Annotated in this window: 108 protein-coding genes (2 of these 108 only partly in view); 66 read left to right on the top strand and 42 right to left on the bottom strand. The window is 50.5% G+C overall.

All coding sequences use genetic code 11. The features are described from left to right. Window positions 1-567, bottom strand: the 5' portion of a protein-coding gene (mnmG, locus tag ACFQ2T_RS09480; RefSeq protein ID WP_379033956.1) for a tRNA uridine-5-carboxymethylaminomethyl(34) synthesis enzyme MnmG. 1,371 nt of this gene lie to the left of the window's left edge; the window shows 567 of its 1,938 coding nt (coding positions 1-567); the start codon lies at window positions 565-567; its stop codon lies beyond the left edge, outside the window. A 234-nt stretch (window positions 568-801) separates the two neighbouring features. Here mnmG and ACFQ2T_RS09475 point away from each other — a divergent pair, with 234 nt between their 5' ends. Then, window positions 802-1,236, top strand: coding sequence for a DUF1924 domain-containing protein (locus ACFQ2T_RS09475; protein ID WP_379033591.1), 435 nt, complete (start codon window positions 802-804; stop codon window positions 1,234-1,236). 22 nt (window positions 1,237-1,258) lie between these two features. Next, the gene (locus ACFQ2T_RS09470; protein ID WP_379033588.1) at window positions 1,259-1,846 is read left to right on the top strand and encodes a cytochrome b/b6 domain-containing protein; all 588 of its coding nucleotides are present in this window, start codon (window positions 1,259-1,261) and stop codon (window positions 1,844-1,846) included. Between the two features lie 10 nt (window positions 1,847-1,856). Here ACFQ2T_RS09470 and mnmE read toward each other — a convergent pair whose 3' ends face one another. From mnmE to rpmH, 5 genes are read right to left on the bottom strand one after another with little or no spacing between them, the layout of a single operon-like run. Next, complete coding sequence (gene mnmE / locus ACFQ2T_RS09465; RefSeq protein ID WP_379033585.1) at window positions 1,857-3,266, bottom strand: tRNA uridine-5-carboxymethylaminomethyl(34) synthesis GTPase MnmE; 1,410 nt, start codon at window positions 3,264-3,266, stop codon at window positions 1,857-1,859. Then, window positions 3,256-4,860 (bottom strand): membrane protein insertase YidC, encoded by a 1,605-nt coding sequence (gene yidC / locus ACFQ2T_RS09460; RefSeq protein WP_379033583.1) that lies wholly within the window; start codon window positions 4,858-4,860, stop codon window positions 3,256-3,258. The genes mnmE and yidC overlap by 11 nt, the downstream gene beginning before the upstream one ends. Before the next feature lie 19 nt (window positions 4,861-4,879). Next, window positions 4,880-5,089: a membrane protein insertion efficiency factor YidD gene (yidD, locus tag ACFQ2T_RS09455; protein ID WP_379033580.1), complete on the bottom strand. Its 210-nt coding sequence runs from the start codon at window positions 5,087-5,089 to the stop codon at window positions 4,880-4,882. A gap of 7 nt (window positions 5,090-5,096) precedes the next feature. Further along, on the bottom strand, window positions 5,097-5,462 hold the full coding sequence (gene rnpA, locus ACFQ2T_RS09450; RefSeq protein ID WP_379033577.1) for a ribonuclease P protein component: 366 nt from the start codon (window positions 5,460-5,462) through the stop codon (window positions 5,097-5,099). A gap of 25 nt (window positions 5,463-5,487) precedes the next feature. Continuing rightward, the gene (rpmH, locus tag ACFQ2T_RS09445; RefSeq protein WP_018987191.1) at window positions 5,488-5,622 is read right to left on the bottom strand and encodes a 50S ribosomal protein L34; all 135 of its coding nucleotides are present in this window, start codon (window positions 5,620-5,622) and stop codon (window positions 5,488-5,490) included. Between the two features lie 339 nt (window positions 5,623-5,961). Here rpmH and dnaA point away from each other — a divergent pair, with 339 nt between their 5' ends. The 5 genes from dnaA (at window position 5,962) to dapA (ending at window position 12,780) form a co-directional block, all read left to right on the top strand. After that, on the top strand, window positions 5,962-7,386 hold the full coding sequence (gene dnaA / locus ACFQ2T_RS09440) for a chromosomal replication initiator protein DnaA (protein WP_379033574.1): 1,425 nt from the start codon (window positions 5,962-5,964) through the stop codon (window positions 7,384-7,386). A gap of 257 nt (window positions 7,387-7,643) precedes the next feature. Further along, complete coding sequence (gene dnaN / locus ACFQ2T_RS09435) at window positions 7,644-8,747, top strand: DNA polymerase III subunit beta (protein ID WP_379033571.1); 1,104 nt, start codon at window positions 7,644-7,646, stop codon at window positions 8,745-8,747. Window positions 8,748-8,825: 78 nt separating this feature from the next. Continuing rightward, window positions 8,826-11,231 carry a DNA topoisomerase (ATP-hydrolyzing) subunit B gene (gene gyrB, locus ACFQ2T_RS09430; protein ID WP_379033568.1) on the top strand — a complete coding sequence of 802 codons (2,406 nt, stop codon included), beginning with the start codon at window positions 8,826-8,828 and terminating at the stop codon, window positions 11,229-11,231. 234 nt (window positions 11,232-11,465) lie between these two features. Beyond that, window positions 11,466-11,813: a hypothetical protein gene (locus tag ACFQ2T_RS09425; RefSeq protein ID WP_379033565.1), complete on the top strand. Its 348-nt coding sequence runs from the start codon at window positions 11,466-11,468 to the stop codon at window positions 11,811-11,813. Between the two features lies 1 nt (window position 11,814). Further along, window positions 11,815-12,780, top strand: coding sequence for a 4-hydroxy-tetrahydrodipicolinate synthase (dapA, locus tag ACFQ2T_RS09420; protein ID WP_379033562.1), 966 nt, complete (start codon window positions 11,815-11,817; stop codon window positions 12,778-12,780). A 16-nt stretch (window positions 12,781-12,796) separates the two neighbouring features. Here dapA and ACFQ2T_RS09415 read toward each other — a convergent pair whose 3' ends face one another. The 9 genes from ACFQ2T_RS09415 to ACFQ2T_RS09375 form a co-directional block, all read right to left on the bottom strand. Next, window positions 12,797-13,498 carry a response regulator gene (locus ACFQ2T_RS09415; protein WP_379033559.1) on the bottom strand — a complete coding sequence of 234 codons (702 nt, stop codon included), beginning with the start codon at window positions 13,496-13,498 and terminating at the stop codon, window positions 12,797-12,799. A 2-nt stretch (window positions 13,499-13,500) separates the two neighbouring features. Next, window positions 13,501-16,233 (bottom strand): DUF4118 domain-containing protein, encoded by a 2,733-nt coding sequence (locus ACFQ2T_RS09410; RefSeq protein WP_379033556.1) that lies wholly within the window; start codon window positions 16,231-16,233, stop codon window positions 13,501-13,503. 128 nt (window positions 16,234-16,361) lie between these two features. Further along, the gene (gene kdpC / locus ACFQ2T_RS09405) at window positions 16,362-16,943 is read right to left on the bottom strand and encodes a potassium-transporting ATPase subunit KdpC (protein ID WP_379033553.1); all 582 of its coding nucleotides are present in this window, start codon (window positions 16,941-16,943) and stop codon (window positions 16,362-16,364) included. Between the two features lie 21 nt (window positions 16,944-16,964). Continuing rightward, window positions 16,965-19,019, bottom strand: a complete 2,055-nt coding sequence (kdpB, locus tag ACFQ2T_RS09400) for a potassium-transporting ATPase subunit KdpB (RefSeq protein WP_379033954.1) — start codon at window positions 19,017-19,019, stop codon at window positions 16,965-16,967. A gap of 51 nt (window positions 19,020-19,070) precedes the next feature. After that, entirely contained in the window at window positions 19,071-20,879 is a 1,809-nt protein-coding gene (gene kdpA, locus ACFQ2T_RS09395; RefSeq protein ID WP_379033551.1) for a potassium-transporting ATPase subunit KdpA, read from the bottom strand. 1 nt (window position 20,880) lies between these two features. Further along, the gene (kdpF, locus tag ACFQ2T_RS09390) at window positions 20,881-20,964 is read right to left on the bottom strand and encodes a K(+)-transporting ATPase subunit F (RefSeq protein ID WP_379033952.1); all 84 of its coding nucleotides are present in this window, start codon (window positions 20,962-20,964) and stop codon (window positions 20,881-20,883) included. 177 nt (window positions 20,965-21,141) lie between these two features. Then, on the bottom strand, window positions 21,142-22,239 hold the full coding sequence (locus ACFQ2T_RS09385) for a porin (protein WP_379033548.1): 1,098 nt from the start codon (window positions 22,237-22,239) through the stop codon (window positions 21,142-21,144). Between the two features lie 275 nt (window positions 22,240-22,514). Continuing rightward, window positions 22,515-23,393, bottom strand: a complete 879-nt coding sequence (locus ACFQ2T_RS09380; RefSeq protein WP_379033546.1) for an alpha/beta fold hydrolase — start codon at window positions 23,391-23,393, stop codon at window positions 22,515-22,517. Between the two features lie 2 nt (window positions 23,394-23,395). Then, complete coding sequence (locus ACFQ2T_RS09375) at window positions 23,396-24,016, bottom strand: LexA family protein (RefSeq protein WP_379033543.1); 621 nt, start codon at window positions 24,014-24,016, stop codon at window positions 23,396-23,398. 192 nt (window positions 24,017-24,208) lie between these two features. Between ACFQ2T_RS09375 and ACFQ2T_RS09370 the strand changes: the two genes are divergently transcribed. After that, window positions 24,209-25,447, top strand: coding sequence for a putative DNA modification/repair radical SAM protein (locus ACFQ2T_RS09370; protein WP_379033540.1), 1,239 nt, complete (start codon window positions 24,209-24,211; stop codon window positions 25,445-25,447). Next, window positions 25,447-26,946, top strand: a complete 1,500-nt coding sequence (locus tag ACFQ2T_RS09365; protein ID WP_379033537.1) for a UdgX family uracil-DNA binding protein — start codon at window positions 25,447-25,449, stop codon at window positions 26,944-26,946. The genes ACFQ2T_RS09370 and ACFQ2T_RS09365 overlap by 1 nt, the downstream gene beginning before the upstream one ends. A gap of 44 nt (window positions 26,947-26,990) precedes the next feature. Here the strand turns inward: ACFQ2T_RS09365 and ACFQ2T_RS09360 are convergent, their stop codons facing one another. Both ACFQ2T_RS09360 and ACFQ2T_RS09355 read right to left on the bottom strand, forming a co-directional pair. Beyond that, on the bottom strand, window positions 26,991-27,221 hold the full coding sequence (locus tag ACFQ2T_RS09360; RefSeq protein WP_379033534.1) for a hypothetical protein: 231 nt from the start codon (window positions 27,219-27,221) through the stop codon (window positions 26,991-26,993). A 150-nt stretch (window positions 27,222-27,371) separates the two neighbouring features. Then, entirely contained in the window at window positions 27,372-29,138 is a 1,767-nt protein-coding gene (locus ACFQ2T_RS09355; RefSeq protein WP_379033531.1) for a monovalent cation:proton antiporter-2 (CPA2) family protein, read from the bottom strand. Between the two features lie 294 nt (window positions 29,139-29,432). On the opposite strand from ACFQ2T_RS09355, the gene ACFQ2T_RS09350 reads away from it, so the two are divergent. The 9 genes from ACFQ2T_RS09350 to ACFQ2T_RS09310 all read left to right on the top strand — a co-directional run bounded on the left by ACFQ2T_RS09350 (window position 29,433) and on the right by ACFQ2T_RS09310 (window position 38,038). Then, window positions 29,433-32,897 (top strand): response regulator, encoded by a 3,465-nt coding sequence (locus ACFQ2T_RS09350; RefSeq protein ID WP_379033529.1) that lies wholly within the window; start codon window positions 29,433-29,435, stop codon window positions 32,895-32,897. A gap of 2 nt (window positions 32,898-32,899) precedes the next feature. Next, complete coding sequence (locus tag ACFQ2T_RS09345) at window positions 32,900-33,718, top strand: CheR family methyltransferase (protein ID WP_379033526.1); 819 nt, start codon at window positions 32,900-32,902, stop codon at window positions 33,716-33,718. After that, window positions 33,719-34,330 carry a chemotaxis protein CheB gene (locus ACFQ2T_RS09340; protein ID WP_379033523.1) on the top strand — a complete coding sequence of 204 codons (612 nt, stop codon included), beginning with the start codon at window positions 33,719-33,721 and terminating at the stop codon, window positions 34,328-34,330. It begins immediately after the preceding gene. Further along, entirely contained in the window at window positions 34,317-35,516 is a 1,200-nt protein-coding gene (locus ACFQ2T_RS09335; RefSeq protein ID WP_379033520.1) for a hybrid sensor histidine kinase/response regulator, read from the top strand. Before ACFQ2T_RS09340 ends, ACFQ2T_RS09335 begins: the two co-directional genes overlap by 14 nt. After that, window positions 35,513-35,869 carry a response regulator gene (locus ACFQ2T_RS09330; RefSeq protein WP_379033517.1) on the top strand — a complete coding sequence of 119 codons (357 nt, stop codon included), beginning with the start codon at window positions 35,513-35,515 and terminating at the stop codon, window positions 35,867-35,869. The genes ACFQ2T_RS09335 and ACFQ2T_RS09330 overlap by 4 nt, the downstream gene beginning before the upstream one ends. After that, window positions 35,866-36,498 (top strand): hypothetical protein, encoded by a 633-nt coding sequence (locus ACFQ2T_RS09325; protein ID WP_379033514.1) that lies wholly within the window; start codon window positions 35,866-35,868, stop codon window positions 36,496-36,498. The genes ACFQ2T_RS09330 and ACFQ2T_RS09325 overlap by 4 nt, the downstream gene beginning before the upstream one ends. A gap of 18 nt (window positions 36,499-36,516) precedes the next feature. Continuing rightward, the gene (locus tag ACFQ2T_RS09320; protein ID WP_379033512.1) at window positions 36,517-36,840 is read left to right on the top strand and encodes a thioredoxin family protein; all 324 of its coding nucleotides are present in this window, start codon (window positions 36,517-36,519) and stop codon (window positions 36,838-36,840) included. A gap of 146 nt (window positions 36,841-36,986) precedes the next feature. Continuing rightward, entirely contained in the window at window positions 36,987-37,358 is a 372-nt protein-coding gene (locus ACFQ2T_RS09315) for a hypothetical protein (protein WP_379033509.1), read from the top strand. A 107-nt stretch (window positions 37,359-37,465) separates the two neighbouring features. Continuing rightward, window positions 37,466-38,038, top strand: coding sequence for a hypothetical protein (locus ACFQ2T_RS09310; RefSeq protein WP_379033507.1), 573 nt, complete (start codon window positions 37,466-37,468; stop codon window positions 38,036-38,038). 44 nt (window positions 38,039-38,082) lie between these two features. On the opposite strand, the gene ACFQ2T_RS09305 is transcribed toward ACFQ2T_RS09310, so the two are convergent. Further along, window positions 38,083-39,006: a DNA-3-methyladenine glycosylase family protein gene (locus ACFQ2T_RS09305; protein ID WP_379033504.1), complete on the bottom strand. Its 924-nt coding sequence runs from the start codon at window positions 39,004-39,006 to the stop codon at window positions 38,083-38,085. Between the two features lie 113 nt (window positions 39,007-39,119). On the opposite strand from ACFQ2T_RS09305, the gene ACFQ2T_RS09300 reads away from it, so the two are divergent. Further along, the gene (locus tag ACFQ2T_RS09300) at window positions 39,120-39,320 is read left to right on the top strand and encodes a hypothetical protein (RefSeq protein WP_379033502.1); all 201 of its coding nucleotides are present in this window, start codon (window positions 39,120-39,122) and stop codon (window positions 39,318-39,320) included. Window positions 39,321-39,345: 25 nt separating this feature from the next. On the opposite strand, the gene ACFQ2T_RS09295 is transcribed toward ACFQ2T_RS09300, so the two are convergent. The 3 genes from ACFQ2T_RS09295 to ACFQ2T_RS09285 are packed head-to-tail and all read right to left on the bottom strand — an operon-like array spanning window position 39,346 to window position 41,654. Further along, window positions 39,346-40,179: an alpha/beta hydrolase gene (locus ACFQ2T_RS09295; protein WP_379033499.1), complete on the bottom strand. Its 834-nt coding sequence runs from the start codon at window positions 40,177-40,179 to the stop codon at window positions 39,346-39,348. Between the two features lie 51 nt (window positions 40,180-40,230). Next, the gene (locus tag ACFQ2T_RS09290; RefSeq protein ID WP_379033496.1) at window positions 40,231-40,866 is read right to left on the bottom strand and encodes a glutathione S-transferase family protein; all 636 of its coding nucleotides are present in this window, start codon (window positions 40,864-40,866) and stop codon (window positions 40,231-40,233) included. Window positions 40,867-40,904: 38 nt separating this feature from the next. After that, on the bottom strand, window positions 40,905-41,654 hold the full coding sequence (locus tag ACFQ2T_RS09285) for a glucose 1-dehydrogenase (protein ID WP_379033493.1): 750 nt from the start codon (window positions 41,652-41,654) through the stop codon (window positions 40,905-40,907). 151 nt (window positions 41,655-41,805) lie between these two features. Here ACFQ2T_RS09285 and ACFQ2T_RS09280 point away from each other — a divergent pair, with 151 nt between their 5' ends. The 8 genes from ACFQ2T_RS09280 to ACFQ2T_RS09245 all read left to right on the top strand — a co-directional run bounded on the left by ACFQ2T_RS09280 (window position 41,806) and on the right by ACFQ2T_RS09245 (window position 50,793). Then, window positions 41,806-42,738, top strand: a complete 933-nt coding sequence (locus ACFQ2T_RS09280; protein ID WP_379033490.1) for a LysR family transcriptional regulator — start codon at window positions 41,806-41,808, stop codon at window positions 42,736-42,738. A 13-nt stretch (window positions 42,739-42,751) separates the two neighbouring features. Next, window positions 42,752-43,198 (top strand): YiiD C-terminal domain-containing protein, encoded by a 447-nt coding sequence (locus ACFQ2T_RS09275; protein WP_379033487.1) that lies wholly within the window; start codon window positions 42,752-42,754, stop codon window positions 43,196-43,198. A 109-nt stretch (window positions 43,199-43,307) separates the two neighbouring features. Continuing rightward, the gene (locus ACFQ2T_RS09270) at window positions 43,308-44,789 is read left to right on the top strand and encodes a type I restriction-modification system subunit M (RefSeq protein ID WP_379033485.1); all 1,482 of its coding nucleotides are present in this window, start codon (window positions 43,308-43,310) and stop codon (window positions 44,787-44,789) included. Beyond that, entirely contained in the window at window positions 44,786-45,976 is a 1,191-nt protein-coding gene (locus tag ACFQ2T_RS09265; protein ID WP_379033482.1) for a restriction endonuclease subunit S, read from the top strand. Before ACFQ2T_RS09270 ends, ACFQ2T_RS09265 begins: the two co-directional genes overlap by 4 nt. After that, window positions 45,973-46,623 carry a DUF6602 domain-containing protein gene (locus ACFQ2T_RS09260; protein ID WP_379033479.1) on the top strand — a complete coding sequence of 217 codons (651 nt, stop codon included), beginning with the start codon at window positions 45,973-45,975 and terminating at the stop codon, window positions 46,621-46,623. Before ACFQ2T_RS09265 ends, ACFQ2T_RS09260 begins: the two co-directional genes overlap by 4 nt. An 8-nt stretch (window positions 46,624-46,631) precedes the next feature. Then, on the top strand, window positions 46,632-50,078 hold the full coding sequence (locus ACFQ2T_RS09255) for a DEAD/DEAH box helicase family protein (RefSeq protein ID WP_379033476.1): 3,447 nt from the start codon (window positions 46,632-46,634) through the stop codon (window positions 50,076-50,078). A gap of 62 nt (window positions 50,079-50,140) precedes the next feature. Further along, window positions 50,141-50,599 carry a DUF3800 domain-containing protein gene (locus tag ACFQ2T_RS09250; protein ID WP_379033473.1) on the top strand — a complete coding sequence of 153 codons (459 nt, stop codon included), beginning with the start codon at window positions 50,141-50,143 and terminating at the stop codon, window positions 50,597-50,599. A gap of 8 nt (window positions 50,600-50,607) precedes the next feature. Further along, window positions 50,608-50,793, top strand: a complete 186-nt coding sequence (locus ACFQ2T_RS09245) for a DUF3800 domain-containing protein (protein ID WP_379033470.1) — start codon at window positions 50,608-50,610, stop codon at window positions 50,791-50,793. A 512-nt stretch (window positions 50,794-51,305) separates the two neighbouring features. On the opposite strand, the gene ACFQ2T_RS09240 is transcribed toward ACFQ2T_RS09245, so the two are convergent. Further along, window positions 51,306-53,339: a sensor domain-containing protein gene (locus ACFQ2T_RS09240; protein ID WP_379033468.1), complete on the bottom strand. Its 2,034-nt coding sequence runs from the start codon at window positions 53,337-53,339 to the stop codon at window positions 51,306-51,308. Window positions 53,340-53,627: 288 nt separating this feature from the next. On the opposite strand from ACFQ2T_RS09240, the gene ACFQ2T_RS09235 reads away from it, so the two are divergent. The 3 genes from ACFQ2T_RS09235 to ACFQ2T_RS09225 all read left to right on the top strand — a co-directional run bounded on the left by ACFQ2T_RS09235 (window position 53,628) and on the right by ACFQ2T_RS09225 (window position 57,790). Next, window positions 53,628-55,952 (top strand): FdhF/YdeP family oxidoreductase, encoded by a 2,325-nt coding sequence (locus tag ACFQ2T_RS09235; RefSeq protein ID WP_379033465.1) that lies wholly within the window; start codon window positions 53,628-53,630, stop codon window positions 55,950-55,952. Then, window positions 55,942-56,262 (top strand): hypothetical protein, encoded by a 321-nt coding sequence (locus ACFQ2T_RS09230; RefSeq protein ID WP_379033462.1) that lies wholly within the window; start codon window positions 55,942-55,944, stop codon window positions 56,260-56,262. The genes ACFQ2T_RS09235 and ACFQ2T_RS09230 overlap by 11 nt, the downstream gene beginning before the upstream one ends. Before the next feature lie 91 nt (window positions 56,263-56,353). Continuing rightward, window positions 56,354-57,790, top strand: a complete 1,437-nt coding sequence (locus ACFQ2T_RS09225) for an aminotransferase-like domain-containing protein (protein WP_379033950.1) — start codon at window positions 56,354-56,356, stop codon at window positions 57,788-57,790. Between the two features lie 79 nt (window positions 57,791-57,869). Here ACFQ2T_RS09225 and pdxR read toward each other — a convergent pair whose 3' ends face one another. Next, the gene (gene pdxR / locus ACFQ2T_RS09220) at window positions 57,870-59,336 is read right to left on the bottom strand and encodes a MocR-like pyridoxine biosynthesis transcription factor PdxR (RefSeq protein WP_379033459.1); all 1,467 of its coding nucleotides are present in this window, start codon (window positions 59,334-59,336) and stop codon (window positions 57,870-57,872) included. A 193-nt stretch (window positions 59,337-59,529) separates the two neighbouring features. On the opposite strand from pdxR, the gene ACFQ2T_RS09215 reads away from it, so the two are divergent. The 6 genes from ACFQ2T_RS09215 (at window position 59,530) to ACFQ2T_RS09190 (ending at window position 65,007) form a co-directional block, all read left to right on the top strand. After that, window positions 59,530-60,579 carry an AAA family ATPase gene (locus ACFQ2T_RS09215; RefSeq protein ID WP_379033456.1) on the top strand — a complete coding sequence of 350 codons (1,050 nt, stop codon included), beginning with the start codon at window positions 59,530-59,532 and terminating at the stop codon, window positions 60,577-60,579. An 8-nt stretch (window positions 60,580-60,587) separates the two neighbouring features. Further along, complete coding sequence (locus tag ACFQ2T_RS09210) at window positions 60,588-61,496, top strand: DUF58 domain-containing protein (RefSeq protein WP_379033453.1); 909 nt, start codon at window positions 60,588-60,590, stop codon at window positions 61,494-61,496. Between the two features lie 76 nt (window positions 61,497-61,572). Then, the gene (locus ACFQ2T_RS09205; RefSeq protein ID WP_379033451.1) at window positions 61,573-62,520 is read left to right on the top strand and encodes a hypothetical protein; all 948 of its coding nucleotides are present in this window, start codon (window positions 61,573-61,575) and stop codon (window positions 62,518-62,520) included. Continuing rightward, entirely contained in the window at window positions 62,517-63,482 is a 966-nt protein-coding gene (locus tag ACFQ2T_RS09200) for a vWA domain-containing protein (protein WP_379033448.1), read from the top strand. The genes ACFQ2T_RS09205 and ACFQ2T_RS09200 overlap by 4 nt, the downstream gene beginning before the upstream one ends. Continuing rightward, on the top strand, window positions 63,479-64,042 hold the full coding sequence (locus ACFQ2T_RS09195) for a hypothetical protein (RefSeq protein WP_379033446.1): 564 nt from the start codon (window positions 63,479-63,481) through the stop codon (window positions 64,040-64,042). The genes ACFQ2T_RS09200 and ACFQ2T_RS09195 overlap by 4 nt, the downstream gene beginning before the upstream one ends. Then, entirely contained in the window at window positions 64,039-65,007 is a 969-nt protein-coding gene (locus tag ACFQ2T_RS09190; protein ID WP_379033443.1) for a vWA domain-containing protein, read from the top strand. The genes ACFQ2T_RS09195 and ACFQ2T_RS09190 overlap by 4 nt, the downstream gene beginning before the upstream one ends. Window positions 65,008-65,133: 126 nt before the next feature. Here the strand turns inward: ACFQ2T_RS09190 and ACFQ2T_RS09185 are convergent, their stop codons facing one another. The 4 genes from ACFQ2T_RS09185 to ACFQ2T_RS09170 all read right to left on the bottom strand — a co-directional run bounded on the left by ACFQ2T_RS09185 (window position 65,134) and on the right by ACFQ2T_RS09170 (window position 68,425). Next, window positions 65,134-66,270: a catalase family protein gene (locus tag ACFQ2T_RS09185; RefSeq protein ID WP_379033440.1), complete on the bottom strand. Its 1,137-nt coding sequence runs from the start codon at window positions 66,268-66,270 to the stop codon at window positions 65,134-65,136. A gap of 181 nt (window positions 66,271-66,451) precedes the next feature. Further along, window positions 66,452-66,607 (bottom strand): hypothetical protein, encoded by a 156-nt coding sequence (locus ACFQ2T_RS09180; RefSeq protein WP_379033437.1) that lies wholly within the window; start codon window positions 66,605-66,607, stop codon window positions 66,452-66,454. Window positions 66,608-66,870: 263 nt separating this feature from the next. Then, window positions 66,871-67,500, bottom strand: coding sequence for an isochorismate family cysteine hydrolase YcaC (gene ycaC, locus ACFQ2T_RS09175; RefSeq protein ID WP_379033434.1), 630 nt, complete (start codon window positions 67,498-67,500; stop codon window positions 66,871-66,873). A gap of 64 nt (window positions 67,501-67,564) precedes the next feature. Then, a complete protein-coding gene (locus tag ACFQ2T_RS09170) occupies window positions 67,565-68,425 on the bottom strand; it encodes a pirin family protein (protein ID WP_379033431.1) in 861 nt (286 codons plus the stop codon). A gap of 113 nt (window positions 68,426-68,538) precedes the next feature. On the opposite strand from ACFQ2T_RS09170, the gene ACFQ2T_RS09165 reads away from it, so the two are divergent. From ACFQ2T_RS09165 to ACFQ2T_RS09155, 3 genes are all read left to right on the top strand, one after another. After that, the gene (locus tag ACFQ2T_RS09165) at window positions 68,539-69,435 is read left to right on the top strand and encodes a LysR family transcriptional regulator (RefSeq protein ID WP_379033429.1); all 897 of its coding nucleotides are present in this window, start codon (window positions 68,539-68,541) and stop codon (window positions 69,433-69,435) included. 49 nt (window positions 69,436-69,484) lie between these two features. Beyond that, on the top strand, window positions 69,485-70,057 hold the full coding sequence (locus tag ACFQ2T_RS09160) for an antibiotic biosynthesis monooxygenase (RefSeq protein WP_379033426.1): 573 nt from the start codon (window positions 69,485-69,487) through the stop codon (window positions 70,055-70,057). Window positions 70,058-70,367: 310 nt separating this feature from the next. Continuing rightward, window positions 70,368-72,317 (top strand): putative bifunctional diguanylate cyclase/phosphodiesterase, encoded by a 1,950-nt coding sequence (locus tag ACFQ2T_RS09155; RefSeq protein WP_379033423.1) that lies wholly within the window; start codon window positions 70,368-70,370, stop codon window positions 72,315-72,317. A gap of 101 nt (window positions 72,318-72,418) precedes the next feature. On the opposite strand, the gene recG is transcribed toward ACFQ2T_RS09155, so the two are convergent. The 10 genes from recG to ACFQ2T_RS09105 all read right to left on the bottom strand — a co-directional run bounded on the left by recG (window position 72,419) and on the right by ACFQ2T_RS09105 (window position 83,456). Next, the gene (gene recG / locus ACFQ2T_RS09150) at window positions 72,419-74,470 is read right to left on the bottom strand and encodes an ATP-dependent DNA helicase RecG (RefSeq protein ID WP_379033421.1); all 2,052 of its coding nucleotides are present in this window, start codon (window positions 74,468-74,470) and stop codon (window positions 72,419-72,421) included. A gap of 20 nt (window positions 74,471-74,490) precedes the next feature. Next, window positions 74,491-76,707 (bottom strand): RelA/SpoT family protein, encoded by a 2,217-nt coding sequence (locus tag ACFQ2T_RS09145; protein WP_379033418.1) that lies wholly within the window; start codon window positions 76,705-76,707, stop codon window positions 74,491-74,493. Window positions 76,708-76,713: 6 nt separating this feature from the next. Further along, window positions 76,714-76,926, bottom strand: a complete 213-nt coding sequence (gene rpoZ / locus ACFQ2T_RS09140) for a DNA-directed RNA polymerase subunit omega (RefSeq protein ID WP_325240809.1) — start codon at window positions 76,924-76,926, stop codon at window positions 76,714-76,716. 53 nt (window positions 76,927-76,979) lie between these two features. Further along, on the bottom strand, window positions 76,980-77,591 hold the full coding sequence (gene gmk, locus ACFQ2T_RS09135) for a guanylate kinase (RefSeq protein ID WP_379033415.1): 612 nt from the start codon (window positions 77,589-77,591) through the stop codon (window positions 76,980-76,982). Continuing rightward, the gene (locus tag ACFQ2T_RS09130; protein WP_379033412.1) at window positions 77,588-78,328 is read right to left on the bottom strand and encodes a peptidase; all 741 of its coding nucleotides are present in this window, start codon (window positions 78,326-78,328) and stop codon (window positions 77,588-77,590) included. Before ACFQ2T_RS09130 ends, gmk begins: the two co-directional genes overlap by 4 nt. Window positions 78,329-78,414: 86 nt before the next feature. Further along, window positions 78,415-79,248 (bottom strand): transglutaminase family protein, encoded by an 834-nt coding sequence (locus tag ACFQ2T_RS09125; protein ID WP_379033948.1) that lies wholly within the window; start codon window positions 79,246-79,248, stop codon window positions 78,415-78,417. 79 nt (window positions 79,249-79,327) lie between these two features. Next, window positions 79,328-80,272 (bottom strand): alpha-E domain-containing protein, encoded by a 945-nt coding sequence (locus ACFQ2T_RS09120; RefSeq protein WP_379033409.1) that lies wholly within the window; start codon window positions 80,270-80,272, stop codon window positions 79,328-79,330. Beyond that, complete coding sequence (locus ACFQ2T_RS09115) at window positions 80,266-81,759, bottom strand: circularly permuted type 2 ATP-grasp protein (RefSeq protein WP_379033406.1); 1,494 nt, start codon at window positions 81,757-81,759, stop codon at window positions 80,266-80,268. Before ACFQ2T_RS09115 ends, ACFQ2T_RS09120 begins: the two co-directional genes overlap by 7 nt. Window positions 81,760-81,941: 182 nt before the next feature. Continuing rightward, the gene (locus ACFQ2T_RS09110) at window positions 81,942-82,460 is read right to left on the bottom strand and encodes a hypothetical protein (RefSeq protein WP_379033403.1); all 519 of its coding nucleotides are present in this window, start codon (window positions 82,458-82,460) and stop codon (window positions 81,942-81,944) included. Between the two features lie 108 nt (window positions 82,461-82,568). Beyond that, complete coding sequence (locus ACFQ2T_RS09105) at window positions 82,569-83,456, bottom strand: YicC/YloC family endoribonuclease (RefSeq protein WP_379033400.1); 888 nt, start codon at window positions 83,454-83,456, stop codon at window positions 82,569-82,571. 217 nt (window positions 83,457-83,673) lie between these two features. On the opposite strand from ACFQ2T_RS09105, the gene ACFQ2T_RS09100 reads away from it, so the two are divergent. From ACFQ2T_RS09100 to ACFQ2T_RS09060, 9 genes are all read left to right on the top strand, one after another. Next, window positions 83,674-84,609, top strand: coding sequence for a serine/threonine protein kinase (locus ACFQ2T_RS09100; RefSeq protein WP_379033397.1), 936 nt, complete (start codon window positions 83,674-83,676; stop codon window positions 84,607-84,609). 25 nt (window positions 84,610-84,634) lie between these two features. Then, window positions 84,635-85,564: a PP2C family protein-serine/threonine phosphatase gene (locus ACFQ2T_RS09095; RefSeq protein WP_379033395.1), complete on the top strand. Its 930-nt coding sequence runs from the start codon at window positions 84,635-84,637 to the stop codon at window positions 85,562-85,564. A 3-nt stretch (window positions 85,565-85,567) separates the two neighbouring features. Further along, entirely contained in the window at window positions 85,568-86,287 is a 720-nt protein-coding gene (gene rph, locus ACFQ2T_RS09090; RefSeq protein WP_379033393.1) for a ribonuclease PH, read from the top strand. A 1-nt stretch (window position 86,288) separates the two neighbouring features. Continuing rightward, window positions 86,289-86,909, top strand: coding sequence for an RdgB/HAM1 family non-canonical purine NTP pyrophosphatase (gene rdgB, locus ACFQ2T_RS09085; RefSeq protein ID WP_379033390.1), 621 nt, complete (start codon window positions 86,289-86,291; stop codon window positions 86,907-86,909). Between the two features lie 41 nt (window positions 86,910-86,950). After that, window positions 86,951-87,166 carry a hypothetical protein gene (locus ACFQ2T_RS09080; protein ID WP_055830578.1) on the top strand — a complete coding sequence of 72 codons (216 nt, stop codon included), beginning with the start codon at window positions 86,951-86,953 and terminating at the stop codon, window positions 87,164-87,166. A 10-nt stretch (window positions 87,167-87,176) separates the two neighbouring features. Next, window positions 87,177-89,003, top strand: a complete 1,827-nt coding sequence (gene recQ / locus ACFQ2T_RS09075; protein ID WP_379033387.1) for a DNA helicase RecQ — start codon at window positions 87,177-87,179, stop codon at window positions 89,001-89,003. An 89-nt stretch (window positions 89,004-89,092) separates the two neighbouring features. Beyond that, on the top strand, window positions 89,093-89,341 hold the full coding sequence (locus tag ACFQ2T_RS09070) for an AbrB/MazE/SpoVT family DNA-binding domain-containing protein (RefSeq protein ID WP_379033384.1): 249 nt from the start codon (window positions 89,093-89,095) through the stop codon (window positions 89,339-89,341). A gap of 2 nt (window positions 89,342-89,343) precedes the next feature. After that, a complete protein-coding gene (locus tag ACFQ2T_RS09065; protein ID WP_379033381.1) occupies window positions 89,344-89,763 on the top strand; it encodes a type II toxin-antitoxin system VapC family toxin in 420 nt (139 codons plus the stop codon). A 117-nt stretch (window positions 89,764-89,880) separates the two neighbouring features. Next, the gene (locus ACFQ2T_RS09060; RefSeq protein WP_379033378.1) at window positions 89,881-90,864 is read left to right on the top strand and encodes a YiiX/YebB-like N1pC/P60 family cysteine hydrolase; all 984 of its coding nucleotides are present in this window, start codon (window positions 89,881-89,883) and stop codon (window positions 90,862-90,864) included. On the opposite strand, the gene ACFQ2T_RS09055 is transcribed toward ACFQ2T_RS09060, so the two are convergent. Next, the gene (locus ACFQ2T_RS09055) at window positions 90,861-91,502 is read right to left on the bottom strand and encodes an arylesterase (protein ID WP_379033375.1); all 642 of its coding nucleotides are present in this window, start codon (window positions 91,500-91,502) and stop codon (window positions 90,861-90,863) included. The two genes, ACFQ2T_RS09060 and ACFQ2T_RS09055, sit on opposite strands and share 4 nt — an antisense overlap. Window positions 91,503-91,504: 2 nt before the next feature. Between ACFQ2T_RS09055 and ACFQ2T_RS09050 the strand changes: the two genes are divergently transcribed. After that, window positions 91,505-92,212 carry an ABC transporter ATP-binding protein gene (locus tag ACFQ2T_RS09050; RefSeq protein WP_379033372.1) on the top strand — a complete coding sequence of 236 codons (708 nt, stop codon included), beginning with the start codon at window positions 91,505-91,507 and terminating at the stop codon, window positions 92,210-92,212. Further along, entirely contained in the window at window positions 92,212-94,728 is a 2,517-nt protein-coding gene (locus ACFQ2T_RS09045; RefSeq protein ID WP_379033369.1) for an ABC transporter permease, read from the top strand. The genes ACFQ2T_RS09050 and ACFQ2T_RS09045 overlap by 1 nt, the downstream gene beginning before the upstream one ends. A gap of 99 nt (window positions 94,729-94,827) precedes the next feature. On the opposite strand, the gene ACFQ2T_RS09040 is transcribed toward ACFQ2T_RS09045, so the two are convergent. Then, the gene (locus ACFQ2T_RS09040; RefSeq protein ID WP_379033366.1) at window positions 94,828-95,424 is read right to left on the bottom strand and encodes a PEP-CTERM sorting domain-containing protein; all 597 of its coding nucleotides are present in this window, start codon (window positions 95,422-95,424) and stop codon (window positions 94,828-94,830) included. 181 nt (window positions 95,425-95,605) lie between these two features. Here ACFQ2T_RS09040 and hemW point away from each other — a divergent pair, with 181 nt between their 5' ends. Further along, complete coding sequence (hemW, locus tag ACFQ2T_RS09035; RefSeq protein WP_379033363.1) at window positions 95,606-96,817, top strand: radical SAM family heme chaperone HemW; 1,212 nt, start codon at window positions 95,606-95,608, stop codon at window positions 96,815-96,817. Window positions 96,818-97,610: 793 nt separating this feature from the next. Here the strand turns inward: hemW and ACFQ2T_RS09030 are convergent. Next, window positions 97,611-98,321 (bottom strand): hypothetical protein, encoded by a 711-nt coding sequence (locus ACFQ2T_RS09030; RefSeq protein ID WP_379033360.1) that lies wholly within the window; start codon window positions 98,319-98,321, stop codon window positions 97,611-97,613. Beyond that, window positions 98,321-99,739 (bottom strand): argininosuccinate lyase, encoded by a 1,419-nt coding sequence (gene argH, locus ACFQ2T_RS09025; protein WP_379033357.1) that lies wholly within the window; start codon window positions 99,737-99,739, stop codon window positions 98,321-98,323. The genes ACFQ2T_RS09030 and argH overlap by 1 nt, the downstream gene beginning before the upstream one ends. 279 nt (window positions 99,740-100,018) lie before the next feature. Between argH and ACFQ2T_RS09020 the strand changes: the two genes are divergently transcribed. Beyond that, window positions 100,019-101,038, top strand: a complete 1,020-nt coding sequence (locus tag ACFQ2T_RS09020) for a sensor histidine kinase (protein ID WP_379033946.1) — start codon at window positions 100,019-100,021, stop codon at window positions 101,036-101,038. Then, complete coding sequence (locus ACFQ2T_RS09015) at window positions 101,031-101,789, top strand: LytR/AlgR family response regulator transcription factor (protein ID WP_379033354.1); 759 nt, start codon at window positions 101,031-101,033, stop codon at window positions 101,787-101,789. The genes ACFQ2T_RS09020 and ACFQ2T_RS09015 overlap by 8 nt, the downstream gene beginning before the upstream one ends. Before the next feature lie 20 nt (window positions 101,790-101,809). Here the strand turns inward: ACFQ2T_RS09015 and ACFQ2T_RS09010 are convergent, their stop codons facing one another. Continuing rightward, complete coding sequence (locus tag ACFQ2T_RS09010) at window positions 101,810-102,484, bottom strand: mechanosensitive ion channel family protein (protein WP_379033352.1); 675 nt, start codon at window positions 102,482-102,484, stop codon at window positions 101,810-101,812. A gap of 314 nt (window positions 102,485-102,798) precedes the next feature. Here ACFQ2T_RS09010 and hemC point away from each other — a divergent pair, with 314 nt between their 5' ends. The 13 genes from hemC to ACFQ2T_RS08945 form a co-directional block, all read left to right on the top strand. Next, window positions 102,799-103,743, top strand: a complete 945-nt coding sequence (gene hemC, locus ACFQ2T_RS09005) for a hydroxymethylbilane synthase (protein WP_379033349.1) — start codon at window positions 102,799-102,801, stop codon at window positions 103,741-103,743. Continuing rightward, a complete protein-coding gene (locus ACFQ2T_RS09000) occupies window positions 103,740-104,504 on the top strand; it encodes a uroporphyrinogen-III synthase (protein WP_379033347.1) in 765 nt (254 codons plus the stop codon). The genes hemC and ACFQ2T_RS09000 overlap by 4 nt, the downstream gene beginning before the upstream one ends. 63 nt (window positions 104,505-104,567) lie before the next feature. Further along, window positions 104,568-104,873, top strand: a complete 306-nt coding sequence (locus tag ACFQ2T_RS08995) for an ArsR/SmtB family transcription factor (protein ID WP_379033344.1) — start codon at window positions 104,568-104,570, stop codon at window positions 104,871-104,873. 19 nt (window positions 104,874-104,892) lie between these two features. Next, the gene (gene aas / locus ACFQ2T_RS08990) at window positions 104,893-107,025 is read left to right on the top strand and encodes a bifunctional acyl-ACP--phospholipid O-acyltransferase/long-chain-fatty-acid--ACP ligase (RefSeq protein ID WP_379033342.1); all 2,133 of its coding nucleotides are present in this window, start codon (window positions 104,893-104,895) and stop codon (window positions 107,023-107,025) included. After that, window positions 107,022-108,239, top strand: coding sequence for an amidohydrolase family protein (locus tag ACFQ2T_RS08985; RefSeq protein ID WP_379033339.1), 1,218 nt, complete (start codon window positions 107,022-107,024; stop codon window positions 108,237-108,239). Before aas ends, ACFQ2T_RS08985 begins: the two co-directional genes overlap by 4 nt. A gap of 10 nt (window positions 108,240-108,249) precedes the next feature. Beyond that, entirely contained in the window at window positions 108,250-109,578 is a 1,329-nt protein-coding gene (locus tag ACFQ2T_RS08980; RefSeq protein WP_379033337.1) for an MFS transporter, read from the top strand. 11 nt (window positions 109,579-109,589) lie between these two features. Beyond that, window positions 109,590-111,209 (top strand): hypothetical protein, encoded by a 1,620-nt coding sequence (locus ACFQ2T_RS08975; protein ID WP_379033334.1) that lies wholly within the window; start codon window positions 109,590-109,592, stop codon window positions 111,207-111,209. Then, on the top strand, window positions 111,206-111,655 hold the full coding sequence (locus ACFQ2T_RS08970; RefSeq protein ID WP_379033332.1) for a hypothetical protein: 450 nt from the start codon (window positions 111,206-111,208) through the stop codon (window positions 111,653-111,655). The genes ACFQ2T_RS08975 and ACFQ2T_RS08970 overlap by 4 nt, the downstream gene beginning before the upstream one ends. Before the next feature lie 37 nt (window positions 111,656-111,692). After that, a complete protein-coding gene (locus ACFQ2T_RS08965) occupies window positions 111,693-112,202 on the top strand; it encodes a hypothetical protein (protein WP_379033329.1) in 510 nt (169 codons plus the stop codon). Window positions 112,203-112,270: 68 nt separating this feature from the next. Beyond that, the gene (locus ACFQ2T_RS08960) at window positions 112,271-112,678 is read left to right on the top strand and encodes a VOC family protein (protein ID WP_379033326.1); all 408 of its coding nucleotides are present in this window, start codon (window positions 112,271-112,273) and stop codon (window positions 112,676-112,678) included. A gap of 177 nt (window positions 112,679-112,855) precedes the next feature. Then, a complete protein-coding gene (locus ACFQ2T_RS08955; protein WP_379033323.1) occupies window positions 112,856-113,206 on the top strand; it encodes a hypothetical protein in 351 nt (116 codons plus the stop codon). 106 nt (window positions 113,207-113,312) lie between these two features. Beyond that, window positions 113,313-115,301, top strand: a complete 1,989-nt coding sequence (locus ACFQ2T_RS08950; protein ID WP_379033320.1) for an LTA synthase family protein — start codon at window positions 113,313-113,315, stop codon at window positions 115,299-115,301. A 3-nt stretch (window positions 115,302-115,304) separates the two neighbouring features. After that, window positions 115,305-115,343, top strand: the beginning of a protein-coding gene (locus ACFQ2T_RS08945; protein WP_379033317.1) for a lipopolysaccharide kinase InaA family protein. Its footprint extends 2,220 nt past the window's final position; the window shows 39 of its 2,259 coding nt (coding positions 1-39); its start codon is at window positions 115,305-115,307; its stop codon lies off the right edge, out of view.

The following is a 115,343-nucleotide window of genomic DNA, read 5'->3' as shown; positions in this document are numbered from 1 at the left end:
TTCGCGCAATCGAGCAGCCAGGGAAATAGATGGGGGGTCTCCGGCGCGCCCGGCGCTGTAATTCTGCAACCCGACATGCACCAGTCCACCGAGGAAAGTACCTGCCGTGAGGACAACCGACTTGGAATGAAAACGCAAACCGATCTGCGTCACCACGCCAACCGCTTTTTCGCCCTCTAAAATAATATCGTCCACCGCCTGCTGGAATAACCACAGATTAGCCTGATTTTCGAGTCGATGACGTATCGCAGCTTTATAGAGGATACGGTCAGCCTGTGCACGTGTTGCACGCACTGCCGGACCCTTACTGGAATTCAAGATACGGAATTGAATGCCACCGATATCGGTGGCTGCAGCCATAGCGCCGCCAAGTGCATCTACCTCTTTAACCAAGTGCCCTTTACCAATGCCGCCTATAGAAGGGTTACAGGACATTTGCCCCAACGTTTCGATGTTATGGGTCAGCAGCAAAGTTTTTTGTCCCATGCGTGCAGCAGCCAGCGCCGCTTCAGTACCTGCATGGCCACCACCGACAACGATGACATCGAATTTATCAGGAAAATCCATCATAAAGTGATTGAACTATTTGATTTAAAAAGAGTTGTGATTTTAGCGTAAACTAGACTGATGGTCATTTTAATTCACACCATAATCACAGCTTAGTTACATTTGCACGCTGCATTACTACAGATTTAATACAAATTAATAACGGTTTAATACAAATCAATTACACGCAAGCCATATTTACTTAACATAAAACTAATAAAATTCGTTCCAATAATAACCAAAGGAGCTCTTACCATGAAAATCAAAACAATTATCGCTGCATTCGGGGTACTTTTTTCTGTCAACGCGTTGGCTGATGTCACAAACGCTGAAAAACTGGTCTATAAATACACCAATATCGCGCAGTCAGTTAATCCATCGTTCAAAGCACCGTCAATTACTGATGGCAAAATCTTTTTTAACCGCAAGTTTCAAACTGCGAGCGGCAGGGAAGCTGCGTGCGCATCTTGCCACACTAACAATCCTGCTAATGTTGGTAAAAACATCGTCACCAATAAAGAGATTCCTCCATTGGCGCCTCGAGTCAACACCAAACGTTTCACTGATATTGATAAAGTCGAAGAAGAGTTTACTAAACACTGCAACGATATTTTGGGCGCGGATTGCGCACCTGCAGAAAAAGCCAATTTTATTGCTTACTTATTGACTGAAACCAAGCCCACTAAATAATCAAGCCGAGTTAATAACCTGAATGTTGCGCTACGTATGGGATCCATTTATCCGGATCTTCCACTGGTCGCTGGTGGCGGCTTTCGCATATGCGTTTTATACCCATAGTTCCATGTGGGACAGGTTGCACCATGCATATGCGGGTTATGTCGCCGGCACACTGATTGTCGCGCGCATTATATGGGGCGTAGTCGCTACCGGCTACGCCAACTTCCAAAGCTTTCCGTTAAACCCCGTCTGGGCAGTGAAGCATTTATTCAAACTGCTTAAAGGGACAGCCAGGCATTATGTTGGTCACAATCCTGTAGGCTCAATCGCGATCTATGCCATGCTGGGTTTAGGTATTCTGGCAGTGGGTTCAGGCTGTATTGTGTATAACAGCGGTTGGGGATTCATTGATGATGATTTAGCCAAGGTGATCCATCACTATGTCACCTGGACCTGGCTAGGGGTAGTTGTCATTCATGTCCTGGGCGTATTGTTTGAAAGTTTTATTCACAAGGATAATCTGATCTGGGCCATGATTACCGGCAGTAAACGCGTGTGTAGTATTGATGAGCGCTTCAGCCAGCGTAACACACCATTTCCCAGACGAAAAAAAACCCGCTGATGCGGGTTTTTTATTTTCCGATACAAAAGCGACTGAAAATCTCACCCAGCAAATCGTCTGGCGTAAACTCGCCAGTGATAGAAGCCAACGCTTCCTGAGCGCATCGTAGCTCCTCTGCAATCAATTCAGCTGCATGCATTTGTTTGGTTGCCTGCTCCAGATGTTGCTCCACCTGCTGTAATGCCTGGAGATGTCGGGCTCGTGCCATAAAAACCCCCTCATTTCCTGGTTGGTAACCTACAATTTCCAGAAGCGTTTTTTGCAGCTCGGCAATACCATTGCCTGTCTTGGCTGATAAAAACAGGTGTATCTCTTTTTCACGTTTTTCAATGCGTGATGTTTCACGTGAAACATCAATTTTATTATGCACCCAAATTTTTTCAATTTGGTCCGGCAATTGCTGCAGAATGCTGTTCTCGTAAGGCCCTATGCCATGCTGACTATCCACCATCAATAAAGCCACCTGCGCAGTTTCTATTGCTTTCCAGGTACGTGCAATCCCGACCTTCTCGACTACATCTTCTGTTTCACGTAAACCAGCCGTATCAATGATATGTAAAGGCACACCTTCGATCTGAATCATACTTTTGATCGTGTCGCGCGTAGTACCTGCGATTGGTGTCACAATCGCCACATCTTCACCAGACAACGCATTCAGCAAACTCGATTTACCTACATTCGGCTGGCCCACTAATACGACATTCAACCCTTCGCGTAACAAAGCACCTTGTTTTGCCCGCTGGTAAATAGTCAGTAACGTTTGCTGATTGGCTTTCAGTTTCTCCCGTACGCGACCCTGGCTGATAAAATCAATGTCTTCTTCGGGAAAATCCAGGCAGGCTTCGACATACATGCGCAAATCTATCAACTGCTGTAATAAAGCCTGAATAGCTTGGGAAAATTCGCCCGATAAGGAACGAACTGCACTGCGCGCCGCTTCAGCCGTAGAGGCATTGATCAGGTCAGCCACTGCTTCGGCCTGGGCCAAATCCAGTTTATCGTTCAGGTAGGCACGTTGGGTAAACTCACCGGCTACAGCATGTCTGGCGCCAGATTCAATACAGCGAGCCAACAGGATCTGCATCAGCGCAGTACCGCCATGCGCTTGCAGCTCCAGTACATCTTCACCGGTATAAGAATGCGGATTGGGAAAATAAATGGCAATGCCACGATCGATGAGGCTGCCATCCGCCTGGTAAAAGGGCAGGTAAGCTGCATGCCGTGGGGCAGGGCAGTAACCGAGTACCTGCCTGGCGATCTGCGATACTAGCGGGCCGGATACCCTGACTACGCCTATGCCGCCGGCACCGGGTGCGGTGGCTATTGCTGCAATGGTTTCAGTAGTCAAAAGGTCTGGCGCAGCATGATTGTGCGCCAGATCTACCGGGCTAACATCACCCGACTCCAGACTATTTGCCATTTCCTTTTTTGACAACTGCTTCCGCATGAATCATGCGGTTGATCGCCCATTGTTGCCAGATAGAAAGAATATTGTTCACCAGCCAGTACAGTACCAGGCCAGCCGGGAAGAAAAAGAAAAACACGCTGAACAGCACCGGCATGATTTTCATGACCTTGGCCTGAATCGGGTCGGTAGGTGGCGGATTCAGGGTGGTTTGAATGATCATGGTGGCGCCCATAAGGATAGGCAGAATAAAGTAGGGATCTGTGGCAGACAAATCCTGAATCCAGCCGAAGAAGGGCGCATGACGTAATTGTACTGAACCCAGCAACACCCAATACAGTGAGATAAATACCGGGATCTGCACCAGGATAGGCAGGCAACCACCCATAGGGTTGATTTTCTCGGTACGATACATCTCCATCATGGCTTGCTGCAGCTTTTGTTTATCATCGCCAAATTTGTCTTTTAGGGCCTGCATGCGCGGGGCCATTTCACGCAAGTGAGCCATATTGCGGTAGCCAGAGGCAGACAATTTGAAGAAAGCAGCCTTGATCAGCACCGTCAGGATAATAATGGCGATACCCCAGTTTTTAACCAGGTCATAAATATGGGTCAGCAACCACATCAGCGGCTTGGCGATAATGGTCAGGATACCGTAATCAACCACATACTCCATGCCAGGCGCGGCAGCTTCCAGGTCATCCTGCTCCTGCGGACCACTGAATAATTTAGCATCTATGGTTTTAGTGGTGCCAGCAGCGATCTCGCCCACAGGCAAAATGGTACCGATAGAGAAATCATGGTCACTGAGTTTTGTTGTATAAAACTTGCGTTCAGCTTTGGATTGCGGAATCCAGGCACTCACAAAATAGTGTTGTACCAGGCCGACCCAGCCATCTTTGGCATTGATAGACACATCTTTTTTGGCCATTTCGTCAAACTTGACCTTGTTGTATTTATCCTCTTCAGTGAAATATGCGCCGCCAGTAAAGGTAGGCATCATTTTTGAACCCTGGTTGGACTCGCTATCGTGGATGATCTGATAATAAACGGAGGGAGAAATCGCTTTTTCGCTATTGTTTTTGATCTCGTACCGCACATCAATCTGGTATTGACCACGATGGAAAGTGTAAATTTTGTCCACAGCGATACGATTGGTTTCTGGTGCTGTTAAACGCACCTCGAGTGAGTTTTCACTCTCTTGCATGACATAACTGGTATCAGTGGCTGTAAACGTCTCGTAATGCGTTGGCAGCCCATCGCCTTTCAAGCCAGTTTGCGCGACATACAATTCATCCTTGCTCTGATCGCTCATCAGCTCATACGGGCCGGAGTTATCATCCGCCTTATGTTCCAGCAAAGATAACTGACGCAAGTCGCCACCCACAGTATCAATCACGGCAGCATAGCGATCGGTTTTCACAGAAATACGCTCGCCTTTTTTCAGGCTGAAACCATTTTCCTGTGGCTTATCGGCAGGCGTGCCTTGTGGTGTTGCAGCAGTTTGCGCAGCTGGCATCTCAGGCGCATGCTCTTTTTGCCAGGCATCCCATAGCAGCATGATGGAGAAAGAGAAAATGACGAACAGAATTAAACGGCGAGTATCCATAAGGTTTCGTTTTTACAAGTCAAGGAAGGGGGTCCACACCACCGGGATGCCAGGGATGGCAGCGACCGATACGTGCCAATGCCAGCCTGGAGCCTTTAAAAGCGCCATAACGCTGCAAAGCCTCGATCGCATAGTGTGAACAGGTGGGATGAAAGCGGCATTGACGGCCCAGCCAGGGGCTTAAGCCCCACTGGTAACACTTTATCAAAGTAATCAGTACCATTTTCATCAGCGTATCAGGAAACTGTAGAGGTTTTTTTAAGCTTGCTCAGCAATACCGACAAATCACGTTGTACTGCACTAAAATCAGCCTGCTGAAAGGTCTTGCGAACCTGAAGCACCACATCATAACCGCTTGTTGTTGAAGAAGGTTGATTTCTTAACAATTCGCGCAGTACGCGCTTCATATAATTACGGCTCACTGCCAGCTTGGCGATTTTCTTGGGCACAACAAGACCGTAACGATTGAGCGGTTGCTGGTTAGGTTTGATATTGGCAAGCAACCACTCGCCATATAAGCGTTTCCTGAAAGTAAAAACGGATGAAAATTCATCCGTTTTTCTAAGCTTATACAATGTCATGGCTGCTGAAATGTCATGCATAGCCTCAAGCAATGCAGCACCGGGATTACAGACCCAGGCGTTTACGGCCTTTAGCGCGACGGGCAGCAATCACTGCACGGCCACCTTTAGTTTTCATACGCACAAGAAAACCATGGGTACGGGCACGGCGGGTTTTAGATGGTTGGTAGGTACGTTTCATTATTTAGCTCCTGCGCCAAGTAGGGAAGTAAATCCCGGCAATTAAAATCTGTTCCGGCATCGCTGATTTCGCAGCTGAAATTTGCCGATTTCAAAAACCCTTAATTAAACATGAATTGAGCTAGGTATGTCAATGATTTTTTTTATATTTATATAGTCGCAGGCTGTGGATAACTCCAGTCAAAACGTTTAGAATGTCCCCAGTGAATCACGCTGCCAAACGGCCTTGATTCCCACTTCTGCCACTCTTTCCTGGCACATAACGAATAAACAAACGCAAACTACTCCAAGGCTGACAGGCCGGAGTCAGCTTTTTGCATACATTGAAAACACTGGAGCAATGGAAAACTTTTGGGCGCATTGTCTGCTGAAGTTCGAAAAAGAACTATCCGCACAACAATACAATACCTGGATTAAACCCCTGCGTGCACGCGTGAATGGTCAGGCTGTGCAAATTGTTGCGCCTAACAAGTTTGTCATGCAGTGGGTAAAAAGCAAGTTTTTTAACCGCATTGAAACCATTGCGCTTGAATTATCCAATAGTGTAGTGGTTGAGCTGATTGTTGACAGCAGTATTCTGCAAACTGAACCTGCGCTTATGCAAACGGCTTCATATAATGATGCTCAGCCATCTGGCGCCAACGAAACACCCATCGCAAAAAGTCAGCCCAGGCAAATTGAAAAGCCTGTAGAGAAGAAACCTTTTCCAAGCCGGGCACCGGTTAAAAATATCAAATCTGAAAAGAGCAGCGGACTGAATAACAGTTTCCTGTTCGATAACTACGTCACCGGCCGCGCCAACCAATTGGCGCGCGCAGCAGCCATACAAGTCGCTGGCAATCCCGGGCAGGCATATAACCCTTTGTTTATCTATGGTGGTGTCGGTTTAGGTAAAACGCATTTATTGCAGGCGATAGGCAACGAGCTTAAGAAAAACAAGCCGGAAGCCAATATCCGTTATCTGCATGCGGAACGGTATGTTTCGGACGTAGTGAAGGCCTATGAGAATAAGGCGTTTGACGAGTTTAAACAGCAATACCACTCATTAGATTTGCTATTAATTGATGACATACAGTTCTTCGCCAAGAAAACGCGTACGCAAGAAGAGTTCTTCTATGCCTTTAATACGCTGATCGAAGAAAAGAAACAGATCGTCATTACCTGTGATACCTATCCTAAAGAAATCGTGGATATGGATGAGCGATTGCGTACACGTTTCAGCTGGGGCCTGACGGTCGCAGTGGAACCGCCGGAACTGGAAATGCGCGTCGCCATTCTGCGTAAAAAAGCCGAGACGCTGAAAATCAACCTGCATGAAGATGTGGCATTTTTTGTCGCCAAGCAGATCCGATCCAGCGTACGTGAGCTCGAAGGCGCCCTCAACCGTATCATCGCCATGGCTAACTTTACCGGCCACGCCATTGATGTGCACCTGGCCAAAGATGCCCTGCGTGATCTGATCGCGGTTCGCGGACGCCAGATCACGATTGAGAATATCCAGAAAACCGTCGCGGATTATTACAAGATTAAAGTCAGCGATATGTTTAGCAAAAAGCGCTCGCGTAATGTCTCGCGGCCGCGCCAGGTAGCCATGTCGTTGGCAAGAGAACTAACCAATCACAGCTTCCCTGAAATCGGTGAAGCGTTTGGCGGACGTCACCACACTACGGTGATGCATGCCTGTGATGAAATAGAACAACTGCGTTTAAACGACCAGACACTCGCGCGCGATATCGGTTTTTTAACGCAGGTAATCAGGGATTAAACCAGTAAAATACAAAAACAAAAGCTGTGGATAAGGTGCGAATGAACTGTGTTTAAATATTGCGTATAGACAGGATAAAATCGGTTTACAATATCAGCCACAAACTATGCATGTTTAAACCGCAATTTATACACAAGCTAACCGGGTAACAAGTAATTGAATATAAATGCTTTTTTGAGTTACCCACAAAAAAACGCTACATTACTATTAATCTTATCTTTTATATATTGAAATAAAGTTATTAATCAGGTCAGGCCATGCAAATCAAAATCAGCCGTGAAGTATTGCTTAAACCACTTAACAATGTCACCGGAATCGTTGAACGCAGACATACGTTACCTATTCTTTCCAATTTGCTGATTAACATCAAACAGCAGGAAATGCATTTGACAGCCACCGATCTGGAAATGCAGATTTCACTCAAAGTGAATAGTGGCGTTGAGGGAGAACTAAGCACGACGATTTCTGCTAAAAAACTACTGGATATCTGTCGCTCATTGCCTGAGAACACGGCAATAGAAATGAATAACCAGGATAACCGCATCACACTGAAAGCGGGCAAAAGCCGGTTTAACCTGCAAACACTGCCATCCGCAGACTATCCTTTGATGAGCAAAGCCAGTGGGCAAAATATCAGTTTCAGCCTGGCGCAATCGGAATTGAAACGCTTGTTGAAACAGGTGGAATTCGCCATGGCGCAACAGGATATCCGCTATTACCTGAATGGCCTGTTGCTGGAAGTACAAGGCAACCAGTTGCATGTAGTGGGCACTGATGGTCACCGCTTGAGCTATACCAACACTACGCTGGATCAGGAGTTTGAAAAAACCGAAGTGATCCTGCCACGTAAAACCGTGCTTGAATTGACCAAGTTGCTCGATGAGCAATCTGATTCACCGGTAGTGATAGATTTACTGAATGGCCAGGTGAGTTTTGAATTCGGTGACATTCAACTGATCAGCAAAGTGATTGATGGTAAATTCCCGGATTACAATCGCGTGATTCCAAGCGGTCACCAGAATAATTTTGAAGTGAATCGCCAGGAGATTTTGAGTGCCTTGCAACGCGCCTCTATTCTGTCTAACGAGAAATATCGCAGTATCCGCATGGTGATCACTGATGGTCAGCTCAAGCTGATCAGCACCAATACCGAGCAGGAAGAAGCTGAAGAAGAACTCGACATCAATTACAGCAAAGCACCACTGGATATTGGCTTTAATGTCACTTACCTGATTGATGTGCTCAATAATCTTGGCGATGAAAACATCCAGTTTGCATTTGCTGATGCCAATAGCAGTTGCCTGATCACCACAGCCAGCGATACCAACTATAAATACGTCGTCATGCCAATGCGCATATAATGCAGTCTTACCAATGAGAGTTACCCTGTTTCACGTGAAACAGGGTTTTGTCTTTTAATTTCATAAAGAAACTTTGTTATGGCACAGCCACAAGAATATAACTCAGACAGTATCAAGATTTTAGAAGGTTTGGATGCAGTACGTAAGCGTCCAGGCATGTATATCGGTGACACGTCAGATGGTTCCGGCTTGCACCATATGGTGTTTGAAGTTCTAGATAACGCGATTGATGAAGCGTTGGCCGGTCATTGCGATGATATTAAAGTGATCATCCATCCGGATAACTCCATCAGTATTTCCGATAACGGTCGTGGTATTCCTACCGATGTCAAAGATGACGATAAACACGAGCCCAAGCGTTCTGCAGCTGAAATCGTCATGACCGAGTTGCATGCCGGTGGCAAATTCGACCAGAACTCCTACAAGGTGTCTGGCGGCCTGCATGGTGTGGGTGTCTCGGTGGTGAATGCGCTGTCTGACTGGCTGAGGTTGAAAATCTACCGTAAAGGCCAGGTTCACCAGATGGAATTCCATAGAGGTGTGCCACAAGCGCCTTTAGCTGTGACTGGTACTACAGATAAAAAAGGCACAGAAGTGCACTTCCTGGCATCTGTAGATACTTTTGTGCTGGTTGAATATCACTTTGAAATCCTGGCCAAGCGTATCCGTGAACTGTCTTTCCTGAATAATGGCGTAAAAATCGAGTTAATCGACCAACGTACCGGCAAGTCTGAAAACTTTGCTTTCAGTGGCGGCATCAAAGGGTTCGTCGAATACATGAACCGCAGCAAAACGGTATTGCATCCGAAAGTCTTTTACGCGGTGAGCGAAAAAGACAATATGACCGTCGAAGTTGCCATGCAATGGAACGACAGTTACTCAGAAACCGTACAGTGTTTCACCAACAATATCCCGCAACGTGATGGCGGTACACATTTAACCGGCTTGCGCACAGCAATGACTCGAACGCTCAACCAGTATATCGAGCAAAACGAGTTCGCGAAAAAAGCCAAAGTGGAAACCACAGGTGATGATATGCGTGAAGGCATCACCTGCGTATTGTCAGTCAAAGTGCCGGATCCCAAGTTCTCCTCACAGACCAAAGACAAACTGGTATCCAGTGAAGTACAACCGGTGGTATCAGAAATCGTGTCGGCCAAACTGGCCGAGTTTCTGGCTGAAAACCCGATCGATGCCAAAATCGTCTGTGGCAAAATTGTAGAAGCGGCCCGTGCGCGTGAAGCAGCCCGTAAGGCGCGTGAAATCACCCGCCGTAAAGGCGTGATGGACACCATGGGCTTGCCGGGGAAACTGGCTGATTGCCAGGAAAAAGACCCTGCACTGTGCGAAATCTACCTGGTCGAGGGTGACTCCGCGGGCGGCTCAGCCAAACAAGGCCGTGACCGTAAAAACCAGGCCATCCTGCCGCTCAAAGGTAAGATTCTTAACGTGGAAAAAGCACGTTTTGACAAACTGTTAGGCTCGCAAGAGATCGCGACGCTGATCACTGCTTTGGGCACAAGCATAGGCAAAGCCGATTTCAATGTTGAAAAACTGCGTTATCACCGCATTATCATCATGACTGATGCGGACGTTGATGGTGCCCACATCCGTACTTTGCTGCTGACTTTCTTTTACCGCCAGATGCCTGAACTAGTTGAACGTGGCCATATCTATATTGCGCAACCACCGCTCTACAAAGTCAAACAGGGACGTGACGAGCGTTACCTCAAAGATGAACATGAGTTGGATGAGTACCTGCTGAATTCAGCACTTAAAGGCGCTGAACTGCTGACGCGTGAAGGTGGCAATGTATTGAAGGATGATGCGCTGAACAGCATCGCCAAACAGATGGTGCTGACTGAAGCCGTGATCCGCCGGATTGCTAACCTGTATGACGAAAGCGTGTTACGTGCGATTCAAGACCTGGGTGACCTGGAATTAAATACCGAAGCCGCAGCCAATGCAGCTGCTGAAAAACTGCGTCCTATCCTGGGTGCGATTGGTTCCGAAGTGATCGTGGCACAGGATACTGAAACCAGTGCTTATCGCCTGGAAGTGAATAAATACGTACACGGCAACCTGCAAAGTTGCGTGATCGATGCAGAATTCCTGAGCAGTGGCGATTACCGCCAGATTAACCGTACCTCGCAAATGGTGAATAATCTGTTAGGTGAAGGTGCTTTAATCAAACGTGGCGAGAAAGAGCAAAAAGTGGTCACGTTTAAACAGGCACTGGACTGGTTGCTAGGTGAAGCCAGACATAACCTGAATATTCAGCGTTATAAAGGTTTGGGCGAGATGAACCCGGAACAATTGTGGGAAACCACCATGGACCCGAAAGTACGCCGTCTGCTTAAAGTGCAAATCGATGACGCAATCAGCGCCGATGAGATTTTCACTACCCTGATGGGCGATAACGTTGAGCCACGCCGTGCGTTTATTGAAAGCAATGCGCTTAGCGTCAGCTCGCTGGATATTTAAACGCCAGCGCTATTCAATTTAAACATGGGTCCTTAGGGGCCCATTTTTTTATGCTCGCCGACTCAGGTCAATTTATACAAGCTTAATCTACCCTAGTGGATGCTTATCTGGGACATATAGGACCCAAACAGGAAATCTTGATAATTTTTTTATCCTGATCCCGTTTTAATTGATGCGATTTTAATAATCAGACAATTACACTTTCCCCATCTTAACAACACGAAAGAGTGGGGTATGCAGTCAGCCATTATTGCCTTCGAAAAAGGCTTTCGTCACACAGCATTCGGGTTACCAGTAAAACGTCCGGTTGCTATGTCCCGTCCATTCAAACACAAACCTGAACCGGTATTGTTTGAAAAAATGCCCATCATTATTGAAGTAAATCTGGTCAGTGCGCTACGCTACTTAATTGCAACAAAACTCTCTCAAATTGTGGACTCATACACAGTTAAACCGATAGAACACTCCAAACGATTAAAAGTGAATTTAAAGATTCGGGCAGGGCATAGCTGTCGCATCATGCACGATGTGATGACAGCGCTGGATGCCGCCGAGTTTGGCCGTGTGAAAAGGGAAGGCTAGCATGTTAGACAATCCCGGTGCGTTAGACCCTGGCAGTGCGATACCGCAATTAGCATCGACGTCATATTCTGAATCACACTTACACCAGGCACACTTAGCGAAACAGCGCCTAAAGGGTATTTGGGTACCGGTTGTGACACCGTACAAGAACGGCACATTAGATGTCAGCGCCTTGCGCCGACTGACGCAACAACTGCTAAACGCTGGCGTGCATGGTCTGGTAGCCTGCAGTACGACCGGCGAGTTCGGTTGTTTAAGCCTGACTGAAAAAACAACCATCATTGAAATATTATTGGAAATGGCAGATGAGCAGGTACCTATACTCGTCGGCCTGAACGGCATCGAGACAGCAGACGTGATACAACAGGCAAGAATGCTGGAGCGATATCAGATATCAGGTTTCCTCATTGCGCCGCCGCCTTTTGTAAAACCGTCACAAGCCGGGCTGATCAGGCATTTCACGCTGATCGCAGATTCAATAAATAAACCGATAGTGCTATACAACGTACCTTCCCGTTGCGGTGTTTCACTTGAACTGGACACCTTGAAAACCCTGGCAAGCCATCCGCAGATTATCGGGTTAAAAGAGTCCAGCGGCAGCCTGCCTGATTTAATAAAGGCTATTGCACATACGCCACTCAACGTGATGTGTGGCGACGATGCGCTGATGCTTAGCGCGATGCAGTACGGAGCTACTGGCGCAATCTCAGCCGCTGCCCATATTCATACCGATGCTTTTATCAGGATTTATGAATTGATGCGTGCAGGCGATCTGGCTGGCGCCAAGCAACAATTTACAAATGTTGAGAAATTGATTGAATTACTTTTCAGGGAAACAAATCCAGCCCCGCTTAAAGCATTACTGGCGCACCAGGGCATGATTGGGCATGAGTTGAGGTTACCCCTTACAAATGTTTCCGATGCGCTTGCAAAGGACCTTATCAGTGCATTTGAACAGCTGGCCTGAATGAAATTAAATCAGGTCATGGCTCCAGCACTATCCTGTAGCCCACCGCGATCTCGGTAATCAGATGCCGGGGTTGCGCCGGGTCACGTTCAAGCTTGTTACGCAGGTGACCCATATAAATGCGCAAATAATGCGCATGTTCGACATAAGATGGCCCCCATACTTCTTTAAGCAGCGTGCGCTGAGTGAGCACACATCCGGCTGATCTAAGTAAAGCGGTTAACAGCCGGTATTCAATCGGTGTCAGTGACACTGGCGCACCGTTGCGGTAAACCTGGCGTTTGATAAAGTCTACTGTCACTTCGCCAAAGGTGACTTGGCTTTGTTGTGCGCTTGGATTGTTGTTGCGTCTTCTTAAATGCGCCCTTACCCTGGCTAGCAATTCCGCTGCACCGAAAGGTTTGATAATGTAATCATCAGCGCCTGCATCAAGCGCGCGTACTTTCTCTATCTCGTTGGTCCTGGCGGACAGCACAATGATGGGCAGGCTGCCCCAGACCCGGATATCCTGGATCAGGTCCACCCCATCCATGTCCGGAAGCCCAAGGTCAATGATGGCGATATCGGGTTTGCGGGTGCCGACTTCCACCAGCCCGCGCTTGCCAGTATCTGCGCTATATACAATGAAATCTTCGCCTTCAAGGATCATGGTGACCAGCTTGCGGATTTGCTCGTCATCCTCAATCACCACGATAGAGGATTTTGTACTTTCACTCATGCTCACGTTTCCAGTTCATCAATCACGGGCTGTGGTTTGACCGGCAAGCTAAACATAAAGGTCGCTCCTTTTTCCTGGTTTTTCTCGGCCCATATTCTTCCGCCATGCGCCTCGATTATGGATTTACAGATGGATAGCCCCAATCCAACACCCGGGGTAGAGGATTCACTACGCCCACGGGTAAACTTCTGGAAAATGCTGTCTTCCATACCTGGGGGCAGGCCCTGGCCTTCATCTGCAACCGAAATATACACGTGGCTGTTATCGCAATTGGCAGCAATCATGATATTCGAACCGGCATCACTGTATTTACAGGCATTATCCAGCAGGTTACTGAACACACGTTCTATCAACACCGCATCGACGAATAATAGTGGAATGGCTTCCATAGGTTTAACGGTGATACGGTGGTCCTGCAACACCATACGTAACCCGTTAATGGCCGAGCCTATGATTTCTTCCAGCACCTGCCAGTCGCTGTTCAGCTTAACTGTGCCTGATTGCAGCCTGGCCATATCCAGCAGATTCAGCACCAGGCTTTGCATGCGGTAAGCCTGCTCATGCAGGGCTGTCACCAGTTCATGCTCATTTGAGCCGTTCTGGAGCCCGTCTTTCAGTTGGCTGGTGGTACCGATGATACTGGTCAGCGGCGTGCGCAGGTCATGCGAGATCGCACTGAGTAATGAGTTACGCAGGTGTTCGGTTTCCATGGAAATCAAGGCGTCTCTCGCTACCTCAACATAATGTTTTCTTTCCAGCCCCAGCCCGATCTGCGAGGCAAAAGTGTCAAGCAGTTGCCGGTGCTCAGGCAGCATAATATCCTGGATACTTGCAGGTGAAATCGCCAGCACGCCTCGGGTACGCATAGGCGCTTTTAACGGGATATACAGTATTTTGCTGGAGGGCAGGGTATCGGTGCCCAGGCCGGCCTGCTGCTGATGATCATATGTCCATTGTGCGATACCGATATCCACATCTTCCAGTTGGGCTGGAGACAGATCAGGATATTTACGGGTGCCCGACAGATGCACGACCTGTAACTGTTCGTCAGCGCCCGGCGTTAATATGGCGACACTGGAATTAAACATCCTGGAAACATGGTGGATACTGACCTCTACGATATGTGAAGTGGTCATGGCGGAAGCAAGCTCTTTACCGATTTCATACAACGCAAAGCTGCGCTTTTCACGGTAACTGGCAATGATGGCCTGCCTTCTTAAAATCGAGGTCAGGTTACTGATGACCAGGGCCACTGACAGCATGATACCGAATGTCATCACATACTGGGTGTCGGTGACTGAAAATGAAAAGCGTGGCGGTACAAAAAAGAAATCAAAGGTGGATACACTGAGCAAAGACGCCACTATGCCCGGGCCTCTGCCATAGCGCATTGAAATCAGCATCACACCCAGCAGGTACAGCATAATGATATTGGCCAGTTCAAAATACGGCAGCAATATACTCGCCACCATGGAAGTGATGGCACTGATGATCAGGGCCCATACGTAGCCGCGCTGCTTTTGCGGCGTGAAGTGTGATGAAAGCTCACCTGACACCGGGACAGGCTTTTTCACCTGCTCGGCCCTATACTGGCTTTTCATCACAATATGCACATCGATATCGCTTTTGGTCTTGGCGATCTGGTCACTGACACTTGGATTAAAAAAGCGCGCAAGCAGCGATCGCGTAGGCTTGCCAATCACAATACGCGAGACATTGTGGCTGCGCGCATAGTCAAGCAGGGTGTCGGTTACCGAATCACCATTCAGGTTGGCGGTGACGGCACCCAGGCTTTGTGCCAGGCGCAACAAATCGGTCACCTGTTTTCGTTCCTCCAAACTGACTTCTTGTGCGGCCGGTGTTTCAATAAAAACGGCCAGCCATTCGGCTTTCAGGCTGGAGGCGAGCCTGGCGGCGGTGCGTATCAGGTTCTCTGAATCTCTGCCCGGGCCTATGCCAACCAGTATTCTTTCGTAGGTCTGCCATACCTGATGGATAGACTGGTTCTGCCGGTATTCCTGCATCTGGGCATCGACACGATCTGCTGTCCTCCTGAGCGCCAGCTCGCGCAGCGCAATCAGGTTACCCTTGCGGAAAAAATGCTCGGTGGCTTTTTTCGCTTGTTCAGGGATATAGATGCGGCCCTCATCCAGCCGCTGTAATAACTCTTCCGGTGGCAGGTCTATCAGCAAGACTTCGTCGGCCAGGTCAAACACCCGGTCCGGGATGGTCTCCAGTACTTTGATACCGGTGATCTGCGCCACAATATCATTCAGGCTTTCTATATGCTGAACATTGACCGTGGTGTAAACATCGATGCCGGAAGAAAGTAATTCTTCCACATCCTGCCAGCGTTTTTTGTGCCGGGAACCTTCTACGTTGGAGTGCGCCAGTTCATCCACCAGGATCACGGTAGGGTGTATGCGCAAAGCTTCATCAATATCGAATTCCTTGAGGGCTTTATCCCGGTAGCTGATTTCCCTGAGCGGCAGAACCGGCAGGCCTTGCAATACGGACTCGGTATCGGAGCGGCCATGCGTTTCAATGACGCCTACCAGGACATGCACATGTTCCCGCAGCAGTGCATGCGCCGCCTTCAGCATGGCATAGGTTTTACCTACGCCTGCCGAGCTGCCGAAAAAGACTTTCAGCTTGCCGCGCAGGCTCTTTTTATCTTCCAGATGCAGCTGCTTCAGCAGCTGGTCAGGATCAGGGCGTTGCGTGTGTTGATTCATGCAATATCGATTCTGGTCACCATGGGAATCTAACGAAACTGATGTAACTGGTTATGACAATATAGGCAGTCATTTGCCAGGGCAAGAATAATCGTTACCGTCACATTGCCTGGCAACCCGGCCTTCGCTTACTTTTGAACAGAGGCCATTTCATCCAGTGCCAGGTTCAAAGCCAGCACATTCAATCTTGGCTCGCCCAGAATGCCAAACTGGCGAGGAATGGTGTTGTTGGCTATCAGTGCTTTTAACTGATCAATATCCATCTGCCTTACCTTGGCCACTCTGTTCACCTGGTACAAGGCTGCGGCCGGACTGATGTCAGGGTCTAATCCGCTTGCGGAAGCCGTTAATAATTCTACCGGCACCGGTGTTTCCGGGAAGCCTGATGATTGATATTGTTTATATCTGGTAGTGACTACATCAGCCAGCGCAGGATTCAGCGGCCCGAGGTTGGAACCTGAAGACGCAGCGGCATTGTTCGGGTAAGGGCCGGTGGCAGAAGGGCGCCCCCAGAAATACTGCGGGCTATGAAAGTCCTGTCCTATCAATGCAGAGCCAATCATCACGCCATTCTTCCTGATTAACGAACCTGCGATTTGTGCGGGGAAAAATGTATGACCAATCCCAGTCACCAATAGCGGATATAACACGCCTGTGATTAGCGTCAGACAGATAAACATGACTAATGATGCGCGGAGAACCTGTTTCATAAGGTAGCCTTCTTTCACTGTTTAAGCGACACCCAGTGTCACCAGAATTAAATCAATGGCTTTGATGCCTATAAACGGCACAATGATGCCGCCCAGGCCATACACAAGCATATTCCGCCTCAGCAATGCTGCGGCGCCTATCGCCCGGTAGGCGACGCCCCTGAGCGCCAGAGGGATCAACACAATGATGATCAGGGCATTGAAGATCACCGCTGACAGGATGGCCGATTGCGGGGTTGCCAGGTGCATGATATTCAATGTCGCCAGGGCCGGATAAGTGCTGGCGAAGGCTGCCGGGATAATGGCGAAATACTTGGCGATGTCGTTGGCAATACTGAAGGTGGTCAGCGAGCCGCGTGTCATCAGCATTTGCTTGCCAATCTCCACGATCTCGATCAGTTTGGTCGGGTTGGAATCCAGGTCCACCATATTGCCCGCTTCTTTGGCCGCCTGGGTGCCGGTGTTCATGGCCACCGCCACATCGGCCTGCGCCAGCGCAGGGGCGTCATTGGTACCGTCACCGGTCATGGCCACCAGTTTGCCTTCTGCCTGGTGGGAGCGGATCAAGCTCAGCTTGGCTTCCGGGGTTGCCTCTGCCAGAAAATCATCCACACCGGCTTCAGCCGCAATCGAAGCGGCAGTCAGGCGGTTGTCACCGGTGATCATGATGGTTTTGATACCCATATTGCGCAATTCGGCAAAGCGCTCTTTGATGCCACCTTTCACAATGTCTTTCAGCTCGATGGCGCCTAAAACCTTGTCCTGGTCAGCCACCACCAGCGGGGTACTCCCACGCCTGGAAATATCATCGACGATGCGATTCAACTCTTCCGGGACAATGCCACCCAGGCTCTGGATATGCTGTTTAATCGCACTCGCTGCACCTTTGCGGATCACCCTGTCCTGCAAGTTGATACCGCTCATTTTGCTATGCGCCGAGAAAGGGACGAAGACGGCGCCCAACGATTGCATGTCGCGCTCGCGGATAGAGAATTTGTTTTTTGCCAGCACCACAATGCTGCGGCCTTCCGGTGTCTCATCCGCGAGTGAGGAGAGTTGCGCGACATCCGCCAGCGCCTCTTCAGTGATGCCGCTGACCGGGTAAAAAGCGGAGGCCTGCCTATTACCCAAGGTAATCGTGCCGGTTTTATCCAGCAACAGCACATCCACATCGCCGGCAGCTTCCACCGCTCTGCCGGAAACGGCAATCACATTGGCTTGCATCATGCGGCTCATGCCAGCCACGCCGATCGCGGACAGCAATCCGGCAATCGTGGTCGGTATCAGACATACCAGCAAGGCGACAAGTACCACGATGGATACCGGCTCGCCAGCACCGCTGACATTAACGCTGAAGATTGAGAATGGCAGCAGGGTGACAGTCGCCAGTAAAAACACAATCGTCAGCGACACCAGCAGGATGGTCAGTGCAATTTCGTTAGGGGTTTTCTGGCGTTTTGCGCCTTCGACCATCGCAATCATACGGTCCAGAAAGGCTTCGCCGGGGTTGACGGTAATGCGCACCACTATCCAGTCCGACAGGACCTGTGTGCCACCGGTCACTGCGCTGAAATCACCTCCGGACTCGCGGATCACAGGCGCAGATTCACCGGTGATGGCGGCCTCATTCACAGAGGCAATGCCTTCAATCACTTCGCCGTCAGCCGGGATCACATCACCCGCTTCAACCAGCACAATATCGCCTTTAAGCAGCGAAAGGCTGTCTACCACAGTCACACCGGCTGACTTAGTGGTACCGTTCAACTTCTTTGCCGGCACATTCTTTTTAGAACTGCGCAAACTGGCTGCCTGCGCTTTACTCCTGCCTTCGGCAACCGCCTCGGAGAAGTTTGCAAAAATCACTGTCGACCATAACCACAAAGTGATCATGCCGATAAATTTGATATGCTCCGCCCCTTGCGAAACACAGGCATAAGCGAACAGCACCAGGGTCAGGATGCTGCCCAGATACACCACAAACATCACCGGGTTGCGCCATTGTGCCTGCGGTGCCAGTCTGATCATGGACTGGACAAACGCTGCCTTGAACTGGTCAACCGGCAGTAAAGCGCCCATTGATTTCTTTACCATACCTATTCTCCAATAATCTTAATCTAAGCTTCGCATTCAGTGCCCGGCAGTCATCAATAACTGCTCGATGCCGGGCCCCAGGGCCAACGCCGGAATGTAGGTCAATGCCCCTACCAGAATGACAGTGCCTATCAGCAAGCCTATGAAAAGCGGACCATGGGTAGGCAAAGTGCCCAGGCCAGGGGTAATCCTCTTTTTGCTGGCCAGAGAGCCGGCAATTGCCAGTATTGGAATAATGATGCCGAAGCGTCCGAACCACATGGCGGCGGCCAGCATGTAGTTATAGAAAGGGGTGTTGGCAGATAGCCCGGCAAACGCGCTGCCATTGTTGTTAGCCGCTGAGGAGTAAGCATATAAAACCTCGCTGAAGCCATGCGCACCCGGATTGGCGATGCCTGCCAGGCCAGGCGTCACCAGCACTGTAATCGCCGTACCTGCCAGTACCAGCATCGGTGTAACGAGGATGATCAGTGCTGACATTTTCATTTCGAAAATCTCGATCTTCTTGCCCAGGTATTCCGGGGTACGGCCTATCATCAAGCCGGCCACGAATACCGCAATCACGGCGTAGATCAGCATGGTATACAGGCCGGACCCGACCCCGCCGAACACCACTTCCCCCAGCTGCATCAGCCACATCGGGATCATGCCGCCGATGGGCGTGAAAGAGTCGTGCATGGCATTGACTGCGCCGCAGGAGGCCGCGGTGGTAATGGTGGCGAACAAGGCCGAACTGTTGATACCAAAGCGTGTTTCCTTGCCCTCCATATTGCCGCCCGCCTGCAGGGCGGATGCAGTGGTGTCTGCACCCAGATGCGACAAAACAGGATTACCTGCTTGCTCGGCCCACATGACCACGGTGGCTAACACCACGAACAGGATTGCCATGGCAGTAAATATCGCCCAGCCTTGCCTGCGGTCACCGACCATTAAACCGAATGCATAGCAAAGGGCTGCCGGGATCAGGAAAATAGCCAGCATCTGCAGGAAGTTGGTGAACGGCGTCGGGTTTTCAAAAGGATGTGCCGAGTTGGCATTGAAGAAACCACCGCCATTGGTGCCCAGCATTTTGATCGCCTCCTGCGAGGCAACCGCACCCATGGGGATATGCTGGGTTTGTGTTGTCACGGTAGTGAGTACTGGCTGTCCTTGCGCATCCAGCGCTGCTGTACCCTGTGCGTCTTTTACAGGCGCTGAGTACTGTGTGGTTTCCAGCGTATGGGCGGTGACATAAGGATTGAAGTTCTGGATCATGCCTTGTTGCATAAACAGGGTGGCCAGTATCAGTGAACCCGGGATCAACAGATACAACGTGCTGCGCGTCAGGTCTACCCAGAAATTACCCAGGCCGGTGCTGGAATGGCGGGCAAAACCGCGAATCAAGGCGATCACAACCGTAATACCGGTAGCTGCGGAGACAAAGTTCTGCACCGACAAACCGACCATCTGCGTGAAATAGCTCATGGTCGATTCACCGGCATAACCTTGCCAGTTGGTATTGGTTACAAAACTGACGGCGGTATTGAAGGCAGAATCAATCGAGGGGCTCGCCAGCTGCTCTGGATTGAGTGGCAGCCAGAATTGCAGCAGCTGTAAAACGAACAGGAAGAAAACACCGACAACATTAAAAGCCAGTAAAGCCCAGGCATAAGCTTTCCAGTCCATTTCCTGTTGCGGATCTATGCCGGACAATTTATAAATCGACCGCTCTGGTGCCCCCAGCCATCTACAGCGAGATAGCCACTGTGTTTCCAGTACCCGATAAATCAAAATTCCTACCGGCTTGGTGAACAGCACCAGTACCAGCATGTATAAACCCAATTGAATAAAGCCATCTGCGGTCATGTTAAAAATGCTCCGGCTTGATAAGGGCATATATCAGGTATACGAACAGAAATCCTGCGATCAATCCGCTAATTAAATAAATCATTTTTCAGTGCCTCTGACATTTCATGGAAATGGAAAAATGTGGCATTCGTCACATCTTTTACGAGTACTGAGGTTACGCCTGGCGAAATAAAGAAGTTGTAATTAAAAAAAGCTACCGTATAAAAAAGTTATAAATACGGCAGCTCAGGAGCGTTTGGATATGGGGTTTGGAAACTGATCAGAAACTGACAGACAGGGAGGTGGTCGCCATCAGGCTACGGCTGGAAAAGTCATTGTCATCTTTGAGAAAGATGCGGTCTTTGCTAATGAACTGGCGAAGCTCGGCGCGGAGCAGTATAGAAGGATAAAGCTGATAATCCATATTGACTGAATAGCCCTGGGTCCTGAAGCCGTTGGGAATATCCGTGCTGACAATCACCCCTTTCTTGTCCTGGTAATATTCCGCCCTGACTGCCAGACTCAGTTGGTCCGAATAACGGTATCTGAAAATCAGGTTAGGCGAATACCACACATTGTAGCGGCCCCTGTCATCCAGCCTTTGCTCGGCGCCGACATCAAGACCAGCCAACACAGCCCAGTTGTCGTCCAGTTTTACCTGTGCGTATAAGTTGTGAAAGTAACGCATCTGGCGATCAGCATCTGATTTGTCATTGCCGATGAATGAGCTGCTGTTGATGGTCAGCCTGTCACTGGGCCTGTAAGTGATCTGATGGCCCAGTGAAGGGGTGGTATTGCCATCTGGCCGGTGTATCCGTTGCCAGCCATTCACAAGCAAGCCGCTGACATACCATTTGCCATCTGTACTGGTATAAGAGAGCCTGGCACCAGTCTCAAAATACGGCGAGTTATCGGCCATCATGCTTCTGGTCAGGGTCCAGTTGTCAGCGCCTATGGCACTCTCAAAACCTATGTGTGAAGGCATGACGCCCACATCCAGCCATATATCCTGCTCATCAGAAAGTTTTACGCCTACATTGGCTTCATACAGATGCTGCAAGGTGCGATTCTCGGCAGCATAGTTAGCTTTCATATAGGTACCGGAGGCGACACCCAGGTGTGCCCTGAAATGGCTGGCGGTGATGTCGGCCTTGATCAGCGCAAGATTGATTTGCAGGCTGTCATCCTGGTTATAGCTGTAGATAAATGCAGGTCTTTTTTGCACGGCGGGATCATTGAAATCCTTGCTGTAATATGACTCGAGATAGCCACCGACCTTAAATTCGGCAGCACTGAAATCTGGCAACTCTTCCGAGTAACCGTCACTCGCCAGCAATGGCAGTGCCAATGCACAACAATGAATGATGGATTTATTCACCCTATATCCTTAAACAAAATAATCACTTTTTGGAGTGTGCATTGTTCAGGAAAATAAATAAATTTTTTGTATAGATTTAATCAGTTACGTGTAAACGAAGTATAAAAATTATATGCGCGATACGTCTTGATTGTTAGTGGGATTGTAAGTCTCTTTACCTTATTCACAATACATATTGAACCAGGAATCCTGCCAAATTAAATGCGGGGTCACCGTCTTAGGCGGTGATCACCGTGAAGATAGCTGACAGATCTGCACCCCTTGCCAGGTTGTGATTAATAGGCGAAGGATGCTGCATATGCATTAGATCTTGTATGCGTTTTAACCCGCTTCACCGCAGTGGCAACCGGTCTTAAGAATGCATCCACCGCAGCAGCCAGGCGTGCCGGTTCATCATAAGGCAGTCCATGCCCTGCATCGGGAATCAACTTGTATTGCAGGTCAGGGTTGAGTTTATGCAACTCAAGCGCTGTTTCTGAAGACACAATGCCTTCGCTGCCAAGTACCAGTAATGTCGGCACATAGACATTGCGGATCAACTCATCAAATTCCGGGTTTGGCGGGATCAGCACATCAAACGCTTTTACGTTGGTCTGTAGCCTGGCTTGAATGATATGCTCGATCAGCTCGGACGAGCGGTATCTATGCCTGGCTTTTGCTTCCCTGAATAGTGCTTCCTTGGTGGATTTCAATAGTTGCAGATGTTGATCCACCACCCCACTTTCATATATGCCCTCCTGCCATTCGGGGCTGATAAATGTCGGGTCAGCCAGGACCAGGCCACTGATCGCGAATCCCAGGCGGCTCGCGACCATGGCAGCCGTCATGCCGCCCATGGAATGCCCGAGCAGATAGGGGGATTTAATACCCAGTGTGCGGATCAGTTCAATGACATCATTGGCATGGTCCTGATAGGTGTAGCCATGTGATGGCGCACTGGATAAGCCATGGCCCCTGGCATCAGGCATGATCACGTCATAGTCTTTCTCAAGGGCACGTGCCATTTGCGACCAGCAGGCGCCACTGCCTGCCAGACCATGCAGTGCAATTAAAGGCGGCTTGTTGCCACCTGTCCTTAGATAGTTGATGTTGATATCGTTGGCCCGGCACACGCCATTGGCCCAGTTGCTCGAAATAATGTTTTTACGTGTCATGATCAGAATTTCCTGAAAGAACCTGTGACTACACCCCAGATTTGAAACTCCATCCTGCTCTGAATGAGGATGGGGCTGTATCTGCCGGAAGAGTTTGCAGGTAATAGTTTGGGCAGGCCGTTTGATTGTTTGGCCAGCGTTTTAACGGTGAATTCGCCATCTATCATGGCTAATACGATATCGCCCATCGCTGGCTGTTTGCGTTTTTGCACAATGGCTTTGTCGCCTGGCATCAGGCCGACTTCAATCATGGATTCACCCTGTATCGTGATAAAGAAGGTGTCATCGGTATTCGCAATCAGGTATTGGTACAGGTCCAGCTGTTCTTCGATATCACTGTTAGCGGGTGACGGCAGACCGGCCGGCACTTTGGACTCATACAAGGGCAGGCTGATGCTTTCAGTGGCTGATACCGGTTGCGCGAATGCATCCACCGTATCCAGATTGTCTTTAAGCTCATGCAGGCGCTGCTTCCTGGCATAGGCTTCAAGGAAGTCGGCAATGGCAGGTTTCTGGCTGTTAGGCACCCGGATGACAGAGGTTTCCTCGCGGAAGGTACCCGAACCTACCTTGCGCCCTGAACCTGGTTTTCTGCCAGTGATTTTCAATTCGTCTTTTTTCATAAATTTTATTGTAACAAAAATAACAATTTTATTGTTACAATAAATAAATATTTTTTTAGCTTCCTAATTTCAGTTCTCAATTAACTTCTAAAGATTCAAGTTAAGCCAATATTTCTTCGTTGCTTAACCAGATTTGAACAGGCGATAGGCCTGTTCTGAATGTCACTTCACTAGTAACTAAATAAAGACCCTATGGAACTCAAGCAAAAACTCGAAATACTGGCTGACGCCGCCAAATATGATGCTTCATGCGCTTCCAGCGGTACTGACAAGCGAACATCAAGTGACGGCAAGGGCATAGGCTCAACCACAGGCATGGGCATATGCCACAGCTATGCGCCCGACGGGCGTTGTATTTCGCTGCTGAAGATACTGCTGACCAACTTTTGCGTGTACGACTGCGTGTATTGCGTCAACCGTGTCAGCAGCAATGTGGCGCGTGCGCGCTTCAATGTCGAGGAGGTGGTGAACCTCACCTTGAGTTTTTACCGGCGTAACTATATTGAAGGGTTGTTCCTGAGTTCCGGCATCATCCGCAACCCTGACTACACCATGGAGCAGGTGGTGGAAGTCGCACGTGTATTGCGCGAGGTGCATGACTTCCGCGGCTATATCCACCTCAAGACCATCCCCGATGCCAGCCCGGAACTGATGGCGCGCGCGGGGCTGTATGCCGACCGCCTCAGCATCAATGTCGAGCTGCCGACCATCGCCAGCCTGCATACCCTGGCGCCGGAGAAAGACGGGCAGGCCATCCGACGATCCATGGGGCACCTGCGGCTCAAGATAGACGAAAGCAAGGACAAGACGCTGACCGGCAAAAAACCGCCGCGTTTCGCGCCTGGCGGCCAGAGTACACAGATGATCGTCGGTGCCGATGCGACCGATGACCGCGCCATCCTCGATACCAGTGCCAATCTTTATGGTGCCTACAAACTACGTCGCGTTTATTACTCGGCTTTCAGTCCAATCCCCGATGCCAGCAAGATGCTCCCGCTTAAATCGCCACCACTGGTGCGCGAACACCGGCTATACCAGGCCGACTGGCTGCTGCGCTTTTACGGCTTTAACACCGAAGAGATAGTCACCGGAAATGATGGCATGCTGGACCTGGACGTTGACCCTAAAATGGCTTGGGCACTGCAACATAGAGAGCAGTTTCCGGTAGACCTCAACAGCGCGCCCAAAGCCATGCTGTTGCGTGTGCCAGGGCTGGGTGTGACCAGCGTTGCACGGATTATCTCGGCGCGCAGGGTACGTGCCATCCGGCATGATGACCTGGCCCGCTTGCGCGTGTCGCTGAAAAAAATACTGCCGTTCGTGGTGCTGCCTGACTATCATCCAGGACATAGCCTGGACCACCACGACCTGAAACAGCAGATGCAGCAAGTGATGCCACCGCAACAATTCGGCTTGTTTGAGCCGGTTTGATGATGCAGATTGTCCGGTTAGTCAATGAAACAGATTTCGACGGCTGGCGCACCGCTGCACGTGCCTTATTGGCGCAAGGGGTTGCCCCTGAAACTCTCGAATGGCGTGTGGGTGAAGAAAGCAACGGATTATTTGATCTTCCGGATTTTGTGCCCGGAACGCCGCCTGGCCAGCCTTGTAAGCCAGGCCAATTCAGCCCGGTTCCACTTACAGAATTCAAGGTGCCGCGAGAGTTCATTGAACTGTGCAGCAAAGCTATCCTGCATAGTGACCCAACACGCTTTGCCCTGCTATATCGCCTGCTATGGCGTTTAAAACAGGAGCCGAAACTGCTACAGGTGTCATTTGACCCCGATGTGGCCAAAGTGCAATTCATGATCAAAGCAGTACGGCGCGACCTGCACAAGATGAAAGCATTCGTGCGCTTCCGCGAGATAGAAATGGAAAACGGGGAATCCGAATTCATTGCCTGGTTTGAGCCTGGCCATCATATTGTGCAGGCGGCGGCGCCATTTTTCACTGGCCGTTTTACCAATATGCGCTGGTCCATACTCACCCCGGAGATCTGCATGCACTGGGATGGCGATTCTTTGAGCTACGGTCCAGGTGCCAGCAAGGCGGATGCACCGGTTGACGATGCAGGAGAGGATTTATGGCGCTCTTACTATCGCAGTATCTTCAACCCGGCCCGGCTTAAGGTTTCCGCCATGCTGGCGCAGATGCCCAAGAAATACTGGCGCAATCTGCCGGAGGCGCCACTGATTGCCGGGCTGATTGCGGATTCGTCGCAGCGCATGGATAACATGATCATTGCCCAGCCTACGACACCGCAACGCAAAATCGTGAAGTATGTGGCGAAAAAAACGAGCCCTGTGTTGGACCCGGATATGAATGATGCCAGCCATGCTTTGCGAATGCTCAACGAGCGCATGCAGGCGTCCATGGAATTTCCGCTGGCGGTCCATTCCACGCAGGCAGTGCTGGGAACCGGCATCGCGCCAGCATCCATCATGCTGCTTGGTGAACATCCGGGCGAGCAGGAAGATCTGGCGGGGCAACCTTTTATCGGGCCGGCAGGCAAACTGCTCAATCAGGCATTGTCAGAAGCAGGCATACAGCGTGGCGAGGTGTATGTGACGAATGCGCTCAAGCACTATAAATTCAAGCTGCAGGGGACGCGACGGGTGCGCATGCTGCCTGGCTTGGGTGATATCAGGACTTATCAGCCTTGGTTGCAGGGTGAGATTGCTATCGTACAGCCACGCATCGTGGTGGCGTTAGGAACAGTGGCGGCGCATGCCATCACTGGCACGGCGCTGGAAATGGAAGCCAATCGCGGCAAACTGTTTCAACTCCAGGAAAACCGGCAGGCGCTGGTGACTTATCATCCCTCATTCGTCCTGCGCTCGCAGGATGAGGTAACTAAAAAACTGCGTTATGAAAAGCTGGTGGCTGACCTCAGATTGGCAGCTAGCATAGCGATGGCCGTTACCTATTAAAAGTACAGACAGGGGCAGCTTAATGTACCCAATTGAAGTATTTTTTAAGCAGCCTTGGCAGAACGATACATATACATCTGTGATAATTCACCGGTCAGCAGTTTGCAGGCTTCATCATAAGCAATGCGCGAAAGTAATATACGGTCACCCTCGGCAGGCACAAACAGGTACGATTCATTGATTTCATCGGCAATAAATTCGCCTGCAAATACTTCATTGATATAGACAAAATCCAGGCTGGATTGTGTCTCTGATTTTTTGAATTCTATTTTCATCAAGGTGCCTTACTTGGGAATAGGACATAAAAGCGGTGGCTCCATAGGAAGCCACCGTACTTTCAAGCATGTATGCTCAATATATGAAGATTAACGGCAGTCACCGGATAAATTTATAGGGCGAATGCGATTTAGTTTGTAGGAATATCTTTACGACTCGGGATTTGGGCTTTCCAGTTCCAGCAAGGTCTTCAAATCCTGGCGGCCTTGCTCCATCAAACTGGAAATGGCTTTACGGTCATGGCGGATTTTAAGCGTGGCCTCCAGTTGATCCAGGTCGTGCTTTTCAAACTGTTCGACGATTTTTGCCGCAGAACCGGCGGTTTCGCCAATAGCCAGTAACGACTGCCGGGCTGCTTCCAGTGAAGAATAAAAGGTTTCCCTGATCGGGTTCAAATCGAGTTCACGCAGATCAAAGGCATCGGTCCTGCTTCTGGCCCTTGCCACGATGGCAACGCCGGGCCAGCGTTCTTTCACCAGCTTCGCCATTTCCAGCGCAGCCGCAGAATCATTGACCGCAATCACCAGTAACTTTGCTTCGGCAATCCCTGCTTCTTCCAGTAAATCCAGCCTGGACGCATCACCGTAATAACAGCGCCAGCCGAATTCGCGCATGAGGTCGACCTGGTTGGGGTCATTATCAATCAGTGTCGGTGTAATGCCTTTAGCGACAAGCACCCGGCCAACGATCTGCCCGAAGCGGCCAAACCCGGCAATGATGACGGCGTTATTTTCCGGGATGGCATCCTTGGGTCGCTCGCTGCATTGCAGGCTGAGAAAGCGGTCATACAGTAACAGCAGGATAGGCGTGGTCAGCATGGACACGGCGACGATCGCGTTGAGGATATTGTAGGTTTCGCGTGAAATAGAGTTTTGCGCCAAGGCCAGGCCAAAGATCACAAAAGCAAACTCGCCGATTTGCGAGATGGAAAACCCAAACAGTAATTTGTCGCGCAAGGGATATTTGAACACCCATCCCAAGCCCATCAGCACGCCTGTCTTGATGGCGACAATCAATAAGGCAAAGCCGAAAATCAGCAACGGCTGGTTGGCCACCAGCGATAAATCCACCGTCATGCCTACCGCAATAAAGAACAGGCCCAACAGCAAACCTTTCACCGGCTCAATGTCCAGCCTCAGCTCATAGCGGTATTCAGAATCGGCCAGCAACACGCCAGCTAAAAAGGTGCCGAGGGCCATTGATAAGCCTACAGACTCCATCGCCAGCGAAATACCGATGACCAGCAGTAGTGAAAAGGCGACAAAAATTTCCCTCACCCCGGTCTGCGCGATAGCACGCATAATAGGGCGCAACACAGTACGGCTGGCGAGCACAATGGCGACAATCACGGCGATTGCCTTGGTCACTGCCATCAGATCAAAGCTTGAGGCGGAACGGTCAGGTGCCAGAAATGCCAGCAACATGAATAAGGGAATGACGGATAAATCCTGGAACAGCAAAGTGGCAAATGCCGCCTGCCCGCCTGAGGTGTGCAACTGCTTCTTTTCAATCAGCGCGGTAAGACCAATCGCAGTCGAAGACATCGCCACACCCATACCGATAATGATGGATTCGCTCCAGCTAAACGCCAGCGCGTGAGCAATCACTGTGACCAGCAGTATGGTCAGCGTTACCTGCATACCCCCCAGGCCAAATAACAGCTTGCGTAATTCCCATACTTTTTGCGATTCCAGTTCCAGCCCGATCAGAAACAGCATCAGTACCACCCCAAACTCGGCAAAGTGCAGCACGTGCTCCGGATCTGCAATCAGTTTCATCGCATACGGGCCAATCAGGATGCCGGCGATTAAATAACCCAGCACCGAGCCCAGGCCCAGCCTTTTGAAGATCGGGACCAGAATGAGGGCGGCGGATAAATATATCGCTGCCTGTACAAGAAAGTGGGTGGAATCCATGAAAGCCTTAATAATGATGATGGTTGCTGTCGGGATACATACTGCATGCAGTGCCAGCGAAGTTTAAGAATTTTCCGGCGAAATTATCGCACAAGCCCGAATCATGGAAGTCATTATTATCCTTACCTCTGCTGAACAATAAACGCGGATTTTTTTGTATACAAAATGACTTACAGATTTTAGCGGCGATGTTGCAAACAAATCTTTTCCGGCCAAATCATGGCGATGGCTAGCCATCCCAGGCTATCTACGGTATCTTAATTGGGTTAAGCAGAAATATTTTCAGGAACGGCAATGACAGAACAGCAACAAGTAGACCAAATCGGTTTCCGCAGGATACTTATCCGTAATATCACATTGCCTTTAGTGCTTGGTGTCCTGAGCGCCATTATTTTCGTGGTGCTGATTTTCAATCTGTTATCTGCATTGAACTGGGTCGAGCATACGCAAAAAGTCATCGGCAAAATCAATGAAACCGCCAAGCTTTCTACAGATATGGAATCCGGCATGCGAGGCTATTTGCTTGCCGGCGATCCGGCTTTCCTGACGCCTTACCAGGTGGCCCGTCCGCTGGTGCAGGCCGAGCTGGATGGCCTGATCAAGATGGTGGTCGATAACGATTACCAGGTTGCCCGCTTGCGCAAGATCAAGAGCCAGATTACCGAGTGGGATAAATATGCGCAATCCATGATAGAGCTGCGCCAGAATAACCAGGATTATTTATCCGTGGTCCGCTCGCAGCGTGGCAAGGTGCAGTTTGATGAGTTGCGCAAGGACCTGAGCCAGACGCTGGAAACCGAGCAACGCCTGCTCAAGGAAAGAAATGACAGGGCCATCAGCACCACTTACACGAGTGTGATTGCTTTCCTGGTTATCAGCCTGCTGGTCAGCGGCCTGCTGGCCCTGATGGGCCGCAAAGATCTGATGGGACTTTCCAGAAATTACAGCGAAATACTGAATAAGCAGGCCGAGCATGCGGAATATCTGCAGGAACAAGGCCGCTTGCGCCAGGGTCAGGCGGAAATCGTGCAAAGCGGGCTAGGGCAACTTGCATTGCCAGAACTGGGTAAAACAGCACTGGCCATCCTGTCCAAATATGTGCCAATGAAGGTCGGCGCCCTCTACGAACACCAGGAGGATGGCTCGCTTAGCCTGTTCGCTGCCTACGGCTTCACTGACAATAGTGATTTGCCTGCCGAGCATATACGCAAACACGAAGGCTTGCTGGGGCAAGTGGCGCTTACGGGCGAGATCATGCAGCTGAATAATCTGCCGGAAAGCTACCTCAGCATCCATTCAGCGCTGGGTTCGGCCCCGGCTAACGGCATCGTCATCATTCCGTTAAAAAGTGACGGACAGGTGAATTCTGTCATGGAGCTGGGCTTCCTGGAAGCAATCCCGGAAAGGCATTTGGCCCTGCTGGAATTTATTGCCAATAATCTGGGCTCTGCGATTGAAGCCACGATTGCCAAACAACGCCTGCAACGTGCCTATGCCGAAGTGCAGCAACTGAACGAAGAACTCCAGGTGCAGCAGGAGGAACTGAAAACCGCGAATGAGGAGCTGGAAGAGCAATCCACGATTCTTGAAGAATCGCATTCCATGCTGGAAAACCAGAAGGCGGAGCTGGAACAAACCAATGAGCAACTGGCGCATCAGGCGACGCTGATAGACCAGAGAAATGATTCATTATTGATCGCACAGGAAGCACTGGAGAAAAAAGCCCAGGAATTACAGAAATCCAGCCAGTATAAATCCGAGTTCCTGGCGAATATGTCGCATGAGTTGCGCACACCGCTCAACAGTGCGCTTATCCTGTCTAAACTGCTTGCCGATAACTCGCAGGGTAACCTCAACGAGGAGCAGGTTTCCTTTGCAGAAACGATTTATGCGTCCGGCAATGACCTGCTGAATTTAATCAACGATATCCTGGATATTTCCAAGGTCGAGGCGGGCAAGCTGGAACTCAACCTGTTGCCGGTCAGTGTGCAGAGCATTGCTGATGCCATGAAAATGAGCTTTGACGCGCAGGCCAGGGAAAAGAAATTACAGTTCCAGATCGCCGTCAGCCAGCAGGCGCCTGCCCATATCACCACCGATAAATTCCGGCTGGAGCAGATATTGAAGAACCTGCTCTCCAATGCATTCAAATTCACTCAGGCAGGCGAGGTTTCGTTTGCTATCGATACCGCAGCCGGTGGCAAGATCGCTTTCAGGGTGCAGGACAGCGGCATCGGCATCGCCCAGGATCAGCAGGAGAATATCTTTGAAGCCTTCCATCAGGCCGATGGCTCCATCAGCCGCAAGTATGGTGGTACCGGGCTGGGCCTGTCGATTTCGCGTGACCTGGCGAGGTTGCTGGGCGGGGAGCTGACAGTGGAAAGCACGCCAGGTACTGGCAGCGTGTTTACGTTGACCTGCCCGCTGGAAGTCACTGCAGCGATGGCGTCACAGGACATGGCTGCCGATATCAAAGCACCGGTGATTCCGTTGGCTGTGCCGCAAAAAGCTGTTGAACAGGAGATCCTGGCGAGTCCGGCATTTCCGGATGACAGGGACAATATCCAGCATGCCAATCGGCTGGTGCTGATCATCGAAGATGAAACCGATTTCGCCAAAATCCTGTATGACATCTCGCATGAGATGCAATACAGCTGCCTGGTCGCACATAGTGCCGGTGAAGGCCTGCGCCTGGCCAAAGCGTTTAAGCCGCAAGCAATCCTGCTGGATATCCGCCTGCCGGATGCATCCGGCCTGACCGTATTGCAGCAACTGAAAGAAGACCCTGAAACCAGGCATATCCCGGTGCATGCCCTGTCGGCAACCGAGCAGCAGGATGCCGCCCTGCAACTGGGCGCGATCGGCTTTGCAGTCAAACCGAAAACGCGCGAGGAATTAAAAGAAGTATTCCTCAGGCTGGAAGAGAAATATACCCAGCAGATCAAACGTGTGCTGGTGGTGGAAGACGACGCCATACAGCGGCAAAGTGTGATCCAGTTATTGTCTGATGAAGATATCGAAATTATCGCAGTCGAACTGGGTGAAGAAGCCTTGCAGCAACTGCACACGCAGGTATTTGACTGCATGATCATAGACCTGAAACTGCCGGATATGAAGGGCAACCAGCTGTTGCAACGCATGTCTACAGAACATATCCTTTCTTTCCCGCCGGTCATCGTTTACACCGGCCGTAACCTGACCCGCGAAGAGGAAATGGAATTACGCAAGTACTCCAGCTCCATCATCATCAAAGGTGCCAGGTCGCCGGAACGCCTGCTGGACGAAGTTACCCTGTTCCTGCATAAAGTCGAGTCGCAACTGTCGGCAGAACACCAGTCCATGCTGAAAACCATACGCAACCGCGACCGCGTGTTTGAAGGCCGCAAGATCCTGCTGGTCGATGATGACGTACGCAATATCTTCGCCCTGACCAAAGTGCTGGAGCACAAAGGCCTCAATGTGGATATCGCCCGCAATGGTCGCGAAGCGATAGACAAATTGCAGGCACTCGATGATATCGACCTGGTACTGATGGATATCATGATGCCGGAAATGGATGGCTACGAAGCCATGCGCGAGATCAGGAAAGACGCCAAGTTCAGCCGCTTGCCTATCATAGCCCTGACAGCCAAGGCCATGAAAGACGACCAGGAGCTGTGTATGAAAGCTGGCGCCAGTGACTACCTGGCCAAGCCGGTGGATATAGACCGCCTGCAATCGCTGTTGCGCATATGGATGCCTAACCTGGAGCGCTTGTAAGCATGCAGCTGCAGGACGCCGAGATCGAGATCAAGTTGCTGATAGATGCCATCTATCTCAAATACAACTATGATTTCAGGGATTACTCCAGGGCCTCGCAAAAACGCAGGATAGAGCAGGGCATTACCGCGCTCAAATGCCAGACCATTTCCGAGTTGCAATCGCAGGTGCTGCACGACCCGGCCGTATTCATGCAGTTGCTGCAATACCTCACCATTCCCGTGAGCGAGATGTTCCGCGACCCCTCGTACTTCCTCTCTATCCGCGAGCAGGTGGTGCCGGTGCTCAAGACCTATCCTTCACTGAAAATCTGGGTGGCAGGGTGCAGCACTGGTGAAGAAGCCTATTCGCTGGCGATCCTGCTGCAAGAAGAAGGCCTGCTGGAGCGCAGCATTATCTACGCGACCGATATCAATCCCGTTTCCCTCGAAAAAGCCAAAAAAGGCGTGTTCCCGCTGGACCGCATGAAGCTTTACGGTGAGAACTACCAGGCCGCAGGCGGAAAGCGCTCGCTGGAGCATTATTACACCGGCGCTTATGGCGGGGCCCTGTTCGATAAAGCCCTGGCCGAAAAAATCACTTTTTCCGACCATAGCCTGGCGACAGATTCGGTGTTTTCGGAAACGCATTTTGTCTCCTGCCGCAATGTGGTGATCTATTTCAACAAGGCATTACAGAACCGCGCTTACGGCCTGTTTCACGAGTCTTTGTGCAGGCGCGGTTTCCTGGGCCTGGGCCATAAAGAAAGCCTGGATTTTTCCGCCTGTTCACACCTGTTTGAAGCGGTGGTGAAACGGGACAAACTGTTCAGGAAGTTATGAATGGTGAGCGGAATGGTGGCAGATGAACGGCTTCTGGCGATTAAAGCCATTGTGGTGGGCGCCTCTGCCGGAGGCATTGAAGCCATGATGCAGCTATTCTCGCCGCTGCCGCCTGACTACCCGTTGTCGATTATTTCGGTCATCCATATGCCGGATAACCATGACAGCCACCTGGCGGAAGTATTCCAGCAATGGACGCGCATCAAGGTGGAAGATGCCGAGGATAAGGCGGCCATCCAGAAGGGTAGGCTGTATTTTGCTCCGGCCGGCTACCATTTACTGATTGAGCAAGATGCGACGTTTTCGCTGAGTTGCGAGATGCCGGTCAATTACTCGCGGCCATCGATAGACCTGATGATGCAGACCGCAGCCCAGGCTTATGGCAGCGGATTGCTGGGAATCTTGTTAACCGGGGCCAACCTGGATGGCGCCATGGGTATGAAAAGCATCAAACAGCATGGCGGCGTGACCATAGTGCAGGCGCCGCTGGAAGCAAAATCGGGTACTATGCCGAAGGAAGCCATTAAATTGCAAACGCCTGACCTGATTCAAGGATTGACCGAGATTAAGAACGTGTTGCTGCGACTTGGGGATATACATGCCGTACAGTAACGAAAAAATCAAAGTGTTGATCGTCGATGACCTGAGTGAAAACCTGCGGGCGCTCGATGCCATCCTGCGGGCGCCTGACCGGGTGATCATGCAGGCGCGCTCTGGCCTGGATGCGCTGGAATTGTTGCTGGCACACGATTTTGCACTGGCGCTGGTCGATGTCGAAATGCCGGAGATGGACGGCTTCCAGCTGGCAGAACTGATGCGCGGCACCGAAAAAACCAGGCATGTGCCTATCGTGTTCGTCACCGCGGCAGGCATGGAGCTCAACTACGCTTTCAAAGGCTATGGTGCGGGCGCCGTTGACGTGTTGTATAAACCATTGGATATCAATGCGGTCAAAAGTAAGGCCAACGTGTTTGTCGAGCTGTTCCGACATCGCACCGCGTTTGAAAACCAGGTGAAGGCGCTGGAAGAAAGCCGCAAGGAACAGGAATGCCTGCTCCAGCAACTACAGGCAACACAGGCAGAATTGCAACATTCACTGAATATGCGTGAGGAATTTATGTCACTGGTCGCGCACGAAATGAGGACGCCGCTGAACACCCTGTTCCTGGAAGTACAGGTCAGGTTATCGCAGCTGGCAAAAAATAACCTCAGCATTTTCACGCCAGAACATCTGCAAAAGATGTTGGGTCGTGGCGAACGCCAGTTGAAAAGTATCATGCGCCTGATTGAAGATATGCTGGACGTTTCCCGTATCAAGAATGGCAAACTTTCCATCCAGCCGCAGGACGCCAATTTATCCAGCCTGCTCAGGCAACTCGCTGAAGACCTGACGCCGTTAGCCAGAGAGTCAGAGACGGAATTTGTGCTGGAGATCGCCAGCGAAGTAGAAGGCCACTGGGATGCGTTCCGCATCGAGCAGATCATTATCAACCTGATGACCAACGCCATCCGTTACGGCAAAGGCAAGCCTGTGCATGTTTCCCTGAACCTTGAGGGCGGACATGCCGTCATCAAGGTCGCTGACCAGGGCGTCGGTATCGCCGAGCACGAGCAGAAAAAAATCTTCGAGGCGTTTGAACGCAGCGGTGACAACGAAGTAAAAGCCGGGCTGGGCCTGGGCTTGTATATCTCGAAAAAACTGGCCGAAGCGCATGCAGGTGACATCAGCGTCATCAGCCAGAAAGACAGCGGCAGTACCTTTATCTTGCGTCTGCCCCTCAAGAGCGCGCCTGCATGAAAATCCTCGTTGTAGAAGATGACCTGGATACGCGTGAAATCCTGACCGAGCTGCTGGAAATGCACGGGCATGACATTAGCACTGCCAGCGAAGCGCAACAGGCCCTGGCCAGCATACGCAAGCAGGCGGATTTCGACCTGCTGATCACCGATGTCAACCTGCCGGGCATGTCTGGCATTGAGCTGGCGCAGGCGGCCAATAGCCTGCTTCCTGCGATTGCCATCATGATCTGTTCCGGTTATGGCGAGCAACAGTTCGGAGCCTTGCCGTTCCCGGTCACCTGGATACAAAAACCGCTGGAGATGGACTCGTTTCTGCAGGCGATAGAGCGCTTTTCCGGAGTGAATCAGTGAGTTCGACGGCCCACACTGAAGCGTTTGAAAAGTTACGCACAGAAGTGCTTAACCGGGTGATGCCCGGCCTGCGCCACAAGATGCTGGGTAAATTGCAGCCGGTGACTTTGCTGTCACAGGTGCTGAGCAGGAAATTATCCCTAGGCAGTGCCGATAACGCCTATGTGCAGACCCAGGTCGATGAAATCAAACTCAATGCACGCCTGCTCACTGTCGCCATGCAAAACCTGTTCACCTGGGTGGCACTGGATGCACCTGTCCAGCTCCCGGCGGAGGACTTGCTGGATGAATGTGTAGACCTGCTCAAGATGGAGTGTTACACCAACCATCTCATCATCACCAATCATGTCACTTCCAGGCAACCCCTCCCGGCGCTGGAAGCCAGGGTATTGCTCTGTGCGGGCATTATCCTGCTGGCAGACAAGCAGGCGCTGGAGAAAACGCTGGAAATCAGGGCTAGTGATGATGCAATCCAGTTCAAATGGAACAAGGCCTGTACAACCTCAGTCTCCAGCAATCCCGGCATGTTGCGTAACTGGGATTGGATCACCGATATTTCACCCGCATGCCAGATCGAAATGATTGATTCAGGCATACAGTTCAGTTTTCCAGTCGCTGACTTAGTATAAAAGCACTTGCTAACATAGATGACAGATAGTTCGCCCGCAGCAGAACCGACCCGCGCCGAAGTGGATAACCTTGCAGGTGCGACCCTGCTTGAGTTCGGCGCCAGCTGGTGCGGCCATTGCCAGGCCGCGCAACCCGCCATCAGGTCTGCTATGCAGCTGTTCCCGCAAGTGCGGCATATCAAAATTGAAGACGGTAAAGGCCGCCGGCTGGGCAGGTCATTCCATGTCAAATTATGGCCAACCTTGATCTTCCTCAAAGAGGGTATCGAACTCACGCGCCTGGTGCGCCAAAGCCAGGCGCAAGAATTAAACGATTCGCTGCAATCCATCACTGCGCCCTGAAGATGCATGCGGGTCAGCCAAATTTTCTTGCCAGATTTATCTGACAAAAAAATCAGATTTCCACCAGTTTTTATCCTACAAGTTTCAACCTACACTACCGCCATCTTAAGTAGTGCTTTTAATTAACAAAAACAGGTTGAACGAGTATGCGTACCCCGAACGAATTTGCAGAACAAATATTTGAAGTATTGAGTTTCTCGATCAACCAGGCATGCAATGAGCAGGATTGGTATCATGTCCGACGGGATGCGCTAGCTTACGGTTTCAAGCAAACAGATGTATCGACTACCTCTGCCTACGGTCAACGCTTTGACCTGCTGATCGAACCTGGTATCTACCTGTGCCTGCAATACCGCTCATTTGACCCTTCAGGTCCTTTCCAGAACTTGCCGGTGACTAATAAATTCGAGCTGACTTTCTACACAGAAAATGGAAAGATCAAATCGCACCAGAATAGCTTTGACGATCCGGTTGCCGCCAATGACAAATCTATCTGGCACGAGCTTTCGTTCGCCTGATTTGCATGGCGGAGACGTATAAAAACTAATCATGATTGGCCTGGCATTGATGTCAGGCCTTTGCACCACCTGATACCCAGATTTCAACCGGCCAAGGAGAAGACTGTATGTACCGCCCAAAAAACAACAACTTATGGTCCGGACTCCTGGTGGTGTACAGTGCACTATATGCTGCAGCCGTGATCGGCGCCGAGCCGACACAACTGTTTGAGCCTATCCGTTCTGTCCTGCAACATCCACGTTGCCAAAATTGCCATATTCCCGGTGATCAGCCCTTGCAATATGACCAGGGCAAACCGCACGCCATGCTGGTACAGCGCGGGATGGATGGTAAAGGCATGCCAGCGATGGAATGCAGCTCCTGCCACCAGCAAAAAAACTCCCCCGCCGTGATGGGTATGCATGCGCCACCGGGTGCGCCTCACTGGCAATTGCCATCACCGGAAAACAAAATGGTATTTATCGGCCTCTCGCCCAAAGACCTGTGCATGGTGCTGAAAGACCCGGCCCGCAATGGCGGTAAAGACGGCCAGAAACTGATTACTCACTTTGCTGATGACAAGCTGGTCGCCTGGGGCTGGAACCCCGGTGGCAACCGCACAGTGCCGCCACTCACCAAAGAGCAAACGGTCGCCGCAGTGAAACAATGGGTAAATGCAGGCATGCCTTGCCCGGCTTGATTTGAATATCATCGAGCCCTCACTTTTTAATCCCTGACATTGACTCAGCCAGGTGAGCGCGATTGCCAGGCCCATAAATGTGCAGCCAGCAAAGCGCGCCACGGGCTGAAAGGTTTGAGCCAATGCTCAGCCTCTTTATCGCTCAACTGCTCCAGTGCCATCAATCCCCTGATCGCGCGCCGTACCGCGGCATCCCCATGTAACGAGCCATCCAGCCAGCCATAGCCCCTGAGTAATGCGTAACTGATAGTCCACGGCCCAATGCCTTTGATGGCAGCCAGGCTATTAGCAATCAGCTCAGGCGATACCTGGTGATGCAGCCAGTCATCCAGTGGCAAATGCCCGGTAAGCATCAGCTCACTGACTTTCAACAGCGTATTCGCCTTGCTTTGTGACAGACCTGCCAGCCGCAATGATTCGACCGACATTTGCGACACCTGCGCTGGTGAAGGATAGCAATAAAAACCAGATGAATGCCTGATATTTGCCTGCTGGATAAATTTACGCCGCATGGCAATCGCCGCACTCAAACTGACCTGCTGGCCGATAATCGCCCATGTCAGGGCTTCAAACGGGCTGACACTTACCGGCACGCGTAGTCCCGCTTGCTCGGCAATCATTGCACTAAGCAATGGGTGCGTTGCAAAGGCCTGTTCAAACCCGGCAATCGCTTGCGTAAGCCCCAGTATATGTTGCACCAGCTGCAGTGTTTCTTCCCCGCCAATGTGCAGCAGCGGGTCATCCAGCGCCAGGTGATATTTCACTACATTCAAATCAAACACTAGCGTTAACAGGGCAGGGCGGTCTTTCCACACAATCGCTTTTTGCAGTGTGTTGCCGGTGACGCTTTCCGATACCGCCAGTTTGTCCCGGCCATGAAAAGTCAGGAAATCCTGCGGTCGGAATCCATTCGGTAAAGGCAAACGCTGCAATGGCAAAGTCTGTAACTGCAAAGTGGGTGATGACATAGGTTGAGGCAGTAAATTTGACTAATAGAATACACTTACCATGAAACACAAACGCGGATGCCTTGTCTGACCAGTGAGTAAGCTTTTTGTTTAGATATTTGAGGGAGAACCGTATGCCAGACAAGAATGATAAATCCAACAACCATGGACACCCACCTGAAACACCAGTCCTGGACGAAACCTCACTGTTACCACCCATCACCCACAAGAAAAATGACAAGCAGCCACCCGGTTCACACTCGGCTGAAATCGCGGCAGAAGTAGAAGAGGGTCAATTATCGCCAGGCGAGTTGAGTAGCGAGAATGACATTTAACAATATCAGCCTTGTTGGCTAGCTTTTATCCAGCAGTACTCTTATCCAGCAGTACTTGCCGGATCAGCTGGGTCAAATTGTTGAAACAAGGGTGCAGCGGTGAAGTCAGAGGGTGTGTACTATCTCCCAACCGACGCACCTGCACCGGCACCCCCGCCAGTAACAATTTCGCCGCATACGCTTCAGCTTCATCCCGCAGCGGGTGAGATTCAGTCGTCATAATGGTTGCAGGCGCCAGCCCGCCCAGGCGGCATGAGTGTAACGGTGACGCATAAGGGTGGGTGCAATCACTGGCGGTGGGAATATATTCCGCCCAGGCACGCCGGCACGGGCTATCGGCCGCATTCCCCATCGATTTCGAAGTCTGTAGCGCATCCAGCATCGGGTTGATCAATATCTGGCCCGCCAGAATTGTTTGCTTGTTAAAGGTCATCGCACGGTCGCGAAACAGCATGGCAACTACCGCTGCCAGGTTGCCACCCGCATGCTCACCGGCAACAAATATCCGCTTGCTGTCTGTGCCAATCTGCCTGGCATTGTCAACTACCCATTGGAGTGCGGCGAAGGCGACTTCAATGGTGGCGGGGAATTTCACTTCAGGGGCTAACGGATAATCCACACACACCACAATCGCCTGGTTTTCCTGATCGGTGAGCGCCTGATCGGTGAGCGCAGTCGCCAGCGCAAAAGCTTCTTCAATGTTGCCCGCATTAAACAGCCCGCCGTGGAAAAATATCACCACCGGTGATCTGGTTTGGCCGGGTCTTTTACCTGGCGTGCCGAAACCCTGCAACGTCACCGGTTGGCTGGTTGCAGGTGTTTGAAAAGTGGTGGTCCACATCAATGCTTTATTCGACAAAGCTTAATCACCTCGAAAATTTCAAAATCAATTTTTAAATGTTAACCGGTTTCAAATTTGGGGAATCGCCATCCCCCGTTGTACCGCAGGCCTTTCGCCTACGGTTTGCAGCCAGCGATGTAATGCCGGTTTGGTCGCCAGAGAGTCCTTGAGCACCTCTTTCAGGTACCCGGTAGCCGCCAAAGTCCATGCATAGCTCGCAATGTCGGCAATCGAATATTCGCTACCCGCCAGGTAAGTGTTGGTTTGCAGCTGCTTATCCATCACGTTCAGTAGCCTGTCTGCTTCCTCAGTAAATCTGGCAATCGCCAGCGGTGCTTTTTCCTGGCTGCGCACGGCAAAGAAACCCAGCTGGCCCAGCATGGGCCCCAAAGCGCTGGTCTGCCATTGCAACCATTCAAACGTGGTGTAACGCGCCTGGCCTGACGAGGCCAGAAACTGGCCGTGTTTTTCAGCCAGGTAGGTCAGAATGGCCCCACTCTCAAAAATCACCACAGGATCTTTGCCGGGTTCGGTGTCGACAATCGCCGGAATTTTGTTGTTGGGCGAAATCGCCCCAAACTCCGGCGAGTATTGTGCCAGCTTGCCCAGATCAACCGGGCTCACCTCATAGTCCAGTCCCAGCTCTTCCAGCATGATGGAAATCTTGCGGCCATTTGGTGTCGCCCATGTATATAAGTTGATCATTTGTTTTGCCTTTCAGTGCTACCTTAAATCTTTCAGTCTTAGCGTAAACCGCCGCCAGCCAGCAATTGTTCGCCAGTTAACCAGTATGAGTCATCCGAAGCCAGGAAAGATGCAATTGCGGCAATATCTCTTGGCTGGCCGCTACGGCCCAATGGCGTTTGTGCCACATAACCGGCTTCCATCTCAGAGCCGATCACGCCGGCAGTTTGTGTACCTTCAGTGACTACCAGGCCAGGGTTTAAGGCATTAACGCGGATCTTGCGTGGCCCCAACTCTTTGGACAACGAACCGGTGATCGCATCCACTGCGCCTTTGGTCGCTGTATACACCGCCGCACCAGGAGGTGTTAAACGGCTCACCACAGAACCAATATTGATAATGCTGCCGCCTTCACCCAAGTGTTTCACCGCTGCCTGGGTAGTTAACAACAAGCCCAATACGTTGGTGTCGAATTGTTTGTGGAAGTGTTCAGGCGTGATTTGTTCAATGGTGCCAAATTCGTAAATACCGGAGTTATTCACCAGGATATCCAGCCTGCCGAAGTTAGTAATCGCCGCATTGATAATGGCTTCAGCCGCACCCGCTTCGCCGACATTACCGCCTACTGCCACTGCTTTGCCGCCAGCCTGGGTGATTTCCGCGACTACCTTATCTGCACCCGCCTTGCTGGAAAAATAATTGACCACTACCGCCGCGCCATCCTGCGCAAACCGTTTGGCGATTTCGGCGCCTATGCCTTTAGATGCACCAGTAACGACTGCGACTTTACCTTCAAGTTTCTTGCTCATGAAAATCTCCTTAATTAAAAATATGAATGTTTGTTTAAAGTTTGTTTGAAACTGGTAACCACTATAAATAATTAAAAATCCGAGATAAATAGACTAAGTTAGCAATCACTGTGTTAATTTATTGCACAATCGATAGACATTTGAGGCATTGATGGATAGATTCGACACCATGCTGGCATTCACGCGGGTAGTGGAGCTGGAAAGCTTCACCAAAGCCGCCATGTCATTAAACCTGCCCAAAACCACGGTCTCGGCGCAAGTGCTGGCGCTGGAAAAACGCCTGCGGGTCAAACTGCTGCACAGAACCACCCGCCGCATCAGCGTCACCACCGATGGTGCAGCGTATTACGAACGGGCGATCAGGCTGTTGAACGAGCTCGAAGAAACCGAAGCAGCACTTCACCAGGCCACCAGCAACCCCAAAGGCCGCTTGCGGGTAGATGTGCCGACGCCGCTGGGGCGCCTGGTGATCATCCCCGCGCTGCAGGATTTTTTAAAACGCTATCCGGAAATCCAGCTCGAAATCGGTTGTGACGACAGGCCAATTGACCTGCTTGAAGAAGGCGTCGATTGCGTGATCCGCGTCGGTCATCCGCTGGATTCCACGCTGGTCGCCAGGCGGGTGGGCACCATGCAATTCCTGCTGGTTGCCTCGCCTGAATACCTGCAAACCTACGGCAGGCCCACCCACCATGACGATCTGCAACGCCATCAGGCCGTGCACTTCTTTTCATCCAAAACCGGCAAAGTGCGCAACTTCGTGCTTGAGCACAGTGGCGAAGAGCAAGAAATCCCCACCAACCGCAAACTTGCCATCAATAATGGCGATGCGATAGTTGCCGCCGCGCTGGCGGGCATAGGCGTCTGTCAGGTGCCCACTTTTATGGTGCAAGGCTATTTAAATGAAGGTAAGTTAGAAAGAGTGCTGGGCGATTACCCCACAGGCAGCCTGCCGCTGAATGCGCTATACCCGCAAAACCGGCACCTCTCAACCAAAGTGCGCACGTTTATTGAATGGGTCGCCGAGCTATTCGCCGAATGCCGTTTGCTGCAAAGCCAGCCAAAATTAAATAACAATAGTTAGAAAAGGAAGCACCATGGGCCAACTGGAACAGAACTTTGAAAACACCTTATTCAAGCTTATCCCTCAAACCAAAAACCTGGGGATAAAAATCACCAGAATCGAAGATCACCAGATCACGGTGCACGGCTCTTATGCATTAAACAAAAACCATCTCGATATCGTATTTGGTGGCAGCATTGCGGGCATTTCTATTACCACTGCCTGGTCATTAATGCAGTCTAAAATTGAGCAAGCAGGGCTTAAGGGTAATCTCGTGATCAAGAGCCAGGAGATTGATTATTTATTGCCGGTGAAAACAGATTTTGAATGTGTGGCGAGTTTTCAAGCCTTGGATGATTGGGAGAGTTTTAAAAAGACATACCAGGAAAAGGGCAGGGCAAAAGTTACAGTCACTGCACAAATCGTCAGTGAATCGAAAACCACATCAAAATTTCAGGGTGTATTTGTGTTGTACCAGTAACTCATTATGTGACCAAGACAATAGTATCGTGATGTAGGGGTTTGAATTAGAATTCACCCAGAGAAAAATAATGATTAAATCCCTTCATATAGATAAGTTGAAATAAGCAATGGTTACAGGTGAGTTAAAAAGCCAAGTCGATAAAATTTGGGAAACGTTTTGGACAGGGGGTATCAGCAATCCGCTGACTGTCATCGAGCAATTTACCTTTTTGCTATTCTTGCGTCGTCTGGATGAAAACCAACTGCTTGCGGAGAAAAAAGCCAACTTATTAGGCTCGGCTATCAAATCACCCTTGTATACCCCAGCACAAGAGCGTTTCCGCTGGCATTCGTTTGTGAACAAAGATCCTGAAACCATGTTTGATCTGTTCACAAAACCACAGACGGATGCAGACAACCTCAATGTTTTTGAACACATGAAACAGCTGGGTAATGAGGCTGGCGTGTTTGCACAATACATGAAGGGCGCCACCTTCATGATTCCACACCCTAAACTCCTGGATCAAGTTGTGCAGATGATCGCAAAAATCCAGATGGATGACCGCGATACCAAGGGTGATTTGTACGAATACCTGCTCTCAAAAATTGCTACGGCTGGCACTAACGGTCAATTCCGTACACCCCGCCACATTATCAAAATGATGGTGGAAATGATGCAGCCGACTCAGGAAGACACTATTTGCGATCCGGCCTGTGGCACGGCGGGTTTTCTAGTGGCGGCAGGTGAATATGTGCATCAGCATCATCCTGATTGGTTTCACGATGCCGCCTTTACTGCGCATTACAACAAAGACATGTTCACCGGCATTGAGTTTGACGCCACCATGTTGCGCATCGCCGCCATGAATTTGCAGCTGCATGGCATTGATCATCCGCAATTGATCGCCCGTGATGCATTGAGTGAAGCCAATGCCGACAGTCGTGATCAATTTAGCTTGGTTCTGGCTAACCCGCCATTTAAAGGCTCGCTCGATTACGATGGTGTAGAAAGCTCACTGCTCACCACAGTCAAAACCAAAAAAACCGAACTGCTGTTTTTAGGGTTAATTTTACGCATGCTCAAAGTGGGTGGCCGTTGCGCGGTGATTGTGCCCGATGGCGTGCTTTTTGGCTCATCCAACGCTCATGTGCAAATCCGCAAGACGCTGATTCAAGGGCATAAGCTGGAAGCCGTCATCTCTATGCCCAGCGGTGTGTTTAGACCCTATGCAGGCGTGAGCACGGCGGTACTGGTGTTTACCAAAACCAACCATGGTGGCACCGACAACGTTTGGTTTTACGACATGCAAGCCGATGGCTATAGCCTGGACGACAAACGCAGCCAGATTAAAGACAATGACATTGCCGATATTATTACGCGCTATCAAAACCGGCAAACTGAGGCTCACCGCAGCCGTACCGAGCAAAGCTTTTTGGTGCCACTGGTAGAGATTGAGGAAAACAATTGGGATTTGAGCATTAACCGCTACAAACAAGTTGTGTATGAGCAAGTACAGCACGATAGCCCCGCAAAAATTATTGCTGAGATTGAGCGTTTGGATGCAGAGCGGACACAAGCGTTGTTAGTGTTAAAGGGATTGTTGGCGTGAGTTGGATTAAGGCAAAACTCTCGGTTGTAGCGCCAGCAAGACCTCTCAAGGTTGCTCCTCTTAATGATGCGGATTTGGTTTGGCAGCTAAACTTAGATCAGATTGAAGCTGACAGCGGAAGATTGCTAGAATGTATTAAGCAACCTTACTCAAAAGCTGGTAGCTCAACGCATTGGTTCGATGAACGCTATGTTCTGTATTCAAAACTAAGGCCTTACCTCAACAAAGTACTGTTACCTCATCAAAGAGGCTTAGGCACAACTGAACTAGTACCTCTCTTACCCGACCCTGAAAAATTAGATAGAAAATATTTAGCTTTTTATCTTCGATCAAAACAGTTTGTTGAGTGGGTGTCATTGCGAACTGCTGGTGCAAAAATGCCTAGAGTTTCAATGCAACTCTTTTGGGAGCATGAAATTCCCTTGCCACCTCTCGCCGAGCAAAAAAAAATTGCCGCGATTTTGGATGGGGCGTATAGCCTAAGACAAAAAGACCAACAATTAGTCGTGCGTTACACTGCTCTCAGCCAATCCCTTTTTTTGGAAATGTTTGGCGATCCTGTGACGAATCCGATGGGATGGCCTGAAGCTAGACTTGCAGACCTGACAACTTTTGAAAATGGTGACAGGTCTAGTAATTATCCAAGTGGCAATGACATTAAAGATAATGGTGTTTTATTTTTATCAACAAAAAACATTACTGAAAGCAAATTGGATTTAGATATCGTTCAATTTATTTCTGAAGAGAAATTTAGATCACTATCTAGGGGTAAAGCTAAAAAAGGTGACCTATTAATTACATTGAGGGGCAGTTTAGGTAACTGCTGTATATTTGATTGTGAATATAGTTCAGCATTTATCAATGCTCAGATGATGATTATTAGAACAAAAAATCAAATATCAAATTTATTTTTACATTCCTTAATTACAAATCGCCAGTTTAACTCTATGTTGCAAGTTATTGGCAGAGGTGCAGCCGTTCAACAGTTAACAGCAACGCAACTTGCAAACCTTTATGTAATGACACCACCATTTGATAAGCAAACATTATTTGCCGAGCGCATTCAACTAATCGAAGTTCAAAAACAACAAGTCCAGCGCAGTTTAGAAAAATCTGAGAGCTTGTTTGATAGTCTTTTGCAAAATGCATTTACTGGTGAATTAACATCCAAAGGGGGTGTTAATTGAGTGCCGAATTGTTTTTTTATCTAGATGATTTGCTTATGCTTCAATCAAATGCAGCAGACCGCCATAACCATCGAGGTGTTTTAGGTGCAGTTAGAGAAAACTTCTTAACGCAGATGCTGAAAGAAAGAATTGATAACATTAAAGTTTGCACTGGTGAAATAACATCAACTTTAGGCGACCTTGGCCAGAACGATGTAATGGTAAGAAGGCCAGGTAGCCTTAATACTGAACTTGGGGGGCATGTAAGACTACCAGCAGCTGATTGTTCTGCAGTTATAGAAGTTAAATCTAATGCTAAAGGCAGTGAGATAACAGCTTTTGATGCGAAAGCAAAAAATATCAAAATTGACAACCCTAGCGCAATTTGTGGAATGGTTTGTTACAAGTTGTCATGTAAAAAAGAAACACTATTAAAAAGGTTTGGTTTTGTATTTGATGAAGAGATAGATGCTTTTGTTAAAGATGAATCAATAATCCCACAATATGATGGATTAGATTTTATTTTATGTTTGGATGAGGGCATTGAGAATGACCAGACAAAAGCCTTTTTTATCAAGCGCGATGAACAATATAATCTTTTCGTACGGCCCCCGTTTACTAAGTATTTCCTCATGGAAATAAATAGCTTGATTTCAAGAGGATTTTAGGGTGATTGATGAGTAATTTCAGCTTTCTACTTGCAGATTTTCCCGCCCTGCATGCCGATGCAGCGGAAGCTGAACAGCTCACTTTGATTTATCCAAAATCCGGGGCGATGAATTGTCGCAGCGCCTTAGAAAACGCGATCAATTGGTTGTATGACCACGACCCGAAACTGATTCGCCCGTTTAAATCTGAACTCAGCGCTTTGATGCACGAGCATTGTTTTGCCAGCCAGTTTAACCAGACCATGCTGGGCGAACTGCACCTGATACGCAAAACAGGTAATGTGGCCGCGCATGGTAGTAAAGTGAGCCAGCAGGATGCGTTAGCTTCACTCAAATATCTGTTCCGTTTTTTACGTTATTTGGTCACGTATTACGGTAAACAGGCACCAGCGCCACAAGTATTTGATGAGGGTTTGATTCCTTCAGGCAAAGCCAAACTCGAAAGTGCCGATCAAATTGCCGCTTTGCAACAACAGCTTGCAGCCAAAGAACTAGCCGCACGTGAAGCTGAACAAGTTCGGCAAAGGCAAGCGGAAGAAAATGCACAGTTAAAAGCCCAACTTCAACAGCAGCGAGCCGAACTCGCTGCGCGTAAACATACCCGCGAAAAAACCATTAGCTTTGAACAAGCCGCGCCGCTTTTGGTGAGTGAGGCGGAAACGCGCCGCCGTTATATTGATTTATCGCTAAAAGAGTGTGGCTGGGATAATTTAAAAGAAGGCACTGACCTGGAGTTCGAAGTGACAGGCATGCCCGCCAGCACTAACCCGACAGGTAAAGGGTATGTTGATTATGTGTTGTGGGGCGATGATGGTTTGCCGCTGGCTGTCGTCGAAGCTAAAAAGACAATGGCTGATGCCAAGAAAGGCAAACATCAGGCAGCGTTGTATGCCAATTGTCTGGAAGCGAAAACAGGTCAACGGCCTATTATTTTTTACAGTAATGGTTTTGAAACATACTTATGGGATGACCAGTTTTACCCAGAGCGTGAGGTGCAAGGTTTTTACAGCAAAGAAGAATTGCAGTTGTTGATTGCCCGCCGTCAGAGTCGTACCGATTTACGCGAATTTAAAGTGAATGCAGAAATAGCAGAACGAGCATATCAACTTGAAGCCATTAAGCGCGTAGCGGAAAATTTTGGCGCCACAAATAAGCAAGGTGAGCTAAGAGGTCGTGCCCGACAAAGTTTGCTGGTGATGGCAACGGGTAGTGGGAAAACACGAACTGCTGCCGCCATTGTGGATATGCTGACCAAGTGTAATTGGACTAAGCGGGTATTGTTTTTGGCGGATAGAAATGCCTTGGTCACGCAGGCGAAAAATGCTTTTAATGAATACCTGCCCAACCTGAGCTCGATTGATCTCACCAAAGAAAAAGAAGATAACGGCACACGACTGGTGTTTTCCACTTATCCAACCATCATGAACCGCATCGACAATGTCAATGATGGCGAACGGTTTTATGGCGTTGGGCATTTTGACCTGATTATTGTGGATGAAGCGCACCGCTCGGTTTACCAAAAATATAAAGCGATTTTTGCTTATTTTGATGCCTTATTAGTTGGCCTGACCGCTACCCCCAAAACTGATATCGACCATAACACCTATGGCTTGTTCGGTATTGAGGACGATAACCCGACTTTCGCCTACGAATTAGATAGTGCCGTAAAAGAAGGTTTTCTAGTCCCAGCAAAGGCCATGTCGGTACCGCTCAAATTTATCCGCGAAGGAGTGAGTTATCACCAGTTGTCAGAGCGCGAGAAAGCCGAATATGAAGAAAAGTTTGGCGACCCAACTACAGGTGAAGCGCCTGACGAGATTGATAGCGCCGCACTGAATAGCTGGCTGTTTAACACTGACACGGTGGATAAAGTACTTTTGCATTTAATGCAGGATGGGATTCATGTGCAGGGTGGCGAAAAGCTAGGTAAGACGATTATCTTTGCTAAGAACCATACGCATGCAATGTTTATCGAGGAACGTTTTAATAAAAACTACCCTGAATATGGTGGCAAGTTTTTGCGCGTCATTGATAACTACGAAAGCAAGGCACAAAGCCTGCTGGAAACCTTTGTTGATAAATACGAAGAAAAAGACCCGCAAATCGCTGTGTCGGTCGATATGATGGATACAGGGGTGGACGCACCACGTGTGGTTAATCTGGTGTTTTTCAAGCAGGTGAAATCGGCTACTAAGTTTTGGCAGATGATAGGGCGTGGTACAAGACTTTGCCTGGATTTATTTGGTGTTGGGCATCATAAAACCGAGTTTGTGATTTTTGATTATTGCCAAAACTTCGAGTTTTTTGGCGTGAACCCGGATGGTATAAAAACCAAAGCAATTAAGAGCCTTACTCAGCAGATTTTTGAAGCCAAACTGGAGTTGGCGATGCTGGTGCGTCAAGATGCTGACAGTAGTGAAGAAGAACGTGCACTTGCCGAGGGCTATATCGAAGACTTGCATCAAACCATCGCCACTCTCGATAGTGCCCGTTTTGTAGTCAAAGCCAAACTGCGCTATGTGGTGGAATATAGTGAAAAGGGACGCTGGCAGAATCTCTCTAAGGGTGATTTGCTGGATATCAATACACATCTGTCCTCTCTGGCTTTGCCAGCAAAAGAAGATGATGAGCTTGCCAAGCGTTTTGATATTTTGATCTTGAATTATCAATTAGCACTCATGACAGCTGCTTACAGTACTGATCGGTTTATTACACAAATCAGTGGCACGGCCAAAGCTCTATTGAAGAAACAAAATATCCCCGCTGTGGCAAAGCAAGTGCATTTATTGAATGAATTGCAGCTAGAGCAGTTCTGGAAAACCATCAATATCAACCGCCTGGAAAATGTACGGGTGTCACTGCGTGATTTGATTAAGTACTTGGATAAAGAAACGCGGCCTATTGTTGAAACCAATTTTGTGGACGAAATAGATTTCATCGGCGTGAAACAACATGACCTGATTCCAGCTTATGGTCGTTTACAAAGCTATAAAGATCGCGTGGAATCTTATGTGCGTGATCACAGTAATCACCTGGTCATTCAAAAGCTTAAGACCAATAAACCGATTACTGAAACAGAAGTGAATGCACTGGAAACCATCCTTTTTGATGGCACTACTGTTGGAACTAAACAAGAATATATTGAAACCTATGGTGACAAACCGTTAGGCGTTTTTATACGCAGTATCGTCGGTCTGGATGTCAATTCTGCGCAGGAAGTATTTGCTGACTTTATCCTGGCGGGTAACCTTAAAGCCGACCAAATGACGTTCATTAATAACATCGTCAGCTACCTCACCAAAAACGGCATGATTGATAAAGGTATGCTGTTTGAGCCACCTTTTACCAATATTCATCAAGATGGGTTGATTGGTGTATTTGGTGATGCTGATGCAAGAATAATAATCCAGTTGGTGGATACTGTGAATGACAATGCGTTGGTGAGGATGGGATAGTTTGAAGTCTAAAAGCTCATTTAATGCATTACTAACTCGGGTAGTGGGTTAGGAGCCATCGCTTGTTTATTTATTTAGACGAATCAGGTGATCTAGGTTTTGATTTCAATAAACAAAAAACCTCGCGATATTTCGTCATTACGTTATTGGTATGCCATCGAAAACAGGTTGTTGACGGAATAAATACAGCAGTTAAGCGTACTTTGAAAAACAAGCTCAACCAAAAGAAGCAAAACAAACGGGTAGTAACAGAGTTAAAGGGTGCAGAAACTAATTTGGTGGTAAAGGAGTACTTTGCGCGAAACTTGCCTGATGATGGATGGGATATTTATAGTGTAACCTTGAATAAAGCACGTGTTGAAGCGCACTTGCAAACTAAAGAAGGCAAAAAGAAACTATATAACTATTTAGCGCGGTTCATCCTGGAGAAAATACCATTCGCAGAGGATTTACCATGGGTTAACTTAATTGTTGACCGGTGTAAAAATAACGAAGAAATTAAAGATTTTATAGCTATGTAGAGAATCAGTTGCAAGCATTGCTACCCCTCAATTGTAAATTGACGATTGACCATTTGGCATCACATGAAAGTGCTGGATTGCAGGCCGTTGATATGTTTTGTTGGGGTTTTGCCAGGAAAGATGCTTTTGATGAAAACGATTGGTTTGCACATTATTGTGACCACGTTAGATACACAACAATCTATTTGGCTTAAGGATAACAGGCAAAAAAATAGACGGACCCTGATACGCTCTTTTCCCTAAGCTTATCGCCAACCGATGGGAGGAAACACTTAAGGCGCGTAAAAGGAATTACCCGTCAGAACCGAATCATAGTTAACTTTAGTTAGCTAAACAAGTCGTTTAGTTCAAATACTCTACATCGGAATTGAATTTACCGATTTATTCTCTTAAACCGCAGATTCCCGTGAGGCCCGCATATAAATCTCATCAAATGGTTTAGGTTTACTAAAGTAAAAACCATGTTCCACTTTGCAGTTAAAGCCTAATAAATAATTCGCTTTTTCAGCCCTCTCCACGCCGTCTGCAGCTCCTTACCTAAGCTTTTCGCTATCAAAATAATCACATAGGTTTTATCTGCTGAAACCTATACATATTCACTCAACATGTATAAAAAAAGCCGTTTTTTATACATGTTAATGGTTAGATGTATAAAAAAGAATAATTTCAATACACAAACTATTTAAGTGGGTTTCTTCCAAGAGGTCTATATATCAATCTCATCAAACGTCTTAGGCTTACTAAAGTAAAACCCTTGCACCACTTTGCAGTCACAATCTAGTAAATACTTGGCCTGTTCAGCCGTCTCCACCCCTTCTGCAACCAGCTCTTTACCCAAGCTTTTCGCCATTGAAATAATCGCCTGCACAATCAACCGGTGGTCGTTGTTATCTGCAATACCTTGCACAAATGACTGGTCAATTTTGATTTCGCTGACTGGGAATTTGTTTAGGTAGCTGAGTGCTGAATAGCCGGTGCCAAAGTCATCCAGGGAGATTCTGAAGCCCAGGCTATCCAGGCTTTTCAGGGTTTTTCTGATGTGCAGGCTGTCACTTAACAGCAGGCTTTCTGTGATTTCCAGGGTGATCCATGCCGGGTTGCAGTGGGTTTTCTTTAAAAGGTGCTTGATGGAGTTGAGCAGGTTGTTATGGATAAACTGGCGGCTGGATAAGTTGATGGCCACGCTGATCGGCTCTTCGCGGCCGGTGTTCCACCTGACGGCATCTTTGAATGCGGTTTGCATGATCCACTCGCCGATTTCGATGATGAATCCTGAATCTTCGGCGATGCCGATAAACCGGTTGGGCGGGATCATTTCGCTATGGTTTCGGTGCCATCTGAGCAGGGCTTCTACACCGACAATCTTGTTGGTCTCTAAATTCACTTGCGGCTGATAGTGCAGCAGGAATTCATCGTTTTGCAAGGCGGTGCGTAATGAGCGTTCGATGTCTATGCGTTCAATCGTGGTTTGCGAAAGATCAGACGAATAAAACTGGTAGTTGTTTCTGCCTTGTTTCTTCGCCTTGTACATGGCGATATCTGAATACTTCACAATATCGCTGACAACGCTGCTATGTTCAGGGCAAATCACGATGCCGATGCTGGCGGAAATGAACAATTCTGTGCCACGGATCAAAATCGGTTGCCTGATAGATTCAAGCACTTTTTTCGCGACTAGCCCTGCATTTTTGGGGTCTTTTACTTCTGATAGCACGATGGCAAACTCATCGCCACCCAGACGGGCGACGGTATCGGTGGGCCTTACAGACCTTTCTATCCGCCTCGCCATTTCGTATAGCAGCAAGTCACCTTCTGAATGACCGAGTAAATCATTGACGGCTTTAAAGCCATCCAGGTCCAGCATTAAAAACGCAAATGAAGAGGCTGACTGTTGCGATTGTTTGATGCAGTGATCCAGTACTTCCAGCAACGAAATCCGATTGGGGAGTTTGGTGATGGAGTCGAAATAAGCCAGGTTATTGATGCGGTCCAGGTTTTCATACGATTGCGTCATGTCTTGCCCGATGGCGATCACGGCGATGACTTCGTGGATGGCATTAAATTCGGGCGTTAATACCGTATCCATGATCTTGTGTTTGCCATTGCTGGTGATCAGCCTGAAGGCGACATGCTGGTCTTCACCGCTTTGAAACACTTCGCGGATACTTTGCTCAAAGGCGATGGCGAAGTCACCACCGGGATATTGCGAAGGGGTTTTGCCGATCAGGCTGGCGCAATCCACTTCATAAAATGCGGAGTTGGCATTATTGAGAAAGATGCGCTGGCAGTCGCGGTTGTACTTGGCGATGCAATTGGACGAGTTTTCTACGATGGATCTGTATTCGTGCTCTTTCTGGATATTCTCGGTGACATCCCTGGCGTAACCAAGAGAACCGACTACTTGACCATCGACCACCACCGCAGATTTGTAAGACTCTATCCAGTAATACTCACCGTCTGAATTTTTGATCGGCACCGTGACTGGGCTCGGTGAGGTACTGCGCATGGCTTTTTGATCACCATCGACATATTCCTGCGCCAGGTCAGGCGGGAAAAAATCAAAATCCGTCTTGCCGATCAGCTCTGCACTTGAATCTACGCCGACCATGTTGGCATAGGCAGTGTTCGCCACCAGGATGCGGCTGTTCACATCCTTCAGCCAGACCATGAAAGGGAAGTTATCGATCAATGTCTGGATGTATTGATCGCTCTCAATATGTTGATGTTGAATATTTTTCATGGCATGAACGAATATTTCTATATTGATCTATCTGTATCTTCCCACCATTAAAATTAAATTGCTTGTTAATAAACTGTTTTCGGACATATTTAATTTTTCTTAAATATCAATATGTTGGAAATGCACATACAAAAATTGTGTCTGGTAACTGTACCCTAAAAATTCCACGCTTTTGTATCTGTTTTCCTTGCGCCTGCTCCATTACGATAGCTGTAATCCTCATTCCGTATTCATTCGCTGTTCTGCTTTAACCAGCCCCCAGCCTTTAACTGCAAGCAAGTAGGAAAAATGTCGCAACAAAAAGCTTCCATCAAGCCTTATCACCACCCTGCCGCCGGTTGGGGTGCGTTGAAGCAAGTGGCCGCGCAACTGGCGCTGCAGAAGATCCCTGTGAAGGGCATCATGACCTTGCTTGCGCAGAACCAGCCGGATGGCTTTGATTGCCCGGGTTGTGCCTGGCCGGACAAGGAACACACCTCTACGTTTGAATTTTGTGAAAACGGCGTAAAAGCGGTGGCTGCTGAAGCGACAGCCAAACGTACGCCACCTGCGTTTTTTGCCAAACACACAGTGACCGAGTTGATGGGGTGGAGCGATTTTGACCTGGAGAATGAAGGTCGCTTGACGCACCCGATGCGTTACAACGCTGCTACCGACAAATACGAGGAAATCTCCTGGGATGGTGCCTTTGAGCTGATGGCCGGGCACCTGAATGCATTAGCTGACCCTAACGAGGCGATTTTTTATACCTCTGGCCGCGCGGCCAATGAAGCGGCTTTTCTCTACCAGTTATTCGTGCGCGAATTCGGCACCAATAATTTTCCCGATTGTTCCAACCTTTGCCATGAATCCACCAGCATGGCCTTGCCGCCTACCGTGGGCATAGGCAAAGGCTCGGTGACTTTGCATGATTTTGAGCATGCCGACACCATACTGATCTTCGGCCAGAACCCGGCCACCAACCATCCGCGCATGCTGGGTGAGTTGCGCGAAGCGGCTAAACGCGGCGCACGCATTGTCGCCATCAACCCGTTGAAAGAGCGTGGCCTGGAGCGTTTTGCTGACCCGCAAAGCCCGTTCGATATGCTGTCTTTCAAAGGTAGCAAGATCAGTGACCTGTTTATCCAGCCGACACTGGGTGGTGACCTGGCGCTGGTCAAGGGCATGATCAAGTTCATCATCCAGTGGGATGACGAAGCGATCAGACAGGGCACAGAGCGGGTGGTGGACCTGGCGTTTATTGAACAGCACACCAACAATTTCGATACGATTGCCGAAGATGCGCGCCAGGAAAACTGGGACCTGATCGTTGCCGAATCCGGCGTGCCTTTGTCGCAGATCGAGGAAATCGCCCGTATTTATGCCACCGGTGACCGCGTGATCGCGACCTGGGGCATGGGCATCACCCAGCACAAGCATGGCGTGGCGACTATTAAAACGCTGGTCAACCTGATGTTGCTGCGTGGCAATATCGGCAAGGAAGGCGCTGGCCTGTGCCCGGTGCGCGGCCATAGTAATGTGCAGGGTAACCGCACGGTGGGCATTTACGAAAAGATGCCGGTCGAATTCCTGGAAAGCCTGGAACGTGTGTTTGACATCAAGGTGCCGAAAACACCAGGTTACGATGCGGTGGCTGCTATCCAGGCCATGATAGATGGTAAAGGCAAAGTATTCTTTGGCCTGGGTGGCAATTTCTCGATTGCGACGCCGGATACCGACCGTACCTGGGAGGGCATGCGCAAATGCGACCTGACTGCGCATGTGACGACCAAGCTGAACCGTAGCCATCTGGTGCACGGCAAGGATGCACTGATCCTGCCATGCCTGGGCCGTACCGAGATCGACACCCAGGAAACCGGCCCGCAAGGCGTGACCGTGGAAGATTCTATGAGCATGGTGCATGTCTCTTACGGCATCAACAAGCCTGCTTCGCCTTTGCTGCTTTCCGAGCCTGCCATTGTGGCGCGCCTGGCACATGCCACACTCAAGCACAGCAAAACGCCATGGCTGGAAGTGATCAAGGACTACAGCAAGATCCGCGACCTGATAGAGCAGACCATGCCGGTGGCATTCAGGGATTACAACGAGCGTATCAAGACGCCGGGTGGTTTCCGCATGCCGGTGCCTTCCAGCGAGCGCATCTGGAACACGCCTTCCGGCAAGGCTGAATTCACCGTGCAGGCTATCCCTAACCAATCGCCTATCCACCTGGCGCGTGAGCAATATGGTGACCGGCTGTTTGTCATGATGACCACCCGTTCGCACGACCAGTACAACACCACCATTTATGGCATGGATGACCGCTACCGTGGCGTGTTCGGTCAGCGCCGTGTGGTGTTTATGAACCCGCTGGACATTACGCGTATGGGTTTGGAGGACGGTGACTGGGTCAACCTGGTCAGTGTCTGGCAGGATGGTATCACCCGCCGTGCAGACAAGTTCCTGGTGGTGTCTTATGACATTCCGCAGGGTTGCCTGAGTGGCTATTACCCGGAAACCAATAACCTGGTGCCGCTGGAAAGTATCGCCGATGATTCGCGCACACCTACCTCTAAATCTATCCCGGTGATCCTTGAGAAAACCACTGCACCAGAGGTCGCCCGTGCTGCTTGATCATGATTATCTGAACACGCAGGAACCGGTAACAGAAGACTTTGCCGCTGACTATGCACCGCTGGACAGGAGCACAGTGCTGATGCTGAGTATCCTGGAGCTGTTGCATGCCGAGCACGCAGAAGGCCGCGCACAGGTATCGCTGGCGGTGATCTGCAAGCGGCTGGAGATCCGCATGAGTACAGTGCAGCGATTGATGACCGCACTGAACGAGCAGCAACTGGTGGACGTGTTCATGCAAAAGGACCGCCTGGTGGCGGCACTGACTGCGAGTGGCGAAGAGATTTCCCTGGTATTAAAAGCGGCCTAGGCCGATCTGACATTCAATGAGTAGAACGACAGCCGGGGCCAGGCTGACGTATAATGGAAAACACCTGAATTTCCTCCTCGCCTGGCCCACCATGAAGCTTTATGTCTCGTTTGCCGCCCGCATACGCGCAATGATCGATGAAGGCGTGTTGCGGCCGGGAGACAGGATTTTCTCGGTGCGGCAGGCCAGCCAGAAATATGGCCTCAGCATCAGCACCGTGTTGCGCAGCTATCTGCTGCTGGAACAGGAAGGCGTGATCAGCAGCCATCCGCAGTCAGGCTACTATGTCACCCTGCGCAAACGCCTGCAGCAAAAACACACCTCGCCGATTGCCAAAGATATCAACCTGTCTGAAGTCGACGCCAGCCGGCTGGTACTGACTACCCTAAAATCCATACGCGAATTCGGCACCGTGCCGCTAGGTTCGCCATTCCCTGACCCGCAACTGTTCCCGCTCAAGAAGATCCACCAGTATGAAAAGGCCCTGACTGATGACCAGGGCGAATGGGGCGTGCTGAGCGACCTGCCGCCCGGTAACGAAATGCTGCGCCAACAGATTGCGCGCCGCTACCTGGCCAATGGCATGGATGTGTCGCCGGACGATATTGTGATTACACATGGCGCGACCGAAGCTATCACGCTGTGCTTGCAGGCGGTGGCCAAGGCGGGCGATGTGATTGCCATGGAGTCGCCGGGGTATTACGCACTGGCGCACACGGTGGAACGCCTGGGTATGAAGGTCGCCGAGATCGCCACTGACCCGGAATCCGGCATAGACCTGGAAGCCTTGCGCGCCATCACTGGCCAGGTGCGCATTGCGGCCGTTATCCTCACCAGCAACTTCCAGAACCCGCTGGGTTTTGTGATGCCGGATGCCAAGAAACAGGCATTGGTGGCGTTTCTGGCAGAACAGCAGATCCCGCTGATTGAAGACGATGTCTACAGCGAGCTGTATTTCAGCGATGAGCCGCCATTACCTGCAAAAGCTTATGATAAAACTGGCATGGTGTTGCATTGCTCGTCGTTCTCCAAATCGCTGGCGCCCGGTTATCGTGTCGGCTGGACCACGGCTGGCCGCTATCGCCAGCAAGTGGAACAACTGATGTTCCTCAACAGCCTGTCGCTGACTTCGGCACCGCAGATCGCGATTGCCAAGTTCATGCAGCGCGACAGTTTCGAGCAACACCTCAAGCAATTACGGCATACCTTGCGTTCCAATTATGTGCTGATGCGTAACGTGATTGAACAAAGTTTCCCGCCAGGCACGCAGCTTTCAGTGCCAAAAGGCGGGTACGTGATCTGGGTCAAACTGCCGCCAGCGCTGGATGCACTCACCCTGTACAGGGCCGCCATCGACAACGGCATCACCGTCGCGCCTGGCACCATCTTTTCCCTCAAAAAAGACCTTACCCATTATATTCGGCTGAATTTCAGCCATCTGTGGACCCTGGCCATTGAGCAGGCGGTGCGGGATGTGGGTGCGATTGCCTGCGATATGCTGTCATCCGGACAATCGCCTCGCGAATAAAGCGCTCCGAAGCGGATCACTTGTTTTTCTTGATGTTGGGCAGCAGGCAACTATAAAATCTTTTTTCTTTCAATATGCGCTACAACGCTGTTTGAAAAGCCGTTCTTAAAGCTAATACACCCTGCTCTAATTCCGTAATCGTCAAGCTGCCAAATCCCAATCGGATCGCGTGGACGCTGTGCGCTGACTCCGAAAACAGGGTGCCGGGCAGGATACGCACTTTGTGTTTTAACGCCTGTTCCGCCACTTTTTCTACATCTATACCTTCCTTCAGGCGTAGCCAGATAGCGAGGCCACCGTCCGGCGCGTCGAAGGTTACATATTCTCTGAGTTCTTTTTTGACCAGTGCAATCAGCAGGTTACGGCGTTCGTTATAGACCTTGAACGTGCGGCGGATATGGCGCTTGATCTCGCCGGAATCCATGAGTTCGGCCACCGCCAGTTCAGTGATGGAATTACCTTGCCGGTCTATCAGCATGACTTCTTTGGCACACCGGTCAATCAGGCCTGGCGTGGCCACCAAGTAACCGACGCGTAAACCGGGAGCGAGCACTTTGGAAAGGGAGCCGACGTACATCACACGGCCACCGTGATTGGTGCTGGCCAGCGGAAACACCGGGTGGTGCGAGAAGTGGAATTCGTGGTCGTAATCGTCTTCTACGATGGTGAAATCATATTGTTCGGCCAGCATCAGCAGTTTCAGGCGCCGCTCGGCAGTCATGATCACGGTGGTGGGAAACTGGTGGTGCGGTGTGACGTAAATGGCGCGTATCGTGTGCTGCTTGCAAAGCTTTTCCAGCGCCACCACATCAATGCCATGTTTATCCTGCCCCACAGTGAGGATATTTGCGCCGCAAGACCGGAATGCTTCTTTGGCCGCGGGGTAACTGAGCTGTTCCACCACGATATGGTCACCAGGCCGCGTCAGCACGCGTGCCGCCAGGAAAATACCCATCTGGCTGCCGCGCGCGATACAGATCTGGTCTATAGCTACACTCAGGCCTCTTTCCATATTCAGCATGGTGGCGATGGATTGCCGCAGCGCCAGTGTGCCACGCGGGTCGCCGTAACCCAGGCTTTTGCCTTTGCTGGAGCCGATCAAGGCATGGCGGAAAGCACGCGACAGGATATTGAACGGGATCAGCCGCGAATCGGGGATGCCGTCATTAAAGTCTATGACGCCATCTACCGGCGACTGGTAACTCAGCAGCGGATGGCTGGTCGCTTCCACCACATTGGCCGGTTGTTTGCTGGTTTTAGAGGTTTGCGGCTGGGCGTTGAAGTTGGGCAGGTTCGCGGAAACGAACGAACCTCGACGTTGTTCGGACACCAGCCAGCCCTGGGCGATCAGTTCATCATAAGCCAGGATCACGGTTTTGCGGTTCACCTGCAGTTTTTCGGCCAGTTCCCGCGTGCCTGGCATGGCAGTGGAAGGCGCTAAACGCCCGCGCTGGATCTCTTCCATGATCTGCTGCGCAATCTGTAAATAGACCGGCAAGCCCGAGGTATCGGTAATGGTTAATTTCAGACTCCATGAACGTAGCATTTTTCACGTCTCCACCCATCTTGAAAAACTCCAAACGACGGGAAAAAATCCCTTTTATTTATCGTCAATCTGGACTATGTAACCTTCACTATATCGCATAATCAACTGGACCAGCAAAGTTCTCAAAACTGGAGGATTGTGGACTAGTTACATTCTGTTACATTTTTGAAACATTCTATTAAAGGAAAGATTCATGTCCGCTTCATTAGATATTCAATTGGCAGATTGGCGTAACCATGCACTGAACCTGGAAAAGCAGGTCAACCAGGTGATCGTAGGACAGAGCAAAGCCATTCGTTTGATGAACATTGCGATTTTTGCACGCGGGCATGTGTTGCTGGATGGCGGCGTCGGTGTCGGTAAGACCACCCTGCTGCAATCAATTGCGCGCGGTATCGGTGGCGCTTACGAGCGGATCGAAGGCACGGTGGACTTGATGCCGAATGACCTGATTTACCACACCTTCCTCGGCCCGGATGGCAGGCCGCAGATCGATGAAGGCCCGTTGTTGCGTGCAGGTGAAAACTTGTCGGTGTTTTTCTTTAACGAGATCAACCGTGCCCGGCCGCAAGTGCATGCGCTGATGTTACGTGTAATGGCCGAGCGCCATATCAGCGCGTTCAAAAAAGAATACCGCATGCCGCACATGATCGTGTTTGCCGACCGTAACCAGGTGGAAAAGAACGAGACGTTTGAAATCCCGTCTGCCGCGCGTGACCGCTTTATGATGGAGATCCCGATCGAGATTCCGTCTGACCGCGAGCTGAAAAAGTCACTGGTATTCAATACCAAGTTCCAGCATGCCGAGAAACTGACGCAGCAGGTGGAGAGCGACATCCTCAAATTCGACCAGTTGAATGCATTTTCTGAGCAGCTGCAAGACCACATTAAATCCAGCGACGTGCTGGAAGAGTACACCATGGATCTGTGGGATGCGACACAGCATCCGGAGAAATTTGGCGTGACCATGGACAGCGTGGATGTCGGCCGTGTGATCCAGACCGGCGCCAGCCCGCGTGGCATGGGCATGCTGATGAAAGCGGCGCGTGTGAATGCCTGGCTGAATGGCCGTGACAGTTTGTACCCGGAAGATATCCATGCCGTGTTCCACGAAGTGATCTCGCACCGACTGGTGTTCAACGCGGCCTATGAAAACCGCAGGACGGCACTGGCACGTGAGCTGACCACCAATATCATCCGCACGCTTGCGGTGCCTAGCCTGACATTCAGTAAAGCAGCTTAAGCCAGCCAATGATACGTTCATTCATTAAAAAGGCTGACAAGCAGCCGTCTGAGCTGCACGAGGATGACAGCTATGCGCGGCCATTCGAGTATGTGATCGGCTGGAAATCCGACAGCATACAGCTGGGTGACCATGCCGGTACGCAGCGCGGCCTGGGTTCGGATTACCGCGGCACCGTCAACCTGGTCGATTACCCGGATGCCAGGCGCATGGATATACGCCAGACCATACGCGACCCGTTTGAGCAGGTGCAGGTACGGCAGTTCAACCAGGACAGCACCACGCCGATTTATGCCGTGTGCGACCTGTCCAGTTCCATGCAGTTTCGCGGGCGCATGCGCAAGCTGGATATCGCAATTGAAATCGCCACGGCGGTGGCCAATTCGGCTTCTCACGCGGGTGACCTGTTCGGTTTTATCGGTTACAACCAGCAGGTGATCGAAGACTTTACCTTGCCGTTAAGCCGCAATTTGCACCAGAGCAAAGCCGCCATTGCCTTGCTGCAGGATTACCAGCATTTGCGCATAGGGGTGGAGGGCGTGACGGATGTGCCTAACTTTCTCGGCCAGACGCGTGCGCTGGTGTTCTGGATTTCAGATTTCCATATGCCATTGAACGTGATCGAAAAAACCTTGCTGGCGATGTCGGCACATAAAGTGATCCCTATCGTGCTGTGGGACGATGAGGAATACAAAAAGCTGCCCAAGTTCGGTTTTGGCACCATGATAGACCTGGAAACCGGACTCAACCGCACCCTGTTTTTCCGTAGCGAAGTGAAGGCCAAATTCCTGGATGCGTTTAATGCACGCAGGCATGCATTGGAAGCTTTGTTTTTGCGCTTTGATAGCCCGGCGCTGTTCATGCACGGTGACTACCGGCCAGAGCTGTTGACGCATTATTTTGAACAAGCCATGTGATTACAGCGTGAACAAGCACAGAGTGACAACCCGTTAAATAAGCGAATATACAACTATGCTAAAACAGAGATCAAACATGACCAGCCGCAAGGCGCTGCAACGCCTGGTGCTGGTCGCCAGCGTATTATTCACGGCCAATGCCGCGATGGCGGAGGATGCAGCATCACCTGCGAATAAGTCGGCACCAGTGTTAACCGTAACTAATCCGCCATCCAGCAATGGCGTGCACATAGGCGATGTGTTGAGCAGGACGGTGGTGGTAGATGCGCCAACAGCGTATGCACTGGCCGACAATGCCCTGCCCAAAAAAGGCAGCAAGCATGACGGCATTGAGTTGGTCGATGTGGCGTTACAAACCAGGCCGCAATCCGACCACACTCAATACACCCTGCAACTCAGCTACCAGGTATTTGCTGTCAGCACTTACCCGAGTGTGATGCAGTTACCCGCTGAAAAAATCGTATTCACCGGTGCGAATGCAGCCACTGTTGAAGTGCCTGCCTGGGGCTTCTGGTTTTCGCCGCTGGTCACCGGCGGCAGTGCGACGACCAGGAAAAACCTCCTGCCGGAATTTAAAACGCCACTTATTAATAGCAATGCCGATCAGCAACGCTTAGGGCTGTTCCTGACCTTATTCATTGCCAGCCTGGCGGCGCTGCTATATATCAATGCCGATGGTCACTGGTTACCGTTTATGGGCGGCGCGTTTGCCCGTGCACATCGCCAGCTCAAGCGCCTGGCAAAATCATCCAAACCAAAAACGGCGGTGGAAGAGAAAAAAGCACTTGTGTATCTGCACCAGGCCTTTAACCAGCATTACGGCGCGAACATTTTTGCGCGCGATATCGAGGAGTTTGTGAGTTTGCGCCCGGGCTTTAAGGGCATGCAAAGCGAGATCACGCAATTTTTTGAAGCGTCCAATCAATCCCTGTATGACGTAAAACCCCGTGACAGCCGCCAGGTGATTGCGCAACTGGTGCAACTCAGCAAGCAGCTGCGTGACTGCGAGCGGGGCGTGGCATGATTATTCTGCATCCGTGGGCATTTGTGCTGTTGCCGGTTGCGTTGCTGCCATTCTGGTTGAAAGGCCATCAGGGCCAGCATTACAGCTGGCTGGATATCGTGCCCGAAGACCTGTTTTCTGACCGGCTCAACCTGGCAGTCAAAGCTATCATGTCATTGCTGTTGCTGAGCATCGTCATTGCGCTGGCGTCTCCGAGAGGCTCGGATGAGCAGGTGCCTAAGGTAGGCAAGGGCGCGCAAACGGTGATGGTGATAGACCGCAGCGTGAGCATGGATCATCCGTTTGCCGGTGACTCTTCCGGGCATGTGGCGGAAATCAAATCCGCCACCGCGCGCCGAATCATTACCCAGTTTATCGATTCCCGTCCGAACGACATGATGGGCGTGGTCGGCTTCACCAACTCGGCACTTTACGGCATCAAGATCACCACCAACCGTGACGCAATCCATGCCGCGATCGTGGCGGCGACCAGTCCGTCTTTAAACCAGACCAATATCGGTGCCGGGCTAACGGAAGCGGTCGGCCTGTTCGACAATATCCAGAGTTCCGGCTCGCGCGCAGTGATCCTGCTGTCCGATGGTGCGGGCAAGCTGAGCCCACGGGTCAAGTTTCTGCTGAGTGAACGCCTGAAAAGCCGCAAGTTGAGTATCTACTGGATCATGCTGCGCGAACCGGGTGAGGCCAGTATTTTCTCTAAAGAAGAATACGATGAAGGCCGCACGCCCAACTCTATCGTGCTGCATAAATACTTCCAGTCACTGGGGCTGAAATACAAGGCTTATGAAGCCGACAATCCGGAAACCTTGCAATCGGCGATCAATGACATCGATTCACGTGAAAAAAAGGTCATTAAATATAACGAAACCATCGCCGGTTTTGATTATTCCAAAATCTTTGTGATCAGTGCGCTGGTGTTGGTGTTGTTGATCCTGGGCATTAAAAATTTGAGGGTGTATGAATGAAAAACCATATAACGCGCAAAAACCAGGTGTTAGGTTTATTGCTGGCAGTCGGCTTGGTCGGCAGTGTGTACGAAGGTTTCCAGGTCAGTAACATTGCCGCGGTCAATAGCATTCTGCAAGCGGGCGAAGTGCTGGAAGGGGACCAGTTTCCATTCCACCGCAAATTTGCCGATGCCTACCAGCAAGGTAAAACCGGCAACTTCAAGCATGCCAGCCAGAATTTCGGCCAGCTGCTGGAAGCACCAAAAAAACAGGATGAGCATGTTTTCGAGCCTGACCAGAACCTGAAATCGCAGATTCAATTCAATATCGCTAACCACCTGTTCCGTTCAGGCTTGCAACGACTGGTAGAAGCCGATGGCTCACTCCAGGAACAGGCCAAGTTCGATTACCTGCAGGCGCGCGCTTCCTACGAGCAGGCGCTCAGATTAAATCCGGCCAATCAGGCAGCCAAATTCAATTTGAGTTTATTGCACGGTGTGATTCCCAAACATATTAAAACCGTGCCGCAGGATCCTTCCGGCCTGGAAATCAGCAATTTGCCACAGGGTTTACCATGAAGCGACTGTATAACCGCCTGAAAGAAAACTACGAAACTGTCTTTTTGCTAGGTGCGGCAGTTTTCCTGGTATTAGCGTTGGTAAAGCCCGAAATCCAGCTCAAGCAGGAAGTGCATAACTATCTGCTGCTGGCCGATATCTCGCAGAGTATGAATGCTGAAGATATGAAAATCGGTGATAAGCCAGCGACACGGTTAGCCTATACCCAGCATCTGATGAAACAGGTGGTGAAGACTTCGCCTTGCGGCACCTATGTCAGTGTTGGGGTATTTGCTGCTGAAAATGTCGCCCTGTTATTTATGCCACTGGAAGTATGCGCTAACTTCGATATCATCACCGATAGCATTAATCACCTGGAATGGCGCATGGCCTGGAGTGGTAACAGCCGTATGACGTTTGGCGTGAAAGCGGCGGAAGCCACGTTCGATTACCTGAATATCCCGGCGCAAATGCTGTTTTTTACCGATGGCGATGAAGCCCCGAAAGCCAATGGTATTAACAAGCTGGATATCAGTGATGTGCGCATAGGCAAGAATGTGATTTTTGTTGGCGTCGGCGGCACTCAGCCTTCACCCATCAAGCGCTTTAATGCCAATAACAAGTTTATCGGTTACTGGGGAACAGATGCCGCTGCTGAAAGCGCGGGTGGCGGTGTCAATTACAATGACGCCAGTAAAGACGACCCGGACCCGCCGGTGGCTTATGCCGAGTTTGACCGTTATTTATCCAGCCAGGATGTAGAGCATTTGAAAGAACTGGCGTCAGATATCAAAGGCCAATATATTGAAGGTGTGGATCAGGCTGCGTTTTATGAGTTTGTGCAATCGCAAACACCGGCAGCAAAATTTGTGACCAGTTATTCAGTGAAGTGGTTGTTCCTGACCCTGGCTGCACTGATGGTCATTGCGACTTATATTCCAGATCTGCTGGCATATCGTACCCGCTACCGCAATCTGGCCAGATAGGCGTTGGCATAAACTGACCAAAGATTAGGGAAGCCGGTAATAGCTTTCAACCAAAAATAGATAAAAAAACGGCAACCCTGGTTGCCGTTTTTTTGCTGATCCGCACAATTCATCTTGATAAGTGAGTCAGCATAAATCATCTAGATCCGTAGGTTCAGGAATGCCTTTTCCATTCGACATCGCGTTGGCATGTTTGGACATTTCATAAGTGATCTTGCGCAATCGCATGACTGATCCCAAAGGCCGGTGCGATTTTATGCCATGCCAGGGCGAAAACATCATGCCGTTATCAACCACTTGCGAACGATAAGGGCTCCAGGCGATTTGCGGTTTAGCGGTGATTTTTGCTACCGGCAAATAGGGCGACGCATCTTCTGACCAGATCACCGAGGAATCTTCTATCGGCATTTTGTTGATATCGGTGCACAGCTGTACGCGCAACTCCCATTCGGCTGTGTGCGTTATAAAAAAATCGACCACCGATTTTTTCAGGCTATCCGAAGCAAAGCTGACATCTATAGGCTTATTGGTTAAGGCGATCAGTGAAGGTGCAATCGGCACCAGCGCAACTTTGGCCATGTAGTTACCGTACAGGATAGGGTCCTGGCTAAAGTAGGTTTCCCCTAGAATATTGGTTTCCGGCTGTCCTTCGTTATTCAGCAGTCTTTCACGGCCGCCGCTGAGTGATGCGATCAGCTTGGACGTAGCCTGCAATATCTGGTCGAGAAACCGCTTGAACTCTGGTGTGTTATCGGTGTTGGCGAGTAGCTTCAGGTTGGACAAAAATTGCTGCACGCTGGAAGACAAAAAGCTGGAACCGTTCACGAATAAAAAATTTTGTGTGCAGGCTTCTTCACTGCCGGTCAGTCTTTCGCCTTCAACGCCCAGGATCTTGATTGCCAGGCTACGCGGAGTACATAGCTTGTCATTGAGGATATCGCCAGGTACGGTAGAAAAACGCATGACCATAGGCAATTTTTTTGGCGTTGCAAACATCCCTTGTGCCAGATGTCCGGGCAGATTGTCGTAAATCTCCAACTCGGCATAAATCAGCCCATGACTTTTGGCATGTACGCTACGCGTGGAATAAGCGGAGTGACGGTTTGTTGTTTCTGAAATTTTACGCAGGGTCTGCTGCAGATTTTCCTTGCGCCTGGTTTTGCTCTCTTCCCGTACTTCATCAGCCATGACCTGCTCATCAAGCACTTCATAGCCCGGATGATATTCGAGAGGCGAAATTCTTTTGTCCACGGCCGGTTGCATATACACCCCCACTTCCCATACCCAAGTGTGTTATTGACAAACCCACTTGTTATTTACATTTTAGATAAAACATAAAAGCCATTCATCGAAGGACTGAAAATATTGATGCCGTAGTTCAGGGGCTCAGTTTGTAAGTGTCCCTGTAAAAATACGCACTTCTGACCTCATACATTTTCAATGCTTAAGACGCTTTAGTTTCGCCAGCACGTTTTCTTTGCTTGTTCACAATCCTGGCGGCAACTTCTTCTTCACGGCCCGGGTATCGGTGATCTTTTTTGAATTCGGTCTTTAAGGCCAGGTATTCACGTTCACGCTTGGGGTTTGATCCACTGGGCATTTGAATACTCCTTAAACAAATTCAGGTGAGTGCAAACGGCAGCCGCTAAGGCTGCCGTGTGTCTGGTTGTGAAAGTGAATTCAAAATTCATTTCAAACGCGACAATTGCAGGTTACGCTTTAAATTGTAAATTTTTAATAAGGATTTTTCTTATTGTTTTGTAGGAATTTCTTTATATCAATATATTTAGCTACGACACTATTTAATACAAAATACCCGTTAATACAAAAGACCCGGAAGAGGGCCTTTTGTTTCAGTAGCTGTTATTTGGCTTGCAAGCTATTGTAGGCAGTCATCAGGTTGCGGTAATCAGGGATATGGTTGGCGCATAATGCACCCAGGCCCTCAATATCGTTGCGCCAGTCGCGATGCAGTTCGCAGGCCACGCCAAACCAGGTCATCATCTGCGCACCGGCGGCTTCCATGCGGCGCCACGCTGCATCGCGAGTCAGCTCGTTAAAGGTGCCGGAGGCATCGCCGACGACAAACACTTCAAAGCCTTCTTCAATGGCCGATAATGCCGGGAAAGCCACGCATACTTCGGTCACCACCCCAGCGATGATCAGCTGCTTCTTGCCGGTGGCTTTGATCGCCTTGACGAAATCTTCGTTATCCCAGGCATTGATCTGGCCGGGGCGGGCGATGTAGGGTGCATCAGGAAACAAGGCTTTTAACTCCGGCATTAACGGGCCATTGGGGCCGGTTTCGAAGCTGGTGGTGAGTATGGTCGGCAAGTTAAAAAACTTGGCTGCATCCGCCAGCGCCAGCACGTTGTTCTTGAAACGGTCCGGCTCGATATCGCGTACCAGCGATAACAAGCCGGCCTGATGGTCAACCAGCAGTACCACAGCATTGTCACGGTCCAGGCGTACGTAAGGTTTGTTGTTGCTCATGATAAATCCTCTCAAAAATATAGTTTTAGTGTGAAACGTCAGTTAAAAAGCTTGGTTAAGGGTGTTAAGCAGTCGCAAAACGGCCCAGGTTGTAGTCATTAATGGCCTGGTCTATCTCTTCCCATGTGTTCATCACAAACGGGCCATGGCCAACGACTGGTTCATTCAATGGTTCACCATTCAACAACAGCAACACGGTGTCCTGTTGTGCCTGCAATACCAGTTCGGACCCTTCGCGTTGCATTACGGCCAGTTCTGAAGGACGGATGGTATGCACACTGCCGGTTTTCACTGCGCCTTTAAGTACGAAAATGGCAGTGGTATGGCCTTCTGGCAAATTGAATACAGTGCGGGTACCAGCATTCAAACGTACATCCCATACATTCATGGTGCTGAAGGTTTTGGCCGGGCCGGCTTGTCCGGCATATTCACCGGCAATCACCCGTACCAGGCCTGCTTCATCCGGTAATGCCACTTCCGGGATATCCGCTTTGGTAATGCCCTGGTAACCTGGCTGTGTCAGTTTGTCTTTGGCAGGCAAGTTCACCCATAACTGGATCATTTCAAACGGACCGCCATTTTTCGCATAGTCATCGCCGTGATATTCCTCATGAATGATGCCTTTACCAGCGGTCATCCACTGCACTTCGCCAGGACCGATGGTGCCGCCGGCATTGGTCGAGTCATGGTGTGAAACCTGGCCGTCGTAAACGATGGTCACCGTTTCAAAGCCACGGTGAGGGTGTTGTCCTACACCACGACGCTGTTCGGTCGGCTCGAAGCGGGCAGGACCTGCGTAATCCATCAGCAGGAATGGGGACATTTCTTCCGCGATATCCCTGTAGGAAAAAATGCTCTGTACAGGAAAGCCATCACCTACCCAGTGATTGCCATTGCTGCGTTTGATAAAAGCCAGTTTTTTCATGATGCGCTCCTTGTGTTTTCATGTCGTGTTGCGATGGTTCACACTATAAACACATGACTTTTAGTGCACTAGATGGTTAAATGTGAAATTACTTTTCATTTAATTGAACAATCATGGATTTCAACGAGGCCGCCGTATTCGTCAAAGTGGTACAGGCGGGAAGTTTCAGTGCGGCTGCCCGTCAGCTGGCGTTGCCGACCTCCACTATCAGTACACGCGTAGCACGGCTTGAGAAAAGGCTGGGCGTTACCTTGCTGCAACGCACCACCAGACGATTGCATCTGACCGAAGCAGGGACGCTTTATTTTGAGCAGGCATCTATTGGTTTGGGATATTTGCTGGAAGCTGAAGCTGCACTCGATGCTGCCCGGCTACAACCACAAGGCATTTTGAAAGTCACCGCACCTGCCGATCTGGGCGATGCTTTACTGGCGGGGCTGGTGAAGCGTGTGCAAACTGAATTTCCCGACTTGGTGGTGGAGATGTTATTAACCGACCGCTACATAGACCTGATCGCAGAAGGCGTGGATGTGGCGATCCGCACCGGCGAATTACGTGATTCCAGTCTGATTGCAAAATCATTGGGGTCTATTCAATGGGCTTTATTCGCCAGCCCGCAATATTTGCAGCAGGCGCCGGCACTGGAAGCACCGCCACATTTGCATGCGCACACTTGCCTGCAATTTACGCCTATGGGCCGCGAGCAATGGTTACTCAGCAATGAACATAGTCAAATAAGCGTACCCATGAGCGGCCGCACCCTGGTGAACAGTATTGGCGTGATCAAGGCAATGGCCGAAAACGGGCAGGGCGTAGCTTTGTTACCTACTTTCATCTGCCAGCCTGCACAGCGTAGTCAGCAACTGGTACGGGTATTGCCTGGCTGGCTGGGGCGTGCGGATGCGGTACACCTTGTTTATCCGCAGCAACGTTTTATGCCACCAAAATTACGCGCCTTTATAGAGGTGGCGGTAGCAGAATTAAAAACACAGTTTAAAGAAGCGCCCTGATAATGGCGCTCAAAGCGCTAGCTTTAAAATATAAGAAAGGACCTCAAACATGAGCCAGCAAGATTCCATCAGCATGCAACATGGTGCCAGTGCCATCATTACCCATCGCGTCAGTGAAGCGCAGCAGGCAGCTTATGAACAATGGCTGGAAGAGATCGGCCCTGCCTGCCGTGCTTCGCAAGGCGCGCTGGACTGGCATTTGATACGCCCGATTGCTGGCTACTCGGATACTTATTCGGTGATTATCCGTTATGACAGTGAACACAACCTGCAGCAATGGATGGCATCACCCGACAGGCAACAACTGATTGCCAAAATTGAACACATATTGAGCGCCAAAGACAGTTACCAGATTAAAAGCGGCCTGGATTTCCTGTTCGTGCCGGAAGCGGCCAAAGCGTTAGTACCCGTGCGCTGGAAGCAATTTTTAATGACCTGGTCAGCCATTTTTCCGCTGGTAAGTTTGGTCTCCCTAGGGATGATACCGCTCATGGATAAAGTCGGTTTTCCGCAAATTTACCTGTTACATACACTGGTGATCACCGGTGTAGTGGTCATGCTGATGGTCTATGTCGTGATGCCCCGTTATGCAAAATTAATGAGAAACTGGTTGCATCGCTAACTGGGCCTGTTAATACTATGTCAGTTGCCGCTGCTGGGAATATAACCAAACTCCACTTTTCACGCCTTGATAGCACGCATGCCAGATTGCCACATTGACAATTGAAATAGCGTTAACAGGCCCTGGCGTGTCTTATTTAAACCAATTTTGATTTAATCTTTCTCAAAACTCCCCCGGAATAGTGTTTTTGAGTATTTTTTGGCGCATGATCTAAACATGAATGTCTGGCTATCAATACCTAGGCATCAATTAAAGTGTAGAGCCGAAATCACCGTTGAATAATACATAACTACACTCAGGGGGTCGCGAGTTGGATACAGCGGCGGAATCAGCAGCATTAAACGCAGAAATTGTGGAAATGCTGTATGCGAATAACCGTAGATCACTGATGGCTGCCATCGTGGTCATGGCCGCGCTGTTAGTCACGCAATTTCACCTGATTAATCCCGCCATTCTTGTCACCTGGTCTGTCATTTTCCTGAGTGCTTATGGCAGTCGTGGCTATCTTACCTTCAAGTATTACAGGGATCAGCGGCGTGCAGCGCATAGCCCACGCTGGTTGCAATGGTTCCGTTTCAACACCGGCTTTTGCGGGCTGGCCTGGGGTCTGGCCGGTATATTATTGTTCCCCGAAGCAGCGCCGGCCAACCAGGCTTTCCTTATTTTTGCACTGGTTGGGGTGTCGGGTGCCGGTATCATTATCTATTCGGTAGATAGCCTCACTACCAACCTGTTCACCGGCGGCATCCTGGTATTTATGATTCCGCGGTTTCTTACGCATGGCACTTCAGTGTCTATCGCGTTGGCGGTGCTGTTCATCGTGTATGTGGTTTACGTGACGGTGGCCGGGCAGGCGCTGGCCAAAAGCCTGCGTGAGAATATCTCGTTACGCATCACTTCCAACCTCGATAACAAAAAAGTCCACCAGCTGGCCTATTATGATTTCCTGACCGGACTACCTAACCGCCGGCTGTTGTCAGACCGCTTGCAACAGGCGTTTGCACGGTGTGACCGCAGCCAGTCGTTTGGCGCAGTATTATCCCTGGACCTGAATAATTTCAAGGGACTGAATGACAGTATGGGTCACCAGGCTGGCGATGAACTGTTACAGCAGGTGGCTAACCGGTTGCAACAGTGCCTGCGCAAAAAAGACACCATTGCGCGTATGGGTGGTGACGAGTTTATCGCTGTGCTGGATGAGCTTGGCACTGATAAAACCGATGCCAACAAGGCTGCCCAGATAGCGGCCGAAAAAATGATGGCCATATTTACCGAGCCTTTCCAGTTGCAGCAGAGCAGATACCGCACCACGCCCAGTATAGGCATCTGCCTGTTTCACGGTGATGGTTCCAGTGAAGAAGAGGTATTGCGGCGCGCGGATATCGCCATGTACCAGGCAAAAAAGTCGGATAACCTGAACTGTATCCGTATGTATGATGAAGCGCTGCATCCGGCGATTGAAATGCGTGCCACGCTGGAAAATGACCTGGCATTTGCTTTGCAAGGTAATCAATTGCGCCTGTATTTCCAGGTGCAGGTCGATGAAGCGCTGAAAGCGGTGGGCGCTGAAGTACTATTGCGCTGGCAGCATCCGAGCCTGGGCATGATTGCGCCCGACCAGTTCATCCCGATTGCAGAAGATACCGGGGAAATCGTGCCTATAGGCCAATGGGTGCTTGAGCAGGCCTGCCAGCAGCTCAGGCAGTGGGCAGAAATACCGGTCATGAATGCGCTGACACTTTCAGTGAATGTAAGCGCAGTGCAATTCAACCAGCCTGATTTTGTGCAAATGGTAAGAGATACCGTGTTGCGTAGTGGTTGTGACCCGCACCTGGTGCGGCTGGAACTGACTGAAAGCCTGATGGTGCGCAATGTGGAAGAAATCATCATGAAAATACATGCACTCAAACCATTGGGCATGACGTTTTCGCTGGATGACTTCGGTACCGGCCAATCTTCGTTATCAGTGTTGAAACGGCTGCCGCTGGATGAGCTGAAAATTGATAAAAGCTTCATCAAGGATATCCAGCACAATACTTATGATAGTTTTATTGTAGAAACCATCATCAATATGGCGAAAAACCTGGGCCAGACGGTGATTGCCGAAGGCGTTGAATTACAGCAGCAGCAGGCGATCCTGCAAGCCAAAGGTTGCCGGCTGTTCCAGGGGTATTTGTACAGCCGGCCATTGGCGTTAGCTGAATTTGAGGCAGCCTTGCAGGCAGGGATAGTCGCTAACGCAGCATCTGGCCATGCGTAGGCACTCGATAAGCAGACCGGGATACTGCCCGAGGTAAAATCCAGGGCAGCATGCACTGCACAATTTAAAACAAAAAGCAGGTCAACAGCAGAGAATGGCGATTAAACCTTTACCAGCTCGTCACCATGGCTGAGCCAGCGCTGCAGATGTGCTGCGACCGCTGCCGGTGCTTGCGACAAGAGTTTGTCTGCCACCTGCTTGGCCTGCTCTAGCAAGTCGGTATCCCGTTCCAGGTCGGCAATCTTCAGCATGGGAACACCGCTCTGGCGCGTGCCCAGCAATTCACCGGGGCCGCGAATATGCAAGTCGGCCTGGGCAATCTGAAACCCATCAGTGCTTTCGTAAATGACTTTCAGCCTGGCACGGCCTATCTGTGAGCATTGTTGTTTGCTATACAGCAGGATACAGGTACTTTTAGCCGAGCCGCGACCTACGCGACCGCGCAACTGGTGCAGTTGGCTCAAACCCATGCGTTCAGCGTGCTCAATCACCATCAGGCTGGCGTTTGGCACATCCACGCCCACTTCGATCACAGTCGTCGCCACCAGCAAATGGATTTCGTTAGCGGTAAACGCCTGCATCACCACCTGTTTTTCTGATGATTTCATGCGACCGTGCACCAGTCCCACCTGCAATTCAGGAAACGCCTCTTGCATGTAGGCATAGGTATCGTTGGCGGTTTGTAACTGCAGGGTTTCCGATTCCTCGATCAGCGGGCATACCCAGTACGCCTGGTGGCCTTGGGCGCAAGCCTCACGTACCCGCTGCAGAATCTCGTCTCGCCTGTCATCAGCCACCAGCTTGGTCGCCACCGGCGTACGGCCGGGTGGCAGCTCATCAATCACCGATACATCCAGGTCAGCGTAATAACTCATGGAGAGCGTACGCGGAATCGGCGTGGCCGACATCATCAGCTGGTGCGGCTCCAGGTTAGTGCGCTGGCCTTTTTTGCGTAGTGCCAGCCGCTGGTGTACACCAAAACGATGCTGTTCATCGACGATCGCCAACCCTAATTGTTTGAACTGTACTTCTTCCTGGAATAAGGCATGTGTGCCTATGGCAAGTATGGCTTCACCATTGGCGATTCGGGCCAGTGAGTGCTCACGTGTTTTCTTATTCTGGCTACCGGTCAGCCAGGCGATGTCTATGCCTAAAGGCTGTAACCAGCCACTGAGTTTTTTGTAGTGCTGTTCTGCCAGGATCTCAGTCGGCGCCATGATGGCCACCTGCCAGCCCTGTTCTATCATCTGCAAAGCTGCCAGGCAGGCGACGATGGTTTTGCCACTACCGACATCGCCCAGTAACAGGCGCTGCATAGGGTGTGGCTGGGTCAGGTCCTGACCGATCTCGGCGACCACCTTCTGCTGCGCGATCGTTAAAGCAAACGGCAGGCTAGCCAGTAATTGCGACACCAATTGCCTAGACGGCGGGGTAGCGGGCGCATGCCCCTGCTTGCGACGTGCATAGTGCTGGCGCATGGACAATTGCTGCGCCAGTAGCTCATCGTAAGCCAGCCGTTGCCACGCCGGATGGCTGCGGTTTTCCAGTGCGGATAAAACAATCTCCGGGCTTGGCTGGTGCAGTAATTTCAGGCTGCTGGCAAAGTCTGGCAATTGCAGCGGGCTATAAACCCAATCCGGCAGCGTTTCCTGCAAATAATCGGCACTTAACACCAGATTGACGGCTTTGCGGATAGTGTTCTGGCTGAGTCCGGCAGTAGTCGGGTACACCGGTGTCAGTGCAGTACTGACCGGGGTATCTTCTTTGACCTTGCGTTGCTGCGGATGCACCATCTCATAGCCGAAAAAACCGGGCCGCACCTCGCCAAACGCGCGGATGCGGGTGCCCGTCTGCATGGCGGCAATCTGGCTGGGATAAAAATGGATAAAGCGTAAATTGATGATGCCGGAGTCATCCTGCACGCGCACATTGAGCATTTTGCGTGGCTTGTAACTGACTTCGTTATGCACCACCACACCCTCAATCTGTGCCTGCTCGCCCAGCCTTAAGTCACGAATGGCTGTGACATGCGTTTCGTCGAGGTAGCGCAGTGGCAAATGCAGCAACAAGGCCTGCGGCGTGTGTATGCCCAGTTTTTCCAGCTGGCTGCGTACGGCAGGGGTGAAACCTCGTATATCGCTCAAGGAAGGCATGTTGGCCAGTCACCCGCCGTTTACTGGATACGTTGTTCCAGCTGGTTGCCCTTGACCCGGTTGATACGCACCACTTGCTGAATCTTGCGCAGGTTGCGGATCAGGGTCGCCAGATGCACGCGGTTGTGCACCTGCACGGTGAAGTTCACGTTGGAGTACTGGCTGCCATCACTGGACTCGACGCTGACGTTATCAATATTGGCATCCGCATTGGCAATAGTGGCCGCAATTTTTGCCAGCATACCGCGTTCATCGACCACAGAAATACGCAGGTTGACGCTGAACAGTTTTTTCGGATCGGCATCCCATTCCACATCCAGCCATTTTTCCGGGTCCAGCTTGAATTTGCGGATGGCCTGGCAGTCATGGGTATGAATGACCAGCCCTTTGTCTTTATTGATAAAGCCCAGGATAGGGTCGCCAGGGATGGGCCGGCAGCAAGGGGCAAATTGTACCGCCATGCCTTCTGAACCGCGGATGGTAATGGTATCCAGCGTCTTGCTTGTTTTATCTTCGGTATCGGCCGGGTGCGCCAGCAGCTGGTGCGCTACCATCAGGCTATTGCGTTTGCCCAGACCGATATCGGTTAGAATCATTTGCCTTGTTTTGGCGCCGTAGTCATTCATGACTTTTTGCCATTGCTTGTCAGAAATATCACCCGGCTGTATATGCATGGCGCGTAAAGCCACATTCAGCATACGCTCGCCGAGCTGCGCTGATTCTTCGACTTTGACAGTTTTCAGATAATGGCGGATATGCGAACGCGCCTTGCCGGTGACCACATAATTCAGCCAGGCCGGGTTAGGTTTTGCCAGCGGTGCAGTGATGATCTCCACATGGTCGCCGTTGTGCATTTCGGTACGTAATGGCGCCAGCTCATTATTGATTTTAACGGCCACGCAACTATTGCCGACATCAGAGTGCACGGCGTAAGCAAAGTCCACTGCGGTGGAGCCGCGCGGCAGTGCCATAATGTTGCCTTTAGGCGTGAATATGTAGACTTCGTCGGGGAAAAGGTCGACTTTGAAGTTCTCAAGGAACTCATGGCTGTCGTCACTTTCGGTCTGGATCTCAACCAGGCGTTGCAGCCACTGGTGGGTTTGCTGCTGCAGTTTGGTCAGGTGCGCATCTGTGGTTTTGTATAACCAGTGCGCCGCCACGCCCGCGTCGGCGATATTGTGCATTTCCTGGCTGCGGATCTGTACCTCTATCGGCGTGCCGAACGGGCCAAAAAGCGTTGTGTGCAAAGACTGGTAGCCATTGGCTTTGGGAATGGCAATATAGTCTTTAAAGCGGCCAGGAATCGGTTTGTACAATGCATGTAATGCACCAAGTGCCAGATAGCAGGCAGCCGTATCTTTAACAATGACACGAAAACCGTAGATATCGCCAATTTGCGACAATTTCATCGATTTCTCGCTCATTTTCTTGTAAATACTGAAAAGGTGCTTTTCGCGGCCTTCTACGTTAAATTCAAGTTGATAATTCGTGAGCTGGTTCTGAATCGCTTCCAGTATTTTGCTGATGACTTCCTTGCGGTTGCCGCGCGCGGTACGAATCGCCTTATCAATCACACGGTAGCGGTTGGGATATAAATACTTGAGACTCAGGTCTTCCAGCTCATGGAAGATAGGATTCAGGCCGAGCCGGTTGGCAATCGGCGCGTAAATATCCAGGGTTTCACGCGCAATGCGTTTCTGTTTTTCCGGACGCATGGCGTCCATGGTTTGCATGTTATGCAGGCGGTCGGCCAGTTTAACCAGGATCACCCGTACATCCTGGCTCATGGCCAGCAACATTTTGCGGAAATTCTCCGCCTGTGCCTGGGTCGCGGTTTGCAGTTCGACTTTATCCAGTTTGGTCAGGCCATCGACGAGGTCGGCGACTTGCTTGCCAAATTTTTCTGCGATTTCGGCACTATTTACCTCGGTATCTTCCACCACATCGTGCAGCAGTGCAGCCAGCAGGGTGGGCAAGTCCAGGTGTAACTTGGCCAGGATGCAGGCCACAGAAATCGGATGGGTGATGTAGGGTTCGCCGGTTTTGCGCGTTTGACCGGCGTGTGCCTGCTCGGCGTAACGATACGCCTGCCAGACCAGCTGTACTTCTTCTTCGTTGAGGTATTTACGGATCAGCTGCGTGAGGGGGGAATCCTCACGGTCAGCTGGGAGTAAGTCTGCTTCTTCTAGCGGTGATTTAGACTTACGATAGGTGTGGTCACCTTGGGTGTGCGGCATGAATGCTTAAGCCTGGCCTTTTTTTTCCAGCAACTCTACACCGATCTTACCGGCTGCGATTTCACGCAAGGCAATCACGGTAGGTTTGTCTTTTTGTGCGCCAGCGACCAGCGGGTCGGAACCATTGGCGATTTGTCTGGCGCGGTAAGCGGCCACCAGGGTGAGTTGAAAACGGTTAGGGATGTTGTCCAAGCAATCATCGACGGTAATACGAGCCATATAAAACCTTTACATTGTATTGAATCACAGATCAGCGGCGGATTGCGCTGGGTTCAGGTGAGTAATTGAATCAGTGACGCGTGGCAGGCAACCTGGCGGTCAAGCTGCAAGCGCTTGGCACGCACGATGGCCATTAAATCCTGTAGAGCCACGTCAAAATTGTCATTAATTGTAACATAATCAAACTCATGCACGTGACGCATCTCCTCACGGGCAGCGGCTAACCGGCGGGCAATCACGGCCTCGCTGTCCTGGCCGCGGGTGTTCAGGCGGTGTGAAAGTGCTTCGATCGAAGGCGGCAGAATAAAAATAGAAGTGACTTGCGGGAACAGGGTACGTATCTGTTGTGCCCCTTGCCAGTCGATTTCCAGGATGACGTCACGTCCGTCTGCCAGCGCATTTTCCACTTCGCTTTGTGCGGTGCCGTAACGGGCACTGTGCACATGTGCACTTTCCAGGAAGCCGCCTTGGTCCAGAATCTCCAGGAATGCAGCTTCAGGGACAAAGTGATAGTGGATTCCATCTTCTTCACCGGGACGTGGTTCACGCGTGGTGTGCGAGACTGAAAGTTTCAGTAAGGGATCCTGCGCCAGCATGGCACGCACCAGGCTGGTTTTACCGGCGCCGGAAGCGGCAGAAATCACGAATAAATGACCATGGCTCATCTTGAACCCCATTCCGGATTAGGCAATGAAGAAAACACTGTTTTCAGCCCTTCACCCCAGCCTTTATGCACGCTGGCGTAATACGGATCGCGTTCGGTCAGGCGCTGGCGGCAATCGGCGGTTAGCGTATCGGTGCGGTAAATCATTAAATCGATAGGCATGGCGACGGAGATATTGCTGCGTATGGTGGAATCAAATGAGATCAGCACGCATTTGACGGCTTCCATCATATCGGTCTGGTAATTGATCACGCGGTCTATGATAGGTTTGCCATATTTGGTTTCGCCAATCTGCAGATAGGGCGTGTCCGAGGTGGCTTCAATAAAATTGCCAGCCGCATAGACATTGAACAGGCGCGGCTTCTCGCCCTTGATTTGCCCGGCCACCAGAATGCTGGCAGTGAAATCGATGCCATGTTCCTTGAGCGCTTCGCCATCGCGGTGATAGATGCTGCGCATGGCGGCGCCTACCACGGTGGCGGCTTCAAACAGGGAATGTACGTTGTTCAGGGTGGCAACCCCTTGTTCGGACTCTTTAATCTGTTCGCGCAACAGGTTGACCACCGATTGCGTAATCGCCAGGTTACCCGCCGTGAGCAGCACAATCACGCGCTCGCCAGTCTGTTCAAAAACATGCGTTTTCGGGGCGATGGCTACCTGGTCAACACCCGCATTGGTACGTGTGTCAGACGCGAGCACCAGCCCTTGTTCCAGCAGGATGCCTACACAATATGTCATAACGGTATGGAAGAAAAAAGCGGAGTCGCTAAAGTGACATGATAGCACGGGCCGTCTGCACCACTCCACTGCCACAAAATGTGGGTTTACTGTTGCGCGGAAAGTGCCTGTTGATAGAGCTGGTCGTGGTGACGCTGGCGCTGTTCATGTGTCAGCGCGCTTTGATTGACACTGACCATGCTGGACATGCCTTCCATACCGCCGCCGATACGGGTGCCGGTCACCGGGCTGGCACTGCGGTAATCCAGGCCAACTGCCAGCCGCACATGGGTTTCGTTGGTCAGCATGCCATTGGAGACATCCAGCCCCAGCCATTGTTCGTTCTGCCAGACATCGACCCAGGCATGGGTTTGCATCAGGCTGCCATCCTCGGTGAACAGGTAGCCGCTGACATAACGGGCGGGTAACCCTAAGCTGCGGCAACAGCCGATAAATGCATGGGCATGATCCTGGCAGACGCCTTTACCCAGTCTGAAAGCTTCGGCTGCCGGTGTATTCACCTGTGTCGCGCCTTTGATATAGTGCATTTTGTCGCGCAATGCATGCATCATGTCTGGTAACGATGCATGTGCAAACTGCCTGGCAAACGCAGCCATGGCAGCATCCGCCTGGGTGAGCGGGAATTCGCGCAGATAGAGTGCAACCGGCAATGGTTGATTAGTGGCGAGATTTTCAAGCCCGGTTTCTATCTCGCCTGCCACTGAAATCAGCAGTTCATGATGTGGCTGGTCTATAACTAGCGTATGTGTGAGGTTGCCGTAGGTATCTTCAAAGGCGTCACCTAAGCCGTTGACCTTGATCTCCCAGTGCTTCACCTGCTGGCCCATGCCATCGCGCGGCGTCAGGCGCAATTGTTGAATGGTGTATTGCGCCGCTTCACTGTAAATATATTGCGTTTGATGCTCGATATTCAGCAGCATAAGCATTGGTCAGCCTAAATTATCTTGCATGTGAAAGCTCAGCTGAGCTTGTATTCAAGACTGATTGCAGCATCAGCGATCAGGCTGTCGCAGTTAAAAAATTACGCTGGATCTCTTCACCCAGTTTGCGGTTCGCCAGGATAAAATCATCCAGGAAATGGTGCACACCATCTTTGACAATATCCAGCATGCGGCCATAGTGCAGTTTGGCATGCATTTGCCCGGCCAGGCGCTCGGCTTCGGTCTGCCGGCTACCGGCCACCTGCCGCAAGATAGGCATGATCTCGGCATAACAGGCATGCAGTGAGCGCGGCATATCTTCGCGCAGTATCAATAATTCAGACACTTTGGTCGGGTCTATCGCGTCGCGATAGACTTTCTGGTAAGCCTGGAAGGCGGCTACTGAACGCAGTACTGCGCTCCATTCGTAATAATCCACCGCGCCTTCGTTGGCTTCCTGCATGGGGATCAGAAACTCATACTTCACATCCAGCAGGCGGGCGGTATTATCCGCGCGTTCCATAAAAGTCCCCAGCCGGACAAAGCTGAAGGCTTCGTCACGCAGCATGGTGCCAAAACAGACGCCGCGGAACAGGTGTGAACGGCTTTTCACCCATTCACAAAATTCGTTGAGGCCAGACTGAGTCAGGTCCTGCTTGATGTATTGGCCAAACTCGAGCCACAGCGTATTCATGTTTTCCCAGGTTTCCACGGTCATGGCGACCCGCACCGCGCGCGCATTTTCGCGGGCATTTCGCAAAGAGCTGTAAATGCTGGATGGGTTGTTGCTATCCATCACCAGGTGATGAATGACATGGGCGGCATTGAGGTCATCGTAGGTGCTGTCATAAATATCACGGACCCCGGCGATTTCAAGCACGCTATCCCATAACGCCTCTTCGTTGCTGGCGTCAGTGGGCAGCAACGACATACTGTAAGTCACCTCCAGCACACGCGCCACGTTTTCGGCGCGCTCAATATAACGCGCCATCCAGTATAGATGTTCTGCGGTTCTGCTTAACATATCACGGCCTCTTGACGCTGGAGTTGGGCAGCCATTTGTGACTGCGATTGTTCTACACACACATCATCTCGTTCCAGTACCCAGGTATCCTTGGTGCCACCGCCTTGCGACGAGTTGACCACCAGTGAGCCTTCCTTGAGGGCCACGCGGGATAATCCACCAGGCACCACGCTGACGGTTTTGCCTGACAGTACAAACGGACGCAGGTCGACATGACGCGGCGCAATGCCTTGATCCACCAGGGTAGGGCAGGTGGAAAGCGCCAGTGTCGGCTGCGCGATATAGTTTGCCGGCCTGGAAACGATGCGTAACCTGAATTCTTCAATTTCCTGTTTGCTGGCGGTAGGGCCGACCAGCATGCCGTAACCGCCTGAGCCTTGCACCTCTTTCACAACCAGCTCTGGCAGATGATCCAGCACGTAGGCCAGATCATCTTCCTTGCTGAGTTGATACGTGGGCACGTTCTGCAGGATGGGAGACTCACCCAGGTAAAACTTGATCATCTCCGGCACATAGATATACGTTGCCTTGTCATCAGCCACGCCGGTGCCCACCGCGTTAGCCAATGTGACGCCACCATTGCGGTAGACGGAGAGCAGACCCGGCACGCCCAGCATGGAGTCAGGCTTGAATACCAGAGGGTCTATGTAGTCGTCGTCGATGCGGCGGTAGATCACGTCCACCCTTTGCGGGCCTTGTGTGGTGCGCATATAGACGGCGTTATTGCGGACAAACAGATCCTGGCCTTCCACCAGTTCAATACCCATTTGCTGGGCGAGGAAGGCATGTTCAAAGTAGGCGCTGTTGTAGGCGCCAGGAGAAAGTAATACCACGGTCGGGTCAGTGACCCCGGTTTGCGCGACAGAGCGCAGGTTGTTGAGGAGCACATGCGGGTAATGCTCAACCGGCGCAATCGGGTATTTTTTGAACAGGTCGGGAAACAGCCGCATCATCATTTTGCGGTCTTCCAGCATGTACGATACGCCAGACGGCGTACGCAAATTATCTTCCAGCACATAGAACTGCGATTCGCTGGTGCGCACCAGGTCTATGCCCGCCACGTGGGCGTATACCTGGTTAGGCACATCTACGCCGACCATTTCCGGGCGATATTGCGAATTGGTCAAAATGCTATGCGGTACAAGTCCGGCCTTGATGATTTCCTGGTCATGGTAAATATCATGCAGGAACATATTCAAGGCACGCACGCGTTGCACCGCGCCTTTGGATAAGTGCGCCCATTCACTAGCGGAAATCATGCGCGGGATGACATCGAACGGAATCAGGCGCTCGGCACCGTCTTCTTCGCCGTAAACGTTGAAGGTAATACCCACACGGCGGAACAATACCTCTGCTTCAGCCCGTTTGGCCGCCAGTTGCTGGGTAGGTACATTCGTCAACCAGCGATCATAAGCCTGGTAGATACCACGTACATCGCCCCCATATCCCTGCATCTCATCAAAAAACTGTTTGGCCGTTTGCGTCATGGTCCTTGACCTTTGCATTGCTTATAGAAATCAATTAGATAAGAGCAAGCCGTGTGCCAGACACGAATTGTGAATTAAATCAGCAGCTTATGTAAATGTTGGTTACCGCTAAATATAAAACGCACCATAAGGGTGCGTTTTATGATCCCGACTTTGGTGCAAGCCTATACTTTCAATTTGACCTATTGATAGCTAAAAGATTGCTCAAATTTCTCAATCAGCTGTAAATCAGCTTGTTTGGGGTTTGAAACAGCCACGTGCACGTTCGCCCATCTGCCCCGGTAGGCAAACAGAAAATAAACATGTTTTTGCTTGATGGCAGCGTCCTGAAAAGTATTTTCAAAGTCGTAGCTGATTTTGCAATATTTGCTGTTGCAGCTTTTTGCAACGGTGGCCTGATTGATCAAAGGGTCTTTACCGGCCTTTGGCCAGAAGCAATTCAACACCTCTTCGTGCGACTCCCCGCCATTGCATGAGGGGATATCTACATGCAATGTCACTGCAAAATTACTGGCGTTGGCTGAATACATATAGTGGTCATTGGAGTCTGCCTCCCTGACCGGCCTTAATGCAGGCGCATCAAATGTGATTCCCCAGCCTTGGTCGGGAATCGGCAAGATGGTGATTTCGGCAAAGGACTGCATGGGGAGCAGGCTGGCGATTGCCAGGAGAGAACGAAGAACATAGCGGAGCAGATTCATATATCTAGACCCTATGAGAAGCTGTAAGTAATCTGACTATAGCATCATGCTTTCAATAAACAGCCAATTCGCTTGCGTGCCGGCTGCAAATTTTGCGAAATTGTGGCTTTATTCAATATTCTGGATCTGTTCGCGCATCTGCTCAATCAGCACCTTGAGTTGCATGGAAACCTGCGTGGTTTCGATCGCCACCGATTTTGAACCCAGCGTATTAGCCTCGCGGTTCATTTCCTGCATCAGGAAATCCAGTTTTTTACCTACCGGCCCCCCCGCAGCCAGGATACGGTCCATTTCAGTAATATGCGAGTTCAGGCGCGCCAGCTCTTCGTCGACGTCAGTGCGTTGCGCATAGAGCACGATTTCCTGGCGCACACGGTCATCGTCTGCCTGCATCGCTTCGCGCAATTTAGCGGTGAGTTTTTCCTGGTATTGCTGGATCACTTGCGGCAACAGCGGTTTAACAATGGCGATTTGCTCACGCACACCTTGCAGGCGGTCCAGCAACACTTGTTTGAGTTTTTCACCTTCGCGCTGACGCGCCGCGATCAGTTCATCAATCGCCTGGGAAAGGCCACTTTGCACACTCTGAGCCAGGGTTTCAGTATCGACTGCCTCGGTTTGCAACACACCCGGCAACTTGAATATATCGACCAGGTTCACCGGTTGCGCTTCGGCAAAGTGCTGATGCAGGCTCTTTAATGTCTGTGCAATTTGTGTGACCATGGCCGTGTTCAATGCCAGTTTATTTGAGCTGGCACTATCGCTTTTCAGGCTCAGCCTGCATTCAACCTTACCGCGTCCGAGTTTGGTTTGTAGCTGTTCACGGACCAGCGCTTCAAACTGGCGCAAGCTGTCTTCGATTTTGACGTTCAGTTCCAGGTAGCGGTGATTCACCGCACGCAGTTCAATCAGCAAAAGTCCAGCAGGAAAGCGCGTTTCGCTATTGGCAAAACCTGTCATGCTCAAGATGGGGGCGGAATTCTTTTTTACGGTCATGTTTTTACTTACCTTGCTTCTATAGGCCTTGCTTGTCAGGCTAAGCGGATGATTGTATCAAATGCAGTATCGATATGCGAAAATAGCGTTATAACAAGTAAACATAGTTAAAGGAAACGCGGAGCGCAGCAAATCGCCGCGTAGACACTTAATTCCGCCTTTCCTTAATTTTGATGTTTCCCTTAATTAAAGCCATGATCAGTACGTTAACCATCTAGTGAAGCTAGCCAATAAAATTGATATTGCCCTGCCTGTGGGCACCGAACTGCATGACTACACCATTACGCGGGTGCTGAGTCTGGGCGGGTTCAGCTTCGTCTATCTGGCGCAGGATAAACAGAAAAATACCGTTGCCATCAAGGAATATATGCCGGTGACGCTGGCCAAGCGTGATGGCCAGACGCATATCCGTTCCAATGGCAAAAATGAAGCCGCTTACAAACATGGCATGAAGTGCTTTTTTGAAGAAGGCCTGGCACTGGCCAATATCGAGCACAAGAATATCGTGCGTGTGAAAAACTTCTTCCGCGCCAATAACACCGTGTACATGGTCATGAAATACGAGCGCGGCAAATCGCTGCAGGATTACATCATGGCCTTATCGCAGCCGGTGCCGGAAAATTTCATGATCCGCATGTTTGTCGAGTTGCTGAACGGCCTTCGCGAAGTGCATACACGCAAGTTGCTGCACCTGGATATCAAACCGGCCAATATTTATATCCGGCTGGATGGTTCGCCGGTGCTGCTGGACTTCGGGTCGGCGCGCCAGGCTTTGTCCGAGGTGACACTGGCACCTACTTACACGCCGGGTTTCGCACCGCCGGAACAATATATAGACCGCAAGCACCTGGGACCATGGAGTGATATTTACAGCATAGGCGCCAGCATGTATGCCTGCCTGCAACGCTCGTCGCCATTGGCCGCTAATATCCGCCTGAATGAAGATACGCTGGTGCCGGCCACGCAGCTAGGCAAGCAAATCTACTCAGAAAAACTGTTATCGATTATTGATGACTGTATGCATATTGATTACCTGCAAAGGCCACAAAGTGTGTTTTCATTGCAGAAAAAAATGATAGAGGTGCATGTGGCAGATGACGCCCGTGGCTCCCTGGTCGATAAAATTATTAAAGTGCTCACCAAACCACTATGAAACATTTGACGAAACGCTCGATGCCATGAAGTTTTCAATTGCGCAAGGCAGCCGGCAGGGGCCGCGTCCGTATAACCAGGACAGGTTAGCGTACTCCTACCATAGGCATGCCATTCTGATGGTACTGGCCGATGGCATGGGTGGCCACAAGCATGGCGATGTCGCGGCAGAAATCGCCGTCAAAACCATGGTAGAAGCATTCCAGCGCGAATCCGACCCGCTGATTGCGCATCCGGCACAGTTTCTGCGCGAGCAGATCGGCCAGGTGCATGACGTCATTGAAAATGTGCGCGTCCGCAAAAAACTGTCCGAATCGCCGCGCACCACCATCGTGGTCGCCTTGATCCAGCACAACAAACTGTTTTGCGCACACGTCGGCGATTCCCGCCTATACCTTTACCGTAATGGCCTGGAAGAATTCCAGACCCAGGATCACTCCGTAGTGCAGTCATTATTGCGCGAAGGCAGGATCACCGCCGAGCAGATTGAGCGACACCCGCACCGCAACAAAATCTATAATTGCGTGGGCGGCGATAAACCCCCTCAAGTCGAGCTGGCAGACCCTATGCCGCTCAGCGAAGGCGATGTCATTTTGCTATGTTCGGACGGCGTGTGGAATACCGTACCTGCCATCACCATGGCGCAACATATGCTGGCCGCCAATATGCAGGATGGCGTCACGCGCCTGCTGGATGATGCCGATACGGCCAGTATCACCGTCGGCGATAACATGAGTGCCATCGCACTGCAGTGGGGCGAGCGCAATACAGCGCCACTGACAGTGTCTACATTGGATTTACCGGACGATGGCACCACGACCATGCTCAAAAACGCCGGTGCCATGCCCAACCCACATGCACTGGACCTGACGGATGACGAAATTGAAAAGGCGATTGCCGATATACAGGACGCGCTGGGCAGAACCCGGCTACATATTAAAAAAGAGGAATCGTAGAGAATGACCAGACCAAGCGAACGTGCCAACGACCAGTTGCGCAGCATTGAAATCATCCGCAACTACACCAAACATGCCGAAGGCTCGGTATTGGTGAAGTTTGGCGATACGCATGTGATTTGCACCGCCAGTATCGAAGAGAAAGTGCCCGGTTTCCTCAAAGGCAAAAACCAGGGTTGGGTGACTGCCGAATACGGCATGCTGCCACGCTCTACCGGTTCACGTATGGATAGAGAAGCTGCCCGGGGCAAACAAACCGGCCGCACCCAGGAAATCCAGCGCCTGATCGGCCGCAGCCTGCGCGCGGTGATCGATATGCAAAAACTGGGCGAGCGCACCATCCATTTCGACTGTGACGTGATCCAGGCCGATGGCGGCACCCGTACCGCCAGCATCACGGGTGCTTATGTGGCGATGGTGGATGCCGTCAGCACGTTGCTGGCAAAAGGCTTGCTCACTGAAAGCCCGATCAAAGATTCAGTCGGCGCGATTTCGGTCGGTGTGTACCAGGGTATCCCGGTGCTGGACCTGGATTATATTGAAGATTCCGACTGTGATACCGACATGAACGTGGTCATGACCGGCAGTGGCGGCTTTGTTGAAATCCAGGGCACTGCCGAAGGTGAACCTTTCAGCCGTGATGCGATGAACGAGATGCTGGATCTGGCAGCAAAAGGCATTGCTGAGCTATCCAAGCTACAACAACAGGCATTAGCGAATTAACATGGCATTAGCGTTAAGCAAACTGGTGATCGCCTCCGGCAACAAAGGCAAAGTCCGTGAGATCGCGCATGTGCTGGCACCCTTGAATATCGAGATTGTGTCGCAATCTGAATTCAATGTACCAGAGTGCCCGGAGCCGTATGAAACCTTTGTTGAAAATGCACTGGCCAAAGCACGGCATGCCAGCCAGCATACCGGTTTGCCAGCCCTGGCTGACGATTCCGGTTTGTGCGTGAATGCCCTGCAAGGCGCACCGGGTGTGATCTCGGCGCGTTATGCAGGCCCACAACCATCAGGTAGCCTGCTGACGCAGGATGAACGCAACAACGATAAACTGCTCACAGTGATGTCGCGCGAAAGTGACCGCCGTGCGTATTTTTACAGTGTGCTGGTGCTGGTGCGGTCACCCAACGATCCGCAGCCTATCATTGCCGATGGCGTTTGGCTGGGTGAAATCTTGCGCGAGTTTCGCGGGTCTGAAGGCTTTGGCTATGACCCCTTGTTTATGGATCTGGAAACACGCAAGACCGTGGCTGAATTACCGCTGGAAGTGAAAAGCAAAATGAGCCACAGAGGCCAGGCCTTGGTAAAATTGCTGCAAGCTTTAGAGAAAAGTCAGTAAAAAAAGTAACTGAAAGCACACGCAGGTGAAAGAAACAGCATATGACAAATGAGTGGCCCAAATGGGTGCGTGACGACGGCTCGGTGGTTTCCTGCACCGAAAAAGTCAAAGTCATGTCTGAAAACTTTGATGAACTCAAACAGATCGCCCAAGATGCGCTGGAAGATGGCTTGCTGATGGAAGTCAGCGAAGAGCAGATGCGCCAGGCGTTGCATGCGCTCGTCGATACTTTAGTCAATCCTTACAACAAGATATAGGCTTGCCAACATGGCAAACCCCTCACCGCAACAAATCCTCCACGACGTTTTCGGTTACAACCAGTTCCGCCACCAGCAACAAGCCATCGTTGAACATGTAATTGGCGGGCAGGATGCGCTGGTGCTCATGCCTACCGGCGGTGGTAAATCGCTGTGTTACCAAATACCTGCCTTGGCCCGAGATGGCCTGGCGATTGTCGTCTCACCCTTGATCGCCCTCATGCAAGACCAGGTCGAAGCGCTGCAACAACTGGGCGTCAACGCTGCTTTTTTAAATTCCAGTTTAAGCGCTGAAGACAATGCCCGTATTACCCGCGAGGTGGTCAGCGGTGAAATCAAATTACTTTACGTCGCGCCCGAGCGCCTGATGGTTGGCAGCTTTTTAAGCCTGCTTGATGAAGTGCAGCAGCACATGGGCCTCGCCCTGTTTGCGATTGACGAAGCGCATTGCGTCTCGCAATGGGGCCATGATTTCCGGCCAGAATACCGGCAGCTCACTGTGCTGCACAACCGCTTCCCCGATGTGCCGCGTATCGCGCTGACCGCGACGGCAGATGCACCGACGCGTGCCGAAATCATCAGCCAGCTCAACCTCGAAAACGCCCGCCAGTTTGTCTCCAGTTTTGACCGGCCGAATATCCGCTACCACGTCGGTATCAAAAGTAATGCCCGCCAGCAATTGCAGGCATTCCTGGAGCGTGAACACGCTAATGACGCTGGCATCATTTATTGTTTATCGCGTAAGAAAGTTGAAGAAACCGCCGCCTGGCTGGTTGAAAAAGGCTGGTCGGCACTGCCTTATCATGCCGGGTTGCCCGCGCAATTACGCGAACATCACCAGCGACGCTTCCTGCGTGAAGAAGGCATTATCATGGTGGCGACCATCGCGTTCGGCATGGGCATCGATAAACCCAACGTCCGCTTCGTCGCGCATCTGGACCTGCCCAAAAGCATGGAAGGCTATTACCAGGAAACCGGTCGCGCCGGCCGTGATGGCCTGCAAGCTAACGCCTGGATGGTCTATGGCATGGGCGATGTCGTCTCCATGCGGCAAATGCTCGATAGTGGCGAAGCCTCCGAAGAACGCAAACGGCTGGAACGCCAAAAGCTGGACGCCTTGCTAGGCTACTGTGAATCCACTGGCTGCCGTCATCAGAGCATATTGCGCTACTTCGGTGAAAGTCACCCCGGTGCCTGCGACCAATGCGATAACTGCCTGCACCCGGTAGAAACCTGGCAAGCCACCCAGGTCGCACAAATGGCACTCTCCTGCGTATTCCGTACCGGGCAAAGATTCGGCGTCGGCCATTTAATCGACGTACTCACCGGCAAAGTCACACCGCAAGTCGAGCGCTTTAATCACGATAAAGTCAGCACCTTCGGCATAGGCAAAACCCTCAATCAAAACCAGTGGAGCGGTGTCTATCGCCAACTGATTGCAGCAGGATTACTGGAAGCAGATATGGCTGCCTACGGCGGCTTAAAACTTACGGAAGCTGCGCGGCCAGTATTAAAAGGCGAGCAAGATGTCTGGCTACGTCGCGACCCCGAACCCGAAAAACGCATGAGCAAAGCCGAACGCAGCGCCCGCGCCAAAGAGGCTTTTGAAGGCGCCAACGATGACCCGCTCTGGCAAGCACTCAAAGCCAAAAGGCTGGAGCTGGCAAGAGAGCAGGGCGTGCCGCCATATGTGATTTTTCACGATAGTACTTTGTTGGAAATCCATAACCGCAAACCGCAGACACTGGATGAAATGGGCCAGATCAGTGGCATAGGGCAGGCGAAATTGCAGAAATATGGGGATGAGTTTTTGCATGTACTGGAAGAAATGATTTAAGGATTTTTTAGACGTTCTAAATCAAAACTTGACACCTGAGAGTGATAGTTATAATGTAGATACATGGATAAACATTATTGAGAGCTATCATGGAATTACAAATTGCTAAATGGGGCAATAGCCTCGCAGTCCGCTTACCTTCCAGTATCGCCAAACAAATGCAAATCCAGGATGGTGATAGTGTAGAAGTCAGCTTAAACCCTCAAGGCGAATTGGTGCTTGCCCCCAAAAAGCCTTTTGATAAAGCCGAGTTTATGCAGAATTTACTAGCCCTACAAAAAACGTTGCCAGAGACAAGTTCAGTCATCGACATGACGCGTAATCAAGAGCGTTACTAGCCATGTGTTATGTAGATACCAGCGTCATCGTTGCCATGCTCACGCACGAGCCAAAGTCTTTAGCTTGTATTGATTGGTTTAAAAATCAAAAGCAGCCACCGCAAAGCAGTGATTGGTTAATCACAGAATTTAATAGTGCTATTTCCCTTAAGCTTCGAACAGGGCAATTACAAGCACAGCAGGTTTCTTCTATTTTGCAAACATTTGAAATGCTGATCAACGGCGGTATTAAGCTTTTACCAATCAGTAGAGAAGGGTATAGCCAAGCCGGTGCATTGATTCGTAGTAATACTAACTTGCGTGCTGGCGATGCTTTGCATTTAAGTGTCGCAATTTCTGCAGATATAAAAGAGTTTGTAACCTTGGATAGTAATCAGGCGAGGGCTGCTAAGCAAATGAGCTTTATTTGTAGGGAAATATGATTTTTCAAGAGTTGAATTTCCCTGCTTCTTAGACCTCTGTATAGACTAAAAAGTGGGGGAGCAGTTTTGCTGCCGTATATTTTTAAAGCTAACCAAGGATAGGCTTAAATTAACATAATGTTTATTCTCGATATGCTTAAACTTTTGCCTGGGGATGTGGTGCTAACTAGCGAAATGAGTCTCCAGAGTAAAATGGTTCGGAAAGTCACGAGTAGTTCTTTTTCCCACGCCCTTCTTTATATTGGTGCTAGCGTTTACATTCATTCTGACTCTTCAGGGGTTCATTCTGGAAATTTACAACGATTACTATTTGCTAAGCAATCACAAGCGCAGGTATTCAGGCTAAGGGATAGACAAGAAGCAAAAATGGCTGGCATATGCCTATTTGCAAGAACTGAAATTGGTAAACAATATTCGGTCCCAGAAGCGATACGCTCAAAAATGAAAAGAAATAGTAGTTCTGAAGCAAATTCTAACCGACAGTTTTGCTCTAGATTAGTAGCACAAGCTTATGCAGAAGCAGGAGTAAATATAGTTACTAATCCTGATTATTGCTATCCGCAAGATATTGCTAACTCCCCATTTATGATGAAAGTTAGAGATTGTGAGCAAACTTTATCTGATGAAGAAATCGAGATGGTTAAATCTCCCAGCGCAACTGATACTCAAACAAAAGTGATAAACAATCTCTTAACGAGTATAAGAATATTAACCAATACTGATATTCAAACTTTGGATCAACTGACGAGATATCTATATCAAAATCCAGAATGTGATCATGCAATATCGAGGATATTACAAAGTTCAGGTTATCTTTCTTTATGGAAGATTGATATTAAGGATTGTCCCTGGAATTATGATTCCGTCAAATTTCTTGCGAAAGATGGTTCACGATCAAGTAAATTAGAGTATGCAGGTTTGCTCAAAGAAGGAGCAATGAATTCGTTAGAGATATTTATTTTCATGCATTCTCAGCACACGCAACTATGGCAGGAAAAACAACTTCATTATTTTGTACTTACAAGAGCTTTGTATAAAAAATTAATTGAACTGGCTACAATTAGAATTGCTACGGCTGAATATATTCTTTCCCATGCCTAATTTATTCTTTCTCTAACTAGCGGCTTCAAAGTCGGCCAAACATTCTCCAATATCTTGCGCTGTGCATTCACATTCGGATGCAGACCATCTTCCAGCACCAGATCACTATGCCCGCTAATGCCATCCAAAAAGAACGGTATAAATGGCGTTTTATATTTCTCCGATAAATCCAGGTAAACCGCTTTAAAGCCATTGGTATATTTCGGGCCATAATTCGGTGGAATAAACATGCCTAATAAAACCAGCTGCGCATTGGCTTGCTGGCTGGCTTGAATCATTTTTTCCAGATTGTTTTTCATCGCATCAAGCGGCAAGGCGCGCAGGCCGTCATTTGCGCCTAGTTCTATCACGACAATGCTTGGTTTAAACTGCTTGAGTGCCGCAGGTAATCTGCTGAGTCCACCCGCCGTTGTTTCACCACTAACACTGGCGTTGGCAACTTCGTAGGGCAATTGGTTGTCTTTCACTCGTTGTGCCAGCAGACTGACCCAACCTTGTGCCTGGGGAATTCTGTAGGCGGCGGATAAGCTATCCCCAAATACCAGTATCGTTTGTTTGGATGCGGCCTCTGCCATGACTAAGTTGGTGAATAATAAACCAGGTAACACGACTAATATCTTTAGAAATCGGAACATCATTAATGCAAAGCCCTTATGCTGTTGAAGCGCTGTCTTTAAGTAAATCTGTTGTGAGCAATGATACAACAATCCCCATTCTGACAAATTTGAATCTTGCCGTACCCAAGGGTGAGAGGCTGGCGATCATTGGGAGTTCCGGCTCGGGTAAATCTACTTTGCTGGGCTTGCTGGCGGGGCTGGATATAGCGAGTAGTGGCAAAGTGCTGATCGCCGGGATAGATATCGGGCAGATGGATGAAGATGGCCGTGCTGCGGTGCGTGCCGAGCATATGGGCTTTGTGTTTCAATCATTCCAGCTGCTGGGCTCCTTGACCGCACTGGAAAATGTGATGCTGCCTTTGCAGCTGGCGGGCCGCCGCGATGCGCAAGCGATTGCGATAGAGGCGCTGGAAAGCGTAGGCCTGGCAGCACGTGGCACACATTACCCAAAACAGTTGTCAGGCGGCGAGCAACAGCGGGTAGCGATTGCCCGGGCATTTGCGGCCAAGCCTTCTATTTTATTTGCCGATGAGCCGACTGGTAACCTGGATGTCGCAACCGGCGAGGCTATCATTAAATTATTATTTGATTTGAATGCACAGAGCGGTACGACGCTGGTGCTGGTCACGCATGATATGAACCTGGCAAGGCGTTGTCAGCGGGTGTTGAATTTGCAGAATGGCTTGCTCAGTGAGATCACCATTCCCGACACGCATGCGGGAGCACATTAATGCTGGCGTTCTCGATTGCCTGGCGCCAGTTTAGCAGCCTGTGGTCTTCTGGTGAAATCCGTGTATTGCTGTTTGCGCTGATATTGGCAGTGACGGCGACCACCTCAGTCAGTTTTTTTACTGAGCGTATCAAGTACAGCATGCAAACCCAGGGCAATGTGCTGCTGGGCGCTGATCTGGTGGTGAACTCGGACCATGCACTCCCGCCAGCTTATCTAGTGGAAGCGCAGCGGCGCCAGTACCAGACCACACAGGCGCTGGAATTTTCTAGCATGGTGCTGAAAGACGAGAGCAGTGAGCTGGCCGAGATCAAGGCGGTGGAAGCTGGTTTTCCATTACGTGGTCATTTGACCATCAGCAAACAGTCAACGACCTCGGCGAAAGCTGAACCAATTTCAGCAGATATTCCTGTTCCCGGCACGGTATGGATGGAGCCGCGACTGGCGCAAAAACTCGCATTGAAGATAGGCGATGAGGTCAGCGTTGGTGAAAGCCAGTTTACCCTCGCGGCATTTGTATTGCAGGAGCCATCGCGTGGCGGTGATATGTTCAGTATTGCGCCGCGCCTGTTTATGAACAGTGCCGATGTGCCTGCCACTAATCTGGTTCAATTCGGCAGCCGGGTGAAATACCAGTTGCTGGTCGCAACCAATTTGGATGGCGCAACAGCTAACCAGGCCATGGAAGATTATGCCGAATGGCTGAAACCACAGTTAGCCCGAGGTGAGCGCGTAGATGATATCCGCAGCGCCCGCCCGGAAATGCGCAATGCGCTGAACAAGGCGCAACAATTCCTCGGCATTGCTTCTATGGTCGGCGTGATCCTGGCGATGGTGGCGATGTTGCTGGCGAGTATTCCCTACGTGCAAAAGAGCCTGGATGCGTACGCACTGATGCGCTGTTTTGGCGCGACCAAAAAACTGATTACGCAGATTCTGCTGTACCAGACCTTGCTGCTGGCGTTGGTCGGCAGTGTGATCGGCTGTGTACTGGGGTTTGCCGCGCAATACGGTTTAGCCATCCTGGCTGGTCGCCTGTTTGTAGAAACGTTGCCAGCACCCGGCTGGATGCCGGTTTTTCTAGGGTTGGCTACCGGGTTTGCCACTTTGCTGACCGTGGTGTGGCCGCAACTGATGCGCTTGCGCGCAGTACCGGCACTACGCATTTTGCGCCAGGACCTGGAAGGCAATGTGCGTATGAATGTCATTGTATTTATCCCTGCATTCCTGGTGCTGGCAGGGCTGGTGTTCTGGCATGCAGGTGATATCAAACTGGCCGGAATTGTATTCGCTGCGCTACTGGCATTGGTCGTGGTAGCAGGTTTGCTGGCATTGGCCGGGCTCAGGATTGTTAAATCGTTCTCTGTGCAAAACTTTGGTGTGATCAAACTGGGGTTAATGGGCTTAAGGCGCCGCCCCATCCTGACCATCGCCCAGGTAGTTGGCTTAAGCATGGGCCTGATGGCGATATTGCTGCTGGCGTTTGTGCGTAATGACCTGCTGAAAAACTGGCAAAGCTCGTTACCGGCAGATGCGCCTAACCGCTTTGTCATCAATATCCAGGCAGACCAGGTTCCGGGTATTAATCAGGTGCTCAATGCAAATGCCATTCAGCATGCCGATATTTTCCCCATGGTCCGCGCCCGTTTGCAGGCGGTGAATGGCAAACCTCTGAATATTGAGGATTACAAAGATGACCGCGCCAAGCGCCTGGCAGAACGGGAATTCAATTTATCGTGGGCAGCGCAGATGCAGGCCGATAACGAGCTGGTGGCCGGGCAATGGTGGAACGCTGAAGATGCAGGCAAACCATTGCTGTCGCTAGAGCAAGGGCTGGCTGAAACGCTCAATTTAAAGCTGGGCGATAAGTTATCTTATGATGTTGCAGGCAGCCAACTTGAACTGACCATCACCAGCTTGCGCAAGGTGGAGTGGAACAGCATGCACGTTAACTTTTTTGCGGTAACGCCGCCGAAAGTGCTTAATGACTATGCTGCCAATTACCTTACCAGCTTCCACCTGCCGGCAGGCAAGGAAGAAGCGCTGAACCAGCTGGTCAGAAAATTCCCTAATCTGACCATCATCAATGTGGCAGCGGTGATGGAGCAGATTCAAAGCCTGATCAGCAAAATGAGCTATGCGATTGAATTTGTATTTGGCTTCAGTCTCTTAGCGGGTCTCGCAGTTTTATATGCGGCACTCATGGCGACCCGCGAGGAACGGGTGCGTGAAAGTACACTGATGCGGGTGCTAGGCGCTTCAAGAAAACAGGTGGTACTGGCCATGCTGGTGGAGTTTTTATGCATAGGCATACTGGCTAGCGTTGTCGCCAATATTTTTACCAATATTGCGGCCTATTACCTGGCGACGCTTGTGCTGGAGATGGAATACCAGTTCAACGTCTGGTTAAGTGTTCAGGCCTTGCTGGCGGCGATTGTGCTGGTGCCGTTCTCGGCCTGGCTGGTGGCGCGTAACCAGTTTAACCAGCCGCCGAGGGCCTTGTTGCAAAGCGTTTAAGCACTGTAGATTATTACTGTTAATTCATACCAAGATTTTCAGTTAATTAAACAAACGGCAAAATGTAGGTTTTGCCGTATGTAATACTTGATATGGATATTAAGAAAGCAGACTTTTTTTCCTTCTGGCAAATAGTCCAAAACAAGTTAATCCTGCCAAAAATAAAGCATAGGTTTCAGGCTCAGGAACGGTGGTAGCAACGAATTGGGCTGACGTATAGCCTAGCGATATATCGAAGGCATTATTATCATTGCCTGTCGTTGATGAGTTAAGTGTTGCAGTCCATTTGTAAGTGTCAAATAATCCGTTGAAATTAATCAAGACATAAGGTCCCATATGTACGGATTGAGTGCTTTCGTTGACACTGGAACCAGAACCTACCAGCGCTCCCTGATTATAAAAGCTCCAGGAGTAATCTGAATAACGTGTACCGCCGCTGATCGGTGAGTCAAGTAGCCCAAGAATCGCCCAAATGTTGTCACCAATACTGGCAGAGAAAGCATTCCCGGAAGAAGCGGTTAGAGTGAATGTTACGGTATCACCGATATTGATGTTGGAACCAAAGTCGCCTGATACTCCTTGAAAATGAGATGAGTCTGATGCTTCGTAATTGAAACTATAACTTGCTGCATATGTACTTGAGGTCATCAAGAATGCAACAAGTGCTGCAGATAGCACGGTAAACCTTTTTTTCATTATTTTCTCCCTTTAGTGTTGTATAACCCTACTGCTGATTTCTTCATTCTTAGCAGAGTAAGTAAGTTAATTCATTTTAACAATTTCCGTCAATAGTCATGTATCTCTAGATTTAACTGTTTGGAGAACACGGCATGATTTTCAACCATTCATTCTTTGGCTTTACGAGTAAAATGCGCGCATGATCCCGATTTACCCTGCCAACAGTTTAAGTGAGGCGCCCCTGCAAGGCGACGTCACATTGAGCGGCCTCACCAATCCGCCGCCACTCTCGCTGTACATCCATATTCCGTGGTGCGTGCGCAAATGCCCATACTGCGACTTCAACTCCCACGAAGCACGGCAGGAAATCCCCGAAGCCGCGTATGTCGATGCGCTGATCGCCGACCTTGAACAGGCCACGCCGCTGGTATGGGGCCGCAAAATCCGCAGCGTGTTTTTTGGGGGCGGCACGCCCAGTATTTTCTCTGCCGACTCTATAGATAAGATATTGAGCCATGTGCGTATGCTTACACCGCTGGAGTATGGCGCGGAAGTGACTCTGGAAGCCAACCCAGGCACAGTGGATATCGCTAACTTCAAGGGTTACCGTGATGCTGGTGTGAATCGCGTTTCTTTAGGCATACAGAGTTTCCAGCCGCAATATCTGAAAGCCCTGGGCCGTATCCATGACCGCGAACAGGCGCTGGCTGCGGCTGAACTGGCGTTGAATACCTTTGATAAAGTGAACCTGGATGTGATGTATGCGTTGCCAGAGCAGAGCCTGGAGGATGCATTGCAAGATGCTGAAACCGCCTGCCAGATCAAACCCGCACATCTGTCGTTCTATCACCTGACGCTGGAGCCTAACACGCCGTTTCACCGCACGCCACCCAGTTTGCCGGACGACGATACCAGCGCCACCATGCAGGAGGAGATCGAGAAGATACTTGCCGCAAATGGTTACCAGCACTACGAAACGTCAGGCTTTGCGCAGCCGGGACAGCAGTGCCAGCACAATTTGAATTACTGGACGTTTGGCGATTATCTGGGCATTGGTGCAGGCGCGCATTCCAAGCTGAGTTTTCACGACAAGATTATTCGCCAGAGCCGGCATAAGCATCCGAAGAGATATCTGGAATCTGTGGCGACGGGACAGATGGTGGATAGTGAATGGCAGATAGGGCGTGAGGATTTGGCGTTTGAGTTTATGATGAATGCGTTGCGGTTGGTGGATGGTGTGGAAGCGGGATTGTTCCAGCAACGGACGGGATTACCGCTAAGGGTGATTCAGGCGCAGATGGAAGAGGCGCAGCGTAAGGGTTTGCTGGAGCAGGTTGGGGGAGTGATTAAACCGACGTTGTTGGGGCAGCGGTTTTTGAATACGTTGTTGGAGATGTTTTTGCCGGAATAGGAATATTCTTCACGGTCATTCCGGCGACGGCCGGAATCCAGGCAAAATTCATGCGTAGCTTGGTTGCAATAGAAAACAAATGTCGCATTTTCTTGAGAATCTTAATAGATATTTCTTCGGGTACTCATCATTCTTTTTCGCCCCTAGGCGAGTAACTTTTCTTTGCTTGCCCAAAGAATAAGTAACCAAAAGAAAGGGCACCCTAGCTTCCGCTTGTTCCCTGCGTTGCTCGTCACCGTGGGCGTCCAACGAAACTCGCCCTGACAAGCCACACAGAACGTGGCTTGTTGCGGAACTCGAACAGACGCTGGCCGAAGACTCCCACGCTGACTGTGCTACTCGGCTCGTCAGATAGGGGCCCATGAAAGGCACACGCTTTCAATTTGAGTGTAATTCTTTGCATTGCATCACGCTCAAACGCGGCAAAACTACCTAAAGAATTAGACTTACTGGAATTTGAATTTTGTCTTCGAAGCTCAAAACCCATTTAGCGCCCTTTAACCTCACATGCCTAATCCATGTTTCATCGTGATGGGTTTAAACGGGTCCCCTATCTGACGCGCCGAGTAGCGCAGTCAAAACAAGGTGAAGGGAGCGTTTGTTTGAGTCCCGCAGCAGCTCACGATGTGTGTGAGCTGCCAGGTCGAGTTTCGCGACCGCTTATTTTGACGAGCAACGCAGGAAACAAGCGGAAGCTAGGGTGCCCTTTACTTTGGTGACTTTGCTTTGGGCAAGCAAAGGAAAGACACTCGCCTAGAGGCGAAATAGAATCCATCAAAGTTCGATGAATGCATCAACCAACAGAGTGGCCTTTTCTCTGCAATCCCCAAACCACCCCCAATACCAGCAACAATAACCCACTACTAATAATCATCACCAAATGCGGTTGTTTAGATAAACTCTTCACCGACATATGCCCTAGAGCCTTAATATTAGACTGAAAGTTATCCCGCACCTGAGCAGTAAATCCCGACATCGAAGATTTTGCATTATTCAGTTTCATCCATGTCGGTACTTGAATTGAAGGCCAACTAAGCTTCGGAAATATGCTCCCCGATTGCTCCCACTGTCGCATCTGCAAACTCATCACCAACCCTGTCGGCGTAGCAAACATCTGCGGGTCCGCTTCATCCGCTTTTTTAATGCGGTGCGTTACAGTATGCAAGGCTTGCGCATTCGGCACTGCAATCAACTGCGCAGAATCAACACGCTGATCCGCCGTCAGCAGAATGCCACGACCACGGCTAAAGGTCAGTGATTGCTGCACAAAGCGCTGCTGCAACACCGGGCTTTGCGGATATAGTTTGGCGGCCAGGCTGTTGACACTTTCGCCCGGTAATAACGGCCATAACATGGATTGTTCGTGCTTGGGGTTGGCAATGCCGAACGCGGCATGCGCTGGTTGATGACGCAGACCAGTCATCAAAGCGAGGCAAAGGATTAATCCTGCCATCATCAGCCAATGTGATCTGCGATTCCACTGGAGATGAGGCAGGCGTGTCATCAGCGCCCTAACTGTTCCCTGGCTTGCGCGATGGCGCGGCGGACTTGCTCGGGGGCGGTGCCGCCGGTGTGGTTACGGCTGGCGACTGAGCCTTCTAGCGTGAGGACTTCAAATACATCATCACCAATAGTTGCGCTGAATGCCTGTAACTCAGTCAGGCTGAACTCTGCGAGGTCACGGCCTGTTTCTACGCCTGCTTTAACAGCATGGGCGACTACTTCATGGGCATCACGGAAAGGCATGCCTTTTTTCACCAGGTAATCGGCCAGGTCGGTGGCTGTAGCAAAGCCTTCCAGTGCGGCCTGACGCATGTTGTCGGCTTTAACGGTGATGCCGCGCAGCATGTCGGCGTAAATCTGCAAAGTCACCAGCAGGGTGTCGGCCACGTCAAACAGCGGTTCTTTATCTTCCTGATTGTCCTTGTTATAGGCCAGTGGCTGGCCTTTCATCAGGGTCAGCAGGCCAACCAGATGCCCATAGACACGGCCGGTTTTGCCACGCACGAGTTCCGGCACATCCGGGTTTTTCTTTTGCGGCATGATGGAAGAGCCGGTACAGAAGCGGTCGGCAATATCGATAAAACCGAATCTTGGGCTCATCCATAAAATCAGTTCTTCGGAGAAGCGTGACAGGTGCATCATCAGCAGCGAGGCCGCCGCATTAAATTCAATGGCGAAATCACGGTCTGATACTGCGTCCAGCGAGTTCTGGCAGACGCTATCAAAGCCCAGTAATTCGGCGACCAGTTCACGGTTGATCGGGTAGCTGGTACCGGCCAAGGCAGCAGCACCTAACGGCAGGCGGTTGATACGCTTGCGGGCATCGGCAAAGCGTTCGGTATCGCGGTTCAGCATTTCAAAATAGGCCATCAGGTGATGACCGAAAGTGACCGGTTGCGCCACTTGCAGATGGGTGAAGCCTGGCATGATGGTGGCCGAATTTTGTTCTGCCAGATCCAGCAGTGAAGTTTGCAAGTCACGGATACCGGCAATGGTGTCATTGACGACGCTGCGTAACCATAAGCGCACATCGGTGGCGACCTGGTCATTACGCGAACGGCCGGTATGCAGGCGTTTGCCGGCATCGCCGATTTTCTCGGTCAGGCGTCTTTCGATGTTCAGGTGCACATCTTCCAGGTCCAGCAACCATTCAAACTGGCCTGCTTCAATCTCGGCCAGGATTTCGCCGAGGCCGCGTTTGATATCTTCCACATCCTGCGCAGAAATAATGTTTTGTGCGCCCAGCATGGTGGCATGCGCGATCGAACCCTGGATATCAAATGCAGCCAGGCGTTTGTCAAAGTCAACCGAAGCGGTGTAGCGTTTCACCAGCTCGGCCACCGGCTCATTGAAACGGCCGGACCAGGCCTGGTCTTTTTGATGCAGCGAAGATTGTGGTGTGGATTGCGAAGTTGTCAAAGCAAAAATTCTTTCTGCCAGAAATTGGGCGTCTAGCGCATGCTTGCGCCACTGGCGCTTAATACTTATGATGCTGGCACGACATTATAAATGAAACGCGCGATTAAGTGATTGAGCGAGACAAAGTGCGAGGCGAACGGAGCGCATTAACCCTAGTATGCGTCTTGCAGCACGCTTGCGAGGCTGTGTTTGGAAAAACTGGCGCAGCTTACAGTAAGCTTTACGGTCAACTCGTGAGTGCATATGCTCGCTCCGAGTTTCATGGACGGAAATCCTATCGTGCGTAAAACCAGCCGTATCCCGAATTTCCGTAATCTGGGCATACATTTACGTGTGCTACTGTTGCACGCCGGTCTGCTGGGATTATTAACGGTCTATGATGCCCAGCCGGGTTGGAGCGTTGGGCTCTGGGCCGGTGACCTGGTGCAATTGGCGGGGCAATGGTTACCGCCACTGCTGTTGACCATGGGCGGCTTGACCCTGCTTTATCCTGTCATCCTCAGATTGCCTTATATTGCAGGTCTGGCTGCTATAACGACATTAACGTTAGTGCTCACTTCTTTGTCAGCCTATGCATATCAAGTTTGGATTTCGCCACTAGCGACGACACAATACACACAAATCCTGCTGCTTTGCCTGGGGGATATCGCTTTAAGCCTGTATTACCTGGATTTATTGCAGAGGGCTTACTCCCCGGCGATTGCCGAAGCTCGCTTGCAGGCATTGCAGGCACGCATCCGCCCGCACTTTTTATTTAATAGCCTGAACGCAGTATTGTCATTGATACGTAGCCAGCCGCAACGTGCCGAGACTGCGCTGGAAGATATGGCGGAGCTTTTCCGCGTGCTGATGGCGGATAACCGTGCGCTGGTACCGCTGACGCAGGAGATTGCGTTATGCCAGCAGTACCTGAGCATAGAGAAGTTGCGCCTGGACGAACGCCTGCAGTGCGAATGGCATATGGCGGAGATATCCGCCGGTATGATGATTCCGCCGCTGATTTTGCAGCCGCTGGTCGAAAATGCCGTCTATCACGGCATCGAACCGTTGGCAGAGGGCGGCAAAATCGTGATTAATTTGCACACAAATGCGCAAGAATTATTACTGCGCATAAGCAATCCGTTGTCGTCACGTCCGGATAAGTCCGGCGGTAATAAAATGGCGCTGAAAAATATCCGCGAGCGTTTGCGTTTGCATTACGACCTGGAAGCGCGGCTCAAGCAATATGAAGCGCAAGGCCAGTATGTCGTAGAAATCACCATTCCTACCCGTCCGCTATCCGAGATATCGCATGGCTAACCAGCAATTGTTGATCGTGGATGACGAGCCGCTGGCACGGCAGCGCTTGCGCGACCTGGTCAGTGATATTGGTGGTTACACCATTACTGGTGAAGCGGCGAATGGCGTGGAGGCGATGGCGGTATTGCAAAATCAGCCAGTCGATATCGCGCTGGTGGATATCCGCATGCCGGTGATGGATGGCATCGAACTGGCGCAGCATATACGCAAACTTTCCAATCCACCCAACCTGATTTTTACCACCGCTTATGATCATTATGCCTTGCAGGCGTTTGACCTGAATGCCATTGATTACCTGCTGAAACCTATCCGTGCGGAAAGATTGTCGATCGCATTAGCCAAGGCACGTCCCTTGCAAACCAAGCAGTCGCAGGCATTGCAAGCATTGCAGGAAACGCCACAGCATTTGAGCATACATGAACGTGGCAAAGTGTTGCTGATTCCCGTAGATGAGGTGCTGTATTTGCGTGCCGAGCTTAAATATGTGACGGTGCGCACGCTGGAAAAAAGTTATTTACTAGAGGCATCACTGAATCAGCTCGAGCATACTTTCGCAGACCGATTTGTGCGCGTGCACCGCAATGCACTGGTCGCAAAAAATGCCATTGCCGGTTATGCAAAGCAGCGTGTGCAACAAAACGAGCAAGCGGGTGAAGCAGCGGGGGAATTAAGCTGGGTAGTACTGATTAAAGGGATTGCCGAGACGCTGGTAGTCAGCCGTCGCCATCAGCATATGATCAGGGCCGTCTAAACGGCCCTGAGTGTGGTCAATTACATTTTCTTTTTCTGGTCAGCCTGCTCTATCACTTTGGCTGCCCAGTCTTTCCCGCCCAGGCCAAACGCAATCGCCAGTGCCAGAAACACCGCGCCAAAAACAATGATAAACAAGGCGTGTATCAGCTGCATGCCTATGCCCAACTGTTCCAGGCCAATAAAAATCGCCAGGATCTGGATGCAATATTCAGCTGAAGTACTGATGATCAGTGCCTGTTCAAACTTGATGCTGTGCAACCAGGCAAATACCAGGCGGTTGATAAAGCGGGCAAATAGCGTACCGAAAATCACCACCAGGATGGCAACAATGATATGTGGCAAGTAGCTCGCCAGTTCACGCAGTAACATCGCAACTTCTGTCATGCCTAAAGAATTGGCACAAGTAATCACAAACAGCAAAATCACCAGCCAGTACACAACCTGACTGATAATGCCGCTGAGCGTGACATTGAAGTTGGCACTGCGCATAAAAGATTCGAGGCCGGAGCGCTTGGCAAAAGCGTCAAACTGGGTGATTTCCAGCAGGCGTTTCACGCCGATACGTACCAGTTTAGCGACCAGCCAGCCGAAAAACAGGATGACAATCACTGCGAGCAATTTTGGGACAAAGTTGACTAGCTCAATCCAGAATTGATTGAGTGAAGAAAGAAAGATATCGATTTGATACTGCATGGCAGCCCTCCGTTTTTATCGTTAATACTTTAATTTTAGGTAAACATGAAATAAATGAGCGAGCGGAATAAAGTGCAAGGCGCACGGAATGCAGAAATCAAGACAGTACATTAAGTACAGCTTGATTTCGCGTACCGCGCAACGCAGCAATTTGCCCGCGTAGCCACTTATTCCGTGTTTCCTTAGCAGTGTTTCTGCTAAAAAGCTTCGTTAGCATAACTCAATCCGACCGGGCTGTGGCGTAAAAGGTTCGTGAAAAAGCAGCTGGTATTGAAGCTGCGCAGACGGCCAATCCCCTATGTTAAAATGGCGGCATGACTACTGTTACCCCTCCAAAATCCCTGGTGATTGCCTCGCGTGAAAGTGCACTGGCAATGTGGCAAGCCAGGCATATTCAAGCCCGTTTACAAGCGCTTTATCCACAATGTGACGTCAGCATTTTAGGCATGACCACCACCGGCGACCAGATCTTGGATTCGCCTTTATCGCGCATAGGCGGCAAGGGCCTGTTTGTCAAAGAACTGGAAAATGCACTGGCAGACGGCAGTGCTGATCTCGCGGTACACAGCATGAAAGATGTGCCCATGCATTTGCCGGAAGGCTTTGCATTAGTGGCTACCGGTGAGCGTGAAGATCCGCGTGATGCGTTTGTCTCCAATACCTATGTCAGTCTGGAAGAATTACCGGATGGCAGCATCGTCGGCACATCCAGCTTGCGTCGGCAAAGCCAGATTCAGGCGCGTTTCCCGCATCTGAAAATTGAATCCTTGCGCGGTAATGTGCAAACGCGTTTGCGCAAGCTGGATGAAAACCAGTACGCCGCCATTATCCTGGCAGCTGCCGGCCTGATCCGCCTGGGCCTGGGTGAGCGCATCAAAGGTTTTATTGATCCTGCACACAGTATCCCGGCGGTAGGCCAGGGCGCTTTAGGCATTGAAATCAACGCCAGCCGCACCGATTTGATCGAGATTCTGGCGCCGCTCAACCATGTTGATACCCAACTATGTGTAGAGGCCGAGCGTGGTTTTAGCCGTGCGTTGGCCGGCAGTTGTACCGTACCGCTGGGGGCTTATGCAACTAAACAGGGCGATACGATTTCCATGCAAGGGTTTGTCGCCAGTGTGGATGGTCAGCAGATGCTGAAAGAATCCGTAACTGGTGATGCCGTGTTGGCAGAGAAGCTCGGCCAGCAACTGGCGCAACAGCTGGTCGCCCGAGGTGCTGATAAGATCCTGGCAACGCTGGACGGCGTGAAATGACACAGCCACTGGCGGGTGTGCATATAGCAGTCACCCGTCCGCCGGAGCAGGCGACCAAAATGAATGCGGCGATTGCACAGGCAGGTGGTTGGGTGATTTCTTTCCCATTGCTGGATATCACCAGCCTGCCTGACCTCTCGGCATTCCATGCTGCCATCACCCCGCTGCACCAGTTCGACTGGGCCATTTTTATCAGTAGCAATGCTGTGCAATATGGCATGCCGTTGTTACAACAAGATCCACTGCCTGCCAGATTGAAATTCGCGGCCATTGGGCCCACCACAGCCAGTGCGTTAGGATCTTTTGGGGTGACCGAAGTCGTAAAGCCTGCTGACCGTTTTGATAGTGAATCGCTGCTGATATTGCCAGAATTGCAACAGATGCAAGGCCAGCGTGTGTTGATAGTTCGCGGTGTCGGTGGGCGTGAAGTATTGGCCGATACCTTGAAACAACGCGGTGCCGAAGTCGTGTTCGGAGAATGCTACAGGCGCATCAACCCGCAGAAAAATGCGGATCTATTGACGCAGGCACATGCCGGCAACCAGTTACAGGCCATCATTATTACCAGCTCGGAAGCATTACGGTTTTTGCTTGATGTGGCTGGCGAATTAGACTGGCTTAAGGCTGTGCCGCTGTTTGTGAATCATGACCGTATTGCTGAACAGGCGCAGTCACATGGTTTAACAGTGATCAGTGCCGGGCAACCCGGCGATGAAGCCATGTTGCAATTACTGACCCGGCATTTCAATCCGAATAAGTAAATTTATTTCTCAAGCTTAAAAAATGCTTGACATAAATAACTATATAACTAATTATTTAGTTATATGAAATTAATCACACACATCCCGGAAGCCTGGTCGGATATTTCCGACCTGTTTGTTGCATTAGGTGATGCACAGCGGCAACGAATTTTGCTATCGTTTGACAAGAACGAGCGCCTGACCATTTTACAAATCGCCGACAGTTCGCAACTCAGCCGCACCGCAGTTACCCACCACCTGAAAGTACTTGAGCGCGGCGGGGCTTTGCAAAGCGAGAAAATTGGACGTGAAGTGTATTTTTGGGTAGATAAAGACCGCATGCAGCAGGCGCTGCAGAATGTCATGACTTATTTAAAAGAAGATATTTGAATATTCAAGGGGAAAGTAAATGCTTGCCAGCATTTTGAGAGTGTTATGCCGTTTGGTGTTTAGAGTACGTGTATTAGGTTTGGAAAATATTCCTGCGGAAGACCGCTTACTGATTATCGCCAATCATGAATCTTTGCTCGATGGCATGCTGATCGGCCTGTTTTTACCCAAGCGTGCCACCTTTGTGGTGCACAGCGATGTGCTGAAGAATCCTTTTTTCAGGGGAATCCTGAGTTTGACGCCACATGTGGCCGTCAACCCCAGCAGCCCGTTAGCGATGAAAAAAGTCATTCAACGCTTGAATGCAGGTGAAAACGTGGTGATCTTCCCGGAAGGACGTATCACCTCAACCGGTGCCCTGATGAAAGTGTACGACGGCCCAGGTTTTGTCGCCGCAAAAACCGCTGTCAAAGTATTGCCGGTACGGGTAGAAGGCGCTGCGCAATCTTACTTTGGACGCTTGTCTGCCGCACATCCGCGTAAGTTGTTTCCTAAAGTGACGCTGACGGTGTTGCCAACCACTGAAATAAACACTGATTCCGGGGGAGAGGCACCGCTTACCAGCAAGCAACGCCGCCGCATTGCCGGAGTCGCCATGCGCAAGATCATGCAGGACCTGCTGTACCAGACCAAGAAAAGCACGACTTTGTTTGAGACTTTACTGGAAACCATTGCCAAATCCGGCAGCGGTATGAAAGTGATCGAAGACCTGAATCTGGTGGAAGAAACTTACCAGGACCTGCTGAAGAAAAGCCTGGCTCTGGGCCGTTTGGCCTGCAAAGTAAGCCAGCCGAATGAAGCCGTTGGCGTGCTGATGCCTAATGTGACGAATACCGCTGCGCTGATAATGGGCATGACCGCGTTCAAGCGCATCCCCGCCATGTTGAATTACACGGCGGGCACTGCCGGCCTGCAAAATGCCTGTATCGCTGCCAAAATCCGTACCGTGATGACCTCACGCAAGTTTCTTGAAACCGCCAAGCTGCAAGAGGTGGTCGCGCAGTTGAAAGACGTCAGGATTGTTTACCTTGAAGATTTGCGCGCGCAGTTTAGCTTATGGGACAAAGCCTGGTTAATGGGCTATGCGCTGCATTTTCCGCGAGCGGTGATGGCGCCCACCAACTCTGAAGATACGGCAGTTATCCTGTTTACCTCAGGTTCTGAAGGCAAGCCCAAGGGCGTGGTGCACAGCCACAAAAGTATTCTGGCCAATATTCACCAGATCATGGCCATGCTGGATTTTAACGCCAGCGATAAATTCATGATGTCACTGCCGATGTTCCACGCGTTTGGCTTTACCGGCACCCTGCTGCCTTTGCTCAACGGCATCCGCATCATGCTGTTTCCGTCGCCGCTGCAATACAAGGTGATTCCGGAAGTGATATACGAGAAAAACTGTACGGTGTTTTTCTCCACCAATACTTTCCTTGCCAACTATGCACGGTTCGCTCACCCATATGATTTCTATAAATTGAGGATAGTGGTGGCGGGTGCTGAGAAACTGAATGAAGAAGTGCGCAAGGTGTATAGCGAGAAATTTGGCATCCGTATTTTAGAAGGGTATGGCACGACCGAATGCGCGCCAGTGGTTTCAGCCAATACGCCGATGGCGAATAAATATGGCACGGTTGGCCAGTTCTGCCCGGGCATGGAATACAGGCTGGAGCCTGTGCCGGGCATTGAAAATGGCGGCCAGTTGCATGTCAAAGGCGAAAATATCATGCAGGGCTATTACCTGTATGACGAACCTGGCAAACTTATTCCACCCGCCAATGGCTGGTATGACACCGGAGACGTTGTGGAAGTCGATCAGGAAGGATTTATCCATATCAAAGGCCGCGTCAAACGCTTTGCCAAAATAGCCGGTGAGATGGTCTCCCTGGAAATGGTCGAGAAAATCGCCAATACGGCAGCGCCGGATCAGCACCATGCGGCAACCACGCAATCCAACGCCAACCGCGGTGAAAATATCGTGCTGTTCACCACTGATGCCGCACTCAAACGCGAAGATTTACAAGTGGTCGCAAAAAATCTGGGTGCACCGGAAATCGCCATTGCCAGAAAAATTATCAAGGTGGATGCGATTCCTGTGCTGGGCACCGGCAAGACAGATTATGTGACCTTGAAACAAATGGCTGAAGAGCAGCAATGAACCGGCGACAGTTCTTGCTGGCAGCGGGAGGCTTAGCCTTCGCTGGCATCAGCCATGCCGCCTGGCGCTATTGGCCTGATGCCGGATTAAGCAATCCTTGCCTGCCAGGCATACCAGACAGTCTGCTACAACACCCGACCTACCAGAAGATATGGCAGGGCATCAGGCCAGACCAGGTGTGGGACATGCATGTGCACCTGGTAGGCGTTGGCGATGCCAGCAATGAAACCTGGTTTAATCCGGATATGGATAGCTGGATGCATCCATCGTTAAAGCTGCAAAAAGCGTTTTACATGAATGGCACCTGTGCAGACCCGGCGCGTATCGATAAATCCACAATCGAGAAAATGACGCAATTGGTGATTGCCATGCCTGCGGGTGTCAAACTCATGTTGTATGCGTTTGACTGGTATCGCAATCAAAGCGGGCAGATGCTCGAGGCTTCTTCCATTTTCCATGTCTCCAATACCTATGCAGCAAACATTGCCAGCCAGTTGCCTGAACGGTTTGAGTGGGTAGCGAGTGTTCATCCCTATCGTCCAGATGCGCTGGATGAACTGGATAAAGTCTCTGAGAAGGGCGCGCGTGCCATCAAATGGCTGCCTTCAGGCATGGGCATAGACCCTGCCTCTAAGAAATGTGCGGCTTTTTATAAAAAGCTGGCTAGCCTGAGCATGCCTATCATCAGTCATACCGGCAAGGAAAGCGCGGTTGCCGGTGGTGACCAAACCTACGGTAACCCGCTACGCATGCGGCAGGCACTGGACCAGGGTGTAAAAGTGGTACTTGCACATTGCGCCAGCGATGGGAATGATGAAGACCTTGATCATGGCGACCGCGTCGTGAAAAGCTTTGATCTATTTACCCGCTTGATGGATACGCCAGATTATCAATCACTGGTGTTTGGCGATATTTCTGCAACCACCTTGATTAATCATGCCTGGGTATTGCCAACCCTGATTGCCCGTCAGGATTGGCACCCGAGACTGGTGAATGGCTCGGATTACCCTTTGCCTGGCATTATGCCGCTGACCAACGTCAATACCCTGATTGCTGACGGCTGGCTGGCCAGCGAGCACAAACCGTTTTTACTGGCTTTGAAACAAACCAACCCTCTGTTATACGACTTTGCATTGAAACGCCTGCTCAACATCAACGGGCAAACGTTTTCCCCTCATGTTTTTGAAACCAGGTCATTATTTGAGCGACTTTGAAGAATCCATCATGAACAACCAATTCAGCTTACTTACGCAAAACCGTTTCCGCCCATTCTTCTGGACCCAGGGATTAGGCGCTTTTAACGACAATGTATTCAAAACCGCGTTGATTACGCAGGTGGCATTCAATACCGCCAGTCTGACCACGCTGGATGGCAGTACCCTGGTTACTTTGCTGCCCGGCCTTTTTATCCTGCCGTTTTTCCTGTTCTCGGCGTCTGCCGGTCAGCTGGCGGATAAATATGAAAAGTCGCAGATTATCCGCCTGGTCAAACTGCTTGAAATCGCCATCATGCTGTTCGCCAGTATCGGTTTTCTGATCCATAGCCTGGCCACTCTGGCGCTGGCTTTGTTTCTCATGGGTGTGCATTCCACCATGTTTGGCCCGGTGAAATATTCATACTTGCCTCAACACCTGAAAGCGAATGAATTGACTGCGGGTAACGGCCTGGTGGAAATGGGCAGCTTTGTCGCTATCCTGTTAGGGCAGGTATTAGGCGCCTGGCTAGGCAGCCTGCCGCAACATGAATTCTTCACCAGCCTGAGTATTTTGCTGATCGCTATCTCCGGCTACCACATCAGCCGCAGTATTCCGCTGTCACCGGCACCAGTGCCGGAGATGAAAATCAACTGGAATCCCGTCAGCGAAACGATCAATAACGTACGACTCTTCTGGGCGCAACAAACCTTGTGGGTGGGTATCGTCGCGATTTCCTGGTTCTGGTTTTTTGGCGCGACTTTACTGGCGCAGTTTCCCAACCTGGCAAAAGATGGCTTGCATGGCAGTGAACGCGATTTCATTGCCTTGCTATCCATCTTTTCGGTAGGCGTGGGCATAGGGTCGATCTGGTGCGAAAAACTTTCTAAAGGCAAGCAGGAGCTGGGCCTGGTGATGTTAGGTGCCGCCGGCATGTCGCTGTTCGCCTGGGATTTCGCCTCTACGGCAGGCAGCATCCAGCAACAGTTTTTGGCTAACCCAGGCTGGTCGCTGCAAGCCATCAGCCAGCTGGATTACTGGCGCATGCTGTTAGATGTGGCCTTACTCGGTGTAAGCGGCGGCCTTTATATCGTGCCTCTTTACGTCCTGCTGCAATCGCGGGTTGAGGCGCGCTATCAATCGCGGGTGATTGCCGCTAACAACATTATGAATGCCTTGTTTATGGTGCTTTCAGCCGGTTTTTCGCTATTGTTGTTTGGCCAGGGCTTAAGTATTCCGCAACTGTTTTCAGTGACTGCCGGCTTGAATCTGCTGGTAGCCGGTTATTTATGCCTGCGCCAGCCGGAATACTGGTTCAGTAGCATGGCCTATGTTAAACGCTGGTTTGCGTCAGAGTAAGGGCAACTCGCATGGGGAAATTGGGTTGTTGGGTGCTGGGTTGCTCCCAGCTGTTAGTGGCGGCGCAGGCAGGAGAGGTTGCGAAATATCCCTTAGGGCAGTATGACAGCGAGCAGTTCATAACCCTGAGCATGCCGTGCGCGCATTGCCAGAGTTTGCCGCAGGCGCAATGGTATTTCAAAAATGAAACTGTGGCAGTGCCGGGAGCCGGTCAATCATTGACCAGCTTTTCACTGGATAAACGCGGTGCTGATGATGTAGCTTCTCTGGATTTGCATGCATTGCCAGGTGTGGTGTGGACTGGCTCGACCCAACAATGGACGCATACCCATTTATCAGCCGATGGAAAGCGGCTGCAGTTGGCTGACGGCAAAGAAATGCCGTTTGGAATCGTGCCAAAAATCCCGACCAATCTGTCTTACTGGAATCAGGACACGCAGGCGTTTTACGCGCAACGAGCCCTGAGCATTCGTGGAGAGCAGGTCGGGCTAACGATCGTCGCGCGCACCCTCTGGCCGGAAGATTTCCGTCTTAACCTGCAAGCCCAGGCGCAGCCATTGCAACAAGGTGAATCCCTCGAACAGCTGGTGCAATATGAGCAGGGTGGCGCGCATAGCCCGCATGAAAGCCGGTTATTGTGGCAAAAAGCGCCAGGTGTTGCGCAGTCACTCACAGGTAAAGCGGTATTAGGCGTGTTATTAAATGGTGCACAAGGCGACGACGATGAGGCACACGGTGGGCACTTCGCGCTCACTACCGGCATCATTTCTGCCGACGGCAGTTACCATCACTGGCTGGTGAACAACTATTACAACCTGGCCACCAATAGCGAAAAAGGCATTATTGCCGGGGTGACCCCGTTTGATAAATACATGGCTGACCTCAACAGCGGGCAGGCGTTTTACCGCCCGTCATACATGCTGGTGGCTGTGTTCTCGCAAGCAGCTGTGCCGGACACCATTCAAGCGGCAAGCAACCGCACTTACCAGCATTTTTACCGAAATGATTTTGTGTATGACCATGCCTTGAATAATTGCGCAGGTATCAGTGTTGATGTGCTGCGCAATCTGGGCTGGAAGGTGCCGGAAAGCGGTGGCGAAAGCTTGCTCAAAGCCAGTGCCGCCTATTGGTATATTGCCGCGACTGAACGCAGCCTGACCAAAGGCCGGGCCATCTACGATTACCTGAACACAGAAATGACCCGCCTGTTCCCTGCGGTGGCGTTTGATGCCATTGGCAATGACCTGCTCAATATTGCCCATACCGGCAGCACACAAACCCTGGCGTCACCTGAAATGCAAGCAATGGCAAGCCAGATCGAAGCGATTTATTTTGTACGCATCCCGCAAATCCCGTCCAGCCGGAATGCAGGCCTGGCGCCGGTGTATAGTTTCGAGCAATATCTGAAACAAGCGCCAGCGGATCGTAGCCAGTGGAAGATTATCCCGGTTACGCCTAATCCGTTGCCGGATAAGTTAAAGAATGGCCTGGCGCTGAAACCACAAACCCCGGCCTTGATGCCTTTTCCCGCGCTGTTGTTTTTAATTAGCGTGGTGGGAGTGATTGGGCTGCTATTTAAATTGGCTTACAGTGGAATAAAGCATTGGCTAAAAAAAGCATATATAAAATGAAACAAATATTAAGCACAATACTTGCCATGCAGATTTCATTCAGCTTGCAAGCAGCGTCAGTATTTGAGGGAGAATGGTTTACTTGTCTACCTGAATTGAAGGGAAGGCACTCTCCTTATAGCCGCACAGTCATTCAGAAAAATGCAGCAGGCTTTGATGTTTTCACAGAGTCAGGAGACAAGGACACTTTCATTGGTACCGCAAAGTTAGTAAAAACAAATTTAGTCGTCAGTGGTTGTCACTATCATATCGATAATCCCGTTGGCAATTGCAATCAATTGACTGCGCCGATCGCTTTTACGCTTAAACCCAAAGATTATGATAGAAAAAAAGTCATCACAATGAAGTCCTTAAGAAATTCTGAGCCCATTCATACTTTAGGTGTAAATATAGATGCTTTGAGAGACAAATGTGAGAAATTACTGAATTTTGAAAATATTGAATGACCTTGATTAATTTCGCCTGGCAAGTCGGAAGGGATACATGAACAATCGTGCACCAATTTTAGTAGGCTTGTGCATCAGCATCCTTACGTTTAATGCCTGTGCCCAGGAGGTCGATGCACTGGAGTCCGAATCCAGAAATGTTGCATCAGCCTTTATGGGCGCAGCCAATTTTGTGGTGGGCCGCATAGGTATAGAGTGCCTGTCACTACTTGGCCGGCTGGAAACACCTAGGGAGTATGTGAATATCTGGCAGGAACGCAATGCCAAATACTACACTGCGTCTACCAAGTATGTTGCCAAAAAGATGGAAGCAGCCGATGCCTTAGGTGGGACTGTTGCAAGGGATGCGGTGCTCAAAGAATATTCATCCATTGTGCGGAAAGAGGGCGAGGCCACTCTTGTTGAATGGATAGGCAAAGGCAATAAGCGTGATGGCTGCCAGCGTGCGGTGATGCTGATTGATAAAGGTATACTGGATGTTGGCCCAGAAGTGCCCATCTATCAGGACCTGCAAGCACTGGCGGTCTGGTCAAAAATTACGGAATGATAGTGAGCTGATCAATCAGATTTAGTGTTTTCAAGTGAGACTCATCTGAAGACTATGAGGAGTAATTGGTGGAATTTCATCGAGGCAGGCTGATTGATCATGTACATTTGCGGGTTTCAAACTTAGAGGCTAGCAAGCGTTTTTATCTGGCGGTTTTCACCGCCCTTGGGCTGCCTGACGTCTTGCACGAAGGTCCTGGGTTTTTCTACGCCGATGAGTTGTTTTTCAATGAAGCGGACGATTACCTCACCCGTATTCATCTCGCCTTTCAGGCGAGTGACCCTGAAATTGTAAAAGCTTTTTACAGTGCAGCCATTAGTGCCGGAGGAAGAGAGAACGGGCCTCCAGGCGAGCGATCCTATCATCCCGGTTATTTTGCTGCGTTTGTTCTCGACCCGGACGGTAACAATATCGAAGTGGTCTATCATGGATCCTTTGAAAGAACTGCAGCATCAGTCGTGATCAAGCCCAAGTAGTTGTTACTGCTGTGCACTTCTGTAAATCATTGGGCAATCAAGGGATTGCAACCGGCTAATTAAAAAAACTGATTGGACGCAACTTATTCATTCGTTAACTATCTGTTTATGTGTTGTCATAGAAATCCCAAATAATAAAGGCCTCTTATGTCACTATCAATTAATCGAAAACTTGTCTTGACTGCTCTTATTTGTTTATTGCTTTACCAGGTTGGAACCTGGATCACTCTGATTGCCGGTGCAGTATGGGGTGCTGGCGCTGCGGTAGTGGTCGCAGTGGTTTCTTTTGTGTCTGCGCGGCTTGCTAAACGTGGAGCTACCAGCACGGTCTGGTTCCTGGTACCGACGTTATTATTTACGGTGATTCCGTTGCTGGCCAAATTCTGGAGCGCATTTACCAGCCAGACCGGCATTGCAGATATGTTGCTGGATCTGACACCATTGCTGGTGGGCTTTGTGATCCCGGTGATCCTGTTGTCGATGGTATATCTGGACCTGCGGAAAAAATCCCTGACAGATGGCATTTAATTAACCAGCCGGATGACTGGCTGGGCGGGTATCCGGCGCTTTGCAATAACATTGCACAATAACCCGTTATAATGACACGCTTGAATCAATTCTGATTAAGCACAACATGCGATCAAGTTATTTCGGCAAGCCTCCTTCACATTCTAAGCTCTGGACGATAGGTCACTGGTTCGGGCCTTATGCACCGCTGATTGTAATGTTTTTAATCGGACTGATATTTCTGTCCCTGACCCGCCTGGGGTTGGTCGGGTGGAAGTGGGAACGCGTATTAGCGACTGGTGAGATCTGCCAGATTTTGCTGCAAGGCGTCCGCGTTGATCTGATCCAGCTCGGTTTGCTGGCCATCATTCCCGTATTACTCTCGCCATTCATGGCGACACGCAAACGCTTTCATATCTGGCGAGCATACACTTTCTGGTGGGTGCTGCTTTCGCTGGTGTTGCTGGTGTTTCTGGAAGCGGCAACCCCCGGTTTTATCCTGGAATATGATGTCCGCCCCAACCGTATTTTTGTTGAATACCTCAAATACCCGCATGAGGTGTTTGGCATGCTGTGGCAGGGCTTCAAGATAGAACTGTTTTTTGGCCTGGGCATGGCCTTGGTGGCGCTGTTGCTGGTCTACAAACTGCTCAAACCCTGGCGTGAGGCAGAAGCAAAATGGTCTAACTGGGCAGTATGGCTGGTATGGCCGTTCATCCTGGTGCTGACTGCGTTTGCAGTTCGCTCTACCCTCACGCACAGGCCAGCGAATCCGGCGCTATTTGCCATCACGCAAGACAGCATGGTCAACAGCCTGATCCTGAATTCTACCTATTCGGTGTTTTATGCTGCGTACAGCTTGCAGCATGAAGCCAAATCGAGCGAGATGTACGGCAAGTTGCCGCGCGAAAAAGTGTTTGCTTTGACCGGTGCACAAGAGGTGGAGATTCCCACCCTGACGACGCTGGTACCTTCAGTCAGACGCGATAAACCGTTGAACCTGGTCATTCTGTTACAGGAGAGCCTGGGTGCAGGGTTTGTAGAGTCATTAGGCGGCAAGCCGGTCACGCCCAATCTGGAAAAACTTAAATCAGAAGGTATCTGGTTCACGCATTTATATGCGACCGGTACGCGATCTGTGCGCGGCATTGAAGCGGTGGTGACGGGTTTTCAGCCTACGCCTGCAGATAGTACGGTCAAACTGGGCCTTAGCCAGAGCAATTTTTTCACGCTGGCCTCGCTGTTAGGAAAACAGGGCTATCAAACAGAATTCATCTACGGCGGTGAGTCACATTTTGACAATATGCGCAGCTTCTTCATGGGCAACGGCTTCCAGCAGATCACAGACCAGCCGGATTTCAAGAATCCGGTATTCGTTGCCAGCTGGGGCGCATCGGATGAAGACTTGCTGAATAAAACCCATGAGCAACTGATGGCGCATCATGCCAGCGGCAAGCCATTTTTCACCCTGGCATTCAGCTCATCCAACCACGCGCCGTTTGAATTCCCCGATGGCCGCATTGAGTTGTATGAACAACCGAAAGCGACTGATAACAATGCGGTGAAATATGCCGACTATGCCATTGGCGAGTTTTTCAAGAAAGCCAAAGCCAGTCCCTATTGGAATAACACCGTGTTCCTGATTGTGGCCGATCACGATATTCGTGTGCGCGGGGATTCACTGGTGCCGATCGAGCATTTCCATATTCCGGCGTTGATCCTTGGCGGCGCGGTTGGGGCGAAAACGGTGGATGCCATTGCCAGCCAGATTGATCTGCCGGTAACGGTATTGTCATTGATGGGCATAGAAGGCAAGCACCCGATGACCGGCCATGATTTGTCCAACATCAGCGACGATTACCGTGGCCGTGCCATGATGCAATACAACTCTAATTATGGCTGGATGCAGCAACTGGGTCCTAATGTAGAACAGAATGAAGTGGTGGTATTACGTGAAGGCAAGGCTCCGGCATTCGGCCATTACGATCCACAAAATAAAAAGCTGCAAAACACCGCCACACCAGCTGATGGGCAGGCATTGGCCGAGCGGGCTTTGGCGAATGCCTTGTTGCCAGCCCTGCTTTATAAAGAGCAGCGTTATCGCTTGCCGGAGTAAACCGTGGCTGTGAAACGTTCCAAGTTGCCAAGTATGCTCACC

It is taken from the genome of Methylophilus flavus (assembly GCF_042678905.1).
Taxonomy (GTDB): domain Bacteria; phylum Pseudomonadota; class Gammaproteobacteria; order Burkholderiales; family Methylophilaceae; genus Methylophilus; species Methylophilus flavus.
This window is presented reverse-complemented; position numbering and strand designations above follow the sequence as displayed.

Coding starts and splice junctions, on each gene's coding strand:
- ACFQ2T_RS09475 (WP_379033591.1), top strand. CDS start 802: ATGAAAATCAAAACAATTATCGCTGCATTCGGGGTACTTTTTTCTGTC.
- ACFQ2T_RS09470 (WP_379033588.1), top strand. CDS start 1,259: ATGTTGCGCTACGTATGGGATCCATTTATCCGGATCTTCCACTGGTCG.
- mnmE (WP_379033585.1), bottom strand. CDS start 3,266: ATGGCAAATAGTCTGGAGTCGGGTGATGTTAGCCCGGTAGATCTGGCG.
- yidC (WP_379033583.1), bottom strand. CDS start 4,860: ATGGATACTCGCCGTTTAATTCTGTTCGTCATTTTCTCTTTCTCCATC.
- yidD (WP_379033580.1), bottom strand. CDS start 5,089: ATGAAAATGGTACTGATTACTTTGATAAAGTGTTACCAGTGGGGCTTA.
- rnpA (WP_379033577.1), bottom strand. CDS start 5,462: ATGCATGACATTTCAGCAGCCATGACATTGTATAAGCTTAGAAAAACG.
- rpmH (WP_018987191.1), bottom strand. CDS start 5,622: ATGAAACGTACCTACCAACCATCTAAAACCCGCCGTGCCCGTACCCAT.
- dnaA (WP_379033574.1), top strand. CDS start 5,962: ATGGAAAACTTTTGGGCGCATTGTCTGCTGAAGTTCGAAAAAGAACTA.
- dnaN (WP_379033571.1), top strand. CDS start 7,644: ATGCAAATCAAAATCAGCCGTGAAGTATTGCTTAAACCACTTAACAAT.
- gyrB (WP_379033568.1), top strand. CDS start 8,826: ATGGCACAGCCACAAGAATATAACTCAGACAGTATCAAGATTTTAGAA.
- ACFQ2T_RS09425 (WP_379033565.1), top strand. CDS start 11,466: ATGCAGTCAGCCATTATTGCCTTCGAAAAAGGCTTTCGTCACACAGCA.
- dapA (WP_379033562.1), top strand. CDS start 11,815: ATGTTAGACAATCCCGGTGCGTTAGACCCTGGCAGTGCGATACCGCAA.
- ACFQ2T_RS09415 (WP_379033559.1), bottom strand. CDS start 13,498: ATGAGTGAAAGTACAAAATCCTCTATCGTGGTGATTGAGGATGACGAG.
- ACFQ2T_RS09410 (WP_379033556.1), bottom strand. CDS start 16,233: ATGAATCAACACACGCAACGCCCTGATCCTGACCAGCTGCTGAAGCAG.
- kdpC (WP_379033553.1), bottom strand. CDS start 16,943: ATGAAACAGGTTCTCCGCGCATCATTAGTCATGTTTATCTGTCTGACG.
- kdpB (WP_379033954.1), bottom strand. CDS start 19,019: ATGGGCGCTTTACTGCCGGTTGACCAGTTCAAGGCAGCGTTTGTCCAG.
- kdpA (WP_379033551.1), bottom strand. CDS start 20,879: ATGACCGCAGATGGCTTTATTCAATTGGGTTTATACATGCTGGTACTG.
- kdpF (WP_379033952.1), bottom strand. CDS start 20,964: ATGATTTATTTAATTAGCGGATTGATCGCAGGATTTCTGTTCGTATAC.
- ACFQ2T_RS09380 (WP_379033546.1), bottom strand. CDS start 23,393: ATGACACGTAAAAACATTATTTCGAGCAACTGGGCCAATGGCGTGTGC.
- ACFQ2T_RS09375 (WP_379033543.1), bottom strand. CDS start 24,016: ATGAAAAAAGACGAATTGAAAATCACTGGCAGAAAACCAGGTTCAGGG.
- ACFQ2T_RS09370 (WP_379033540.1), top strand. CDS start 24,209: ATGGAACTCAAGCAAAAACTCGAAATACTGGCTGACGCCGCCAAATAT.
- ACFQ2T_RS09365 (WP_379033537.1), top strand. CDS start 25,447: ATGATGCAGATTGTCCGGTTAGTCAATGAAACAGATTTCGACGGCTGG.
- ACFQ2T_RS09360 (WP_379033534.1), bottom strand. CDS start 27,221: ATGAAAATAGAATTCAAAAAATCAGAGACACAATCCAGCCTGGATTTT.
- ACFQ2T_RS09355 (WP_379033531.1), bottom strand. CDS start 29,138: ATGGATTCCACCCACTTTCTTGTACAGGCAGCGATATATTTATCCGCC.
- ACFQ2T_RS09350 (WP_379033529.1), top strand. CDS start 29,433: ATGACAGAACAGCAACAAGTAGACCAAATCGGTTTCCGCAGGATACTT.
- ACFQ2T_RS09345 (WP_379033526.1), top strand. CDS start 32,900: ATGCAGCTGCAGGACGCCGAGATCGAGATCAAGTTGCTGATAGATGCC.
- ACFQ2T_RS09340 (WP_379033523.1), top strand. CDS start 33,719: ATGGTGAGCGGAATGGTGGCAGATGAACGGCTTCTGGCGATTAAAGCC.
- ACFQ2T_RS09335 (WP_379033520.1), top strand. CDS start 34,317: ATGCCGTACAGTAACGAAAAAATCAAAGTGTTGATCGTCGATGACCTG.
- ACFQ2T_RS09330 (WP_379033517.1), top strand. CDS start 35,513: ATGAAAATCCTCGTTGTAGAAGATGACCTGGATACGCGTGAAATCCTG.
- ACFQ2T_RS09320 (WP_379033512.1), top strand. CDS start 36,517: ATGACAGATAGTTCGCCCGCAGCAGAACCGACCCGCGCCGAAGTGGAT.
- ACFQ2T_RS09315 (WP_379033509.1), top strand. CDS start 36,987: ATGCGTACCCCGAACGAATTTGCAGAACAAATATTTGAAGTATTGAGT.
- ACFQ2T_RS09310 (WP_379033507.1), top strand. CDS start 37,466: ATGTACCGCCCAAAAAACAACAACTTATGGTCCGGACTCCTGGTGGTG.
- ACFQ2T_RS09305 (WP_379033504.1), bottom strand. CDS start 39,006: ATGTCATCACCCACTTTGCAGTTACAGACTTTGCCATTGCAGCGTTTG.
- ACFQ2T_RS09300 (WP_379033502.1), top strand. CDS start 39,120: ATGCCAGACAAGAATGATAAATCCAACAACCATGGACACCCACCTGAA.
- ACFQ2T_RS09290 (WP_379033496.1), bottom strand. CDS start 40,866: ATGATCAACTTATATACATGGGCGACACCAAATGGCCGCAAGATTTCC.
- ACFQ2T_RS09285 (WP_379033493.1), bottom strand. CDS start 41,654: ATGAGCAAGAAACTTGAAGGTAAAGTCGCAGTCGTTACTGGTGCATCT.
- ACFQ2T_RS09280 (WP_379033490.1), top strand. CDS start 41,806: ATGGATAGATTCGACACCATGCTGGCATTCACGCGGGTAGTGGAGCTG.
- ACFQ2T_RS09275 (WP_379033487.1), top strand. CDS start 42,752: ATGGGCCAACTGGAACAGAACTTTGAAAACACCTTATTCAAGCTTATC.
- ACFQ2T_RS09270 (WP_379033485.1), top strand. CDS start 43,308: ATGGTTACAGGTGAGTTAAAAAGCCAAGTCGATAAAATTTGGGAAACG.
- ACFQ2T_RS09255 (WP_379033476.1), top strand. CDS start 46,632: ATGAGTAATTTCAGCTTTCTACTTGCAGATTTTCCCGCCCTGCATGCC.
- ACFQ2T_RS09240 (WP_379033468.1), bottom strand. CDS start 53,339: ATGAAAAATATTCAACATCAACATATTGAGAGCGATCAATACATCCAG.
- ACFQ2T_RS09235 (WP_379033465.1), top strand. CDS start 53,628: ATGTCGCAACAAAAAGCTTCCATCAAGCCTTATCACCACCCTGCCGCC.
- ACFQ2T_RS09225 (WP_379033950.1), top strand. CDS start 56,354: ATGAAGCTTTATGTCTCGTTTGCCGCCCGCATACGCGCAATGATCGAT.
- pdxR (WP_379033459.1), bottom strand. CDS start 59,336: ATGCTACGTTCATGGAGTCTGAAATTAACCATTACCGATACCTCGGGC.
- ACFQ2T_RS09215 (WP_379033456.1), top strand. CDS start 59,530: ATGTCCGCTTCATTAGATATTCAATTGGCAGATTGGCGTAACCATGCA.
- ACFQ2T_RS09210 (WP_379033453.1), top strand. CDS start 60,588: ATGATACGTTCATTCATTAAAAAGGCTGACAAGCAGCCGTCTGAGCTG.
- ACFQ2T_RS09205 (WP_379033451.1), top strand. CDS start 61,573: ATGACCAGCCGCAAGGCGCTGCAACGCCTGGTGCTGGTCGCCAGCGTA.
- ACFQ2T_RS09200 (WP_379033448.1), top strand. CDS start 62,517: ATGATTATTCTGCATCCGTGGGCATTTGTGCTGTTGCCGGTTGCGTTG.
- ACFQ2T_RS09195 (WP_379033446.1), top strand. CDS start 63,479: ATGAAAAACCATATAACGCGCAAAAACCAGGTGTTAGGTTTATTGCTG.
- ACFQ2T_RS09190 (WP_379033443.1), top strand. CDS start 64,039: ATGAAGCGACTGTATAACCGCCTGAAAGAAAACTACGAAACTGTCTTT.
- ACFQ2T_RS09185 (WP_379033440.1), bottom strand. CDS start 66,270: ATGCAACCGGCCGTGGACAAAAGAATTTCGCCTCTCGAATATCATCCG.
- ACFQ2T_RS09180 (WP_379033437.1), bottom strand. CDS start 66,607: ATGCCCAGTGGATCAAACCCCAAGCGTGAACGTGAATACCTGGCCTTA.
- ycaC (WP_379033434.1), bottom strand. CDS start 67,500: ATGAGCAACAACAAACCTTACGTACGCCTGGACCGTGACAATGCTGTG.
- ACFQ2T_RS09170 (WP_379033431.1), bottom strand. CDS start 68,425: ATGAAAAAACTGGCTTTTATCAAACGCAGCAATGGCAATCACTGGGTA.
- ACFQ2T_RS09165 (WP_379033429.1), top strand. CDS start 68,539: ATGGATTTCAACGAGGCCGCCGTATTCGTCAAAGTGGTACAGGCGGGA.
- ACFQ2T_RS09160 (WP_379033426.1), top strand. CDS start 69,485: ATGAGCCAGCAAGATTCCATCAGCATGCAACATGGTGCCAGTGCCATC.
- recG (WP_379033421.1), bottom strand. CDS start 74,470: ATGCCTTCCTTGAGCGATATACGAGGTTTCACCCCTGCCGTACGCAGC.
- ACFQ2T_RS09145 (WP_379033418.1), bottom strand. CDS start 76,707: ATGCCGCACACCCAAGGTGACCACACCTATCGTAAGTCTAAATCACCG.
- rpoZ (WP_325240809.1), bottom strand. CDS start 76,926: ATGGCTCGTATTACCGTCGATGATTGCTTGGACAACATCCCTAACCGT.
- gmk (WP_379033415.1), bottom strand. CDS start 77,591: ATGAGCCATGGTCATTTATTCGTGATTTCTGCCGCTTCCGGCGCCGGT.
- ACFQ2T_RS09130 (WP_379033412.1), bottom strand. CDS start 78,328: ATGACATATTGTGTAGGCATCCTGCTGGAACAAGGGCTGGTGCTCGCG.
- ACFQ2T_RS09125 (WP_379033948.1), bottom strand. CDS start 79,248: ATGCTGCTGAATATCGAGCATCAAACGCAATATATTTACAGTGAAGCG.
- ACFQ2T_RS09120 (WP_379033409.1), bottom strand. CDS start 80,272: ATGTTAAGCAGAACCGCAGAACATCTATACTGGATGGCGCGTTATATT.
- ACFQ2T_RS09115 (WP_379033406.1), bottom strand. CDS start 81,759: ATGACGCAAACGGCCAAACAGTTTTTTGATGAGATGCAGGGATATGGG.
- ACFQ2T_RS09110 (WP_379033403.1), bottom strand. CDS start 82,460: ATGAATCTGCTCCGCTATGTTCTTCGTTCTCTCCTGGCAATCGCCAGC.
- ACFQ2T_RS09105 (WP_379033400.1), bottom strand. CDS start 83,456: ATGACCGTAAAAAAGAATTCCGCCCCCATCTTGAGCATGACAGGTTTT.
- ACFQ2T_RS09095 (WP_379033395.1), top strand. CDS start 84,635: ATGAAGTTTTCAATTGCGCAAGGCAGCCGGCAGGGGCCGCGTCCGTAT.
- rph (WP_379033393.1), top strand. CDS start 85,568: ATGACCAGACCAAGCGAACGTGCCAACGACCAGTTGCGCAGCATTGAA.
- rdgB (WP_379033390.1), top strand. CDS start 86,289: ATGGCATTAGCGTTAAGCAAACTGGTGATCGCCTCCGGCAACAAAGGC.
- ACFQ2T_RS09080 (WP_055830578.1), top strand. CDS start 86,951: ATGACAAATGAGTGGCCCAAATGGGTGCGTGACGACGGCTCGGTGGTT.
- recQ (WP_379033387.1), top strand. CDS start 87,177: ATGGCAAACCCCTCACCGCAACAAATCCTCCACGACGTTTTCGGTTAC.
- ACFQ2T_RS09070 (WP_379033384.1), top strand. CDS start 89,093: ATGGAATTACAAATTGCTAAATGGGGCAATAGCCTCGCAGTCCGCTTA.
- ACFQ2T_RS09065 (WP_379033381.1), top strand. CDS start 89,344: ATGTGTTATGTAGATACCAGCGTCATCGTTGCCATGCTCACGCACGAG.
- ACFQ2T_RS09060 (WP_379033378.1), top strand. CDS start 89,881: ATGTTTATTCTCGATATGCTTAAACTTTTGCCTGGGGATGTGGTGCTA.
- ACFQ2T_RS09055 (WP_379033375.1), bottom strand. CDS start 91,502: ATGATGTTCCGATTTCTAAAGATATTAGTCGTGTTACCTGGTTTATTA.
- ACFQ2T_RS09050 (WP_379033372.1), top strand. CDS start 91,505: ATGCAAAGCCCTTATGCTGTTGAAGCGCTGTCTTTAAGTAAATCTGTT.
- ACFQ2T_RS09045 (WP_379033369.1), top strand. CDS start 92,212: ATGCTGGCGTTCTCGATTGCCTGGCGCCAGTTTAGCAGCCTGTGGTCT.
- ACFQ2T_RS09040 (WP_379033366.1), bottom strand. CDS start 95,424: ATGAAAAAAAGGTTTACCGTGCTATCTGCAGCACTTGTTGCATTCTTG.
- hemW (WP_379033363.1), top strand. CDS start 95,606: ATGATCCCGATTTACCCTGCCAACAGTTTAAGTGAGGCGCCCCTGCAA.
- ACFQ2T_RS09030 (WP_379033360.1), bottom strand. CDS start 98,321: ATGACACGCCTGCCTCATCTCCAGTGGAATCGCAGATCACATTGGCTG.
- ACFQ2T_RS09015 (WP_379033354.1), top strand. CDS start 101,031: ATGGCTAACCAGCAATTGTTGATCGTGGATGACGAGCCGCTGGCACGG.
- ACFQ2T_RS09010 (WP_379033352.1), bottom strand. CDS start 102,484: ATGCAGTATCAAATCGATATCTTTCTTTCTTCACTCAATCAATTCTGG.
- hemC (WP_379033349.1), top strand. CDS start 102,799: ATGACTACTGTTACCCCTCCAAAATCCCTGGTGATTGCCTCGCGTGAA.
- ACFQ2T_RS09000 (WP_379033347.1), top strand. CDS start 103,740: ATGACACAGCCACTGGCGGGTGTGCATATAGCAGTCACCCGTCCGCCG.
- ACFQ2T_RS08995 (WP_379033344.1), top strand. CDS start 104,568: ATGAAATTAATCACACACATCCCGGAAGCCTGGTCGGATATTTCCGAC.
- aas (WP_379033342.1), top strand. CDS start 104,893: ATGCTTGCCAGCATTTTGAGAGTGTTATGCCGTTTGGTGTTTAGAGTA.
- ACFQ2T_RS08985 (WP_379033339.1), top strand. CDS start 107,022: ATGAACCGGCGACAGTTCTTGCTGGCAGCGGGAGGCTTAGCCTTCGCT.
- ACFQ2T_RS08980 (WP_379033337.1), top strand. CDS start 108,250: ATGAACAACCAATTCAGCTTACTTACGCAAAACCGTTTCCGCCCATTC.
- ACFQ2T_RS08975 (WP_379033334.1), top strand. CDS start 109,590: ATGGGGAAATTGGGTTGTTGGGTGCTGGGTTGCTCCCAGCTGTTAGTG.
- ACFQ2T_RS08970 (WP_379033332.1), top strand. CDS start 111,206: ATGAAACAAATATTAAGCACAATACTTGCCATGCAGATTTCATTCAGC.
- ACFQ2T_RS08965 (WP_379033329.1), top strand. CDS start 111,693: ATGAACAATCGTGCACCAATTTTAGTAGGCTTGTGCATCAGCATCCTT.
- ACFQ2T_RS08950 (WP_379033320.1), top strand. CDS start 113,313: ATGCGATCAAGTTATTTCGGCAAGCCTCCTTCACATTCTAAGCTCTGG.